Here is a 110,408-nt window from a genome sequence, read left to right as displayed (position 1 = left end):
GTGGTTGAAGCCCGGACCTTCCACGCCCTCGGCCTGGCCATCGTCGCCAAGGCCACCGGACGCAAGCCCGACATCCCCGAATGGACCACTGACGCCACGCTGGGCTTCAACAAGCTGGCCGAACTGGTGGACGATCTGAAGGATCGCTCGACCCACTTCCGCACCCAGTGGGACATGTTCCGCCTGGTGTTCGGGCGTGACCTGCCGCCATTCGGCGCGGAAATGGAGGCCGATGGCTACGATCGCGATGGCACGCCCTACATCCGTACCCTGCAGGGGGAACGGGTGAAGAGCCTGGAAGAGTGCGTGATCGCCGACTGGCTCTTCTATAACGGCGTGACGTACGACTACGAGCGGCGCTACGAGTTCGACACTGCGACAGACACCCATCGCCAGTATCGTCCGGACTTCTACTATCCGGACGCCCAGCTGTATCACGAGCACTTTGCGCTGGATGCCGATGGCCAGCCGCCGAAGCACTTTGCCAACTACAGCGAAGGGATGCACTGGAAGCGCCAGCAGCATGTGGCGCGCGGCACGGCCCTTGTCGAGACGACATCCTTTGGCCTGCGCAGCGGGCATGCCCTGCTGGATCTCGCAGAGAAGCTTGGCGAGTGCGACATCGAGCTCGACCCGAACCCGGACCGCGAGCTGCCCGATCAGGGCGCCAAGCCGATGCCCGATGCGGACCTGATCGGCTTGATGCGCACCTTCATTGCCCACGCCAAGAGCAACTGCCTGACGCTGGACGATATGGCCGCACGCCTGCGGCAGATGCCCGAAGACCAGTTCAAGGAGCGGCACCGTCGCTTCCTGGAAATCGCCGGGCCGGTTTTCCAGGCCTGGGACAACGCACTGGCTGACGAGCGCGGCATCGACTTCGAAGACATGCTCAATATGGCCGCTGGACTGCTGGAACAGGGCCGCTACGAATCGCCTTACGATCTGGTGATGGCCGATGAATTCCAGGACGCATCGCGCGCCCGCGCACGCCTCTGCCGTGCATTGGTCAGCCGCCCCGGCCGCTATCTGTTTGCGGTGGGCGATGACTGGCAGTCGATCAACCGCTTCGCCGGGGCCGACGTTTCGGTGATGACCGGATTCCGCGAGTGGATGGGCCATGGCCAGGTGCTGAAACTGCAGCAGACGTTCCGCTGCCCACAGGCGCTCTGCGATGTGTCCAGCCGCTTCATCAGCCGCAACCCCGCGCAGATCGCCAAAGCAGTTCGCTCAGCTGCAACGGCCATGGGCCCGGTGCTGCAGGCGTTCCAGATGAATCGGCGTGAGGAGGTGCAGGATGGCGTTCGCCAGTACCTCGCCAAGCTGCATCAGCAGTTGTTGTCCGGGGCGGTGCCGCAAGGGCGCAACGGACGCGTGACGGTCTTCATCCTGGGGCGCTACCGCGCCGATCGCAGCGCGATGCCTTCGGATTGGAAGACAGCCTTCGGCAGCACGATGGAGGTCGAATTCCTGACCGCACATCGATCGAAGGGGCGCGAAGCGGACTACGTGATCCTGCCGGGCATGATCAACCGCAGCTTCCCGAGCCTGCGCTCGGATGACCCGGTGCTTTCGCTGGCTATGCCAGATGGGGATACCTACCCACTGAGCGAAGAACGGCGGTTGTTCTATGTCGCGCTGACGCGGGCGCGACGGTCGGTGGCGATGTTCACCCTGCAGGGGAAGCGTTCGCCGTTCCTGGATGAGCTGGTGAAGGACGGGGCAGTGGAAATAACAAGCCTGTCTGGCGTGGCCATCAATGAAGAACGCTGCCCAGTGTGCAAGGTGGGCGTGTTCGTGGACCGCAGTGGGCCGCATGGGGCGTTCCGGTCGTGCTCCAGTTACCCGTTGTGCCACAACAAGCCGAAGGGTGGGCGTCGCGGGTAAGTGCATTCTTCTGCGCACTCAGCGCGGCGATGTTCGACCTGGCCAAACTTTCATCAAGAACTATGCCCGGAGCCTGGTCCCGCCAGGGGATCAGCCATCCATGCTGCAGCTGGACCTCGTCAACTTTCGATGGATGACCCCATGGAACAGTGGCATCTCGCGACACTGCTGGCGTTATTCCTGCACCGGATCGAGATGACGGGCGCATCATGCCGCCCCTTCTCGGCCAGCCGACTCGGCTAGGGCGTCAACGCCTCAATCCAGTGCTACCTGCTGCCTCGACATGTCCAGTATGTTCACATTCTGGTCGACGAGCTGGGCTTCAAAGACGTCGCTGCCGAATTCCTGGATAAACAAGCGCTCCTCCTCGTAGATCGAGATGCATTGAAGCCAGTTGACCTGCAGCGGCGGAATATCAAGTTGCGGAAAATGATCTTCATTCCAGAAGAAGGGTACAGCCAGATAAACGTGAGGCATCCTTGGATTTGGAGTATAATCACGAAATATGTTATCCACAACGCACCCCGGAAGGACAGATCTCTTAGTCTTTATGATGTGGAGCGCGACTGACGCAACGGCATTCACCCAGTAGCCCTCAGAGGCGAGCGCTGCGGCACATAGCTCAACTCTCGTGAAGAGCTCATCACCAGAACCTGTAATCAACGCAACCTCGGACAAACCGATCGTTCCGATCGATACAATCTCCGGGTCGACGGGGTCCAGGCAGGTCAGCATGTCGATTGACGCAGCCCCCGTCTCATCCAGGTATTCCCGGACCTCTGGCTTGCCACCAAATATCTTCTGCTCGTATTTAGCTACCAATCTGCAGTGAGCACTTGGGGTAGACATTTATCACTCCGGACTTCAGTCAATTGTAGTTTTTACGTCCTTCTAACCTCGCGACACCGCGCTAGTCCCGCAGAAGCTGGAGTTGGGGTCAGACCTTCCATGTAACGCCGCCTCACACTGAGTAGTGCAGAGGCGGGATCAAGACATAGCTCAACGGCATCGCACAACTCTAGGTTGGCGCCCTTATGGACACGCATGAGGTGCGGCAGTCTAGCGAAGGGAGATGGCGAGTCAATGCAACTATGCAGAATTTGATGAAAGGTAGCGACGCAATTGACACCCCGCTTCCATCTTTAACCCGTGAGGCCGTGCCGCTGGACTGCGTTGGCTGTAACCAACTTTTGAACGTAAGAGTGCGCGAGGTACAGGGCTCCAGCGGACGAGGGGGCGATAGCGTCATGCTTGCGCTGTGATAGCTGAGGGGCATCCTTGTGCGGCGCATCGGCCGCTTGCCAACTACAGCGAAGGGTCGCCAAGCAGGATCAGAAGGTTGCAGCTCTTTTAGAACCGTCCGTGATATCGGGGTAGAACCCGAGAGGTCGGCATCAGGCTTGACGTACTCCCCAAGTTCCATCACCTCTAAGCTCAATGCCAAGCTGATACGCAATCATCGGAAACATAGACTCGGGCAGGCTTCCACCATTCATTTCGCGAAGCCATTTGTCCACTAAGTCTGTCAGCATTGCTGCAAGAGCAGCGTGCATGCGCGGCGAACTGTTGCAGGTTGCCAGAGCAATAGCCCAATCCTCAGATGCGTACCTCGCCTCAAACTCCCTCGCAGAATCGTGAAGTATCGAAACATGGAGAACGCCACGGATCGACGTAGCAACCAGCGCATAAGGTCGATGATGGAAGACGGCACCTGCGTCTTGCTTCAGGCCACCGACAACGTGTGCCAGCCACCCATCTGGCAGCGGCGACTTAAGACTGATGGTTGACCCCGTGCGGTGGTAGCTTCCCTGCTTGAACGCCGCATAGTCGCTCTGGAAATCTCTCAGGACGATGGGAAGCGCAGCCTCATCCAGCTCACTTGGAGCGCGAGGATTATTCGTGTTGCGAGCCAGCCGCCAGTGCGCAAGGGTAAGACCCGCAGAGATCTTTTTGTGCCAAAGGTGAATTTCGTCGGTACTCGCGATGCACTGCTTTACCCGATTCTCCACATTTCCAAAGAACTGGTTCTCGACGAAATCCGCCGCAGCCCGAAACTCCTTCATCCTAGCCAATGCGGTGCGCGATCCCATCTCAATGCGCTTGTCATTCAAACAGTTAGCGGAGAGCATCCACTTTGGAATCACGCGCTCTTCCGTGAGCTTGGCAGGAATCGCTCCGGTGAAGAGACAGCACTGGACAAAGTCGGTCCTTTCCAGCTCTTTCCTGTCAAAGCAGACCTCCATCTGCAGCTCCGTAGTGATCTTTTGGGCAGACGAGGTGAACCAACACCCCTGTGATTTGAGCTTACGCAATTAAGGGAAATGCATCGCTCGGGATCGCGAGCGGGAACCTTTGAGTTACCCGGTTAGCGGATGCATATGCGCGAGCCCCCTCGCGATAGATGTCTCCGTCTTCATTGAGCGAACGGAGGGTAACGGTGATCACCGTGCGCATCAGATCCTGCACCAGCGGTTCGTTTGCGCGACCAGTCATGCCTGAGAGGGCCTTCCTATGGGCCTTCACAAGCGACCAAAGGCATTCGCATACGCGGCCCTGGCAGTTCCAACGATCCAACCACGCTAGCCCTTCACAAACTATGGGAGCTGCACAGCAGCGGGCACAGCTGAAGCTGAGCAGGCAAGTCTGGGCAGTCTGCCTCGGCGCTGATCGTTGGCCCTGGCCTCTTTGCTTCCACAGCCGTGGGCAGCAATCGCACGCCCCACTGTTTCAGGAACGGCCCGGCGGAGGAAGATAAGAAGGCGCCAGCGAGTGTGGGCAACACCGCCCTGGGGGCGATACCCCGATCTCCGAACGAGCACCGCCTCTGTCAGGCAAGAGATGGCGTCCAGACTCGTCCATGTACACCCAAGCGGGGATGGCATACCAGCTGGCATACCCGATTTAGAGTCGAATGATTTTATATATCAAAATCAATGACTTGCATAAAAATTTGGCGGAGAGAGTGGGATCGGATCAACTTCGGTCCAACCCCTTCTCACCATTGCAGGAAGCCTGACTGACAGGTTTCCTTTCGATGTTTCCTCGATGATAGCCGGTCTCATGGGCCTGCATCCACCGCCTTTCCAAGCGGCTCCCTCTGCGTCAGAACCCCCAGCCCACCTCATCTGGAGCGCGAACTTTCATTTTTGTGAATAGGGCCTCAGTCTGGGCTCTTGCTATTGGGGTGGCGCGCGCTTTGATGAGTGAACCATCTAAGCTCAAAGGAGCAATCATGTTGTCCAACCCCCAGTTCCTCGTTGCCGGCCAAATCCTCACGGGGTTGATGTGCGGCCGGCAACCACGCGAATCAGGTGAATGTGCCAAGGAAGTCACGTATGCCCTGGAAGCTTCGGCGGAGCTGATTCGGCAGTGGCAAGGCCTCAACCTTCCTACCTATGATTACAAGCCACCCACGCCCGTGGCGGCCGCGCGAACACGGGAGGCGTTGGTGGACCGCGCCTTCGTCGCCACGGAACAGTGGCGGCGGGACCGCATGAACAAAGCGTCGAGCCCCCCTTCTGTTGGAAGCTCAGGGCCCGCCCTCCACTGACGGGTCCAAACACAGCCACACAAAGCCCCGCAAAGCGGGGCTTGTTTCGTTCAATGGAACCGTGGACGAGGGGTGCTGGGGCGGAGAGTCGGTGGGGCTGTATCACGGGCAGGCCCCCGTCGCGGCACGTGGCTGACGGTTGTAGGCTCTACCCGAGGAGGTTCTCTCAGGAGAAATGCCTGACTGAGCCCTTCTAGATGTTCGGCCCGAGCGGCGAGCTCTTGGGCGCATGCCATTTCTTGTTCTGGTGTCGCAGCTGCTTGGGCCTTGGCCAGCTCCGCAGTGCGTTGTTCGAGCGCAGCCAGGCGACGCCCTCGCCTCTTCTCCCATTCCCCTTTCGACCAGGACGGACCGGGCTCAGCGTGGTTCGCCACGAAATCTTCCCAGGACTGCTCAGCCATGTGTTTGAGTTGAATGGCACGTCGCACCGCCTCAATACGGCGAGGGAAGCGCGCCAAGGCCGCAGCAAAGCGTCGTAGCCCCACGAGGAGCCGGCTGAGAAGCGAGCGGTATTCCTTGCCTTCATCGGAAGCAACGGGGTTCGCGGCCACCATATGCACAGCCTTCAACGTGTTGTGGAGCCCCTGGGCAGCGAGGTCACCCTTCAGTTGCGTGCCCTGATGAATCACCTCTGCCCGGATCGACTCAAGCGTTGCGGTTGCTGGCCCTGACTCAACCTCCGATCCTTGGCGCCCTGCGCTGGCAACCCGAGCCATACCCGGCGACATCTCGATGTGGCCATCTTGAAACGCCAGCGTCGCCGTCGAGCACCTGCGCGATTCCCGACGCGCCTTTTGCCTGGTATGGCCGGTCGGCGTTTCCATTGCCCTGCCCTCTTGCTCAAACTGCCTGAGCATTTCATTGAAGGTCTCTTCGTTGTCCTCCTCAATGAATCGGTTTTCCTCGCCTCGTCGTGACCTGCCCCCACGTCTCTCGATGGCAGAGGCGTCTTTCCCTACATGCTGCGTCGGCTCCCGCGACAGCACGGCGGCCGCGACCAAGTCTCCGCGCGCAAAGGCGTCGTCGGCCTGAGCCTTCAGGCTGCGGTGGTCGATACGAACGTCCAGGCTGGCTGCTTCTAGATGGGCGTTGGTGATTCGGGCGACCAGTTCCCTGACCCACTCCACTTCCGCCCTGCCCGATGGCCCACCGTCCAACTCTTTGGTCTTGTCGGTAAAGCCATCGGGCCCCAAGCGCCGGGTGGTGGCCAACACATGCACATGCCAGTTCAACCCGTCCTTGCTTCCTGGGCTATGGATGCTCGCCTGCGCAGCGAAGCCGTAACGGTCGACCAAGGCACGCGTGACCTCGGCAGCCAGGGCCGAGCGCTGCTCATCACTGAGCTCGTGGGGGAGCGCAAACTCGAACTCTCTGGCAATCGTCGAGTCCTTGCGCCGCTCTGCGGCCTCGGCCTGAGTCCAAAGCGCGGCCGGAATCAAGGCCCAATCGGGAGCACCGTCCGGAATGACGCACCGCGTCTCGACCACGCCGTCGCGTCGGCGATAGTCGTGGCGCTGCCCGGTGCGTTCGTCCTCGAGCAGGAGGCCGGCACGGTAGGCCGCTGCTGCGATGGATGAGTGGCCCTTGGCCCGACTGAAGGTTTTGACGTTGGCGTGGTAGATGGCCATGAGGCTCCGAAGCGGTGGAAGTTGCTTCGTTTATGCCGTGGCTTTCGATTTTCGCAAGCGCTGAAAGCGATTGGGGTTCAAGGGGCGAAGCCCTTTGCGCACGTGTTCCCCCGGGAACACCTAGGTGCGCTCTTGCATTTTGCTTTGAGTCGCCAAGCTCAGGCCCCAGGGGGTCAACAGAAACGTCGTAGAACGATTACGAAAGCTACCTTGACGACGCTAGTTTCTCTGCTTGACTGATGACGTATCCGCAGGAGAGCCCTATGAGCGCCATTGACCACTACCAAGACCGCATTGCCCGCGCGACCGAGCGACTCGCCCAACTACAAGCGAGAGACTTGCTGGCGCGGCAAAGGCGAGAAAGCAAAGCAAAGGAGCTTGAAAAGCGCGACCAAGCCAAGCGCTGCCTACGCATAGCACAACTTGTCGTTCTAGCTGGTGCGGACAAGATCCAGGATGAAGAGCTGGTAGGCGTTCTCTCGATTCACATGGCCTCCCGAACCGAAGCTTCCGTGCGCCAGTCCGCCGTCGAGCGGGGAAATCTGCTCATCGAAGATGTGGCCAGAGGTTCACGAGGACTGCACTGAGGCGACAGAGCCACCGACGGGGCTCACAGACGCGCTGTGTGCCCAGTCTATTTAGCCGGGCGAGCGTCACGTGATCCAACGCCCTCGTTCACTTCAATACCGATTCCTCCGTGGCAAGGTGGGAGCCACTGTCGGACACAATCAACGGAGCACCATGCATCCCGATGTCCTCGGCTGGGCCGCGACCGCCGTCCTGATTGCCACACTGGTCCGGCAGATGATCAAACAGTGGCAGTCGCCGCACCCCGAGACCGTCTCCAAGTGGCTGTTCGTCGGTCAGATGACCGCGTCCACCTTGTTCACCATCTACAGTGCGCTCTTGGGTTCAACGGTGTTTGTCGTGACCAATGCCCTCCTGTTGCTCACGGCAGTGATCGGGCAAGTCCTGGCTTGGCGTCGGCGCAAACGAGTCGGGACGCCGCCCCCCTGCTGACACCGAAGGTGGCGAAAAGCGGCGGTAGTGGATGTGCGGCAGCCGCGTTCCGGTTCAGTTCCGAAACGGGCGTCGCCGAATGTGCTCCACGCGCCCTCCCGCAGTGACCAGGGTAGAGATTGCCCATTCGCTTGAAGCGTCCACTGGGGCGAGCAACAAGATCTCAATGCCAGCCCCCAACGCCTTGCCTTTCCACACCTCCACCGAGCCTTCACCGGGCACGTTATACAGGCCCAACTCCAGCGTCAGTTCGATCAGCTCCGGCCTTGCCTGAATCCCGTCGAGGACACTGCACAACGCATCAAAGCGGACATCCCTCACTCCCCCTTCCATCGGCCCCTGCCTGCGTTCCACCATCGTTTCCAGATTACTTCATGGTCGATCGAGCGCGACGGGGTCGATCTGAATCAGTCAGGGGAACGCCGGTTTTCTGACACCCGATTTGCCTACGCTATCCCGCCGCGTCACCGGAAACCGGTCCAGCAACCATCGATTGGTGATCTACAGCCATCCGCGTCGACGCCCGACGACTATGGAAGCCGCGCCCAACCCAGCCATGATGCCCACTGCGATCCAGAACCCTTCGGTCTTCATGCCGAAGAAGTTTGCATCGAAGTTCATGCCCAAGGCACCCGCAATGACGGCCAGCAAGCCCGTCACCACCGTTACGAAGGTCAGCAGCTTCATGCGCTCGTTGGTCTGGAGCTCGGTCTGGGTGCTGAACAGCTGGAAGCTCCCCACAACCAGCTCTCGGGCGTTCTCAACAACGTCCAACGCACGCTCGAACCGGTCGTCCAGATCGCGCAGGTGCCGCGCCACGTCTTCGGCGCCGTCTGGCACGAAGTCTGGTCGGGACAGGCCGTCGAAGACCGCGCGGTGCGGTGCCAACATCCGTCGCAGTCGAGATGCCGCGGCTCGAAGCGTGGCGAGCTCGGGCAAGGCCGAACGGCCCGGGGGCTGGTCGGACAGGATCCGGCTTTCCAAGCGTTCGATCTCCACCTCAAACAGCGCAACGGCGGAGAAATACGTGGAGAGATGCCAGTCCAACAATGCAGCGACGAAGCTCGCCTCGCCCAAGCAGCCGATGTCGCGGGCGCTCTCAGGCTCGCGCTCCCGCAGGTCGGCCAAGAAAGCAATGTCATCGTCGTGGTGGGTCACGACAAAGTTGGGCCCGGCGAGCACGGTCAGCACCGCGCCCTGGAACTTCAGCCCTTTACCGCGTAACACCGCCACCACGCGCGCCATGAAATGGTCGGCGAACTTTTCCAGGCGGGGATTGGTGGAGATGGGGGCGTTGGGGAGGGATGCTGGGTTCAACTTCAAGACGCGCCACACCTGCTCGACTTGATGAGTCGGCGTTCCACAAAGATCCACCCAAAGCAGCTCGTCGTCGCTGGGAGTAATGCTGGGAAGATCGTCCAGGCTGAGCGTGCAACTGCCTTTCTCTCGGTAAACCTTGATGGTCAAGCCACTTTCAGCAACATCGGAGGTGTTCATGCGAAGATCTTGCCGAGGGCGGGTTGTGGCAGGCGTGAAGACCAAACGCGTTCGCAGGCCATGCAGCGCTGAGTGCATAACCCCGGCTCAGCCCCCGGCTCAGTGCCTCGCCCGTTGGCGGAGCCAAGAAACCCACCCTTGCCCCGCGCCGCAACGACGGATGCCCCCACCGCGATCAAAGGCTGTTCAGCACTCGGCGTCCGCGATTCGCACGTAAGCTTCCGTCATGGCCGCAGAAAAATCGGTCCCGCATCGAAACGCATTCAGCAACGCGCCCAAGAGATAGCGGTGCTCGTCCACGGGGAACAAGTCCACGTGGTTTTCTCCCTCGCGGTTAGCGTGCTTTACTGCATTCCGAAGGCCCACCATGTCCTCTTTAATGTCACGGTAGGCCAGATCCTGGCGGGCGCTCATCTGCTTGGCCACGTTGAGCATGTGCTCACCAATGGTGGGGGTGTCGTTGGCTGGGGGAAGTGCCCGAAGCATGTCCTCCGCCGTGCCGGCCAGAAGCACCACGGTGGCCGGGTGCCGCCCTGCCAGATACAGCATGCACGCCGCTTCCAAATGGCCGATGGCGATGTCCAGCTTGCTCAAACGCATGGGACCACGCCTTTAGTGGGATTGGCCATCATACCTTTTGCAGACCATGCCCTGGGCCGCGTGCCGTCCTGACACAGCAAAGGAACGCGAAGCACAGTTTGGGCGCTTACGGTGGTGTCGTGTTTGTCCGCCTCCCCTCATCCAAGCGGGCGTGAGAACCTTGCGTGCAGGCCCCTTCACACCCCTTCGCCGGCGGGCGGCGCATGGTGATCCCTCTTCCTCACTGGGATGCATCCATGGCTATCAAAACGGCTGAAGAACTGTTCGTGCACGAGCTTTCCGACATTTACAGCGCCGAAAAACAGCTGACCAAAGCCCTGCCTCGCCTAGCCCGCGCGGCCGAAAATCCCGACTTGGCAGCGGCTTTCGAGACCCACCTGGAAGAGACGCAAGGGCAGATCGAACGCATCGACCAGGTCGTCGAGGTGCTGGGCATCCGCCTCAAGCGCATCAAGTGCGCAGCAATGGAAGGCCTGGTGGAGGAAGGGAAGGAAGTGATTGACTCGATTGAGAAGGGCCCCGTCCGGGATGCGGCCCTGATCGGCGGTGCGCAGAAGGTCGAGCACTACGAAATCGCTTCCTACGGCACCATCGCAGCCCTCGCCAAACAGCTGGGCTACAAAGACGCCTTGCCCTACCTCTTGGAAACCCTCGAAGAGGAAAAGGCGACGGATGAAAAGCTCACGTTGCTGGCCGAGCAAGGCGGCAACCAGAGCGCTGCCAGCAAGAAGTAACCCCGGAACGGGCCTTCGAGCCCGCTCTCCCTCAGGAGCACAACATGTGGCGTCGCAATGGGCTGTCGATCGTGCTTTTTGCGTTGATGGCCGTGTTCTTGGTGGCACAAGCATTGACCGGCTGGCAGGTCCACAACGAGGAACTGGCCCAGCACGGCCTGCCCTCCCTGACGTTTCTGAGCTACCTCACCACGGGCCACTTCAGCAGCGCCACGTTCGAGAACTGGGAAAGCGAGTTCCTCCAGATGGGCATGTATGTGCTCCTGACCGTGCGGCTGCGACAAGCGGGATCCGCTGAATCCCGGCCCTTGGATCCGGCGGAAGAGGACTCCCGCGTTGAGCCGGGTGCAACCCCTTGGCCCGTCCGCAAGGGCGGACTGTGGAAGGGCCTTTACGGTCACTCATTGGCCATTGCCTTTTTCTTCCTCTTCTTGATGTCATTTGCCCTACACGCCTTGGGAAGCTGGAGGGCAAAAGCCGCCGAGAATCAGCTAGATGGCTTGGCTGCACCCTCCTTTCTCGATCACCTCTTCAGCAGCGACTTCTGGTTCGAGTCCATGCAGAACTGGCAAAGCGAGTTCTTGGCCGTGCTAGCCCTAGTGGTGCTGACCATCTTCCTCCGGCAAAAGGATTCGCCGCAGTCGAAAGCGGTAGAAGCGCCTCACTCGCAGACGGGGGACTGACGTGCCCAAGCCCGCGCTCCTGATCATCGACCTGTTCAGTCGGTTTGACTTCCCGGACGGTGAGCGCTTGGCCCCTTTGGCCGTGGAGGCCGCGGCATCCGTCGCGACGCTGCGCCGGCTGTTTGATGAACAGCGCTGGCCTGTCATCTACGCCAATGACAACTTCGGCAACTGGAAATGTGGCTTTCGCGAGCTGGTCGACGAATGCACGAACACGCCTGGCGCGCCACAGCGCATTGCCCAGCTGCTGCGCCCCGGCCCGGACCACTACACCATTCTCAAGCCCAAGCACTCCGCATTTCTGTCCACCCCGCTGCAGATCCTCTTGGAGAAGGTCGAAGTCGGCCCTCTGGTTTTGACCGGCATGGCGATGGACTCCTGCGTTCTTGCGACGGCTATCGATGCCAACTCCCGAGAACATGAGTGCCTCGTGGTGTCGGACGCGGCAGCCGTTCTTCCTGAGCGCCGGCAAGCGACGTTGGACGTGCTGGACCAGTCCGGGGTGGCCAAGACCCTTTCATCGCAGGAAGTGCCCGCCGAGCTGCTCTCCTGACAAGTCGGACTACTGGCTTTCAGGCCCGGCTTGGCGGGGACAGGAACGGCCTCAAATACGCCTGCAGCAGGCCTATGGCGGCATCGGCACTTGGTCTTTCGCCGTCGGCCGTCCCGTCGTCTGACCAGTCCGCATTCACCACGCGGCGCAGCTGGGTAGGATCGGCCAGAAGCCACCGCATCGGCCAATCGGGCACCAAGCGATTTCCCGGCCGCCCGCGTCCCAACTCTTGTGGCCCCATGTGGTGTGGGGAGCGCTGAACGCGCGCGAACGCCACGTCGAGGCCTGCGGCAGGCCCCTCCAGGTATTGAAGGAAATGGATGCCGTCGAACAGCAGGACTCCGGTGACTCCTACTTCGCGGTTGAAGGCCGCCGCGTCGTCCACCAGGGCATCCAAGTGCGAGGGGTTCCAGGGCTGGACCGCTGTGCTGAGGAAGGCCATTGCAAGGACGGGCATCGGGAAGCTCTTTCAACCACTGACGCTTCCACACTAGCCGGTGGGCCAGAAACATCCGGTGACGGACGATCGGGCCCATTCAGCCTAATGGCCTCACTCCTTTTGCGCCCATCTCGCCAGGTTCTGACGGAGAGCATCGATGCCCTCCCAGGGATCCTTTCGGCGGCGCTTGAGCTTTGCCGGCACGTCCTTGATCGTGAACGCATCGGCACGCTTCAGCTTGGCCAACTCATTCCATGCCAAGGGCATTGCTACCGGAGCGCCTGGCCGGCCCCGCAGCGAATAGGAGGCCACGGCGGTGGCACCCCGGCCATTGCGCAAGTAGTCCACGAAGATTCGCTTGTTTCGCAGGCTTTTGGTGGCGGTCGCCAGGAAGCGCTGGGGTTCGGACTGCGCCAACGCGTCGGCGAACCCCTTGGCGAACCGCTTGGTCAAATCCCAGTCGCACCCGGGGTCGAGGGGCACCACGACATGGAGTCCCTTGCCTCCTGACACCCGCAGGAACGACTCGAGCTCCAGCTGGGCCAAGAGCTTTCGAATGTCGGTGGCGGCCTTTTTGACCTCTGCGAAGGGCACGTCCGGGCCCGGATCCAAGTCGAACACGACCCGATCAGCTCGGTCCGGCTCCTCCGCGTGGCTGCCCCATGGGTGGAACTCCAAGGCATTGAACTGGACCAGCTCCAAAAGGCTGGCTGCATCACGCACCACGAGGTAGTGGGCGTTGATGCCGCTCTCCTCCTTCAGCTTGACCGAGTCGACCAACTCCAGCCCGGCGGTGTGGTGTTTTTGGAAGAAGCAGGGCTTGCCGGTGCCGGCGGGACAGCGAATGATTGACAGGGGCCGGTTGATGACCTCGGGCAACAGGTGGTCCATCACCGCCGAGTAGTAGTCCCAGACGTCTTGTTTGGTATAGCCATCGCCAGGGAAGAGGACCTTGGTCGGGGAGGACAGCTTGGGGGGCGTTCGGTCGGCTAGAGGCTTTGCGGCGGTCTTGCTGGCAGAAGACGCCGCCGATGCCCGCTTCCCACGGGCGGGTTTTGCCGGAGCGGCGCGGTCCGAGTCCGTTAGATCGGCCACGTCCTTGTCAGCCCTTATTGCCTTCAGGGAAGCCTGACGCAACAGTTGCTGCCCGCCGATGCCACGATAGAACACCTCCACCACAAACCGTGGTTCAAACCACGTGGCAGAGCGAAGATCAGTGTCTTCCGTGGGCACGTAGGCCGTCGGCTTCTTGCCTCCGCCTTGGATCCTCTTGCTCACGTCCTTGATCAACGGGTCAGAGAACCCGGTGCCCACCCGGCCTACGTAAAGCCAACCGTGCTTGGCGTCAGGCTTGGCCAGCAAGAGCGACCCAAATCCGCTGCGGCTGCCTTTGGGGTCTGTGTAACCGACCACCGCGAACTCATCGCTGGCCAGCTGCTTGGTCTTGCGCCAATCGTCGCTGCGACCGGTGTGATAGCCACGATCGGCACGCTTGGAAATGATGCCTTCAAAGTGCTGTTCGCCAGCCAGGCGGTAGGCTTCGGAGCCGTCGCCTTGGACGTGAGAGCTGAAGGCCAAGTGGCCGGTTTGGCCCTTCAGCAGCTCCTGCAGGAGCGCCTTGCGCTCCAACAGAGGCGCGGCGGCCACGTCCACGCCATCGATGTGCAGCAGGTCAAAGAGCGCGTAGGCCAGCGCCCCTTGCCGCTCTCCGGACAACGTTGCTTGAAGCAGGTTGAAGTCTTCTTTGGTGCCCGATCCTGCAATGAGTTCGCCGTCTAGGGCGGCAGAGGTGAGCCCCAGCGCCGCCACGGCATCACGTATCTCGGGAATCTTGTCGGTCCACTCCAATGCATTGCGTGACCAAAGCCGGACGGCTCCTTCGGCGACTGTTGCCAAGATTCGGTAGCCGTCCCATTTGATTTCGTGAACCCACTGGTCGCCTTGTGGCGGGGCCTCCCCCAGCTTGGCCAACTGGGGCTCAAAGGGGCCGGATGGAGCGGCGGCCTCCTTAGCCTTGGACAGCGCCAACGCCTTCTTAGCCCAGTTCTTCCGTCGCGCGCGCTTGGCGGGAAGCGCGCTGAGCTTCTTCTTGTCGGCCTTTCCGCCGCCGGCCCTCTTGATGTCTGCCGCTGGGGCCGCCGACACGTCGGCGAGCAGATCATCCGCCTCCAGATCGCCGGCAAACGCGTCGTCGTCTTTGAACAGCAGCCACTGGGGTTGACGGGCGGGCTTTCCGGACCGAACGAGGTGCCACCCGCCTTTGAGCTTGGTTCCAAACAGCTCAAAGGGCAGGTGGCCCTTGGCGAGTTGGGCCTCCGGGTCGCCCTGGGTGGCCCAAACGCCGTGGTCAAACTGGGCCACGTGCCCGCCGCCGTATTGTCCCTTGGGGATTTCGCCTTCAAAGGTCGCGTAATCCACGGGATGGTCTTCTACTTCCACCGCCATGCGCTTGACCTTGGGGTCGTAACTGGGGCCCTTCGGCACGGCCCAGCTTTTCAGGGCATCGCCGACCTGCAGGCGGAAATCGTAGTGCCGGCGGCTGGCGTGGTGGAGTTGGACCACGAAAATGGCGCGCTGCCCTTGGGGCAGCGCTTTGCCAGGCTCCGGCTCCTTGGTCTGGTCAAAGCGGCGTTTACGGCGGTATTCGACCAAGGACACGACGGCTCCTCGTTACTTGCCCAGGTGCTTGCGAACCGCCGCAGCGGTGGGGCCCACGGCTTTGACGGCGGCCCGGAGCTCGTCGGCGGACACGCCCAGCGCCTTGGTCCAATACTGCAGCTCGTAATCTTCGTTGACATTGATGCGGTCGCGGTCCGGGCTGCCGGTGTTCTTCTTGTCGTCGCTCATGGCACTCTCCTTGGTGATATCAGGCGCTCTTTCGAGCCTTCTTGGTGGGGGCCTGCTTTGCGGCTTTTTTTGCTGGGGCCTTCTTTACGGCGGCCTTCTTGGCAGGCTTGCTGTCTTTAGCGGCGGGCTTAGAAGCGGTCTTCACTGGGGTTGCCTTCGCCGGGGTGCGCTTATTGGTTTCCAAGCTCTTTTGGAGCAAGGCCATGAAGTCCACCACGTTGGTCGCAGAGTCTTCGCGGTGCTCTGGCTCTTCAAAGGTCGTCGTGGCCCCGGCCTGCTTCACCCGCTTTTTGATGATGTCGGACAGACGCTCGCGGAACTCATCTTGGTAGCTATCCGGTTCCCACTCAGAGGTCATGCTCTCAATGAGCTGCTTCGCCATCTCGAGCTCTTTGGGGGCCACGCGGTAGTCGGATGCCCCGCCCTGCGGCAGTTTGTATTCGTCGGGTGCAACCAGCTCCTGCGGGTAGCGGAGCAGCATCATGACCAAGGCATCGTCTTCCGGCATCACGGCACAAATGTATTCGCGCGTGCGGATGACCACGCGAGCGATGCCCACCTTTCCGGTCTCCTTGAGCGTCTCCCGCAGCAGCACATACCCCTTCTCGGCCTTCTTACCGGGCACCAGAATGTAGGGCTTCTCGAAGAACCGCAGCCCAATGCTCTTGGCGTCTACGAACGCTTCTACGTCGATGGACTCGTGCGTCTCAGGCGCGGCCGCAGCGATGTCTTCCTTCTCAATGACGACGTAGCTGCCTTTGTCGTATTCAAAGGCTTTGACGATGTCCTTCCAGGGCACTTCTTCGCCGGTTTCGGCGTTGACCCGCTCGTAACGGATAGGCTTTTTGTTCCGCGCATCCAGCATGCGAAAGCTCAAGTCCATGCGTCGCTCGCCAGACATCAGTGACACAGGGACGTTGAGCAGGCCGAAGGACAACGAACCACTCCAGATGGGCCTGGGCATGCCAGTTGCCTCCAATCCTAGGGCCTTTCGTTGTAGGCCCCGCACCGTCGGCCGGGCGTGAACCCGGCCGGTCAGGCTTACTCATTCACTTCTTCGCTTCAACGCCCGGCGTGGCATCGCGGACCATGAACTCCTCTGTGATTTCGGGCAGGTGGGCCGCCAGCCAGTCCGCCATGGCCTCTTCCTGGACCAAAATTTCTTCACAGACCCGGGCAGTCTCAGCATCGCCGGCGGTCTTCGCTGCGGCGATCAGCGCGGTGTAGGACGCGATTTCGAAATGCTCGAAGACGTAGCCGGCCATCGCGCCTTTGACGATCTCATCGGATGCCGTCATGCCTCCGACGGCCTGACCGAAGGCTGCCATCTTGCCCATCACGTCCTTGAGGGTGGACGGCGAGCCGCCCAGGCGCTTGATGCACCCTTCCAGGAGCTCCCGCTGACCAATGGTTTCTTGGATGTGTTCTTCGATGCGAGCCTTCAGCACCGGGTAGTGCTCGATACGGGACGCCTGCCCCTTGAGCATGGTCTCCGCCTGCTGCTCCATCGCGTGTGCGTCGCGCAGCCAGTCCAACAGGTTTTCTTTAAACTCTGCCATGAATGTCCTCATCTCGTTTCGGGCGAGGCCTCACTGTATCGATGTGGCGATGCGGACCAAGCGAGGCCCAAGTGAAGGATCAGCGAACAGCCTAGGCAGTTGTCATACCGAGCTGTCGCAATGCGGAGACCCATTGTCAGGTGAACGTCTTGCATGCATTGCATTCGCGGGGCATTGACCTGGCTGGCCGCATCCTGAACGCTCCTTTGCGCAAGGCCGTTCCCATGTCCCGAACAGCGCTCCTTCTTTGTTTGTTGGCACCCACCCTTTCCTTCGCCCAGCAGGGGGATGGAACCGACGTCCAAGCCAACGTTCACACGTTCAAACCGGACAAAGTAGACGCCACCGCCGAGCGCATCCAGGCCTTGAAGGTGCCCAGTGGCTTCCAAGTGCGTCCATTGGCCCAAGGCCTTCAAAATCCCCGGATCATCGCCGTCGCACCGGATGGGCGGATTTACGTCTCTCGTCGGGACCAAGGCGACGTGCTGTTGCTGGAAGATGCAAACGAAGACGGGGCGCTCGATGCCGAGCCCAAGGTGGTTTTCTCTCGCCCAGGCGCACACGGCTTGGCCATCGGCAACGGGCAGCTCTATGTCGCCACCGCCAACGACGTGTATCGCGCCCCCTTGCGTCCGGACGGCACCCTCGGTCCAGAGGAGCGGATCATCAACGATCTTCCCGACGGCGGCCAGCATCCGAACCGCACGTTGGCCTTTGGCCCTGATGGAATGCTCTACATCAGCGTGGGCTCTTCCTGTAACGCATGCAACGAGACCAACCCAGAGCACGCAGCGCTGCTGAGATCTTCGCCGGACGGCAAGAGTCGGTCTATCTTCGCCAGCGGGCTTCGCAACACCATCGGGTTTGCGTGGGATCCCAAAACCGGTGAGCTGTGGGGCATGGACCACGGCATCGACTACCTTGGCAACGACGAACAGCCTGAAGAGCTCAACCGCATTCAGAAGGGCAAGAAGTATGGTTGGCCCCACGTCTGGGGCAAAGACGGGGTAAACCCCCAAAGCACCCCGCCCGGCCAGATCAGCAAGCAGCAATGGGCGGCTACGAGCGAACCCATGGTGCTCGGCTACACCGCCCACGCCGCGCCCATGCAGATGCTGTTTTACACCGGCCAGCAGTTCCCGGCCACCTACCGTGGGGATGCCTTCGTCACGATGCGCGGATCATGGAACCGCAAACCTGCGTCGGGCTACGAGGTCGTGCGCGTCCGGTTCAACGCCGGCAAGCCGGTCGGATTCGAGCCCTTCCTGACCGGCTTCTTGGTCGACAACGGTCAAGCCCACATCGCACGGCCGGTGGGCCTGGCCATGACCAAGGGCGGCGCATTGTTGGTGGGCGACGACGCCAACGGCGTCATCTATCGGGTGACGTATGGCCAGGGCCAAGGCTCCGCTTCCGCCTCTATCACGGTGCCCAGCGGCCCCTTGATGGCCCAGGTCAACCAGGGGTCTGGAGTGCCGTTGGCCAAGGATCGGATTGGCAAGGCGGATGGCTTGGAGGTCCGCTCGCCGTCGTTCTCCTCGGGCCAGCCCCTGCCTCCTCGCTTCAGCGCCTATCACGACGATGCATCGCCCGCCCTTTCTTGGAGCCCGGTGCCTGGCGCGAAGTCTTATGCGCTGATCATGGAGGATCCCGACGCGGCCAACGTCAAGCCCTTTGTTCACTGGGTCGCCTACAACATCCCCGCCAGCACCCTTTCCTTACCAGAAGGGCTCCCGGTGGATCCGCGACTTCTGAAGCCGGAGGGGATGTTGCAGGGGTCGAACAGCCGAGGGTCCGTGGGTTACTTTGGGCCGAAACCGCCCGTTGGCGATCCCCCGCACCATTACCACTTCCAGGTGCTGGCGCTGGACACCATGTTGGACCTGAAACCGGGGGCGACGCGGGACGAGGTGCTCAAGGCCGCAAAGGGACGGATTCTGGGCGTCGGCGAGACCGTAGGCACCTACCAGCAGACTGTGCCCCCGTTGAAATAAAAAAGGGACCCGAAGGTCCCGACCGGTGTCCGAGGTCAGGAAACTCAGTGAACCTCCAGTTCCTGGCACAGGGACTGGAGGGAGGCGGCGATCTCTTTCAGGCGAAACGGCTTTTCAAGAAACGGCGTTTCTTTGAAGCGCTCGGGCAACCGATTCGCACCAAGTCCGGTGGTGAACAAGAACGGCACGCCCAACTCAACCAGGCGATCGGCCATCGGGTAGGACTCCACGCCGTTTAAGTTGACGTCCAGCACTGCGACATCGAAGTTTGCTTCCTCGGCGCAGGCTAGGGCTGTTGGCAGATCTTCGGCCGTCACGGAGACCTCGTAACCGACCTGGCCAATGGCTTGTTCCAAGACCATCATGAGCGTGGGCTCGTCCTCCACAAGGAAGACCCGCACTGCCTTTCCATCCGATCCCATGACTTCCTCCCTACTTTCGCTCTGCGTGGTTGTGCCACGATCAATCAGTGTGGGCCCCCACCAGGTTCAGTTTGTGAAGAAAGCGTAAAAGGGCAACAGCCATCACTCTTCTACACTACGATCCCTGTCGCCCTTCGGTGGCTTTGCCGAGAGGATGACCATGGCCCAAACCACGAAACCGAAAACCGATTTGAGGGACGAGTCCAGGCAGTTCGCCCTTCTGGTGAACTCGGTCACCGATTACGCGCTTTACATGCTGGATCCCACGGGGTTGATCCAGACGTGGAATCCTGGCGGGCAACGCATCAAGGGCTACGTGGCTGCGGACGTGGTCGGCACAAGTTTTTCCCGGTTCTATTTGCCTGAAGAAGCCGAAGCTGGCATGCCGGAGCGGAACTTGCGAACCGCGGCGACTGAGGGTCGTTACGTCGCCGAAGGCTGGCGTCTGCGGCAGGACGGAACACGGTTTCGCGCCAGCGTTGTGATCGATCCCATCTGGGAAGACGGCGAGTTGGTGGGGTTTGCCAAGATCACACGCGACATCACCGAGCGTTTTGAAGCCCAAGAACAGCTCCTCCAAGCCCAGCGGGATCTGCTGCAGGCGCAGAAGATGGAAGCCATTGGCAAGTTCACGCTGGGCTTGGCCCACGATTTCAACAATCTGTTGACCATCGTGGCCAACTGCCTTGATCTCATCAGTCTGAAGGTGAAGGACGGGGGTGTAGCCAAACTCATCGATACGGCGCAGCGGGCAGCCGAGCGTGGAGCCCTTCTTACTCGACAGCTCCTGACCTTCGGCAAGGGCCAAGCCCTGGTGCCGGAGCCCGTGGACTTGGCGGCGATCATGGCCGAATGCGAGGCCCTTCTCCGCCGCTCCGCCGGCGACGCGATTGCGTTGACCGTCGAGGTTTCCCGGAGTCTGCCGACTCTGTCGCTGGACAAAGCGCAGCTCGAGGCTGCAGTTCTTAACTTGGTGTGCAACAGCCGCGACGCTATGCCGAAGGGTGGCACGATTTTCATCACCGCCTCTGCGCGTCGCACCAAGGATCCTTCGGTGGCCGACGCTGTCGAAAAGCCCTACGTCTGTTTGAGCGTCCAGGACAATGGCCACGGCATCGAGATGGAGCACCAAGGCCGCGTATTCGAGCCATTTTTCACCACCAAACCCATCGGAAGGGGCAGTGGGTTGGGCCTGAGCCAAGTGTTTGGCTTTACAGCCCAGTCCGGCGGATTCACTGAGCTCCAAAGCGAGCTTGGCAAGGGAACCCGCGTCAACGTTTGTTTCCCCGTTCCAGAGTATTGAAATGCCTATCCATGTTCTTTTTGTAGAAGACGAAGACGATCTCCGGACGGTGATTGCGGAAGCACTGGACTCGCAAGGGTTCCAAGTAACGACGGCCAAGGACGGGGATGAGGCCATCGCCCTGCTCCGCGGCGAAGCGAAGTTCGCGGTCGTGGTGACCGACTTCAACATGCCCGACAGCGCGTCGGGTCTGGACGTGGCATTGGAGGCCGCTTCGGCCCAGCCTCAAGCCCGTGTGATGCTTGCTTCAGGGCTTCAGCGGTCGCAGCTGCCGCCCCTTCCAGGCGCAGTCCGCTTCTTGCCCAAACCTTACCGCTTCCGCCAACTCATCACGGCGATCCACGAAGACCTAGGCTGACTAGGCGAGCTAAGTGCGCGCTCAGTCCGGCGGCAGCTGGAACTCTTTCTCTTGCCTCCCCACCAAAGCCCGCCGGCTCACCAGGAAGATCAGGCGGTCGATGGCCGTCGCATTGAGTGCCTCGCCGTCACCGCGCACCTTGAACCCACCCCAGTCGCTCACCGCGACCTCAGTTAGCTCCTTGACCTCCACGGGAAGCCAGCGCATGGGCCAATAGGGCAGCCGGCGATCCGTGACCGACCCCCGCTGCAACTCAATCACGTCGTGGTGACTAGAAGCCCCTAGAGCGCGGGAAAGTGCGACATCGACGCCGTCGGGCGGGCCCTCTAAATACTGCAGAAATCGCGTCCCGTCGAACAGCAGGACGCCGCTGACGCCGGCATCGCGATTGAAGCGCGTCGCGTCGTCGACCAGCTCTTGGAGCTTGCCGCTTCGGAGACCGAGCAGATCGCCCCGCAGTGTATCGGAGGCTTCGCTGACATAGACCACCGCTCTGATGGGCATTTCACGCTCCTCATCGATCGTCTGAAACCCGCCCCCATCGGAGCGAACGTTGAGCAAAATGCTTTTCGATTCCGCATCGTAGCTTATGTCTTCTGCCACACCAGCCGCAGGCCGGGCTACAGCAGGTCGTTGACATCGAATCCGTCGTCATCGCCTCCAGCAGCCCATTGATTGAACCGCCCATCCTCCGATCTGGGCAGCGGACTCGCCGTCGAGGCCTTGATGAGAGTGGCCATCTGTAGGCTTCCCCCAAAGGCCAAAGCATTCTGGCGGGCCAGACCAGCGATGCGCCGGACTTCCCGCTTGTCCGCCCATTCACTCGCTGACTGGATGGCGGAAAGGTCCTTTTCAGAGGACAGCCTGAAAGAGACCCAGGTATTGCACTGGGAAAGCACCGTGGGGGATATCTCTGAGGGGCGCTGCGTGCTCAGCCAAAGTGCCAATCCAAACTTGCGCCCTTCTTTCGCCAGACGTTCATAGGCCAAGGCGTTGTTCACCGCCTCGTCGCCCGTTCCCATCTGGCGAAGGTAGTGATGAGCCTCCTCCAGCACCAAAAGGGTCTCCTTCTTGTCCTCCTGCCCCCGCCTGAAAAGCTCGAATGCATAGAGTTCCAGGACAGCCCCCAGAACGAATGGCGTCAAGTCGTGCGACACCCGGCGCAAGTCAACGATATGCACCCGCCAGTCCACCTCATCCCCGCCAAACAGCCGTTCCACGACCGCCTTTGACTCGCTTCTCCAGTTGAGTGCACCACCACAGCCCGGCCCGCCGTCGACATTCACCACGTCTTTGAACATCTCGTCATCCACGAATCGGGCGATACGGGTGATCAGATAAGAGATGTTTCCATAATGGAATGCGCTACGTTCCGCCTGGAACTTGCCTGGGACAATGGAGTGGCTATCTGCGATCAACGGACCAAGGGCCTGCATGGGAGGCCAAGAGAAGGCAGGCGGGGGTGTTCCGGCGCGCAGACTGCCGATGATGGCCTGGGCCTCTGATACGCGGTCACTTCTACAGTCATCGAACAACGAAGCTTGTGTGTCCGCCGCTAGGCCCACGCCACCCGACTCTGGGAACCACTTCACTTGGTTGAGGTGATCCAAGGCAAAGGTCAGGGCGGGCCGTTGAGTCTTATCGCTCGGCAACAACAGGCGTTGCAGGCCCAAGCGACCCAACGCGTAGTAGGGAATGCGATAGCTGTTTGGTTCAGTTCCTCCGATACGGGTGACTTGAATCGCCCCCGGAGGATAGTTGGCAGCCGGGAATGCATCTTCGTATTCGCCGTTGATGTCGAAGATGACCACCCTCGCCTTCGGCATCTTGGCAACCTGCTGGAGCACGGCCGCAGTGAAGCAGCTTTTCCCTTGGCCAGAACTTCCGAGCACCGCAACGTGCCGGGACACCAAGCTTTCCAGATCCACCATCAAGCGACCGCCGCCCCGCAGATCGTCACCCAAGTGGATCCCTGCAGGAGAGGCATCCACACTCCCCAAGATCGACGAAAGCTCGTCGGCTGTCAGCGGGAATGCCTCAGCACCCAGCGCCGGGGAGGAAAGCGAATCGGATACGAAGATCAGTCGTCCGGCGTCACGCCTCAGCCGGCCGACCACGATGCCGGTGAGATGGCGTAACGGTTCGGATGAAACCGAGCTGCCCGAGAGCCCAAACCGGTGAACCTCCTTTGGTTCTGCAAAGGACAACGATTGGACCTTCATCACCAGCAGTCTTCCGCCCGACTCGAGCCCCAAAAGGCTCCCCACTTCAGTGACCACCGAGACCCCATGGGCATGAGCTGCCAGTTGCCCCCGATGAACGTCCATCAGGTTCAAGGTGATGTCCACACCATCGATTTGGACAACGTAGCCTATGGCTTGGCGGCTCCTCATTCCTGGTCATCCCCCTGCGCATCGGGCCTCTCAGGGGTCAATCTTCGACGCAGCTCTGCCAGCTCCTGGTCGTAAACCGTTGGATCGGGAAGATCGTTTGCCAATGCGCTGGTGTAGGCCCTGTCGCCGCCGCCAACGATGGTCAGCCGTGGGGTCTGAAGAGCAAGGAGCCTGCGCACGGTCTGCGGCAACGAGGCTGCAGCCGGGTCCCCTTGGAACTCCGGCAGGTAGACGACCACCTGGAGCGTGGGATTGAGCAAGGCAGAGCGGATGAGTCGGTTGATGTGTTCGTCGCCAAAGCCGTAGCCACTGACGATGAGCGCCGTTTGCGGCCGGGCCATGAACTCGGCAAACCGACGTAGCAGCTCCCCCATCACATACCCGACGGTCTGAAGGTATTTGGCCGCACGCGGCAGGACCAAGTAGCTCAGCCGCTCTGCGAAGCCGGTCAGGAATGTATGGATATCGCGCCATGCCTCGGACGCTGGCACCTCATACAAGTTGTGCTCGACTTCTTTCCACGTCAGTGAGCCGTGGAGCTTGGCCAAGTAGATGTTGTAGACGCCAAAACGGGCTTCGCCTTTAGCCTGGGCATTTCGGAACCCGAGGTCGAAGCTCTGGGGTGAAAAACGACGGCTGTGCACGCCTAAGAAGCCATTGATGACCTGAAGGTCGACCGATTCGGCAGCCCATTCGATCGCCAGGTCATAGTTGGTCGTAAACACCCACGGAGCCGGCTGGCCGGGCTGTCGGGCGGCGGTGAGCTTCTGGAGGATTGAGCGGTGGGCCCACAGTTCGTCTGCCAAGTCAGCGCCCAATGGCGACGCCCACCATTCCTTCTTCAGCGTCGCAGCGTTCACCACAGCCCTGAAAAGTGCCGTCCTAACCTTCTGGGCCTCGGCTAGCTCCTGGCTACCTTGACGTTCCCACTCCATTATTGCGATTTCGAGCCTGTCCAACAGGACTTCAAAGTTGGGCAGACTTGAAACAGGTGGAGGGACGAACGGATTGGGTGGGATCAGCACCGCTCCGGGTGGAAGCGGAAGAGGAGGAAGTGCCGGCAATCTCCTCTCGTCGTCCGAAATGAGCCTCTGGGCAAGAAGCCATTCGGCCTCGGTCGGACTGTCTCTAAGAAAGCTGGTCCACAGCATCCTCATCGTCTGCCCACCAGCGGAGCAGGATGCACCTGCCCCCAGGAGAAGGCCGACATTCTCTAGCCGCAAAAGCGACGCTAAGTAGGCCTGCAGCTCCACCTCATCCTTAATCGGCTGACCGCCCCGATACGCCGTGATGCTCATGCGCGCTCCTGATTCGTCTCAGACACGACAGTCGCCTTGAAGTCCGTCACCAACCAGCCAAAGGCGTCGGAGAGAGCATCGGCGATACCCCCCAGGTCATCGCAAGCAACTTGGACTTCGGATGGAAGTCGCGTCGCATTGCCATCCGTTTCCCAAACGATGTCATACACACGAAAGACGGCCATGATTCCCTTCCGCTGTTTGAAGCCAAGCCGCTCCCTTGCACAGCTGAGCGGATATCCGTATCAAAATAGGCTAACAAACAAACGTCCGTTCAGCAACCATTCACTTACTCTAGCTGGCGCAACCGACCATGTTGTTAGTTAATACACTGCAAACAGTACGCAATTGACTGCGAATATTCACCCACATTTCGATAAAAACACCTTGTTTTAAGCCATTTCGTTCGGATAACGGAAATTGGCAAATCGACCAGCGTCTCCAGAGGAATTTAGACACCTAGTGTTGTTTCCTCCATGCGCAGATTTTTGTATCAACCGGGTTGACGAAATTCGGCTTTGTTTTATCCCTACTTCCATCTACCGATGGAAGTGAACCATGACCACCCTACCCTCCGCAGCACTCAGCAACTACATCGATTCCCCCTTTGGCGTCCTGCATTTAGAGGGCATCCACATCGGGCGTTTCCGCATCGATCGCGCCGTCATTCAGGGCCGGGAAGCCGCCCTAAACCTTCAAGAACACATCTTGGCGGCCTTGGATGAAACGGGTCGTAAGAACACCCTGAAGCGCGGCACTCGGTATCCCGAGCCGTTGCCGATGGGAACCCCGGCTCGCCCCTTGGCTAAAGAGATCGACGACCACCTGGATGACATGCGCCGCCGGCAGTTGGATCCAAAAACGGTGCTGGCCACCGAACGAACGCTGAAACTGCTCTTGCTGACGTGTGGGAACATCTCCGCCTGCCGAGTCGACTACGCCCACATCAAGGAACTCTGGAAGCTGCTTCGGTGGGCTCCCAGAAATCTGGTCTCTGACCCGCTTCTCAAGGACCTGACGTTCAACGAGGCAATCGCCCTGGGCAAGAAGCAAGACGTTGCTCCACTGGCTGCCGCCACAGAGGAGCGGCACCGTCGGTTCCTTGTCGCCTTCTTCAACCACCTGGTGAACGGGCAAGCCATTACCACCTCCCCCATGAAGGCTTTCCGGAAGCCCAAGAAAGATCACACCATCGACCCCGACAAGGCGATTCGCCTTTTTGAGGATTCAGACCTGCAGGCCATCTTCGACCCGGCCACCTTCATCCCGTGGGCGAAGAAGCCGCAACATTGGTGGGCACCCATGCTCGGCTTGTATACCGGTGCAAGGGTCAATGAAGTGTGCCAGTTGAAGCTCACCGACATCATTGAAGAGCGCGGCATCTGGTGCATTGCGTTCCAGAAAACCATAGACAAGGACTTGGCTGCCGATCCGAAGAAGAAACGGCGCAGCCGACAAAGCATGAAAGGCAGTGGTTGCATGCGCATCATCCCCATTGCCAAGCCGCTATTGGACGCAGGCTTCTTGGAGTTCGTGGAGGACATGAAAGCGACCGGGCACCCCCGCTTGTTCCCCTTGCTCTCTGCTGGCGTGAACCGCGCTACGGGGGAGACCAATGCGCGTTACAGCCAACAGTTCGTTGTCGACTTCGGGCGATACCTAAAGGGCCTTGGGTTTGAGAAGGGAATCGGGTTCCACGCCTTCCGTCATACGATCGCAACCGAGCTCGATGTCAACGATGTTCCTGAGAAGGAGATTGCGTTGATCACTGGCCATAGCACCGATCCCCGCGACCGGGTCCAGGTGCTGCGCTCGCACTACCTGCACAAGCGGCCGCAGGTGACGCGGAGCAAGCAGATCAGCGCCCTTGAGCTCTACCAGCCCAGCGTAGAGCTGCCGCGCTATCAGCGGGGGCAGTTCGCCAAATGGCTGGCCGATTCCAGCAGGTTCTATCCTTGATCCGCCTTGGTGCCCTTCCCGGCGGTGACACGCGGAGCTGCCGCTTACCTCTTCAGGAGCTGTATGAAACGCATCCGAGCCACCTCCACCAGATGAGCAACCCTTGACAAGAAAGTTTGTCGCGCTAGAAAGCTATTTTTAGGCAACGACCATGAGGCACGAGTCACTGCGTCAATACCTTGAGGCACTTGGAGTTGTCTTGGAGCGAACGGGAACCGGATCATGGACTTCATATCCGGTTGGTTCGGCTGAGGACGCGCTGGTGTTTTCCACGCTTAAAGCGCATCGCAGGCATTGGGAGATAAAAGCCGCAGAGGCTGTCGGCAACCTTCACATTGCGCGCGCTTTGGCAACAGCTGCCACGCAGTTCTCGAAAAAGGATCGCGCCCACTACGATGCCTGGGTAGAGGGAAGAAAGAAGGCTCCCCCCCAAGCAATACTGGATACGCGTATTGCCTCCCGATCGTGTCCCGACACGTGGATGGAAGAAGCGCGGGACCTGTCTCGCAAGTATGGCTCCATTCAGGGAGTAAAGATTCGAGCGCTTCTCATGCAAGCGCGCGATGAACAGCGGCTGCAAGACCTAAACGCATGCTCTTTGGCCGGCGTTGCCTAGCCCAGCTAACTTGCAGTGAGTAGCTGATGGGCGGCAAAGGGGCGACGCATCAAGCACGATCCTCATTGCCAGCGCGGGAAGATGTCCACCTTACGGCACTGGTAGCATCCCGACCGCACAAGCACAGACACCTCTTTCCGATCCAGCGCAGTTGCTGCATCTGCAGTGACTCTAATGCATTGGCCTTCACAAATTCCGTCATTTCGCGGTAGATTTCGTAGTAGATACTGCGTGCTCTACCGGGCGGGCGCGCCACTCTTTATACGCGCCGCCTTTCCTCTCACATGAACTCTGCGAACCCGTGCTATGAACGAAGAATGGCTGGAAAAGGATATCGCGAACCAAGTCAGGCTACTGATTACTCGTCGGCTCGGGACTGTGGAACATAGCGTGGATCCGACTCCTTTGGCCGGAGCGCTTCAGATCGCGGCTGGAGACGTTTTTGCCCTGAATAGCGATGCAGCGCTTGACGAGGAGGAGATCACGTTCGCGCTCCTAGGTGCCTTTTCATCCACCATCCCTTCAATGGCCAGCTGGTTTCCAAAATATTTCACCCCTTCCTTTCAATGGCAACGATATGGGAAGAGCACTAGAGGCGCTGGAAGCGAAGGTGCGACAGGGGCGGACTACGCCCTGCTCATTCGACTATCAAACAACTTCGCACGCGCGGCAATCTTCCAAGCGAAGAAACTTGGAAAGGATCTTGGAATCGACCTGAGCTCAATATCACCGTTCCGGGCCATCGAAAATCAAGAATCAATATATCCCGAACCGCAGATCTTGCGACTCGCGAGGAACGCGAGGAGCATCTCCTCAGGAATGACTAATGATAACCTTGACTGGGTCCATTTTGCTGCTTATGGCGTTGATGGGTGTTTTTGCACGCCCCTCAGTGATCACACGGCCTTAGTCACACACTATGGAGATATTCAGGAGGTCCTCCGTGAGAAGCTCGTCGCTCTCCGGGATAGTTTAGAGAAGATGGCCAACGAAAGCCGAATAAAAATAGTAGAGAAAAGGACTGAGTGGATGGCGTTGCGGAAGAAAATGCCTGCCGGGGCTCAATCGAGTCCGCCGCCGCGCCTCCCCAACAGTGCACGTGTGCAAGACGAGATCAACAGAAAGCTTAAAGATACTGCATCAGACGAGTGGAAGGACCATATCAAGACAAAACTTCCGACATCCGCGAACAGCCAAGAGTTGATCCATATGCTTGCGCTCGGAGCGTCGGTGCCTCCAGGAAAGCCAGCAAAGGGGTGGTTGAACTTAGAGAGCAAAGAGGCAATAAAAAAGTTTGAAGATAATGCGCTGACGACAATCAACATCGTCCAGATGAGCGTCGCAGCTGAACTCACGTTGGATTTCTCCCCTAAAGCTCAGGCGATCATGTCGCAGCGCGAGAAGGTCGTCCAACGACTTCAGGCTGCTACCGATGAGATGAAGAGTCGGGAGGCAAAGGCAGGCACACAAGCACCCCAAGGCATGTAGGACAATAGCCAGGCACCTCTTCATATCCGCTTCTTGGGGCTAGACCCAACTTGTAAGCACAGCTAGAAGCTTCGAGGGCGAGCTCTCGTGCGCCCTCCAGCATGCCCAGATCCGGAAACCGTCCGCCCATCCCCCTGCAGGCTCACCCGAAAATGCTATTTGAAGCCCCTTTCCTTGTCCAATATGTCCTATCCTCCAATGAACTAGGAGGGGTGGGTCATGCCGGAGCATCCGATATACCGTAACGCGCTCAACGCAATACAGGTTGGTGTGGAGGATTTCAACGAAGGGTCCCCTCCCCGCCTATCTTCAGCCGTTCGAAATCTGACTGCCGGCATCCTACTCCTGTGTAAAGAGAAGCTACGCCGCCTGTCGCCCGAAGACGAGATATTGATTTGGAAGCAAATCAGCCCTGCGCTGGATGACGATGGGAAGGTGGTCTTTGAGGGGTCCGGAAGGACGACAGTTGATGTCTCTGAGATCATTTCCCGATTTAAGTCGCTCGGCATTGAGGTGGACGCCAGCCTCTTGCAGCGGATCACGGGAGTCAGGAATCGCGTTGAGCACCATCACGTCGACGATGTGGGTCAGATCCGTGGTGCATTTGCCGACGGCCTTCTTTTTCTGTCTCAGTTCATGCCTAAGCACTTGGGCGTCGACCCTCAGGATGAGATAGAAGAGGACGCATGGTCCCTGCTTGTTGAAGAGAAGGAGATCGAAGATCGCCTCCGAGCAGAGTGCAGGGCGTCTTATGCTCAAATCGACGGTCCTACCTCGCTAACGGATGCTGTTGAACGCGAGGGATGTCCTGAATGTAGCTCCCAGTTGGTCAGGCAAACCCGACCAGAGAACACCAACCCATTCGAGGCCCAATGGGCGTGCAGAGCTTGCGGTCACACCAGCTCAAATCAGGAGTGGCTTGGCCGCATACTTCCTAACTTCTTTGCTGGCGCAAGCTTCCTGGCTGCAAGAGACGGCGGGCCAGACCCCTTGGACACCTGTCCCGAGTGCAACGAAGAGGCGTATGTTCATGAGGAAGAGATGTGCCTCGCTTGCGGCTTTGAGTTGGGGCATAGCGAGTGCGCCGTCTGTTCAGAGCCACTTGGCCTAGATGAGTATGGGCAAACAATCTGCTCATATCACCGCTATGTGGCTGACAAGGAGCGAGACCGTTAAATAGCAGTAAGAAAGCAGTGATTCGTGAGGAAGTCCGTGTCCGACAATGCCCGGGGAAATCATGAGAGTTGCAGATCTTTCCATCCACAACTTCCGTGGCGTGAGTGAAGGCTACTTACGCTTCAGCAAACACGTGGTGCTGGTTGGGAGCAACAACACTGGTAAAACCACTGTTATCGAGGCGCTCACTCTACTCCTTGGAAGAGACCGTCTGATACGAGACTTAACGGAGCACGACTTCTTTGGGTCAGATCCGCAGCCCGATGACCGCATCAAGCTGATCGCGACGATCACAGGCTTTGACGGCAACGACCCCAATCGACACTCCGAATGGTTCAGAGATGGACGTGCCGTCCCCAAGTGGCTAGACGACGCGACGGGAACGATTCATCCATTGCCAACAGAGACCGCCAAACACCTCTGCTGCCAGATTGCAGTCCAGGCGTATTTTGACCGGCTGTCACTCACCGTGGAAGTCGTGCGCTACTTTCACGATCACGATGGCGCAATCGATCCGTTCGATGAAGACTCGCCCGTTGCGGTGCCCAGCCGACTCATACAGCAGTTTGGTTTCTTCCTTGTTAGGGCAAGTCGGACTTGGGACCGAGTGCTGTCGTGGGGCAGCGAGCTCTTTCGCAGGACGCTACATGCGGCAGCCGCCCAGCCAGCTGGCGCTATTCTTACCCAGCGTGATCAACTTCGATTGCCTGAAGCCGCCATTGAGGAGGACAAGCAGATTGCGCCCCTAATCAACAGCGTGAACGACGAAGTTGCACGGTGTATCGCAGGCTCCCCTAAGCTGAAGCTTCGTGTCACCTCCACGGACAGCCGCTCCGTGTTGGATGCCGTGGCACCCCATTACGCTGTGCCGAACGGGCCTAGCGTGCCCGCTGCCCGCCAAGGGAACGGATTGATTTCGTTGCAGGGACTGTTCCTTCTCCTGGAGCTTGGAAGACTGCGTGCTGAAGGCGGCGAAGGCTTCACCATGGCTTTGGAAGAGCCAGAGCTTCATCTGCCCCCGGCAACCCAGCAGCAGATTGTGCTGAGGGTCCAGGCACTGTCCTCACAAACATTTGTTACGACCCACTCTCCAACCATTGCCGCGATGGCTGACCCTACCTCCGTTCTACTGCTCAGAAACACTGGCGGGATTTTGACTGCCAAGCCATTCTTAGAGAAGAACCTCGATGGCCAAGCGGCTAACTGGCAGCGCAAGTTCTACCAGCACAACCGGACAGAGGTCATCAATGCTCTCATGCACTCGTTTGTGCTTGTCCCTGAGGGCCGTTCAGATCACCTGTTGCTGCAGACGCTCCTTAAGCCGCTGATGCTTAGGCAAGGCTGGGCCGGCGAGCATGCCCACTCGTTCGGGCTGGAAGTCGGACTCGTTCCTACTGAAGATGCCAAGGTTGTTGAGACTTGGACCGACCTTCAGCGGGTGCATCCCCGCGTCTGCTGCCTTGTGGACGGCGACGGAGAAGGATTCCGATACTCCGCTGAACTGGCTCGGGCCGGGGTTCCTCCTGGCGCTGTCATCAGGTGGCCCGATGGTCAGATGCTTGAGGATGTCTTGGGCTGGATTTTGTCTGCTGATCCAGCTTCGATTGTGTTGATCGGGCAAGAGATCCCCGAGCTGGCGGATGCTGATGTGAACAAGGTTGTTGCCCATGCGAAAGCGAAGAAGTGCGACCTAGTGCTCTACGAAGCTATTGCCGAGGCCATCGTCAACAACGAGGCATGCAGAGGGCGAGCGTCGGATCTGTTCGAGGGCATCGCATTGGCTTGCGCCGATCTAGAGAGCCCCCGCTTTAGTCGGGCCGAGAACGTTTGGGTGTTCCAGCCATGACCGTTACCGTCTTTTCGGGCGGGGCCGGCAGTGGAAAGACATACCAGCTGATGCAGAAGCTTGCAGAGGTCATTGCGGAAAAGCCCTTGGAGGATGGGCGTAAGGTTTTAGCACTCACCTTCATGCACGGTGCTCGACGGCGCTTAGATGACCGACTCGCCCGGGTTCCGGGCGTGGAACGTCGTTACGAATGCGCCACGCTGGACAGCTTCGCCGCCCGGATTGTTCGACGTTGGCAGTCGCTGGCTACCCAGGAGCAATACGGCGAGCCGCATGAGTCCGAATACGAAGAGACGTGCCGGGTGGCCGCAGCCCTTCTCAACCACCGCCAGGTTGTGCTTTGGGTAAAGGCGTCATATCCGGTCTTGATCATCGACGAGGCCCAGGATCTCTCTGTAAACCGCCTTGATGTCGTCCGCCACCTTGCAACGGAACTGACAACGCTCATTGCTGCCGATGAGTTCCAGTGCCTGGATGCTGCCCTTCGACCGAACCCTGCATGGGGCTGGCTCCAACTCCAAGAGGACCACGTAAAGCTAGAGCGGACGATGCGCACAAACGTGGGTTCATTGCTCACCGCCGCCGCGGCACTGAGGTCTGGCCTGGAACTCCCGAGCGGCCCCGGGTTTTCGTTCAGAGCGACGGCGAACGCAGCACTGGCGTCCACCTTCTTGAGCAACCAGATCGCATGGAAGGTGAAGGGGAAGTCCTTGGCGGTTATATCCCCCGTAGTGAAGGCCTTCGCAGAAGAAACTGTGATGGCGTCCGCCGCCAAAGCCACCAAACAAGGCAATGGGCCCTATCGAGTCGATTGGGAACAGGCTGAGGAAAAGGTCGTGGAAGCACTCTTGGCTCGGATAGCTGCTCCCGATGTTGCTACGCCTGCCGAGGCCCTGGAGGCAGTGAGAGCAATAGGCGATCACATTCTCTACAACGATTTCTCCAGCTGGGTCGACCGGCTGATTCGAACCAAGCGTGACGTAGCGATCTCTCGAGAGATGCTTTCAGCCACCGTCAAACAGATTTGCGCAAACCGTGCCAGATTCCAGCGCTCTTCCGACCTCGGCTACAAGGCCATGTCTGTGCACAGGGCAAAGAATAGAGAGTTTGACTACGTTGTCGTTCTTTGGCCTGCGGCAACGTCAGGAGACAGCGAACAAAAGCGCCGGTTGCTCTACAACGCTGTGACGCGGGCAAAAGTGGAGTGCTTGGTCCTTGTTCAGGCGAAGAAGCACCTCGACGCTCCGCCCTTCAAACAGTAGTCAAACGCTCTCTCGTCCCGTTTATCGCTCCGTAGATTCTGACAGCTCGCGCAGCCTCTTCAAAGCTTCCTTCTGCTTGGACACTGGAAGTTTGGCGACCAAGAGGATGACTTCAGCCAGCGTGTCCGAGGTTGCGTGGAAATACGCCACCGGTAGGCCGAGGGCTTTTGCCAAAGCCTGAGAGGTGGCCGGGTCAGGGTCGTGCTGCCCCGTCTCGTATCGGCTCACTCGGGTCGCTCCAGACACCGAGTCCACCATCCCAATGCGCTCGGCCAGCTGGGCCTGAGTCCAGCCTTTCGCGACCCGCGCACTGCGCAGGCGCTTGCCGTAGACCGTGGCGGGCGTCTTGGGTTGCGGCATCCGGATTCTTGCACCACAGCTGAATTCCCTCCAAGTCTGACGGTTGGAACCGGATTGCACATCTGCGATTATCGTAAATGCCGCCGGCTTGGCGGTCTATAGGGGCTGCGAATGAAGAACCAAACGAGGATGGCTGCCGGCCTGGCTGCCGCGCTGCTTCTGGCCACCCAGGTGGCGGCCGCACAGAGCCACCCCGAGCAAGAAGAAGCGCCAAACCGTCCCGGTTTCTTCAGGCAGCTGGGCACCAGCTTGAAAAACGCTGGCGGGCAGATGGTTGGGGTCCAGCCGGGCCAAGGGGGCTCCAAGCCGAGTGCCAGCGCTGGGGCCATCTACGCCCCGCTCAGCGGGCCGGGCAAGCTGCCTGGGCTCTTCAAGACGGACAACCACCAGTTTGCCCAGCAGGGACGGCTCGACTGGCCTCGGGTTGCCTTGTCGTTTCAGGAATGGGGTGCGTCGTTGCCTTGCTGGACCGTCGAGGCTCGGATCTGGACCAGCCCCTCGTCGTCCACCACTGAGACCTTCCGGACCTGTTCCACGGCAGCAGTGACGGACACGGATGATCTTGGCGACACCGCCGAGCTGAACACGTCGGCCCTCTGGAAGGGTCGGGACACCCTTACGGGGATTCGGGTGCCTGCGGGGAGGGCCAATACGGGGGCCAGCCGCTCACCAGGCCCCAACCCGCCCGCTCAGCCGTTCGTCGTCAACGTGTCCCGTCCGGGCGTATCCGACCGAGCCGTCGATGTGGCGCTCCGGGTCGCCTGGGTCTCCGGTTTCATTCAAACCAGCGACCTCCACCCGGGGGCGTCGGGGCTCCTGACTCCGTTCAAGGACTCTCGCATGTGGATCGCTGGATTCAAGGCCGAGGGCAACCGCGACAAATAGTCCGACGCGCATGCCTCCCTAGCCTCACGGGACGGCAGGCTCCTGCCGCCCCTCCCTATCCAAATCAATCAAGGATTGAGCAATGAACGCAAGGTTTCCTCTGGCCGGCTTGGCCGTTGCACTCACGCTGACCGGCTGCGGTCGCCCGCCTTCCAATGACGATGCGCAAAAGGCTTTGGTGACCCTCCTTGAGCAAAGCGGTGCGGGTCACATTGCCGCCGTCCAGGAGTTCGAGCTCAACGGATGCGTCGAAGCGAAAGACGCGGCCGGCTACCGGTGCGATACGAGCGGCAAGGTGGCCGTCAACATCGGAGGTCGGCAGGTCCCTATTCCTATCGGTAAGAACCTGAGGTATGCGAAGGAAGACGGCACATGGAGGGCATACGCCAAGTGAGCACCCTGCCTCCTTCCCTGTCGACCCAGCCGCGCCCGACGCTTCGTAAGCTGATGACTCCACGACAGAGGTTCTTTTGGTGGTATTCGCTGACCTTGCTCCTTATGGGACCTTTTGGGTTCATTGTTGGGCCGCTTATGGCCCGGCGAGGAACACGGAAGGTAGAGCGCCTCAACCCGACGGGAGCGTGGGAAGCTCGGCAGCGCGATCACGGGTTCACGTGGTGGCAGTGGTGGATCATGACCCCGCTCACACTGCTGGGTGCTGGATGGGTCTTCGGCCTGCTGAGCGGGTTGCCGATGGTTCTTCTAGTGTTGTGGATACAACTGACCCAAGCCTAAGCTGGTGCCGGATCCAAGAAGGCCCCCAGTTGGGGCCTTCTCGCTTATGAGGCTTAAACCGCGGGGGCCAAGTAACGCCCCTCGACCGCGATAGTGGCTTCCGGCCGTCCAACGATGCTGTCCTTGGCACTAAAGCCGGACGCGGTGGTATCACCCCGGAACTCAAGCTCGAACTGGTCAAGCCCGCCAAACACGGATTCAGAGCTCGGATCCCAACGTTTAATGGTCAGTCTGGCCGCAAAGCCTGCGTCATCGCTTTGCTTAGATCCTGAATACGTATATCCGGAATCCCCGCCATTGACTCCATCTCCCTTGAATACGGCGATGCCCTCGCCCACTCCCTGCATGTTCGACGAGAAACGAACATGGTAAATGCCATCTTTCATTGTCGCACCTCCGCTGGGTAGGAATAGCGATTAGATCACGCTCGAGTCTCATTCGGTGCGACACCTGAAGCACCAGCTGAGAAGGGCCAGAAGAGTTGTTCAACGAGCTCGACTCTCTTGTTTTGGATAGAATCGATTCTACGAGTCTTTCGTCCCGCGCCTTGAGGAGCATGATCTTGCCCAGCGTCTTCTTTTCATACTGCCATGCCGACGAGGAACTACGCGATCAGCTCGAGAAGCAGCTCGCGATGCTTAAGCACCAGGGAATCATCGAAACATGGCACGACCGCAGGATCGTCGCAGGCCAAGAAATCGATAAAACGATTGATGGGCACATCAACAGCGATGACATTATTCTTCTTCTCGTTAGTCCTGACTTTCTTGCCTCGCCTTACTGCTATGAGCGGGAAATGACGCGTGCGCTGGAGCGACATGATTCGGGTGATGCGACCGTGATCCCCGTCATCTTGCGGGCTTGTGAATGGCACCACGCTCCGTTTGGAAAGCTGATGGCTACCCCAACCGATGGCAAGCCAGTAAAGCAGTGGGCTGACCTGGACGAGGCTTTCCTACAGGTGGCCAAGGCCGTTCGTGCGGCGGCAACTAAGCGCGCACGACAGTCAGACATGACCGAGAAGCCCCGAGCATCCGCTTCGACTGCCCCACTGCTCGACCGTGCGACAGTGCCAACCGAGGTGGAGGACGGCAACCCGGAAGCACTGTCCGGCCCACGCTCCAGCAACCTCCGGTTAGCTAAAGCGTTTACGCAGCGGGACAAGGACCGCTTCAAAGCGGAGACCTTTGAATACATTGCCAAGCATTTTGAGAATTCGCTCAGCGAACTCCAGGCGCGCAACCCCGGCTACGAAGGCACGTTCCGACGGGTGGACGCCAACCGCTTCTTCGCCACCATTTATGAAGATGGACATGATGTGGCCAGAGCGACCATCTACATGGGTGGGATGCTCGGGGGCATCCACTACATGCAAGGCGAGACGCTTGACAGCAACTCCTACAACGAAGCTCTCACCGTCAGTCACGACGATCAATCCTTGTTCCTCACGAGTATGGGAATGTCTGCGTTCGGGTCCAACCGCGATCAAAAGCTGACCCAAGAAGGCGCGGCAGAGCTCCTCTGGGAGCAACTAATCGGACCGCTTCAAAGCTCTAACAACCATCCCAGGAGGCGCTGAGGTGATTTCGACAGCTGAGTTCCACGTGGCAAGTGCAAGTTCCTGCACCCCGCTTTCGCTGCTCCTTCCCAGAAGCCACTTAGACGAGCCATTGCTCATCGGGACCTCAATGAACGGGAAGAGTGCCTGTCTCATGTTGAGCGGACCCCATCAATTTTCCTGGTTTGAATCAGAGGGAGCGGATCGCTGGTTCGGATTAGCATGTCCCTCGGTTCGTATCGAGATGGATGAGACTAGTGTCTTCAGTCCTGACTACACCCAATCCGCCTTGGGCAACCTCATACGGAAGGGAACTTCCTTGGCAGTCTGCGCCAAATCCCGTGAGTTCAGGGGCCAGGACTTCGTAATGGTCGAGAACAACCTACCCTCCACGGGGGAGGTTTCTGCCGGTTTCACCCGATGGCAGGTCGTGCTTGGTCATGGACACGACAAGAAAGTATTGTTCGAGATTGGACCGTCCGCCAGTGTGGAGCTCCCCGCCACACGTTAGGAAAACGGAATGAACGCGCTAGCCGCGCATCGTCCGGTGCTAGGTAATGACCCATTTGGGACACAACCATCCTGATGGGCCACGCCACCTTTCTATTCTTCGGACCTTTCGGCTTCGTCGTCGGACCGCTCATGGCCCGACGCGCGAGGCGGAAGGCTGCCCCAACCGATTGAAGCACTCGCTGCTCAGGGACGAGACACCCGCTCCTCTTGGTGGCAGTGTCAGTCATGACGCCCCTGACGCTGTTGGGCGCTGGATAGTTCTTTGGCCTGCTGAACGGGCTGCGTTTCCCGCAGCAGGTCTTGGATATCAGTGACATCGGCGCGGTGCTGGGCACCAGCTCTGCGGGAGGACACGGCAAATCCCCTCTGCCCAACCACAGGTAAGGCACTCTCAGCTCAAACGCCGTCTCAACGAGTCTGAAACGTAGTGCAGCCGAGTTGCTGCGACGGCGTCAGCTCCGGGTCCGCATCACGCATGCGGACGATACCTTTTCCCAGAATGTTTGCGCCTGCCGTCATAGCGCCGTAGGGCAATCATCGTTCGCCGACCGCACACGCATTGAACGTGCCGTGCAGGCTCAGTCGACCCGATCAAGTTCAAAACGAAGCGCCGATAGACCGGGAGAGTGACTGCCCAGGCCATGCAGCTTTTCAGACGTTTTGAAGTCCCGGCTGTAAGTCGAGTGGTGCTCATCGTCCAGCTCGTGCCCAACAATCTGTGCTCGAAGTTCTGACACCACACCAGCGCCCTGAAGCTCCTGGATAAACGTCTTTCTGAGCGAGTGGAAACCTCTCTTCGCAGGCTCCCATCCCTTGCCAACCTCGGCCAAGTGCCTGCTAAACGCCTTCGTAATCCAGTTGCCCTGCCCGTTCACCGCCGTGGCCTTGGCAGCAGGGAACACCCTCGTCTGACCAGCCTTGCGCTTGTCATCGATCCATTCCAAGAACCCCGTTCTGAGGAGCTCGGGATGTAGCGGGACCGTGCGAATGCTCACCTCAGTCTTCACCTTTTGGTGCTCGCCCTCGTCTGATATACGGATGCAGGAGATGCCGTCCTCCTCAAACACGTCCTTGATAAGAAGCTGTCCAACCTCAGACGCCCGGGCACCCGTGTAGAGTCCCAGGAGCGAGGCCCAACGGGCCGATTCCGACAACTTGGCCAGCGCCTCGGGGGCGAACAGGGCTTGGATCTGGGCGCGATCATACGCCTTGAAGCCCAGCTTCTTCCGAGACCGCTTTTCTCTCTGGGAGTAGCTCACGTGACCGGAAGCAGGGTTGTCTCCACGGGGGTAATGGCCTGACGCCATGGCCCATTCAAAAAAGCCTCCTCGTCCACCGATATACGACTGCTTGTTTGTGAGGGTCGGGGTCGAAGCGCCCTTGTCACGCATGTCCTGATACCAGCGGGCCAGGTCCGAACGAGTGATGGCATGGACCTTGGCCTTGGGTCCCAAAAACGCCACCAACGCCTCGATGGCCGTCTTTTTGATCGTGAATGTTTTGGGCAGCGAGGAAGGCTTGAGGGTGGCCAGAAACGCGTCCCGCGCCTTACCAAGGGTCATCGTTTCGATGGCCGCTGCCGGTGCTGCCGGGGAAGACATCGTTCTCTGCGGAAAAACTGCTGACGGCGGAACAAGCAAAGAAGTCACCGGTGACTGTTTCGCCACCGCTGCTCCAGCCATCGCCTCCAACTCCATCAACTGTCGATAGAGCTTGAGGTCCTTGGGGCTGTCGATCTGCCACTGCTCCACCACCGTTCCGTCCGGCTGGCGGGTGCGGTTGAGCGTCAGCTCCTGAAGGTTTTCCGCGCTCGTCAGGCGAGCAATGAGGAGGTCGGCGTCCGTTTTGCTGAGCTTGGCCACGCGTTGATCCGTCAACTGTGCGAAGAGCCGAGCATAGCCCGCCCCAAGCACGACCGCACGCACGTGGGCCTGGGCAAGGTCTTTGGTCTTGAGAGTCCGCTTGATGAGCCGGCAATCGAGCACGGCTTGAAGGTCAACGGGGACGCGCTGAACGAAGGACCAGCGGCCGGTCGATGACCGGCTCAAGTGATGTGGGATGCGCATGCGAGTGTTTCCTCTGCATGCTTCCTGCTTTCCGATCAGCTCAAATCGTTGATTTCAATTTCAAATCAACGATTTAGGAGTGATTGGCGGAGAGAGTGGGATTCGAACCCACGGAAGGTTTAACCCTTCGCCGGTTTTCAAGACCGGTGCCTTAAACCGCTCGGCCATCTCTCCAATCGGGTCCCGGTCGCCCGGGCAGCGGCGTATTCTCGCACGTGAAGGGCATTTGCCCAAGACCACCCTTGCCCCCGCCCTTCGCATCCGGCACGGTGGGGCCTTCACTGCAATCGGAGCCCCCATGGCCCACCTCGATCTGGCCAACCTGCGCACCCCCCTGCTGGACGACACCCAGCTGGCCGCAGTGGCCCTGCACCGCACGTTCGCCGGGCACCTGCCGGTCAGCAGTGGGCATCTGGTGGTCTGCGATCCGCTGGTCCAGGCCGAGGCGCCCGCGCTGGCCGACTACACCGCCCCGCTGGGCCGGCATCCGGTCGAGATCATCGTGCACAGCGGCCGCCCGGCGCTGGCCGTGGTCTGGTTCAAGCCCCGCGAAGCCCTCACTGCGTCTGCCCTGCACTGGCAGATGGCACGCTGGACCACGCAGGACCTGACCGGCCTGGATGAGGACAGTTTCATTGGCTATCCGGTCGACGCCGGCATCGGCTGCTTCATGGATACCAACACTCAGCAGGCACTGCTGGCCCTGATCGAACAGACCGATGGCGACGAAGACAGCGAATGGTCGGATGCGCTGATCGACCATGACGGCCTGGATGAAGGCGCCGAGTACCGCCCCTGGGGCGAGGACTCTCCACACGGCCTGGTCGTATTCACCAGCGGCTGGGGCGACGGCGTCTATCCGAGCTACTGGGCGCTGGATACCTCCGGCATTCCGGTCGCCCTGGTCACCGACTTCCTGTGCATCCAGGGCGGTGACGGGCGCGACGAGCGCGAGATCGCCGACCAGGCCTATCGCGACAGTCTTCCACCCGAAGAAGCTGAAGCGCTGGCACGGCTGGTTGCCGCCGTGGACCGCGACGACCCGGATGCGCTGCGAGAGCTGTTGAAGGATGCGCCACAACGCGCCAACCAGATCGAACCCGGTTGCGGCGGCACCGCCCTGTTCGAGGCGATCCGCCTGGACCGTCCACAGGCACTGCGGGTGCTGCTGCAGGGTGGCGCGTTGCCGGCAATGCCGGAGCGCCTGCACATGAGCAAGGTGACCAGCTACATGGACTACGCCCGCTTCCTGAAGAAGCCACGCAGCGCGGAACTGATGGCGGTACTGGAAGCACCGGTCATTGCCGAGCCCAGGCCAGCCACACCGCCGCGGCGCAGCTTCTGGGATCGGCTGTTCGGCCGGAAGTGACCGGGGCCGGAAAGCAGCAACGCCGGGCATGGCCCGGCGCTACCGTTTCACAGATCGGCGGTGCAGTTGCGGCCAGGTGCCTCAGCCCGCATCCACTGCCAACGCGCCCAGCGCACTGGCCTTGATCCGCTCCTTGGCCTTTTCACAGGCGCCACCGCAATCCAGGCGCGAGGCCTCCAGCTGCGGCGGCAAGTGCTCGGCCAGGAAGTCGATGAACACGCGCACCGCCGGCAGCAGGCCGCGGCGCGAGGCGAACACGGCGTGACACACGCCCTGCGGCAGCGACCAGTCCGGCAGCACCACTTCCAGTTCGCCGTTGCGCACCGCATCGGCGCACACGGTTTCCGGCAGCATGGTGATGCCGAAGCCGTCCTTCACCATGCTCTGCAGCAGCGGGAAGTCGAAACCGGCCACGCGCGGCTGCAGGTCGACCCGACGAACCTCGCCTTCCGGGCCGTGCAGCTCCCAGCGCTGGCGGGCTTCGTCTTCGCTGATGCTGAGGGTGACGTGCTGGGTCAGCTCTTCAGGATCCTTCGGCCGGCCGGCGCGATCCAGGTACTTCGGGCTGGCCACCAGCAGTTCCTGCACCTGTCCGAAGCTGCGCATCACCAGGCTGCCATCGTCGTCCAGGCGCGAGCGCACGCGCAGGGCCACGTCGTAGCCTTCATTGATGATGTCCACGCGGCGGTTGCTGATGTTCAACTGCAGGCGCACCTTCGGGTACTGCTCAAGGAACTTGGGCAGCAGCTTGGGCAGCTGCATCTGCGCCAGCGATACCGGCACGCTGGCGCGCACCACGCCGCGCGGTTCCGCGCTGAGGCGATCCACCACTTCGCGTGCGGCCTGCGCCTCGGCCAGCATCGTCTGCGCGTGGCGGTGAACGCTGGTGCCGACATCGGTGACGGCGAAACGACGCGTGGAGCGCTGCAGCAGACGAACGCCCAGGTCGGTTTCCAGCTGGCTGATGCGGCGGCTCAGGCGCGACTTGGGGATACCCAGTGCGCGCTCGGCGGCGGCGAATCCGCCATGGTCGACCACCATCGCGAAGTAGTACAGATCATTCAGGTCATGCATGCCCGAGTTCCATATCTAGAACAATACGTGGCATTCAACCACCTTTATTCCGCCTTTGCAACAACCTATCGTTCTCTCCGCCGGCGGCAAGTCCGCCACCTCTCCCGAACATAGGTACTGCCATGAAGCTTCTGCACATCGACGCCAGCGTGCTTGGCGACAACTCCGTCTCCCGCCACCTGACCGCCGCCGTGGTGGCCCAGTTCACGCAGCAGATCGACGGCCTGCAGGTTGATTATCGCGATCTTGACGCCAATCCGGTACCGCATCTGCGCAGCGGATCGCTTGCCAGGACCGACGCTGCCGAAGCCGCCGATGCTGAACAGGTACTCGAGCAGTTCCTTTCGGCCGATATCGTGGTGATCGGCGCGCCGATGTACAACTTCAGCATTCCGTCCACCCTGAAGGCCTGGATCGACCGCGTGGCCGTGGCCGGGCGCACCTTCAAGTACACCGAGAACGGCCCGGTCGGCCTGGCCGGTGGCAAGCGGGTGATCATCGCCAGCAGCCGTGGCGGCATCTACACCGATTCGCCCGCGGACTTCCAGGAGCCGTTCCTGCGCCAGACGTTTGCCTTCTGGGGCATCAACGATGTCGAGTTCGTACGCGCCGAAGGCATCGCCTACTCGCCGCAGCACCGCGAAGACGCCATTGCCGGCGCACTGGCTGCGCTGCCGTCGCACGAAGCGGCCGAGGCCGCTGCTGCATAAGCGTTCCAGCGTTCGGCGCCGCTCTCTCCTCGTCTGGGCGCTGAACGCGGGCCGGGATCCCCTCCCCCATCCCGGCCCACCCTGGCGGCCCCGCTTTGCGGGGCCGTTTTTTTGTTTCACGATGACTCCAGTATCGCATTTCGCTGGACTACGCCAAGGCTCGATACAGCAGGTTTATCAATCACTTAGGCGAGTTCAACATATGCCGGTGCTTTCCGAAACTTGACCCGGCTTCCCCTCGCGTGGCTCCCATGCGGCTCTTGGAAACCGGGCTTTCCGAGGAGTCATCATGGCGAAGATCAAGCTCACCAAGTCCGCAGTCGATGCGGCACAACCCCAAGACAAGGCCATCGAACTACGGGATACCGTGGTGCCTGGCTTCCTGTGCAAGATCACCCCGGCGGGCCGCAAAGTGTTCATGCTCCAGTACCGCACGAATGCCGGCGAGCGCCGCAAGCCCGCCCTGGGCCAGTACGGCGAACTGACGGTCGATCAGGCGCGCACGATGGCGCAGGAATGGCTGGCCGAGGTGCGCAAGGGTGGCGACCCCAGCGCGGCCAAGAACGCCGCTCGCAAGGCTCCGACCATGAAGGAGTTCTGCGACACTTTCATGGAGGACTACTCCAAGCAACGCAACAAGCCCAGCACGCAGCGCGGCTATCAGGGCGTGATTGACCGCTGCATCATCCCGATCATGGGCCGGATGAAGGTGCAGGACGTGAAGCGTCCCGACGTGGCTGCGCTGATGAAGAAGCTGGCCTACAAGCAGGCCGAGGCGAATCGCACCTTTGGCGTGCTGCGCAAGATGTTCAACCTGGCCGAAGTGTGGGGGCTACGCCCTGACGGCACGAATCCGTGCCGCCACGTCCCGATGTATCCGCCCGGCAAGGAAACCCGGCTCATCGTGGACGATGAACTGGTGCGGATCTTCCGCCACCTGGAGCATCTGGAGGCGGAAGGACTGGAGAACTACGTCATCCCACTGGCGATCCGCCTGCAATTCGAGTTTGCCGCCCGTCGCTCTGAAATCTGCCCGCTGGAGTGGGATTGGATTGATCTGGAAAAGCGCCGCGTCGTCTGGCCTGACAGCAAGACAGGTGGCATTTCCAAGCCCATGAGCGAGGAAGCCTATCGGCTGCTGTCCACCGCGCCGCGCCGGGATGGTTGTCCCTATGTCCTACCGTCGCCGAATGACCCGAGCCGGCGCATGACCCACGGCGAACACTACGGCGGCTGGACGCGCGTGCTCAAGGCCGCTGGCGTGCCCCACGTTGGCACGCATGGCATCCGCCACCGGGCGACTACCGATATTGCCAATTCGGGCGTGCCGACCAAGGTGGGCATGAAGCTCACAGGCCACAAGACCGTGGCGATGTTTATGCACTATGTTCATACCGAGGACAAGCCGGTACGGGACGCGGCCGAACTGGTGGCGAATCGGCGGTTGGCGATTACCGGGGCGTCCCGTTCTATGGAGGTGACAGCATGACAAGGAAGACGCCGGCAGTAGCGGGGAAACGTGCCGCCTTACCAACTGGCTATGCCGGCATCCATGGCGGCATCGTGGAGTTGCTGGATGCTGCGCGCCAGGCGGCGGCGCGCAGTGTCAATGCACTGATGACAGCCAGTTATTGGGAGATTGGCCGCCGGATTGTCGAAGCCGAGCAGAAAGGCAGACGGCGGGCAGGTTACGGCGAGCAGTTGATGGAACGGTTGTCCGCCGATCTGACGGCTAGATTCGGACGTGGGTTCGGTGTCAACAACCTGGAGAGCATGCGGCGTTTCTTCCTCGCGTACTCCCAGCCCGAGATTTCCCAGACACTGTCTGGGAAATTGGGAAATGAGTCGCCTGCCGAGAAATCCCAGACAGTGTCTCGGAAATTCGACCTCTCCGAACTGGCCCAGGTCTTCACGCTGCCGTGGTCGGCCTATGTCCGGCTGCTGTCGGTCAAGGATGACCATGCCCGCCAGTTCTACGAGGTCGAAGCGCTGCGCGGTGGCTGGAGCGTACGTCAGCTCGACCGGCAGATCGGAAGCCAGTTCTACGAACGCACAGCCTTGTCCAAGGACAAGGCGGCGATGCTGCTCAAGGGTTCGGTGGCCAAGCCCGAGGATGCCGTCACGCCCAACGATGCCATCAAAGACCCGTATGTGTTGGAGTTCCTCGACCTCAAGGACGAGTATTCGGAATCCGACCTGGAAGCGGCCTTGATTCAGCGGCTGGAAGACTTCCTGCTGGAGCTGGGTGAAGGCTTCACCTTCGTCGGGCGGCAGCGTCGTCTGCGCATCGACCAGACCTGGTATCGGGTGGATCTGCTGTTCTTCCATCGCAAGCTGCGCTGCCTGGTCATCATCGACCTGAAGCTGGGCAGCCTGACCCATGCCGATGTGGGGCAGATGCATATGTACTGCAACTATGCCAAGGAGCATTGGGCCTACCCGGACGAGAATCCGCCGGTGGGTCTGATCCTGTGCGCCGACAAAGGCCATGCCCTGGCGCGGTATGCACTGGATGGCTTGCCGACCAAGGTGATGGCGGCGAACTACCGAACGGTGTTGCCGGATGCCGAGTTGCTACAGAAAGAGTTGGAGAACACGCGGCGGCGGCTCGAATCTCGCGGAGCGCTGCCTCTCAGGGACGACAAGCAGTAGTCGTACGTCCCGGCGTTTCGCCGTCGGGCTCGCGGGCTGCGCCCCGTGCTTCGTGCCGAATCACAGCCATTCGGCGCTGATCCCTGACGCCTCCGGCCTGGATCGTTGATCCGGGCCTGCGCGTGCTTCGCACTTGCCAACGGCGGGTGTGTGGCTGAGTGGGGTGGAGGCGGTCTTGCTGTTCCCTTCACCGTATCACGGCGTTCTCGCCGTCAATGACTTCGCGTGCTCGCACGCTTGCGGCCTGTCGGCCGTCTTCGATCCCTGACTGCTTGCGCTGCGCCGTGCTGGCCACGGTTCCGGGCAATTCCGCCCGAGCAACCGGAGCACGATCATGTCGCAACTGTCCTTTTCCTCGTTCGATGACGCTTTGCTGGTGCGTGACGCCCAAGGGCACTACCTGCCGGCATCGGTGGATCAAATTCTTGAAGCGGCGCGCCAGGCCATTGAGCTGAAGATGCAGCGTGGTGCTGAGTTCACTTCGCCGGCGCTGGTCAAAGAGTACCTGCGCAACAAGCTGGCAGGCTTTGAGCATGAAGTCTTTGCGGTGCTGTTTCTGGATACGCGCCATCGGCTGATCGAGTATCGGGAGATGTTCCACGGCACCATCGACAGTGCATCGGTATATCCACGCGAAGTGGTTAAGGAGGCGCTGCGGCTCAATTCGGCGGCGGTCATCCTCTCGCACAACCATCCCAGCGGAAATCCTGAGCCGTCGCAGGCGGACAAGGTGCTGACGCAGCGGCTCAAAGAAGCGCTGATGCTGGTGGAGGTTCGCATACTGGATCACGTCATTGTGGGCGGTATGGAAACTGTCTCATTCGCCGAGAAAGGACTGGCCTAGTCTTGGAGTTTCCGCCCATTTTCTTTATCCAGCACCAAGCATCATATTAAGATGCTTGGTATTTACTCTGATTAGTCACTCCGTTCAGCCAAGGCACGAACCAATCTAAAAAGCTCGGCCTGATATTTTGCGTCGTGAAGTGCATCGTGATCTCCCTTTTGGTTAGGATGCACAACTTTATCAATAGCACTTGATCTAGTCTCGTACCATGAGCAACCCGTAGCCCCCATAAAAAGCGCTTTAATATCCAGTGCAGTGAAGCCAAATGGATTTTCGCCCAGATATTTCAAAAAGTAGTAATTTACAAACCCCCAGTCAAATGGGGCGTTAAGTCCCACAAAAACCGGCGAGCTTTCCTTGGGGACATTCTTGGCGATCCAAGCTGAAAATTCCGTCATGGCCTCAGATGGAGTTACGCCTTCAGTCTCAGCTTGCTCCAAAGTAAGGCCTGTGATCTTCAGTGCTTCTGCAACCGATTTTCCACTAACTGGTTTTAACATTATCGAAAATGAGATTTCCGGCTGATACACTAGGCAAGCCCCCACGGTAAGCATGCTATGCTCTCCGACAATAGGGCCAGCGGTTTCAACGTCAACCGATATAAAAACTTCAGGTTTCTTGCTCATTTTCTCGCTCCGGTATTAGGTTTTGACTCAGCCAGCCATAACAGGAGATGGCTCCAATTCCGCAACAGCCTGATGAAAGTGTTCGGCCTTGAGTGGAGAATTCGGAAACGCTAAGGACACAGCCGCCGGATATAAGCGCGTACGAATGTCTGAATAAGTCCAAGCCGGCTTGGTTTTTGTTGCAGATGTCGCTTCTACCAGCTTCTTGATTTCGGTTGCCGAAAAACCCATGTCTCCCAAATCGTTTGTGAATAGTTCATTTCGCTCTTCATCAGTGGGGCGTGTGAACTCCTCAACAATCGACGCACGTCGAATGACTGCTGCATCAAGAGCTGCCAATCGGTTTGTGCAAAGAATGGCGAAGATACGCCCGCCATGCTTCCGCATACTGTCTATAGATTGAATCAATGTGTTCACGCCGACCTTATCTTCATGGTGGCTATGATCTTGGCTGCGGGATGCCCCTAAAGAGTCACCCTCGTCAATAATCAGGAAGGCTCGGCCCTTTCCCGGCCCGATAGATCTGGAAATATCTTCAAATGCCTGGGTGATGAGCGTTCCCATTTCACCCACCTTGCCGGTTCCGCGAACTTTGTTGCTCAGCTTGAAAAGAATTGCGTCTTCAATTTTAGCGTCGCGAGCAAGACGATTTGCAATCGCCTCTGCATTTGCAGTTTTCCCTGTTCCTACATCGCCATGGAAAATGGCTAATGGATACTGGTCATTCAATAGTTCAATGACTGCGAGCTTCTTTTTATGATGCTTTTGACTCCAGCGCTCAAGTTCATTGGATTGCAAAATTAGCTGGAGGCGCTTTTGTACGCGTTGGTAACGCCCTTCAAAGCCCAATAGTTTCTGAGCCTGAATATCAAGCTGTGTCGTCGGAAGGTTTGTTTTTACTTCGAATACAGATGAGTTGCTCATGAAAAGTCCTTCCTATTGGTGCCAAAGCCGTTGCTGCTGTATCCGCGCCCTGCAGAAGAGGTTAGGTCTTTGTGACTGGTGTCCGTAGACGAAGGTACCCATGAAATCTTTAGGGGGAGATCAGCACGTTTCTCTGCGGATGATAAATCGGTATAGCGTAGATGAATTCGAATCCACCCACCTTTGTCTTTTGGCGTCAGAGGCCATGTTACGCCACCAGGCCGCTCCGTTCCCGTCGCCCCCTCGTTTTGGAACTCATATTTGATAGCGCGCACCTCGGAAGTGCCATTCATGAGCGTTACGTCGGCGTATTTGAGATAATCCTTCTTCGCCAACAGTTCTATGTCATGAGCGTAGTTTGACGCCTCATCCTCGGTCATAGCCTTGGTGGTGGTCGCAATAATGATCAAGTCGGCTTTGACGCTGCGCATGACTTTTTCAACATCTGCAACTGTATAACTATTAGTACTCGAATAGGTGCTCATTCTTTTTAGTCCTTGGTCTTGAAGCGACCACCAAAAATCTCTTTCCACACTTCGTTATCATTTTCGACAGATGCATAGGTCGCCGTATCCAAAGAAGATTCAGCAGCTTTGGCTATAAGCGCTTGCTCATCCTTGGTAATGCGGGATGCCACGTTATTCTCTGAGCTTACAGGGTCAATAATAATTACAGGAGTGTCAAAGTTACTGATTGGTTTGCCAGAATTTTCTGGAAAGTCGATACGCTCCCCCAGCTTCGTGCTAGCGATATACGCCAAGAATTCTCTGAAGCGTTTCTCAATGGTCTCGGCGGGGCCATCTCGATCAAGTAGGTAGCCGAAAATCAGTTCGATATGGAAAGACTTGAGGCCTGGCACGTCGTGAAAGTGTCTCCACCGCTTTGCCAGACGGACTAACGTCCGAAAGTGTTTGTCCTTATCCTTTCGCGTTTTAACGAACTGGATGTGGCACGGTGCACAAGTGAGATTTTTTGCGCCGCTCTGAATATCGTATTGCCAGCCGTGATCAGCATTGGAACTGTCTTGAAGAACGGGTACAACGTCTACTTCCAGGCCGCTCTTGACGAAAGTTACCTTTGCTGCACGACGCTGAATCTCGAAGTCCTCAACTTTTTTTGTGGGGTAAATTTCTATCAAAAGATCATAGATCTTGTTGCACAGATTCTCGTACGATTTTCCGTTTTCATCGACTCCCGTGACATAAAAGACAACATCAACATCCGTAGGGTAATCATCAACCTTTCGAAGAATAGTGTATTTCGCAAAAGAGCCGGCCTTAACGACCTTTGTGACTTTTATCTTTGATTTATCGGTAATGCGTTTTTTTAGCTCAACAACAAGATTGTCCACCTGCGCGTGATACTCTTTGCGCTTTTCGCCTGGAAGGCGCAATACATTGTGATCGAAGTATTCGAGCTCTGAATTTGATAACGGCATTGTTTTCCCTACTTTTATTAGAAAAATTGACTTCTTTCAGTCCTGCAATGTCATGCCGTTTGCAATGTAATCGACGGTGACTGCGGCTGCCGCTTGTGCGGCCAGTAGATGAAATCTATTGTCTTTTTTCGAGTCTCCGAAATCACTAATACCACGCACCATCAGTACTGGTTTGCCGAAATTGGCGCATGCAGCAAATAAGCCCGCCCCTTCCATCTCAGCGACTTCGATTTTTCCGTGAATCTCTCGCATCCCTAGAAACTTTTCTGGATCACGAAGGAGCTTTTCACCACTGGCGACCGTGGCCGTCTTCGGCAGAACTCCTTTGGCGACAGGGCCAGCATCAACTTGTTCGGGGAATTCAATACCTAGAGCCTGGTAGCTTTTCAAGAGGCGAGTTTCAAGGCCCGTCCTGTTAGATAAATAGGAGCTAACGTCTTGGCGAACACGCATTGTCAGCCTGGTGATTTCTGGGCGTGTCTCACTCTTCCCGCCTTCAACAAGTGCCGCGCCCTCATAGGCGACGATACGTTCTGCCAGAACTACCTCTCCTAGCGCACATTTTTCTCGCAGGCCAGCCGCAATGCCCAGCATCATCACGTTGCTAGGTCTCAGATCACTCAACAGCATGGTGGTTACTGACGCTGCATCTACGTTGCCCGCACCCGCAAAGCAAGCTAAAGCGCAGCTAGCCGTCTTTCCACCGCGCTTGGCAACAGGGGCTTTCCAAACGTGAAGACCGTTCTCAGTCGTCGTATGTTCAGCATCCTCCGCAATACCAAAAGCTTGCTTGGCGGCGGCCAACTCCACGTCCAGAGCTGTTAGCACTAATACATCAGGAGGAAGAGCATCAATCCTGGCTCGCTCTTCTTCATGGAAAATTTTTACGATACGTGCGCTGATTTCTGACAATGCAAGTACGGGCTCTTGCAAAGAAAGGGCGGGAAGACATTTGACAACCTTATTGCCACTATTCGGCATATAGGTCAGTGGGTTGGTCTGAAAATTCTTAAGAACACTAAGCGCACCCAGACCGTCCTCGCTATTTGCACCTAACTGCAAATCAAGCGGCAGAACAGGCAAAAGCCTCTTGGTCATCTTGCGTGCGCGATCCAGTACACCCTTTCCGCCGCCTAGAGCCACCATCGCAGTAGCATGCTCAATTTGCTCATCGCCGACATTGCCGCCTGTCAGCACGTCCTCTTCTAACGGGACGAGTTCTGCGACCCCTCGTGCGACCATGCTCATGAGCAGCTTACGTTGCTCAGGATTCGCCTTGACTTGAAGACGTTCGTGCGAAGCTACGATTTTTAGACGGATATGAGAGCTGTTGCCAGGCGTTAACCTGTCTACCGCTTTAGCAACCGTCCAGTCGAACAGCAGCGCCTTCCCATCTCCGTTCACCGGCTCGGCTGCGACGTAAATGACGAAGCCGCCACCAGCGTTAAGGACTTCCTCAACAAGGGTATCGACAAAAGCGTGCGCTCTGTCTATGAGCTCATTCTCGGTGGTGTTCGAGATGCTTCCAGCAAGGAGGATGTGGCTTGAAGCCAGCATTAGGGAATTTGTCATGAGTGATCCCAATTGATTCTGTGTCTTCGCGCATAGTGTTCTGCGCACCAATTGCTTCATCCCCGTTGGCGTAGTCGATAAGTATGAACCACCAAGCTAATGGATATTTTTTCGATATATGCGGGGTGTTTTTTACATTTCAAGAGCTCTGTTGCAGAGTTTTATTGATCTGAGGGATGTTTAACGAAGGCTTGTTTTTAGCCACTAGTGTCATCGGTACGCGTCCTTCAAGGATGATGGTGTTACTCGTTAACTTCATCATCGGGTAACTCCAGTTCATTCCAAAGCTCCTCTTCTGTAAGTCGCTTGAAGTCTGGCATCAAATTTTTGACTAGCGCTGGGGGAGCACCTTCCAAGGCTGATGTAGCAATCAGAGCGAATCCGCCGCGATCTAGGCGAACAGCCACGACCCCATATTCTTCCAAGACACTACGCATGTTGATGACGAAGGCATCCCGCAACGTAGTGCGGCCCGAGAGGATTCGTAACGTCTTATCGCTAACGCGCGCCCGGGTCTTTCCTGTTCGCTTCAGTAGTACGGCCAATCGAAGTGCAACAGTCTCTATAGATGGATATTTTGTCGCCATTTGAATTCCAATACAGGATTTTAGTAATCCTATTATAGGATTAAATTTTTGATTGGTCAAGGTTTTTCGTCTCCAGGCAATGCCTGGCCGCGCTGTCGTGCTTCGCATCGAGCCGCCTGAGGCGTCTCGCCCCCTTCGGGCTTCCATCGTTCCCTCGCTCCGCTCGGCTGACGCCTACGGCCCGGCTTCCAGCTTCGGGCCTGCGCGCTTCGCTTGCGTGCGGTTTGCACATCGCGGCGGCCGTTGCCATGTCCAGCCGTCTCTCCTGACTCCTTCACCTTGCTCGCGACTGTAGCCCGTGGCCGCGTGCCATCAAGGCGCGCCAGGCCGTGTCCTCGGCTGCGCCTGCGGGCCGCACCTACCTGCCGCTTTTCTCCTTGACGGCCCACGTCCGTGGGCTCCTGACCGTCGCGGGCGATGAACTCAGGAAAGACGGTGGCAACAGGGCCAACCGGGTTCCTCGTGCCAACCGCACCGAACAGCCGAAAGCCTGGGCTCCGAATCTAGGAATCCGGTGTGCGGTTTGAACAGCAAACCCTTTTTGTCAGGAGAAAGACCATGCTTGCATCCCGTTTTGCTTCCCGTTCCCCGGTACTGCGCAGCGATTCCCCGCTGTCCGATGACCAGATTCACCGCGTGGCCCCGTCCATCTTTGCCGAGGCACCCCACGAAAGCCGCTCCCAGCGGTACGCCTATATCCCCACCGCCACGGTGCTGACCGAACTGCGCAAGGAAGGGTTTCAGCCTTTCATGGTGACGCAGACCCGCACCCGCCACGAAGACCGGCGCGACTACACCAAGCACATGATTCGGTTGCGCCATGCCAGCCAGATCAACGCCCGAGGCGAAGCCAACGAAATCATCCTGCTGAACTCGCACGATGGCACCAGCAGCTACCAGATGCTGGCCGGCATGTTCCGTTTCGTGTGCAGCAATGGTCTTGTTTGCGGCGACACCGTGGCCGATGTGCGCGTGCCGCATAAGGGCGACGTGGCCGGGCAAGTGATCGAAGGTGCCTATCAGGTACTGCACGGTTTTGACCGTGCGCTGGAATCCCGCGAATCCATGCAGGCCATTACGCTGGACGAAGGCGAGGCCGAAGTATTCGCCCGCGCCGCGCTGTCGCTCAAGTACGACGACCCGGACAAGCCCGCACCCATCACCGAATCGCAAATCCTGATGCCGCGTCGGTTCGACGACCGCCGCCCGGACTTGTGGATGACCTTCAACCGCATACAGGAAAACCTGACCAAAGGCGGTTTGTCTGGACGCAGCGCCAACGGACGTCGCCAGCAGACCCGACCGGTGCAGGGCATTGATTCCGATGTGCGCCTCAATCGCGCCCTGTGGCTGCTGGCCGATGGCCTGCGCCAATTGAAAGCCTGATTTCCCTGCGCGGCAGGGGCAGGCAGCAACCCTTGCCGCGTCATTCGCTGCTGCATTCCATCATCGCAAGGAGTTTTCACCATGAACGCTATCAACCACACCGAAGCCCAAGCCATCCACGCCACGGCCAGCGCCGCGCCTGCCGTGCTGTTGGAAGCCGCCGACCCGAGCAAAAACCTGATTCTTGTGCCGCTGTCGCGGCTGGTATCGCGCCCCACGGGCCGCAACGTGCGCAAGACCCCGCGCATGTCGATTCCCGAACTCGCCGCCAGCATCCAGCGTGTCGGTCTGCTGCAAAACCTGATCGTGACCGCGACCGCTGACGGCGAGCGCTACGAAGTCGTGGCCGGAGGCCGTCGCCTTGCCGCCCTCAAGCTGCTGGCGAAGAAGCGCCGTATCAGCAGGGAATGGGAGGTGCCTTGCCTGCTGGTGGCCGATGGCACCGCCCGCACCGCCAGCCTGACCGAGAACGTGCAGCGCGAAGCCATGCACCCCGCCGACCAGTTCGAGGCATTCGCCGCGCTGGTGGCCGAAGGCCGCCCCATCGAGGATATTGCCGCAGATTTCAGCGTCACGCCGTTGGTGGTGCAGCGCCGCCTGAAACTCGCCAACGTGTCGCCGCGCCTGCTGGCCGACTACCGGGCCGAAGCCGTGAGCCTTGACCAGTTGATGGCCCTTGCCATCACCGACGACCACACCGCGCAGGAAGCTGCGTTCTACGATGCGCCCACATGGCAGCGCAGCCCGCACAACCTGCGCGACCGCCTGACCGAGCGCGAGATTGATGCCCACCGGCATCCGCTGGTGCGCTTCGTTGGGCTGAATGCTTACGAGGCCGCAGGCGGTGGCACCCGCCGCGATCTGTTCGCGGAAGCCGATAGCGGCGTGTATCTGACCGATGCCACGTTGCTGGAACGGCTGGCGCAGGACAAGCTGGCCAGCCTTGCCGCCGAGGTGAAGGCCGAAGGCTGGGCATGGGTGGATGCCACCCCCGGCATGACCCATGCCGACCTGCAAGCCTTCCAGCGCGCCCCGAGACAGCGCCGCAGCCCGAACAAGCGCGAAGCCCAACGCAACGAGAAGTTGCAAACCAAGATGCAGGCGCTGGCCGAGGCCGTGGATGCCGCCCTGGACGCCGACGATGAAGAAAAGGCCGACGCCTTGCAGGAAGAAGGCGAACACCTGGGCGAACAGTTGCAGGCGCTGGAAGATGGCTTGCTGGACTACGCGGAAGCCGTCAAAGCTGCCGCCGGGGCCATCGTCACCATCGACCGCAACGGCGAGGCCGTGATTCATCGTGGCCTGCTGCGCGAAGCCGAGGCCAAGGCACTACGCACGCTTGAACGGCTGCGGCAAGGTTTCGGCAGCGAGGGCGAAGCCGGGAACGACGACACCGGCGAGGAAGCCGACGACGCCCCCAAGCCCGCCGCCATGTCCGACCGGCTGGCGCAGCGGTTGAGTGCCCACCGCACCGCCGCGCTGCAAATCGAAGTCGCACGGCATCCACAAGTGGCGCTGGCCGCGCTGGTGCATGGCATGGTGCAGACCGTTTTGCAGGGCAGCCACTACGGCCACGATCTGCCGTTGGGTGTGAAGCTGACCCAGCAAGATCGGCTGGAAGGCATGGCGCCGGACTGGCCGGAATCGTCCGCCGCCGTGGCACTGCGCACCTTGCAGGAAATCGCGGGCGAAGCCTTGCCGGAGGACAGCGCCGAACTGTTCGCCGCGTTGCTGGCGAAGTCGCAGGATGAACTGGTGCGGCTGCTGGCCGTGTGCGTGGCGTCCACGGTGGACGTGGTGACGCCCCGCGCTACGGCGCAGCAACCGGGCGCAGAACTGGCGCAGGCTGTCGGCTTGGAAATGGCCGCATGGTGGAAGCCCACCGCAGACGGCTATTTCCAGCATGTACCGAAGGCCGCGATTCTGGAAGCCGTGGGCGAATTCGCACCGGAGCACGTCACCCGGCTGGCGAAGTTGAAGAAGGGCGACATTGCCAGCGAAGCCGAGCGGCTGGCCGATGGCACCGGCTGGATGCCCGCTATCTTCCACGCCGAAGGCCCGCAGCAGGACGCGCAGGACGTGAAGACAGGCGAGGAAGCCGAACCACCGGAGGAAGCCGCCGTTGTGGCGAATGAGCAGCCGCAGGCCGAGGCACTGGCCGCGTGATCTGCCCATCTTTTGAAGCAAGCGCCTTGGTTTCGGCCAAGGCGTTTGCAGCCCGATCAGCACCTGCCCCAAGCCGTTACGCCTTGGGGCAGGTGGTCAAAAATCCGGTCCCGGCAGTGGCCGCGCCCGGTTGGACATCCACAACCCCGAACCGCCAAGCCGCCACCTTCGGTCAGGCGACGTGGAGATGCCCAAGTACCTTTCAGACACGACTGGCCACAAGGCCGTCACTGCGCGAGAATGCAGTTTTCAATCGGCAGTTTCGCCGAAGCGTTATAGAGGATCGGTATGGCGGTTCCACAGAGCAAACAGGAGTTGCTGGATGCCATTCGCACCACTTATCAGAAACTGATGGACGATCTTGCCAGTGTGCCGACTGAGCATGCTCGTGAGGCAACGCTGGAGGGGCATGCGCAAGGCACACAGATGAGCGTGTCCGATCTGGTGGCCTATTTGATCGATTGGAATCTGCTGGTGCTGAAATGGTGCGATGGAAAAGCCAAAGGATTGCCGGTCGATTTCCCTGAAACCGGCTACAAGTGGAACGAGTTGGGCAGGCTGGCGCAGAAGTTTTATGCCGACCATGCTGGTGTTGCCTATGCTGACTTGTTGCGGCAGTTCGCGGATGTGAATGGGCGCATCGTGGCCTTGGTGGAACAGGAAACCGATGCCTCGCTCTATGGCACGCCTTGGTATGAGAAATACACCCAGGGTCGGATGATCCAGTTCAACACATCATCGCCCTATGCCAATGCGCGGGGGCGGCTGCGCAGATGGAAGAAGGCCAACGGTATTGGCTGACCAGTGCGTGTCGGCGCAATGCGCCGCCGGGCTTTCGGGCTGCGCCCCGTGTCGTCTTCGGCGTCACGGCCATTCGGCGTCAATCCCTTGTATCTTTGAAGTGCGTGTCCGGCAGTGCCGTCACGCCCGGACCTGTCAGGGTTCGGGGTTGGCCGCAGCATGTAGCCCGTCATCCCTCGGTGCCCATGGAGCCCGTGCGTGAGTCTTGGGCGCATGCATGCGCCCGATCTCTGAAAGCCCGAACAGTTGCGTGAACGCCGTTCGCATTTGCAAGGAAGGGACGCAGGGATCATGGCCAATCAAATTGCAGTCGGTATCGACATCTCCAAGAAGACCATGGATGTAGCCATGGGGCACGAGCAGCCTACGGCCATATTCAGCAACGATGGTGCCGGGCATCAAGCGTTGATCGAAGAGCTGAAAAACCATCAGGTCTCGCTGATCGTGATGGAGGCGACCGGACAGTACCAACTGGCCTGCGCCTGCGCACTTCAAGCTGCGGGATTCGCTGTCGTCGTCATCAACCCTCGGCAGGCACGGGACTTCGCCAAGGCCATGGGGCGCCTAGTCAAGACCGACAGCGTGGATGCCCGCATGCTGGCTGAGCTGGCCCAGGTGCTGAATCTGCGGCCGGATCGAGACCGCTTCATCAAGCCGATGCCAGACCAGGCGCAGCAATACCTTCATGCACTGGTGCTTCGACGCCGGCAACTGGTGCGCCTTCTGGTCAGTGAGCGCCAGCGCAAGCACATGGCGCATGCCGAGGTGGTGCAGGACATTGTGGAACTGATGGATGTGCTGTCGAGACAGCTTGAAGCGCTGGATCGGAGGATTGCGGAACACTTGGCGTACCATCAGCCCGATCTGGCCGCCTTGCTCAAGAGCGTCAAAGGGGTTGGTCCGGCAACGGCTGCGACGCTGATGTCCGAGCTGCCAGAGCTTGGCCGGCTCAAGGCCAGGCAGATCTCTGCGCTGGTAGGCGTCGCTCCGATGAACCGGGACTCGGGCCAGGCCCGCGGCAAACGCTTCATCTGCGGCGGACGTGCCGCGGTCAGGAGCGCTTTGTACATGGCCGCCATCGTCGCCATGCGTCACAACGCCGTGATACGGCGTTGCTATGAGCGTCTGCTGGCGGCAGGCAAGCCGAAGAAGGTGGCCATCGTGGCCTGCATGCGCAAGCTGCTGATTATCCTGAATGCCATGGTCAAAAGCGGGCGGCCATGGAATGACCAGCTTGCACAGGCCTGAAATTGCTGGAGAGTGTCCCCATGTCCGGCCGGCCGCTGCGCCGGCGAATGGGCTTCAGATACCCATCGCCATGACCCAGCCCGCCAGCCCGGCCAGCAGCACCACGAGCGCTGGCGGCACGCGTCCCACCGTCAGCAGCCCGAACGAGAGCAGCGCCAGCCCAAAATCCGCCTTGCCGTGGATGGCACTCGTCCATACCGGGTCATAGAGGGCGGACACCAGAATGCCGACCACGCCGGCGTTGATGCCGGCCATGGCCGTCTGGATGCCCGCGCGGTGGCGCAATCCTTCCCAAAATGGCAGTGCGCCGACCAGCACGAAGAAGGCCGGGAGGAAGATGGTGCCCAGGAGTGCCAGCCCGCCGATCCAGCCATGCAGCGGGCCGTGAGCAACCGCGCCGAGGTAGGCCGAGAACGTGAACAGCGGCCCCGGCACGGCCTGCGCCGCGCCGTAGCCGGCCAGGAAGTCGGCGTTGCTCACGACGCCGCTCGGCACCACGGCGGCCTGCAGCAGCGGCAGCACGACGTGCCCACCACCGAAGACCAATGCACCGGAGCGATACACCCCTTCCAGCAGCGCTATCGTGAACGAGTCCGTGGCTGCGGCCCACAGGGGCAGCCCAACGAGTGGGGCGGCAAACAGCAGCAGTGCCACGACGCCCAGCTTGCGCGAAACCGGGTAGCTATGGGCATGGCCGCCGCCAGGCTGTGCGATCTTCAAGCCCCACCAGCCCAGCAATCCCGCCACCGTGATGGCGGCGATCTGCCCCATCGCCGAGGGAAGAATGATGGTCAGCAGCGCCGCCAGAATGGCCAGGGCGGCGCGCGACCGGTCCGGGCACAACGACCGGGCCATGCCCCAGACTGCCTGGGCCACGATGGCCACGGCCACCACCTTGAGCCCATGGACCCAGCCGGACTGGGCCAGCCCCTGGTACTCGGCGATGCCAAAGGCGAACAGGATCAGCGCAATCGCCGATGGCAAGGTGAATCCGGCCCAGGCCGCCAGCAGCCCCAGCCAGCCCGCGCGGCCCAGCCCCAGCGCCATGCCCACCTGGCTGCTGGCCGGGCCGGGCAGGAGCTGGCACAGGGCGACCAGGTCGGAGTAGCTGCGGTCATCCAGCCAGCGGCGGCGCTCGACAAACTCCGAGCGGAAATAGCCCAGGTGCGCGATCGGCCCGCCGAAGGAGGTCAGCCCCAGCTTGAGAAAGGCGCCGAAGACTTCGACGGGTGAGCCGCGCGCGGCTGCGGACTCATGCTGCAAGGTGTTGGTTGAATCTGTCATTTGTGCATCGCCTCCCCGGTGAACTCCCGGATGCGTTCCTTGGCCAGTGCCAAGCCTTCCTTGCCCTTGGGCGTGATCGTGTAGAGCTTGCGCACGGTGCGCCCTTCACGCTCCTTGCGGGAGACGAGGTAGCCGTCGCGCTCCATCTTGTGCAACATCGGGTACAGCGTTCCGGGAGAGAGGCGGTAGCCGTGGTGGGCCAGCTCGTCGATCATCCATTGCCCGTAGATCTCCTGCTCGGCCGCGTGGTGCAGCACATGCAGGCGGATCAGTCCCGACAGCAAGTCGTGGTGCTCCATAGCGCGCGGTGTCGATTGTTCTTTCATATCGAATATCGATAACGAAATTCGATAATATCAGCTTCAGATCACCCGACTGCGCACGCAGAGGTATTTAGACCTTGCGACCCTCAGCATCCACCACGGCCTCACCATCCTCTTTGTTGAACGCGCCGCGCTGCGGCTGCGGCAAGATGTCCAGCACGGCCTCCGATGGCCGGCACAGGCGCGTGCCCAGCGGCGTGACCACGATGGGCCGGTTGATGAGGACGGGGTGCTGGAGCATGAAGTCGATCAACTGCACGTCGCTCCACTGCGGGTCATCCAGGCCCAGCTCGGCATAGGGCGTGCCTTTCTCGCGCAGCACGGCGCGCGCCGATACGCCCATCGCGGCGATCAGTGCCGTCAGCGTCGCCCGGTCGGGCGGCGTCTTCAGGTACTCGATGACCGTGGGCTCCTCGCCGCTGTTGCGGATCAGGGCCAGCACGTTGCGCGACGTGCCGCAGGCGGGGTTGTGGTAGATGGTGATGTTGCTCATGGTGGCTTGCCTGGGTTAGCGGGAGGAAGGGTTCGGGCCGCATTCGTACCAGCCGCGCGAGCGGTTGACCACGCGCACGACCAGCAGCATCACGGGTACCTCGATCAGCACGCCGACCACGGTGGCCAGCGCCGCGCCGGACTGGAAGCCGAACAGGCTGATGGCGGCGGCCACCGCCAATTCGAAGAAATTGGAAGCGCCGATCAGTGCCGACGGGCAGGCGATGCGGTGCTGCTCGCCCACCTGGCGGTTGAGCCAGTAGGCCAGCCCCGAGTTGAACAGCACCTGGATCAGGATGGGCACGGCCAGCATGGCGATCACCAGCGGTTGGCGCAGGATGGCCTCGCCCTGGAAGGCGAACAGCAGCACCAGCGTGAGCAGCAGCGCGGCCATGGACAGCGGGCCGATGCGGGCCAGCGCGGCATCGAAGGCGGCCTGGCCCTGACGCAGCAGCGCGCGGCGCCAGAGTTGCGCGAGGATGACCGGGATCACGATGTAGAGCAGCACCGACACCATCAGCGTGCTCCAGGGCACGCTGATGGACGACAGGCCCAGCAGCAGGCCGACGATGGGCGCAAAGGCGAAGACCATGATGGTGTCGTTCAGCGCCACCTGCGACAGCGTGAACGCCGGGTCGCCGCCGGTCAGCCGGCTCCAGACGAATACCATGGCCGTGCAGGGCGCGGCGGCCAGCAGGATCAGGCCGGCAACATAGCTGTCGAGCTGGTCGGCCGGCAGCCACTGGGCGAAGATCTGGCGCACGAAGATCCAGGCCAGCAGCGCCATCGAAAACGGCTTGACGGCCCAGTTGATGAACAGCGTCACGCCAATGCCGCGCCAATGCTGCCTGACCTGGCCCAGCGCACCGAAGTCCACCTTGAGCAGCATGGGAATGACCATGACCCAGATCAACAGGCCCACCGGCAGGTTGACCTGCGCGACCTCGAGGCGGCCGATGGCCTGGAACACGCCGGGTGCGAACTGGCCCAGGGCCACGCCCAGCACGATGCACAGGAACACCCACAGCGTCAGGTAGCGCTCGAAGAGGCTCATGGGCTGCGGCGCTTGTTCAGGCCGCAGCGCTTCAGGGATTGCATTCATTGCCCCGGCCTCACTTCGTACCGATATTGCGCAGCTCATGCTGCAACGACATGGCGTCCAGCCGCTGCAGCGGCAGCGACAGGAACAGCTCGATGCGTCGGCGCAGCGTCAGCGCCGCATCCGTGAATGCCTTGCGCTTCTGCTCATCGGTGCCTTCGACGGCTGCGGGGTCAGGAACGCCCCAATGCGCCGACATTGGCCGTCCCGGCCACACCGGGCAGACCTCGCCGGCGGCGTTGTCGCAGACCGTGAATATGAAATCCAGCTCCGGTGCACCGGGCGCCGCGAACTCATCCCAGTTCTTGCTGCGGTAGCCAGCGGTCGGCATGTGCAGCCGCTCCAGCGTGGCGAGCGCCAGTGGGTGGACTTCGCCCTTGGGGTGGCTGCCCGCCGAGTAGGCGCGAAAGCGCCCCTGGCCCAATTCATTGAGGATGCCTTCGGCCAGGATGGAGCGAGCCGAGTTACCCGTGCAGATGAACAGGGCGCTGTAGATCTTGTCGGTGGTCATGGGTATCTCACATCAGCAGCAGGAGGAGGCCGGCTTCACCGCAACGCCCATCGGCTTGCCGCGCACCGGGGTACAGCACGCTGCGGCGGAAGTCGCTGCAGGCGCCGCTTCGTTAAAGACCGGAATATTGCCCAGCGTGTGAAAGTGCTCCCAGGCCACGCCCTGCGGGTCGGTGATCCAGTGCTTCTCGCTGCGCGCGTAGCAGCAGGTCGTGGTGCCCTCGTCCAGCAGCGTCATGTCGGCCGCCTCGGCGCGGGCCTTCAGCACCGCCAATTCCTCGGCATCGTCGGTCTGGATACCCAGGTGGTCAATGCCCGGCTTGTTGCCACGTGTGGAGATGGCGAAGTTGACCGGCGGGTCTTCGAGCATCCATTTGGCGTAGTCGCTTTCGACGCGCGCGGGCTGCGCGGCGAACAGTTGGGAATAGAAGCCGATGCTGCGGTTCAGGTCATCGACGTGCAGGTGGACGTGGAAGCGCTTCATGGGGAGATCCTTTCAGCAGGAGGTACAGGCAGAGGAGGAATCACTGACCTCGCACGTGCTGCCTTGGCAGCAGTGCTCGGTCAGGTAGCCGAGCAGCCCATTCATCTGGCTGAAGTCGGCGCGGTAGATCAGGTTGCGGCCTTGCTGTTCGATGGTGACGAGGCCAGCATGAGCCAGTTCCTTCAGGTGGAAGGACAGCGCGTTGCGGGCCACGTCGAGCTGATCGGCCAGAACGCTGGGCGTGAGCCCTTCGGGGCCGGCGACGACTAGGGATCGGAACACGCGCAGGCGCTGGGCATGGGCCAGGGCACCGAGGGCGGAAACGGCTTGGGCTTCATTCATTATTCAATAATACATCAATTATTGAATCAATGGCAATGCCGCTTATGCTGGATCAAGCCTGCGTGGCTTGACTTTCAAGACAGTTGCTCACGCCTTCGCGCCTGCGGCGCTGCGCGCTGCGCTTGCGGTGAGTACGGCACCCCGCCGCAAGGGGGGGGCTTGTGGGCCTACGCCCCGGCTTGCTGCCGCAGGTTGCGCGAAAGCGTGCTGTCCTCGACGCTGGCGGTTCGTCGCCTGTACGTCACGAAGGACGGTTCACCGACACGCCGCCCGGCCTTGCAATGGAGCTTCCACGCCACGCCTCAAGCAAGAGGCCGCCTGCTACGTCAGAGACGCTTTCACCTTGTCGTTGGGCGTTGTCCTTGCCCGTGCCAGGGCGCAAGCCGGTGAAGCCGTCACGCGGGGAGCCGAGTCGGCCATGTTTCCTTTCGGAGCGGGTCGGCCCAAGGCCGTCCTGTCTGTTTGTGAATCCTGGCGGTGGCCGGGCTTCTATGGCTGCAACCTTCCAGCGAAAACAATTTCCCCCTGCGCTGCGCGCATTCCTCGCGGGACAAATTCTTTTCGCTTCCAGGCGCTCCACTGCGTTGCGCCCGCAAGCGGTGCAGCCAGCCCGCCCCCCGCCGGTCGGATCACAACAGGACGCGATGGGCGCGAACCCTGTTCAACCGAAAGGAAATTCATCATGGCAAACATCGGCACCTTCACCGCAGAGAAAGACGGCTTCACCGGCACGCTTCGCACCCTGACCCTCAACGTCAAGGTCAAGCTGGTTGCCAATGACAAGGGCGAGAACGAAAGCGCCCCCGACTTCCGCCTTCAGGCGGCCGGCCACGACATCGGCGCGGCGTGGAAGAAGACCAGCGAAGCCGGGCGGGCTTACATCTCCGTGACCCTCGACGATCCTTCGTTCCCGGCAACGGTCTATGCCCGCCTCATCGAAGGCGAGGACGGCACGCATGACCTGATCTGGTCGCGCAGCAAGCCCAAGGCGGCCTGACGGCCGCCCACCGCGCCCCGCCCATTGCGGCGGGGCACAACTCTATGCACGCATGACCTTATTCCACTCGATGCTATGACCGGCAGCTTCAAGCTCACGCGCAAGTGCCTGTTTCCAACCTCCGCCGCTATCCATCGTCTCCCAAACGACACCGGCGAAATCGCTTGGGATTTCCACCGCCCCGCGTTTGAGAGCACATACCTTGTCTCTGCCCAGTCGGCCAATGAAGTATCCCAACTCCAAAAGCACATTCTGACGGGCTCTTGGCTCAGGCGTTCCTCCTTTTACGCAGCCCTCATCGTCTGGCGTAAGCAGAACTACTGCGAAACCAACGTCACTGTGAGCAACGACTTTTTCGATAATCGTTCGCCCTTGATTAGCCTGTTCGTGCAAGATAATAGCTTCAAGCCCTATTCGCTCAAGGAATCGCGCTACTGTTTCGCGAGCGCCATCATCGTGACCATGAACAATAAAGACCTTGCGCGAAAATTGGGCTTTTAACATGGTTTCCGTGCTTCCCTTGGCTTGGATATAACTCTTGTAATCTCGCACAAAGGGAATGATTAGCTGGCCAGTAAGTGCGTGAATTCCAGCAATGACCTTTTTTCCGGAATAGAAAAAATGGTGTCCGAGATTGGTAGCGTAGTCGGGATTTGCCGCCAGCTTCTCGATTAAAAGCAACGTCAACCCCAGCGCCTGTTTGGGGTCATCTGGCCAAGCAAGCTGGGCGCTTCCAACCATGCTGCCCCCAGTCTTTTCACTTTCAGCGATGAACGCCTCAACGTCGAGACCTTCCGTGAGCTCGGCGTTGTATGGCTCAAGGTCGGGATGTCGTAGCAGTTGAGCCAATTTTTTGAGAGGTCTTTCGTAAGTTTGAAGCTGTGAGGACTGCAAATCTAAAACTGCATTGTTTATTTCCGAGAATAAGTCTTTAGCCATCAATTATCCCCGTCCGACTTCAATCTAGCTTCCGCCGCTTTTTCAAGAATACTCTCCCGATACTTTTCCTTCATTTGTTCTGCGAGAGGGCCAGCGATAGGGTTCGAAGAATATTCTCCTAAGCGGTCGTCGATCATTCGATTGACCGATTGAATTGCGCCCTCAATGCTGGCGGGATCATTTGGATCAAAGTTTACGACTCCCAGTTCGCCGTCTAACTCACTCAAGGCGCGCTGCGCATCTTTTAGGTTTTTCTGAAGCTTATCCAGTCCGGTAATTTTGAACACGACTCACCTCCTTTTATTTATTCGGATGCTTGGAAAATGATGAAACTTCCCGAGAAATGTGATCCATCAGTTCATGGGCGTTTTTTGGATCACTACCCGCATACGCAAGGACCAGCAGCGTGAGTGGGTGAACATCCAGCACGGCACAAACATCTTCAATTTTATTCAATGTTGGGCTTTTCAGCCCTCGCTCCAGAGAGCTGAGATAAGTTCGGCTGGACACATCCGAGAACGCCTCCTGGCTCAGGCCACGCGCCTTTCTGATCCGCCGCAGTGCATCGGGCAAGGATGGCTTGAACGCTGTCATTCTGAACTTTCCCCAAAATCCAGAATGACAACCTGTTGCATCCTATAGGGCTACAATCTATAGTGTTCATTTCGCACTTTTGTGCTTTTACTGAAATCCGCACTGGCGACTTTCTTCAAAAGCGGAGAGCCTGATCCGTGTCTTTCCTGACTTCCGTGCATGTGCCTTCGTGCCTTTACGCTTCTACGGGTGCGTCGGCTTGCTCATCTGTGCTTTCGTGGGAAGGCTTGAAAGCGCCTCTGCTGCTCTGCAAGTCCGTGGACGTACAGCCATGACTCCGCTCATCACCGCCGACGAGCGCATGCGCCTGCTGTCCAACGGCCAGGCTCGCGCTGACGGGCAGGACACCGACCCGCTGCCCGTGGTGCGCCTGTTCACGCCAGATGCGCATGCCACTTGGCTACTGGCTTCGCTCGACCCCGCCGATGGCGATACCGCCCACGGCCTGATCGACTTGGGGACTGGCATGCCTGCGCTGGGCACTGTGAAACTGTCCGACCTGGCCGCCATCGTCGGGCCGCGCCAGCAGCCCGTGATGCGGGATCGCTACTTCCAGCCGGTGCGACGTTTGTCGGAATACCTTCGGTTGGCCGAAGACAACGGCTCGATCACCGATTGAGCGCCAGCGCGAAGCGGAGCGCACTGTGTCTATTTCGGTCTGGTCTGTGACCCGTTCGGTCTGAATCGGCAGTGTTGCACCGAAGCGGTGCGTGCCAGATCGAGACGGTCATGATGCCTGGCGCGGGCTGCGGCAAGCTGACCGACGCGGCATGCCATTGGAGTGCGTTGCCGCCGTCGCACTCGGACGATTTCAGCAACGCATCGGAGTTCATCGGTCTTGACGCTGCCAGTTTACGCTTCACCCATGACGTTTTGACGATGGTCTCGTAGCACGCCGTTTCGCCGTGGCGACGCATCCCCAGCACAGGGAGGTTGCCGCATGGCTGATCGCAGTGCCGAGCCGTGGTATGCCACGGCGGCCTATCTCTACGTTCTGCATCTGGATGGCCCGGCGCTGGCCTGGGAGTACCTGCGCCGTCATCCAGACTATCGGCACGACTGGCTCCGCCGTCGTCGCCAACCGGATGCTGGCGGGCATTGGGGGCTTCGCCTGCTGGAAGATCCCGCCCTGGATGCGCGAGACGCGCACCCGGCCTGGTTCCCCGATCACGATGCCGTGGTGCAGCTCTACCCGGATGCCGATCCACCGCCCGATGCCCTGTGCTTTGAGTTCTGGAAGCTGCCGGGCCACAAATACCTGATCCATGACGGCAAGCGCCTGGTGCTGATGGCACGCTGGCCCGGCTGCTGCCTGCGCTTCGTGCTCGCGCCCGGCCTGGCCGACGGCATGGCTTACGCCTATGCCATCCGGGCCTGCGCCGTACCGTGTGCTCGATACCACGCACTTGCCGTCGAGTTGGACAGGCTGGCCGCTGCGGCGGATGCCGCGCCTGTCGCCACTGCGCGGCCCCGGCCTTCGCTAAGCCAGCTTCAGGAAGTGCATACCTTGCAGGCGCTGGACGCGACCCTGGCGGGCGCGTCCTTGCGTGAGGTGGCCGAAGGGCTTTTTGGCGTGGATGCCGTCGTGGCCGACTGGAACAAGGACAGCGCTGTGCGCGCTCGTGTACGCCGACTGGTGCGGCGTGGCGAGGCGCTGATGCGTGGAGGCTATCGCAGCCTGGCGCAGCTCCCGCCAGTTGTATCGCAGTAAGGGGGACGTTTTGCCGCCCCTGCATTTCGTCCCTTAGCAAGAAGCCCATCTTTCTTGAAAGTGCCTCTATCCGGCTGCGTGGTGTGGCCGGGCTTGATGGAGGTACATCCCATGCGACCTGCTCCCTTGCGGCCTGCCGCCGCTGCTGTCGCTGCGCCCGCGCAGCCCCAACGCTACCTGACAAACGACGAAGCCGCCGACTACCTGCGCCTGTCGCCGCGCACGCTGGAGAAGCAGCGCGTGATCGGCGGCGGCCCGAAGTTCCGCAAGTTCGGCCGCCGCGTCATGTATGCCGTGAGCGACCTCGACGCCTGGGCCGATGCGCGCAGCTACGCGGCGACTTCCGACCCGGAATATGCCGAACGGCATGCGGGCGACTACCGTGACGGCCGCTGATTTCTGGCTCGCCGGTGGCCATCACCATGTCCAGCCCATCGCTGCCCCTGCGGCAGCGACCAGCGCAGCAGCGGGAACAGCTCGACCTGTTCCGCGCGCTGCCGGGCGACATGGCGCCGCGCGACAGCCAGGACTTGATGGCCTTTCCGTTCTTCTCGCTGGCGAAGTCGCGGCGCGTTGCGCCGATCGACTTCCGGGCGGGCGGTATCACCATCCGCGTGGAAGGCACGCAGGAGCACGGCATCGCAACGATCTGGGATGCCGACATCCTGATTTGGGCGGCCTCGCAGATCGTGGAAGCCCGCGACGCGGGCATCCCGACCTCGCGCTTGATGCAGGTGCGTCCCTACGAGATCCTGCGTTTCATCGGGCGCGGTACGTCGCTGCGCGACTACCAGCGCCTCAAGGCCGCGCTCGACCGGCTGCAATCGACCACCGTGGCCACGTCCATCCGCGAAACCACGGGAAGGCGATTGCATCGCTTCTCGTGGATCAACGAGTGGAAGGAACTGGCCGATGCCAGCGGCACGCCGCTGGGCATCGAGCTGATCCTGCCGGACTGGTTCTATGCGGGCGTGGTGGACGCGGCCCTGGTGCTGACCATCGACCCGACGTACTTCCGGCTGACCGGCGGCATCGAGCGCTGGCTGTACCGCCTGGTGCGCAAGCACGGCGGGCGACAGGAGCACGGCTGGCAATTCGATTTCCAGCACCTTTACCGCAAGTCGGGCAGCGTGGCGCGCTTCTACGACTTCGCCGCCGATCTGCGCGCCCTGGTGGCGCGTCAATCGTTGCCCGGCTATGTCCTGGGCATCGAGCGGATACCCGGCGAGAAAACCGAACTGCTGACCTTCCGGCCCGTGCCGCCCGCGGCACGGGGATAAGTGCGGGAAAACCTGTTAATTCACTCGTGCTATCAGGCAACAGGAGGCTCGTGCTATCAGGCAACAAATCCTCGTGCTATCAGGCACAAAAATCGGCTGCAAACCCGCGCCGTTGCTGGGTTTGCGCGCCCCTTAACTTCCCTAACAGTAAATACATAACTTTTAGTAGAAGCGCGCCGTTTCGGTGGACAACCGCAAAACGGCACGAAAAGCAGGAGCGAAAGACCGGCTTTCCAGCGCGGAGGGCCGCGCCATGATCCTTGCTCTGCTCAACCAGAAAGGCGGTGTCGGCAAGACCACGCTCGCCACCCACATCGCCGGCGAACTGGCGCTGCGCGGCCAACACGTCGTCCTGCTCGATGCCGACCCGCAGGGTTCATCGCTGGACTGGACGCAGCGCAGAAGCCAGCAAGGCTTGCCACGGTTGTTCAGCGCCGTGGGCCTTGCCCGCGAAACGCTGCATCAGGAAGCGCCAGAACTCGCCAGGCGGGCCGATCACGTCATCATCGACGGCCCGCCACGCATCGCCGCCTTGGCGCGCTCCGCGCTGCTGGCGGCCGAGCGCGTGCTGATTCCCGTACAGCCCAGTCCCTACGACGTGTGGGCCAGCGCCGAGATGGTTTCGCTGATCCGCGAGGCACAGGTGTTCCGGCCGCAGCTAGCAGCGGCCTTCGTCATCAATCGGCGCGTCAGCACCACCATCATCGGCCGCGAGGCACGGCAATCGCTGGCCGAACAGCCGCTGCCCGCGCTGCGCTCGGAGGTGCATCAGCGCATCGTGTTCGCCGACAGCGTGGCCGCTGGCCGGCTCGCCCGCGAGACAACGCCCGACAGCGCCGCCGCCCGCGAAATCACCGCCTTGGTGGACGAACTGCTGTGGTGGCCGACATGACAGCCAAGCCATCACCACGCGGCAAGCGCGTCGGCATCGGCGCACGTCCGCCCGCGAATCCGCACGCAGAAGCGTGGATTCGCCAAGGCGATGCCGATGCGCTGGGCAAAGGCGACCTCTACACCGCGCGCCTGACCCTGGACATCACGCCCGCGATGCGGGCGCGCATCAAGGTGTCGGCCTTCACGCAAGGCGTGACCGTGGCCGACCTGCTGCGCGGCCTACTGGAGCGGGAGTTTCCCGAGCACCACAAGGAGAACACACCATGACCGCATCCGCTTCGCCTGCCGCTGGCGCGGCCACGGCTGCGCTGCCGCTGCATCCCGCAGCATTCTCCGGGCAGTCCGGCAACGTGTCGCTGACGCGCGTTTCGCTGGCCTATATCGAGGCCCGTTTCAAGCTCTACCTGCGCTTCGGAGAACCGGCGCGCACACTCCAGCTCGACCGCTGGCGGCGCTGCGCGGTGTTCCTGCCGGGCGCGATGCTCTGCCGCATCCGCTGGCAGGCCAACGATTACGGCACGATCCGATGGCAGCTCATGGTGATGCAAACCGCCACGCCGCTCGATGCCGTGCAGCGCATCCCAGGCGTGCAGCCAGGCGCGCGCCTGCTGCTGCACGCTGAAAGCGATGCCAACGTGCGCGCCGTGCTGCAACGCATCGATACCATCGAAACGCTGGGCATCGCCGCCATCGACGTGTCGCCCGCGTACTGGCGCACGCTGGGCAACCGTCTGGCGGCCCGCCTTGCGCTGCCCGAATACACCGCCGAGCGGCATGCCGCCTGGCTGGCCGGGAGGGCGCTGCCATGACCGCCCAGACCACCACGGCCAACATGCCCGCCGTTGCGCCGCGTCCTCGCTCGCGCCTGCGCGCTCGCATCGTCGTGGCAACACTGGCCGCCATCGGCTTCACTGCGCTGGTCTGGGCCGCTTTCGTGTCGCCGCTGCCGCGTCTGACCTACAACCCGTCCGACAGCGTGGCGGTCGGCTGGTATCGCATCGAACCGTTCGACCCGCGCACCGCCTCGCTGCCACGTCCGTTGTCCGTGGACAGCATCGTGCTGGTGCCGCTGCCCGACAGGGCCGCCATGCTGGCTGCGCAGCGCGGCTACCTGCCAACGCGCGTGCCGCTGCTCAAACGTGTGGGCGCGGTCGCGCCGCAACACGTCTGCATCGTCGCCGGGCAGGTACGCATCGACGGCGTGCCTGCGGCCACCGCGCTGCCTGCCGACCGGCTGGGCCGGGCACTGCCGTCCTTGCAGCTTTGCCGCCGCCTTGAACCGGGCGAACTGTTCCTGTTGAGCGTGACCAATCCGGCGTCGTTCGACAGCCGGTATTTCGGCCCGGTCGGCGCATCCGCCGTGATCGGCGTTGCGCATCCGGTGTGGCTGGAGACACGCCCATGATGGCCGCCGACTCGCTGCGCTCCTGCGTGCCATCGGGCATGTCGTTCTACTGTTCGTCGCCGTGTCGTCGCGCGTGCAGTGCGGGTGCATTCGCACCGCACGTCGCGCTGCCTTCGGCGAAGCCTTCCAACGTGCAGGCGTCTTGCCTCGAACGCGCCCGGCCTGCGGCCTTCATGGCGTCAGTTCGCGCGTTCGCCGGCGCGCTGGCTGCTTCCGCAGCAGCGCCGCCGGGCCGCCGGTGCCTGGAGCGACAGCGGAAGGCAAAGGCGGAAGGCAAGACAAAAGGACGCGGCACCGGGCCGCGTCGAAAGCCAGTCTGCACATGGGGGTGGCGCGGCACGGGGCGGCTTTGCCGCCGTGCCGCGTGGGGCGCGAGGCCCGCGCCAATGCAGGCTTGTCCGCGTGCTTCGCACGACAGGACACGCCAGAGCTTACAGGGAGCGCGGCCATGACCGACCGCCGTGACGACGATTTCCGGGTGCGCCCCAGCGCCCCCAAGAACCGGGGCAAGGGCCAGGGCCAGAGCTTCGTCTCCAAGGTGCTCAAGCAGGCGGGCAAGGCCAGCGGCGGCAAGTGCTCAATGCGCCATTCCGCAGCCGGCAGCGGCGCACGCGCCGGCCAGCGCCCCGGCTCGCGCCTGGGGCGCGGCCACACGGCGGCGCGTTTCGCGGGCGCGAAGCTGACGCTCATGTCGCGGCGCGTGACCATCAAGACCCTGCTGGTCAACCAGCGCAACGCCAGCCCGCAGTCGCTCGCCAAGCACCTGCGCTACATCGAGCGCGACGGCGCCGGCCGCGATGGCGAGCCGGGTCGCGCCTACGGGCCGCAGACCGACGAAGCCGACCTTGATGCCTTCAAGGAGCGGGCCGCCGACGACCGGCACCATTTCCGCTTCATCGTCTCGCCCGAGGACGGCGCCGAGCTGGACGACCTGCGCACCTACACCCGGCACCTGGTGAACCGGATGGAAGCCGACCTGGGGACGCGGCTGGATTGGGTCGCGGTCGATCACTGGAACACCGACAACCCGCACACCCACCTGATCCTGCGCGGGCGCGACGACACCGGCAAAGACCTCATCATCGCTGGCGACTACATCGCCCACGGTTTCCGCCATCGCGCCGCCGAGCTGGCGACGGAATGGCTGGGGCCGCGCACCGAACTGGAGATCCAGCAGACCTTGCAGCGCGAGGTGGAACAGGAGCGGTGGACAAGCCTCGACCGCACATTGCAGCGCGAGGCCGGCGAGGACGGCCGGGTGCAGATCGAACGCTTCAACGAACCCCGGTTACAACGCCAGCGCCTGCTGCTGATCGGCCGCCTGCAACGCTTGCAGCGCCTGGGCCTGGCCGACGAGACGCAGCCCGGCACCTGGGCCGTCCATGCCGACGCGGAGAAGACCTTGCGCGCCCTGGGCGAGCGTGGCGACATCATCCGCACCATGCAGCGGGCCATGAGCGGCCAGCCGCGCGAGCTGGCGGTGTTCGAGCCGGGCGACGACGGCCGCACCATCGTCGGCCGCGTCGCTGCCAAAGGGCTGGCCGACGAGTTGCACGACCGCGGCTATCTGGTCATCGACGGCGTGGACGGCAAAGCCCACTACGTCGCGTTGAACGCCCGCGACGAGCTGGCGAACTATCCCACCGGAGCCGTGGTGGAGGTACGCGGTTCCGCCGAGGCGCGGGCGGCCGACAAGAACATCGCGGCACTGGCGAGCGATGGCCTGTACCGCGCCGATCATCACCTGGCGATCGAGCAAGGCCGGGCCAAGCCCGGCCGCGACCCGCAGGAGATCGTCGCGGCCCACGTCCGCCGGCTGGAAGCCTTGCGCCGGGCCGACATCGTCGAGCGTGTGGCCGATGGGCTCTGGAAGGTGCCGGACGACCTGGCCGAGCGTGGCAGCCAGTACGACGCACAACGGCTGGGTGGCGTGGCCGTGGAGCTGAAATCGCATCTGCCCATCGAGCGGCAGGCCCGCGTCATCGGTGCCACCTGGCTGGACCAGCAGTTGATCGGCGGCGGCTCGGGCCTGGGCGACCTATGCTTTGGTGCTGAGGTCAAACAGGCGATGCAGCAGCGCGCCGACTTCCTGGCCGAACAGGGGCTGGCCGAGCGGCGTGGGCAGCGCGTGATCCTCGCGCGCAACCTGCTGAACACGCTTCGCAATCGGGAATTGGCGCAGACCGCGAAGGACATTGCCGCCGAAACCGGCCTGGCGCACCAGCCCGTCATGGACGGGCAGCGCGTGGCCGGTATCTATCGGCGTTCGGTCATGCTCGCCAGTGGGCGCTACGCGATGCTGGACAACGGACAGGGATTCAGCCTGGTGCCGTGGCGGCCCGTGATCGAACAGCGGCTGGGGCAGCATCTCGCCGCGACAGTGCGCGGTAATGGGGTGTCTTGGGAAGTCGGACGGCAGCGTGGAATTTCGATTTAACAAGTCGGCTGCATAGCGACTGATACCGTTGCAGGAGGAGCAAATCAGGGGCAGGGATGTCGTCGCTGATTGCTGGAATTTGGGGCATGCTGCTGCATCAGCTCAATGATCCAATCAATAAAAACTCGCAGCTTGGCACTGACATGGCGGTTCGGTGGAAATGCCAAGTACAGCGGCATTGGATTAAACCGCCATTGTTCGAATAGCGGAATCAAAGCGCCACATGCCTGATGTGCTGCCGCCATATAAGTGGGCAGCGCAATCACTCCTAACCCCGCTAACCCCGCTTCGAGATAGGCATTGCCATCATCCACTGCGAGCACATAGCTGCTCCTGATTTCAACACGTTCACTCTCACGGTGCAGTACCAAAGGATCAATCTTGCCGGTACGTGAGGACAGGAATCCCACTATGCGATGGTTGGTGTTTTCCAGCTCTTGCGGATTTGCAGGAGTGCCGAGGCGTTTCACATAACTCGGTGCGGCGTAGGCGGCGATTTGCAAATCGCCGACATGGCGTGCGATCAGGGATTGATCGTTGATTTCACCACCACGCAAGACGCAATCCACGTTGTCGCTGATCAGATCCACCGCTCGGTCGCTCACGCCCATGTCGAACTGGATATCAGGGTAGCGCGCGTGGAAATCCGGTAGCGCCGGCACCAGTACGAGGCGGGCCAGCGGACTGGGCACATCCACACGGAGGCGCCCTCTGGGCGTGATCGCCGCACTGGACAAGCTGGTTTCGGCATCCTCCATGTCTGCCAAAAGGCGGACAACACGCTCGTAGTACGCCACGCCATCGGGAGTAACACCGAGCTTGCGGGTGGTGCGATGGAGCAACTTGACGCGCAGGCGTGCTTCCAACTGCTGGATGAGCTGCGTCACCGTGGTTTTGCTCATATGAAGTGTTTGGGCAGCCTTTGTGAAGCTACCCGCCTCCACCACACGCGCAAAGGCGCGCATCGCGTCGAAGCGATCCATTCTTCATCCTCTCTTTCCGCAGATTGTTTGTATTTTACAAACAATGATGAACAGAGTCGCCTGTTTATTCAACCGATCCAGCACCTGTAAAGTGCCTTTTTTGTTCATTGGCCAGCGTTCGCTATTGCAAAGGCACAAACATGACAACACGCGAAGCAGTTTTCCCCCTCGATCGGCAGGCGCTTTATGAGCGCAACCGGTATTCACCGGCCATCAAATCCAACGGATTCTTGTTTGTTTCGGGCCAGGTTGGCAGCCGTGAGGATGGTTCGCCTGAACCTGACCTCAAAGCGCAGATCAGGCTGGCATTCGATAACCTTAGTGCTGTTCTTATGGCGGCGGGCTGCACATTCAGTGACGTGGTTGACGTCACCCTCTTTGTCGTCGATCCGGAGTCCAACCTCGACGCTATCTGGAGTGTCCTTCCAGAATACTGGGGAGAAGCGCCTTATCCCACTTTGACTGGGATTGGCGTGACGTGGCTTTACGGATTTCAGTTCGAGATTAAGGTGATTGCCAAACTACCCCAACTCCCGCACCCGTAAGGCTTGCTGCCCAAATATGCATCAGCGCTTGTTGGTATCGTAGGTTTGACGCAATTGCTCTACACGCGGAAGGTTTTCTCTGATCCACAAGTTGATGCCTTCCAGCGCATGGAACATGCTTTTCCCCATATCCGTGATCTCATATTCCACACGCGGAGGTACTTCGGGAAAATAGTGGCGTTCTACCAAGCCATCTCGTTCCAGGTTTCTCAGCGTCAGCGTCAGCATGCGCTGTGTGATGCCTTCCATCTCACGCTTGATCTCGGAAAACCGCAGGCGACGATCACCCGCGATGGCAAGGCGCCAGATAACCTGTACCGTCCATTTATCACCGAGTCGCGTGCAGATTCCGTTGGAGGGAATCGGCTGGAATGATGAATCGTCTTCAAGGCGTTCACTGAGGTAGCCCGGTCCTGCTTGATCCAAGAGTTTCATATCTGTGCCTGAGGTTAAAAAAAGTGCCGTCTTCCGCAATTCAGAGATAGAGGGAAGAATACGACATTCTCATTTTTTTCGAGCTGAATCATGAACGAAGTACATCGCCCTATCTTGGTTTTCGGAGCCACCGGCCGGCAAGGCGGATCAGTGGCCAAGGCGCTGCTGAAGGTCCATTGGCCTGTTCGCGCTTTTGTGCAAGACCCGTTCGAACCTGCCTCAGTTGCGCTGCGTGAGGCAGGCGCCGAGCTCGTGCAAGGATCATTGGAAGATGCCGACGTCATCGCGGCAGCCATGAAGGATGCGCACGGCGTTTTCAGTGTGATGCCAGCCAACCTGTCGGCAGAAGATGAAGTCCGTTATGGAACACGCGTCGCTGACCTTGCAGCAAAGAGCCACGTCGATCATTTCATCTACTCTTCGGGCGCAAGCGCTGGCGACGAACCGACAGGCGTCCCGCGCTTCGACGCCAAGCCGCGTATCGAAACATACATCCGCGAACTGCCGCTGACGACCACCATCATCCGTCCCATGATCTTCATGGAGATGCTTGTTCGACCTGGCTTCGGCCTCGATGAAGGGCGGTTGGTTTCCCTGATCCACCGCAATCATTCGATCCAGCTCACTGCCGTGCAAGACATCGGGAAAATCGTTACCGCGATCTTCGTGGATAAGGCGCGGTTTGCCGGCAAGACGTTGAAGATCGCCAGTGATCGTGTGACGGGCCTTGAGCTGGAGGCTGTGTTCTCGGAAGCGGCAGGTAGACCCATCAACTATTTCCGTTTCCCGGATGAGGTTCTGGCCTCCAACGCCGATCTGGCCCATATGGCGTCAAGCCTGCAAGATGGCCCTCTCTCAGAGCGAGTAGACCTCGATTTGATGCGAGAGATCAATCCTGAACTTGTCTCGTTGCGTGCATGGTTGATGGGAGTGGGACGAGAGAAGCTTGAAGAAGCGTTGTGCAGGAAACAAGCATAGATAGGCTGCACCAGAAAGATAGGAGGATGCACATAGATGGAATTTCGCCACCTTCGCTGCTTCCTGGCCGTTGCTGAAGAGCTCCACTTCGCCCGCGCCGCCGAGCGGTTGCATATCGAGCAATCGCCGCTGTCGCGTGCGATCAAGGAATTGGAAGAAGAACTGGGCGTGCTGCTGTTTGCTCGCACCACACGCAGCACTAGACTGACCCGTGCGGGCAAACGGTTCCTGGATCATGTTCCGCGTGTCTTCGCAGCCTTGCAACAGGCGCGTGACAGTGTGAAGGCGGTAGCCAATGGTTTCGATGGACAATTGCGTGTCGCCTTGTCGGACGGGATCACGCCATCGCGCTTGCCGGCCCTGCTAGCGCTGTGTCGGCAGGAGGAGCCTGAAGTCGAAATCCGCCTGACCGAAGTGCCGCTTGCGCAGCAGATCAAGGGCCTGCATGACGATCTGTACGATGTAGGATTTTCCCGTTCCAATGAAGGCGACGATGGCATTGTTGTCTCGCCTGTCTGGAACGATCCGCTGATGGTCGCTGTACCGGAGCGTCACCCCTTGCTGGTCCATAAGCGCATCCCATTGGAAGAATTGCTGCGCTATCCCTTGGTGTTGTCCGATCCGCAGTCATGCGAGGGCCATGCGCGGCAGGTGGATCGCGTTCTGCGCGGTGTGGACATTGAGCCGATGGTGGTAGAGCGCGTATCGAGTTGCGACTTAATGATGGCGCTGGTATCGGCCGGCTTCGCGCTGGGACTTACTGGTGCCGCGCTCATCACCGCAAGCCGAGAGCAGGGTGTCGTCGCGAGACCATTAGCTGGTCGTTCGCCAATGCTAACGACCTACCTGCTGCGCTTGGATGCACAGCCCTCAGAGACGCTGGCTCGCTTCATCGAGCGTGTGCAGGCCATCGAGTCACCCGAAATCATCAGGCCAATGCCAGGAAATATGCCTGATTCTGGTGAGGAATCAATGCTGTGAAGAAGGCGATGCAACTCTTGCCAACCATGGCGCTGACCATCATGTGGCCGCCCGCACAGGCATCCATCATCATGGCGATCTATCTGGCAGAAATCGAGGCCTCCATTAGCAAGCGCAACGACACCATTGCCGCTATTGGCCAGGCTGCTGTCATGGCGGTGACGCCATGAATGGATCAGGGTTGCCAGAGATCGCTATCGCATTGATCAGCTACCTGTTGCTGCTTCTGCTGATCGCATTGTTACTCGTGCTGATGCCGGACGAACAGGCCGCTTGGCGTGGCATCGTGGGGATGGCTACCAATGGTGTTGTTGGCATGCTCGCCTTACTGGCTGCATATGCACTGCGCATTCGAGACTTTCAGGCCTTCGGATTCAAAGCCGCGAGGTCGCGTTGGCTAGCCATGGGTGTTGTGCTGGGTATCGCCGCATTCGGGTTGAGCGTTCTGGCAGAGCACGTGTACTTCCTGTTCGTCACCGAGCAGAACACGCAGGGCGACTTCCAGGCTGCGGCACGGGATGGCCCGATGATGCTCCTCACCTTAATCCTCATGGGGGGCATACTGACGCCGCTGGGCGAGGAAGCCTTATTCCGTGGCGTTATCGCCAATGCACTGAACCGATACGGCGCATGGGCCGGAGTGGTGGGCAGTGCAATGATCTTTGCAGTCGTCCATGGATTTAGCGTTGTCCTGCTAAATGCCTTTATCGTCGGCCTCTTAACCGGTTTCTTGTTTCGCAGGACTCAATCCATCTGGCCTGGGTTCGTTGCACATGCCATCTTCAATGGTATTTGGTTGTTGATCTACAGTTTTTGATAATGCTTGGATAAAAATCATATTAGGCAGCAAGAATGCGGAGAAAAGAATGAATCAAGACGAAATTAAGGCAGTATTCGATCAACAGGCGACCAGCTACGATGTGCAGTGGGCCAAAACGGCAGCGATCAAAGATTGCTTGTACCTCCTTCTTGAGTCGTTGTTTGCCGAGTTGCCTGCTGACGCACGAATTCTCTGTGTCGGAGTGGGAACAGGAGCGGAGTTGGCCCACCTTGCTCGGAAGAATCCTGCATGGCGGTTTACTGCAGTAGAGCCTTCCGGCCCTATGCTTGATGGTTGCCGACAACGGGCAGAGGAGGACGGATTTACGTCTCGTTGTTATTTCCACGAAGGTTATCTTGATTCGCTCCCTGCCATTGGGCTTCATGACGCGGCCACTTGCTTTCTGGTGTCTCAATTCATTCTCGACCAGCAAGCGCGATCAGGGTTCTTTCGGGAAATATCTAGCAAACTCAAGCCGGGAGGAATTCTTGCTAGTTCTGATTTGGCTTCGGATGTGGCATCGCCAGAATATGAAGTGTTGCTTCGCGCCTGGATGAGCATGATGGCATCGTCAGATATTTTACCTGAGGGGATAGACCGCATGCGCAAAGCGTATGCCAATGATGTTGGCGTTCTTCCGCCAATTAAGATTGCATCAATAATTGAGGCTGGAGGTTTCGAACCTTCCGTGCAGTTTTTTCAGGCCGGATTGATTCATGCATGGCTGTCAAAACGTGCCCTGAGCAATGTCGCCTAACAATTCAAGCGTTCGCTCGCTAATGATCAAACGCATCGACGACAGAGATGAACCATGATGAAAGCAGCAGTTTATGACGTGGCGGGAGCTCCCGGCGTCTTGAGGTATGCCGACATTCCCGCCCCAACCGTTGGGCCTAACGACGTACTGATTTCCGTTGAGGCGATTTCAATTGAAGGTGGCGACCTGATCAACCGCCGTTCGACTCCGCCACCTCAGTCTTCCTGGGTTGTCGGATACGCGGCGGCGGGCACAGTGGTGGCGACCGGATCGAATGTCACAAGCCGCAGAGTCGGGGATCGCGTCACGGCGTTTGACATGCAGGGCTCGCATGCTGCGCTCTGGGCTGTGCCAGCGGGGCGTACATGGCGCATACCCGATGGAGTGAATGCAACAGATGCGGCGGTATTGCCGATCTCGTTCGGGACGGCGCATCACTGCCTTTTCGCGCGCGGCGGACTCGCACGCGGAGAAACTGTCCTCATCCAGGCGGCAGCCGGCGGCGTGGGCCTTGCCGCCGTCCAACTTGCCGCGCAAGCCGGTGCCACGGTCATCGCCGTGGCCAGTGGAACGCAGCGAAGCAGCCGGCTGATTGAACTCGGCGCCAGCCATGTCGTGGATCGTACTGCCCATGACGTCGTAGACGCCGTCCGGCAGATCACCCATGGCGCTGGCACCAACCTCGTCGTCGATCCGGTGGGAACAACGCTGCAGGATTCTCTTGCTGCGCTGGCTCCCGAGGGACATCTTGTTTTCGTCGGCAATGCTGGTGGTGGCAACTTGGCTGTCGATCTGTGGCCAGCCATGCAGGCCAACCAGACGCTCTCGGGCGTGTTCATGGGGCCGCTTTTTGAGAGACTTGCTGTCCGTTCAACCGTGGACGAGCTTTTGCAGGCTGTTGCCGACGGACGTATACGCACCGTCATTGACCGAACATTCCCCTTGGCGGAGGCCGCTGCGGCCCATGCCTATGCGGAAACGGCCAAGCCGCTGGGCCGCATTGTCATGAGACCGTGAAACCTGTTCGCAGCATGTTGCCATGCATGCGAAGGACTGCTACTCATCGAAAACTGGAATGCTGTTGACGTGGGCTGCGTTTCGTCAGCCGACGTCCGAATGTTGGTATCCAAATCAATCGCCTGTTGCCCGCTCGTCCGGCTGAAACGCCGGCTCAGTTCATCGAACGGGTGCAGGCCATTGGCTCGCCCGAAGCTGACAAGCCGATGCCGTACGACGATCCCGAATCCCTGGAGAAGCCTGAATCATGAAGACGGCCTTTGCGTTCGCGCTGGTTGTGGTGCTGACAGGATGCGGCCCGAAGGATGGGACAGAGAAGAAAGACGTGCCGAGTGTTGAAGAACTGGCATCCGATCCCGTACGCCTGAAAGAGCTGCGCCAGCAGTGCAGGACTGATCGTGCCACGCTGGGCGACGTGTTGTGCAACCGGGTGGCCGAAGCCACCCGTAAGCGGTTTTATGGTGACGGCGATACGCCATACACACCGCCGAAGGAGCCGCCCAAGTTCTGATTGCAGACGATTCGCCACAAAACTTCTGTTTTTCCGCTCAACACGCCGCAATGCGCCTTCGCTTGCGGCGTTTTTCTTTCTTTCGATGCGGCCCTAATTCTTTCCAATTACTCGACCTTTCTTCCGATAACGGTCTTTGACTGGCACTGAACCGGCACCGATCCTGACGCCTGCGGCACGCCTTTGTGCCGCGTTTTCCACGGGGAATCAGCGCAGGAGAAATCGGAGGCCAAGGTATGCAGGCTCAGGGCGTGCTGTTTGGGCAGATCGCCGCCGTCTTCGGCATCGTGATCGCCGGCGTATGGAGTGCAACGCAATGGACAGCCGCCGCTCTGGGCTATCAAGTACGCCTTGGCTCGCCGTGGTTCGATTTCTTTGGCACACCGGTCTATCACCCCTGGCGGCTGTTCGAGTGGTGGTTCTTCTTCGATGCCTACGCGCCCCAGGTCTTCGACATCGGCGGGGCCATCGCGGGTGGCAGCGGCCTGCTGGCCGTGGTGGTGGCCATCGCCATGTCGGTGTGGCGCTCGCGGCAATCGCGCATGGTCACGACCTACGGTTCGGCGCGCTGGGCCGAAGCGGATGACATCCGCAAAGCCGGGCTGACGCAGCCGGCCGGCGTCTTCCTCGGCAAGTATCGCAACGAGTATCTGCGCCATGAAGGCCCGGAACACGTCCTGACTTTCGCGCCCACTCGCTCGGGCAAGGGTGTCGGCTTGGTCGTCCCGACATTGTTGTCCTGGCCGGCTTCGGCCGTCATCCATGACATCAAGGGCGAGAACTGGCAGATCACCGCAGGCTGGCGCAGCCGGTTCAGCCATTGCCTGCTGTTCAACCCGACCGATGCGAAGTCGGCGGCCTACAACCCGCTGCTGGAAGTCCGGCGCGGCGCGCATGAAGTGCGCGACGTGCAGAACATCGCGGACATTCTGGTTGACCCCGAAGGCGCGCTGGAGAAGCGCAACCATTGGGAGAAGACCAGCCACGCGCTGCTGGTCGGGGCCATCCTGCATGTGCTGTACGCGGGCGAGGACAAGACGCTGCGCGGCGTCGCCAACTTCCTGTCCGACCCGGCCAGCCCGTTCGAGCTGACCTTGCATCGGATGATGACGACGAAGCACCTGGGCGATGCACCGCACCCGGTTGTCGCGTCCGCCGCCCGCGAAGTGCTCAACAAGTCGGACAACGAGCGTTCGGGCGTGCTGTCCACGGCCATGTCGTTCCTCGGCCTGTACCGCGACCCGACCGTGGCGGAAGTGACTTCGCGCTGCGACTGGCGCATCGCCGACCTGATCGCATCCGAGCATCCGGTGTCCCTCTATTTGGTGGTGCCGCCCTCGGACATTTCCCGCACCAAACCGCTCATCCGCCTGATCCTCAACCAGATCGGCCGGCGGCTCACCGAATCGCTCGATGGCAGCGACGGCATTGAGCGCCGCCACAAGCTGCTACTGATGCTCGACGAGTTCCCGGCGCTGGGCCGGCTCGACTTCTTCGAGACGGCGCTGGCCTTCATGGCCGGCTACGGCATCCGCAGCTTCCTCATCGCGCAGTCGCTCAACCAGATCGACAAAGCCTATGGCCAGAACCACTCCATCCTCGATAACTGCCACGTCCGCGTGACGTTTTCGACCAACGACGAACGCACGGCCAAACGGGTTTCGGAAACGCTGGGCACCGCCACCGAACTGCGCGCGCAGCGCAACTATGCCGGGCACAGATTGGCCCCGTGGCTGGGGCACCTCATGGTGTCGCGCCAGGAGACGGCCCGCCCGCTGCTGACGCCCGGTGAGGTGATGCAGCTTCCGACCGACGAAGCCGTGGTGATGGTGTCCAGCGTGGCACCGATCAAGGCCAAGAAGCTGCGCTACTACGCCGACGCCAACTTCAAGAGCCGCGTTTTGCCGCCCCCCGCGCTCGCGGCCGGGCAGTACGCCGACGCGCCACCGGCCCGGCCCGACGACTGGAGCGGCCTGGCAATCCCCGCTGTACCAGCGGCCCCGGCTGCGAGCCTGTCCAGCGATGGCGCAGGTACCGCCGATGACGGCGGCCCGCGCCGCCAGCCCGAGCTATCCGAAGTCGCCGAATACAGCCCCGAGCCGCAGCCCGCAGGCAACGACCTGGCGCTGCTCGATGAGGACGACGACCTGCCGCTGCCTTACGCGGCCTCTCTCCCCGGCCAGCTCGACCCGGCCATGCAGCGCACGGCCCGGCTGGCTTCCCTCGACCCTAACGACGGAATCGACTTATGAGCCAATACCGCCTCAACCTGTTCATCCAGCCTGAGCACGCCAAGCGCCTAGAAGAACTCGCCGCCAAGAAAGGCGTGTCCAAGTCGTCCATCGTCGCGGCAGCGCTGGCGTCCTGGCTGTCGCCCGATGCCGGCGACCAGCGCGAGGCCGCGATTGCCAAGCGGCTGGATCGCCTCTCGCGGCAGACCGAACGCCTGGAGCGCGATCAGAACATCCAGATCGAAACGCTGGCGCTGTTCATCCGCTACTTCCTGACCGTCAGCATGCCGGTTCCAGAGGCCCATCAGGAGGCAGCTCGCGTCCAGGGCAAGGCACGCTTCGAGCAGTTCGTCGAACAACTCGGCCGCCATCTGCTGCGTGGGCGCAGCCTGGTGCGCGACGTGGTGGAAGAACTGCACCCCGACCCAACGCGAATGGATGACGCGGCAGCACTGGCCGAAGCGCAGGAGCGTGCCTCATGAGCGCCGTTCCACAAACCCCGCCCGAACGATCTTCCACCGCGACTTCGCTGGATCGCCGCATCCAGATGCTGCGCACGGCAATGGGGCCGCTGATCGCCGCCGCGCTGGAAGACCCGGACGTGGTGGAAATCATGCTCAACCCCGACCGCACCCTATGGGTGGATCGGCTGTCGTCGGGTCGTGCGCCGTTGGGCGTGGAGCTCCCCGAAGCCGATGGTGAGCGCATCATCCGGCTGGTGGCTGCCCACGTCGGCGCGGAAGTGCATCGCGGCCGACCGCTGCTGACCGCCGAGCTGCCCGAAACCGGCGAGCGGTTCGAGGGCATCCTGCCCCCGGCCGCACCCGGCCCAGCCTTCGCGCTGCGCAAGCGCGCCGTGAGCATCATCGGCCTGGATCGCTACGTCGCCGACGGCATCCTGACCACCGGGCAGGCAGAGTTCCTGCGCCGCGCGGTGCGCGAGCGCCAGAACATCCTGATCGCCGGAGCGACGAGCAGCGGCAAGACCACACTCGCCAATGCCTTGCTTGCGGAAATCGCCGCCACCGGCGACCGCGTGCTGGTGCTCGAAGACACCATCGAGCTGCAATGCGCAGCCCGCGACCATGTGCCGCTGCGCACCCGCGCTGGCGTCGTGTCCATGACCGAGTTGGTGCGGGCCACGATGCGCCTGCGGCCCGACCGCGTGATCGTCGGCGAAGTGCGCGGCGGTGAAGCCCTGGACTTGGTGAAGGTGTGGGGCACCGGCCATCCCGGCGGCATCGCCACCATCCATGCCGGTTCCGCGCTGGGCGCGCTGCTGCGCCTGGAGCAACTGATTCTCGAAGTGGCGGTGAACCCGCCGCGTGCGCTGATCGCCGAGGCGGTCAACGTCGTCATCCACATCGCCGGACGTGGCCGCAAGCGCCGCGTCGAAAGCATCGCCCGCGTCGTCGGTTTCGACGGTGTGGGCTACCGCCTGGCGGATGCACTGGAAACGCCGTTTCCCGAGCTGACGCCGGTTCCTCTTGCAGCCGATGCCGCTGCGCCTTCCCCGTCCCTTGACCAACCTGGAGAACTGCCATGACGCAGATGCACGTTCCTGCTTTCCGTTTTTCCGTAAATCCGCTTCCTCGCCTGCCCAGCCTCGCACGACTGCGCAGTCTGGCCCGCCCTGCGGGGCAAGGGCTGCTGCTGGCCGCGCTGCTGCTGTTCCTGGCCGGAACTGCCCGGGCCGCCGGTTCCTCGATGCCCTGGGAAGGCCCGCTGCAATCCATCCTCGAATCCATCCAGGGGCCGGTGGCGCGCATCGTCGCGGTCATCATCATCATCGCCACGGGCCTGGCGCTGGCCTTCGGCGACACGTCGGGCGGCTTCCGCAAACTCATCCAGATCGTGTTCGGGTTGAGCATCGCGTTCGCCGCGTCCTCGTTCTTCCTGTCGTTCTTCAGCTTCTCCGGCGGGGCCGTCGTATGAGCGGGCCGGACAGCTTCGCGGCCGGCTTTGAAGTGCCTCTGCATCGTTCGCTGACCGAACCGCTCTTGATGGGCGGCGCACCGCGTACCGTGGCGATCGCCAACGGCACGCTGGCCGCCGCCGTCGGGCTGGGCCTGCAACTTTGGATTCCCGGTGTCGTGCTCTGGATCGTCGGTCACTCGCTGGCGGTGTGGGGTGCGCGCGTCGATCCGCAGTTCATGCAGGTCTTCGCCCGGCACATCAAGCACAAGCCGCTGCTCGACGTGTAGGGGGATGCCATGCTGAACCTTGCCGAATACCGCCAGCGGCCCGCCTTGCTGGCCGACTGGCTGCCCTGGGCAGGACTGGTCGCGCCGGGTGTCGTCTTGAACAAGGACGGCAGTTTTCAGCGCACGGCGCGCTTTCGCGGGCCGGATCTGGACAGCGCCACGCAAGGCGAGTTGATTGCCACCACGGCGCGGCTCAACAACGCGCTGCGCCGGCTGGGTTCGGGCTGGGCGCTGTTCATCGAGGCCGAGCGCCAGCCAGCGGCGGATTACCCGCATTCCGACTTCCCCGAACCACTGTCCTGGCTGGTGGACGAGGAACGCCGCGCTGCCTTCGAGGAATCGGGCAACCACTACGAAAGCAGCTACCACCTGACGCTGGCCTACCTGCCGCCGGAGGAATCGCGCGCCCGTGCGGCCAAACTGCTCTACGAGCATGCGCCGGGCGATGGCGTGGACTGGCGAGGCCGGCTCGATGCCTTCGTGGCGGAAACGGATCGGGTGTTCGACCTGCTCGATGGCGTGATGCCGGAAATCGCCTGGCTGGATGACGCGCAGACGCTGACCTACCTGCACGCCACGGTTTCGACGCGACGCTACCGGCTGGCCGTGCCCGAAGTGCCTTTCCACCTCGACGCGCTGCTGGCCGATTCCGCCCTGGTCGGGGGCCTCGCGCCCATGCTAGGCGACCAGCACCTGCGCGTGGTGTCGGTGCGGGGCTTTCCGACTTCCACCTGGCCGGGCTTGCTAGACGACCTCAACCGCCTGGGCTTTGCCTATCGCTGGAGTACCCGGTTCCTCTGCCTCGACAAAGCCGAGGCGGAAAAGGAGCTGGGCCGCCTGCGCCGCCAGTGGTTCGCCAAGCGCAAGAACGTCGTCGCGCTATTGCGTGAAACCATATTCCAGCAGGAAAGCCCGCTGGTCGATACCGACGCCAACAACAAGGCCGCCGATGCAGACGCCGCCTTGCAAGAACTGGGCAGCGATCAGGTGGCCTTCGGCTACCTGACGGCTACCGTGACAGTGCTCGACACCGACCCTGCCGTGGCCGACGAGAAGCTGCGCATGGTAGAGCGCGTCATTCAGGGGCGCGGCTTCGTGACCATCCCCGAAACCTTGAATGCGGTCGATGCGTGGCTGTCGTCCATTCCTGGCAATGCCTATGCCAACGTGCGCCAGCCCATCGTTTCGACGCTGAACCTGGCGCACATGATGCCGGTATCGGCCGTGTGGGCCGGGCCGGAGAAGAACGCGCATCTGGATGGCCCACCGCTGATCGTCACCCGCACCGATGGCGCGACGCCGTTCCGGCTGGTGACGCACATTGGCGACGTGGGCCACACGCTGGTCGCCGGGCCGACCGGCATGGGAAAATCGGTCTTACTCGCCACGCTGGCGATGCAGTTTCGCCGTTATCCGGGCTCACGCATCTTCGCCTTTGATATGGGCCGCTCGATGCGCGCCACCATCCTCGGGCTGGGCGGCGAACATTACGACCTGGGCAACGATGGCGCGATTGCTTTCCAGCCATTGGCCCGCATCGACCAGGAGGGCTACCGCACCTGGGCCGCCGAATGGGTGGAAGGCCGCCTGCTGCATGAAGGTGTCGCCATCGGCCCGGACGAGAAGGCAGCGATCTGGTCGGCACTGGGCAGCCTCGCAGGTGCGCCAGTGGAGCAGCGCACGCTGACGGGCCTGTCGGTGCTGCTGCAATCGAACGCGCTGCGCCAGGCGCTCGCACCCTATGTGCTGGGCGGGGCTCACGGCAAGCTGCTGGACGCCGATGCCGACCGCCTGGGTTCCGGCAGCGTGCAGGGCTTCGAGATGGAAGAACTCATGCACAGCAAGGCGGCGGTGCTGGCCGTGCTGGGCTACCTGTTCGCCCGCTTCGATGAACGCTTCGACGGGACGCCCACGCTGCTGATCCTCGATGAAGCCTGGCTGTTCCTTGATGACCCGGTGTTTGCCGCCCGCATCCGGCAATGGCTGAAGACACTGCGCAAGAAGAACGTCAGCGTCATCTTCGCCACGCAGTCGCTGGCTGACATCAAGGATTCGAGCATTGCCCCGGCGGTGATCGAAAGCTGCGCGAGCCGGATTTTTCTCCCTAATCCGCAGGCCACCGAGCCGCAGATTCGCACGATCTACGAGGGCTTCGGGCTGAACGCGCGCCAGATCGAGATCGTGGCGACCGCGCAGCCCAAGCGTGATTACTACTACCAATCGCGCCTGGGCAATCGCCTGTTCGACCTCGACCTGGGGCCAGCCACGCTGGCCTTCGCCGGAGCATCCACTCCGCAAGACCAACGCGACATGGATCGCTTGCTGCTGGACGCAGGAACACCGGGCTTTGCCGGTGCCTGGTTGCGTCATCGCGGCCTCGATTGGGCTGCCGACCTGCTGCCGTCCACACCGGCGGCAGCGTCCTTCCTCGCTTCTCAACTACCGGAGGTTTCACCATGAAGACCCAACCCCGTTTGTTGTCCGCCTCGCTCGCCGCCGTGCTGTCGGTATCGCTGCTGGCCTCACAGCCTGCGTCCGCGCTGACAGTGTTCGATCCGTCCAACTTCGTGCAGAACACGTTGACCGCTGTTCGCACGCTGGAGCAGATCAACAACCAGATCAACCAACTCCAGAACGAAGCCCAGATGCTGATGAACCAGGCACGCAATCTGGCGAATCTGGACTTCAACATCGTCAATCGCTTGCGTTCGACGCTGGCGACCACCGAACGCCTGATCGCCGAGGCGCGCGGCCTGGCCTATGACGTGCAGAGCATGGATGCCACCTTCGCCCGGCTGTACCCGGAGCAGTACGCCGCGACCGTCAGCGGCGACCAGATGCTGCGCGATGCGCAGGAGCGCTGGAAGAACACCTTGAATGGCCTGCATACCGCGATGCGGATGCAGGCGGAGGTGTCGCAGAACCTGGCGCAAGACGAGAGCGCATTGGCCGACCTCGTGAGCCAGAGCCAGTCGGCCACCGGCGCTTTGCAGGCCATGCAGGCGACGAACCAGCTCCTGGCCTTGCAGGCCAAGCAGTCCATCCAGGCGCAGCAGCTCCAGATCACGCAAGACCGCGCGGCTTCGCTGGAACTGGCGCGGCAGGCGGCGGCGACCGAGCGCGCCCGCGAAGTGCGGCGGCGCTTCCTGGGCACCGGCACGCCGTACACGCCGCAGTCCGTCAACTTCTACAACAACTGACGGGAGGCGGCCATGCGATGCGTTCCCGTTCTGTCGGTTTCGCTGCTGGCCGTGCTGCTGACCGCTTGCGGCCAGTCGTCCGACCAACAAAGGGCCGAAGACCTGGCAGCCACCTTGGCCGCCGATCCCGTGCGGCTCAAGGCGCTGCGTGCCCGATGCGAAGCCGACCTGCAAGCCGCAGGCGAAGACACCTGCCGCGCCGCCGCCGAAGCCTTCCGGCGGCGGTTCTTCGCCGGCCAGACCGGGCCGGACGAATACGGCTCGCTGGCCGAACTGCCACCGATCCCGGCGAGCTTCGACACACCCACTGACGACGTGCCAGAAGGCGATGCGCCGCCTGCGGCTACGGAGGACACGCCATGAACGACGTAACCGTCATCGACCGTTTCCTCGATACCTTCTCGCGCTACATCGACTCGGGCTTCGGGTTGCTACATGGCGAAGTGGCGTTCCTGACGGCCACGCTGATCGTCATCGACATGACCATCGCCGGCCTGTATTGGGCCATGAGCCACGCCACCGGCCAGGGCGAGGACGTGATCGCCAAGCTGCTGCGCAAGGTGCTCTACGTCGGTGCCTTCGCCTACATCATCGGCAACTTCAACTGGCTGGCGGGCATCGTGTTCCGCTCGTTCGCCGGCCTGGGGATTACGGCCACCGGCTCGGCCATCACGATGGAGAACTTTCTTCAGCCTGGGCGGCTGGCCAAGACCGGCATCGACGCGGGCGCGCCGATCCTGGAGAAGATCGGCGACCTGGCGGGCTTCCCCGATGTATTCTTCAACCTCGATCCCATCGTGGTGTTGTTTCTCGCCTGGCTGGTGGTGATCCTGTGCTTCTTCGTGCTGGCGATCCAGCTTTTCATCACGCTGATCGAGTTCAAGCTGACCACGCTCGCCGGGTTCGTGCTGGTGCCGTTCGCCCTGTGGAACAAGACCTCGTTCCTCGCGGAAAAGGTGCTCGGCAACGTGGTGTCGTCGGGCATCAAGGTGCTGGTGCTCGCCGTCATCGTTGGCATCGGTTCGGGACTGTTCGCCGAGTTTCAGGTGCATCCCGACGAACCATCCATCGACCATGCGCTGGTCATCATGCTGGCGTCGCTTGCGCTGCTGGCGCTGGGGATCTTCGGGCCGGGCATCGCCACGGGGATGGTGTCCGGTGCGCCGCAGCTTGGCGCGGGTGCGATGGCCGGTGCCGCTGTCGGCGCTGCTGGCACGGCCGTCGCCATCGGCGCCGCCGCGACTGGCGTAGGTGGTGCGGTGGCGGCTGGGGCGCGCATGGCGCCGGCCGCCGCCAAGTTGGCCGGTAGCGGTGCGCGTGCCGCTACCTCTGCTGCCGGCAGCGCCCGGTCGGCGTTCCAAGCCGGTTCCGCTGCTGCCGGTGGCGGGGTCAAGGGTGCGGCGGCTGGCCTGGGCAACGTCGCCAAGACCGGCGCGCAGGCAGCAGGCCGTCGCGCCGCATCCGGTGCTTCCGCCGTCGGGCAGAAGATGGCCGGCCCTTTCCGCGCCGGATGGAACGGCCCTTCGGGCGATGATGGCGCAGGGGCCGCATCTGGCGGCGCTGCGGCCGGTACAGCCGCGTCCGGCCAAGCCGCCGACGGCGCCGCCAGCCCACAGAAGCAAGAGCAGCCCGCCTGGGCCAAGCGGATGCACCGCCGCCAGCAGATCACCCATGCCGCCACCACCGCCGCCCACACGCTGCGCGGTGGCGACGGCGGCGGCTCCGGGCAAGGCCCGAGCCTGCGCGATTCCGATACCTGACCTTCAAGGAGAACATCCATGCGATTCAAACGACCGCAGGTGCGCTATGCCGATACGCCGCAGCCTGCCACTCCCTATCAAGCCGCCGCGCAGGTGTGGGACGACCGTATCGGCTCGGCGCGTGTGCAGGCGAAGAACTGGCGGTTCATGGCCTTCGGCTGCCTGGTGCTCGCGCTGCTGATGGCCGCCGGCCTGGTCTGGCGCTCGGCGCAGTCCATCGTCACGCCCTACGTCATCGAGGTCGATCAGGCCGGACAGGTGCGCGCCGTGGGCGAGGCCGCCACGCCGTACCGGCCCGCCGACGCGCAGATCGCGCACCATCTGGCGCGCTTCGTGACGCTGGTGCGCTCGCTGTCCATCGACCCCATCGTGGTGCGGCAGAACTGGCTCGATGCCTACGACTACACCACCGACAAGGGCGCGGCGGTGCTCAACGACTATGCCCGCACCAACGACCCGTTCACCCGCGTCGGCAAGGAAACGGTGACGGTGCAGATCACCAGCGTCGTGCGCGCCAGCGACACGTCGTTCAACGTGCGCTGGACGGAACGCCGCTACGTCAACGGCGCGGCCGCCGGGCTGGAACGGTGGACGGCCGTGGTGTCCATCGTGCTGCAAACCCCGCGCACCGAAGAACGCCTGCGCCGCAATCCCCTTGGCATCTACGTCAATGGTCTGTCGTGGAGCCGAGAACTGGATTCTTCCGATGGAGCCAAACCATGAAATCGCTTATCCGTTTTTACGCTTTCCCTTTGATGCTGCTGGCCCTGGCGGGCTGCGCCACGCAGGGCAAGCCGCCGCCCGTGATCCCCCTCGACGAGCCGGTGGAAGCGCAATTCATTCCCGAGCCGCCGGCGCCGGTGGAAGTCGTCGCCTTGCCCGAGCCGCTGGCGCTGCCGGCGCAGTTGAAGCCGCTGCCGGAGGCCGGTGAGGCCGAGTCCGCACCGGAGCCGGCCGACGAGACGGTGCGCGTGTCCAAGGCCAACACCGAGGCGCGCGTCGCGCCCACGCGCGAGGGCTACGTCAATGCGATTCAGGTGTGGCCCTTCACCGATGGCGCGCTGTACCAGGTCTATGCCGCGCCGGGGCGCGTGACCGTGGTGTCCTTGCAGCCTGGCGAGGAACTGGTGACGGTCGCCGCCGGCGATACCGTGCGCTGGATCGTCGGCGACACGTCCAGCGGCGCCGGCGACGAGCTGCGCGTCAATGTGCTGGTCAAGCCCGTGCGTTCGGGCCTCAAGACGAATCTGGTCATCACCACCAATCGTCGCACCTATCTGCTGGAGCTGACCTCGACCGAACGCGCGTGGATGGCATCCGTTTCCTGGCACTATCCGCGCGACCGGATGATGGCATTGCAGCGCCAGGCGCAGGCGGCCAACGCCGCCGTGCCGGTTGATGCCGGCCTGTCGCTGGAGCGCATCCGCTTCCGCTACGCGATCAGCGGCAGCAATCCGCCGTGGAAGCCGCTGCGCGCCTTCGATGACGGCGAGAAGGTCTATATCCAGTTTCCGGCAGGCATCGCCCAAGGCGAGCTGCCGCCGCTGTTCGTCATCGGCGCGCAGGGCGACGGGCAACTGGTGAACTACCGTTTCCGCTCGCCGTACTACATCGTGGATCGCCTGTTCGGCGCGGCCGAACTGCGCCTGGGCGGGGACAAGGGCGACGTGGTGCGGATCGAACGCACCGACGGCGTGGCGCGGAGGAATTGAGCATGAGCCAGGACGACACTCCCGACCTTGCCATCCCGCAGGCGGACAAGGTGGCCCCGGAAACGGTGGCGCTGCGTGCCCCGCCGCGCCCGGTCACGCGCTTGAACCGGCGCGTGCTGGCGATCATCGCCGGTAGCCTGTCTGTCGCCGTGCTGGGCGCGCTGATGTGGTCGCTGCAACCACAGCGGCGCGGCGCAGGCGAGCAGGCCGAGCTTTACAACGTCGATCGTGTCTCGCGCTCCGAAGGGCTGGAGCGGCTGCCGACCGACTATTCCCAACTGCCGCCCGCCTTGCCGCCCGAGGTGCCGGAACTGGGGCCACCGCTGCCGGGCGATCTTGGCCCGGCCATCGTCAATGCACAGCAGCAGCCAGTTGCCGCCACCTATGCCGCGCCCGGCTATGACCCCAACGATGCGCTGCGCAAGGAAGAAGAAGCGGCGGCAGCTTCATCGGTATTCTTCCGCACTGGCTCCCCGCAGGCCGCGCCCGTGGCACAGTCGCAGGTCGCTGCCGCACCAGGCTTCGCTGCCAATGCGGCCTTCGACCCGATGGCCGCCGGGCCTGCCTCGACGGTGGCCCAGCCTGCCGACCCAACCGCCGTGCAGAACAGGCAAGACCAGAAAGAGGCCTTCCTGAAAGGTGCTTCTACGGAAACCCGTAATTCCGGCAATCTGACCCTGCCGGCTTCACCATATCAGGTGATGGCCGGAACGGTGGTTGCCGGTGCCTTGGTGACGGGCATCAAGTCGGACTTGCCGGGCGACGTGATCGCCACGGTCACGGAGCCGGTCTATGACACGGCCACGGGCAAGTTCCTGCTGATCCCGCAGGGATCGCGCATCCTGGGCCGCTACAACAGCCAGGTGAGCTACGGGCAGAGCCGAGTGCAGGTGGTGTGGAACCGGATCATCCTGCCGGACACGTCTTCGCTCACGCTCGACAACCTGGTCGGCACCGATCCAGCCGGCTATGCCGGGCTGGAAGACGATGTGGACTACCACTGGGGCCGCATCTTCGCCGGTGCGGCGCTGACGACGCTGCTGGGCGTGGGCGCCGAGCTGGCCGCGCCGGAGAACCGTCAGGACGGCGATCGCATCATCATCGCCGGCCGCGACAGCGCGCAGGACAGCATCAATCAGGTCGGCCAGGAGATGACCCGCCGCAACATGAACATCCAGCCGACCTTGACCAGCCGGCCGGGCCTGCCGGTGCGGATCATCGTCGCGCGCGATTTGACGCTTCGTCCCTACCAGCCGCTCATGTTCAACCGAGGAACATCACGATGAGCACGACCAAGAAGTTGCGCTTGGGGCCGCTGCCGTCCAGCAGCAGCGTCAGGCTGACCTTTGCCTGCCCCGCCAGCCTGAAAGCTGACCTCGACCGCTATGCACAGCTCCATGCGCAAACCTATGGCGAAGCGGTCGACGCAGCGACGCTGATCCCGCACATGCTGGAAGCCTTCATGGCGGGGGATCGGGGGTTCAGGAAGGGTGGCGCGGGCAAGCCCGCATCACCAAAACCAAGCTGACGATGCACAGCAACCACGCTGGCCATCCCTCGAACGCGCAGCCCAATGCTGCGCGTTCTTCGTTCTGGAGTGCCGCGAACGATTGGGCTATGATGACCGGGCAAGCCCGCCGTCCCTTGGCAATCGTCACCGCTACAGCGCGCCCCGGCTTGCTTTCCCAAGGCTCTTATGTGGCTCCCAGCCCACAACGCCGCATCCCCTGCAAGCGGCACGAAACAGAGCTAACCTATTGCCCCGTATATGGTTTCAAGCCTCGCGTGATTTGCACGAAAGGCTTGACACCGGCCCTTTTTTGTGGCGTACGGACTGAGCGCTACGTCATCCACGCATGACGTGGATCCACCGCGCGTGCGCGTGGATACGCTGCCATGCGCGACGCTCACCAGAACGTTAGGCTGGGGCCATGAATTACATCGTGACCACTGCACACCGCAGCGAATTTCCGCACCCGATCACCCTGCGCCGTGGCCAGGCGCTGGTGGTGGGCGAACGTTATGAAGGGCCCGAAGGCTGGGAAGACTGGTTCCTGTGCGAGGCAGAGGGCCAGCAGCCGGGATTCGTGCCGGCGCCGGTGATCGGCCGCGACGCGCAGGGTGGCGCATTTACCACGGAAGACTACTGCGCGCGGGAACTGGATGTGGATCCCGGGCAGCTGCTGCGTGGCGAGCGCACGCTCAATGGCTGGGCGTGGTGCGTGCCGGAAACCGGCGAACAGGGATGGGTGCCGTTGGAGAAGCTGCGGGTTCTGGAGTGATCACGGTGGTTCATCCACGCATTGCGTGGATGTAGCCCGCATCGTAGATCCACGCCATGCGTGGATACGGTGCCATGCAAGCATGGCACCCACCAGAGCCGCAGCAGTGCCATGCAAGCATGGCACCCACCAGAGCCAGAGCAGTGCCATGCAAGCATGGCACCCACCCCATCAGGCTATCAGCCGATGGTTTCCAGGCCACCCATGTACGGGCGCAGCGCCTCCGGCACGGTGATGCTGCCGTCGGCGTTCTGGTAGTTCTCCATCACCGCGATCATCGCGCGGCCCACCGCCACGCCCGAGCCGTTCAGCGTGTGCGCCAGCTCCGGCTTGCCTGTGGCCGGGTTGCGCCAGCGGGCCTGCATGCGGCGGGCCTGGAAGTCACCACAGTTCGAGCACGAGGAGATCTCGCGGTAGGTCTCCTGCGACGGCAGCCAGACTTCCAGGTCGTAGGTCTTCACCGCCGAGAAGCCCATGTCGCCGGTGCACAGCAGCACCTTGCGGTACGGCAGGCCCAGCTTTTCCAGCACCACTTCGGCGCAACGGGTCATGCGCTGGTGTTCGGCGTCGCTGTCTTCCGGGCGGCTGATCGAGACCAGCTCGACCTTCTCGAACTGGTGCTGGCGGATCATGCCGCGCACGTCGCGGCCACCGCTGCCGGCCTCGGCACGGAAGCACATCGAGTGGGCGGTCATGCGCAGCGGCAGGCGTTCGGCGTCGACGATCTCATCGCGCACGATGTTGGTCAGCGGTACTTCCGAGGTCGGGATCAGGTAGCGCGTGGAATCGCCCACGGCGGTCTTGAACAGGTCGTCCTCGAACTTCGGCAGCTGGCTGGTGCCGCGCAGCGAATCGGCGTTGACCAGCAGCGGCACGTTGGTTTCCTCGTAGCCGTGCTCACCGGTGTGCAGGTCGACCATGAACTGGGCCAGCGCACGGTGCAGGCGCGCGATCGGGCCGCGCAGCACGGTGAAGCGCGAACCGGACAGCTTGGCGGCGGTTTCGCCGTCCAGCCAGCCATTGCGGGCGCCCAGTTCGACGTGATCGAGCACCTTGAAGTCGAACTGACGCGGGGTTCCCCAGCGCGCCTGTTCGACGTTGTCGTTCTCGTCGGCACCGGCCGGCACGTCATCGGCCGGCAGGTTCGGAATGCCCATCGAGATGGCGTCGATCTTCTCGCGCAGCTCGTCCAGCGCCACTTCCGAAGCCTTCAGCTCGTCGGCGAAGGCGGCGACCTCGGCCATGATGGCCGAGACGTCCTCGCCCTTGGCCTTGGCCTGGCCGATGGCCTTGGAACGGCTGTTACGCAGGCTCTGCAGCTCCTGGGTCCGCACCTGGATGCGCTTGCGATCGGCCTCCAGGGACTCCAGGGCAGACACGTCGAGCTCGAAGCCGCGGCTGGTGCGCAGGCGTTCGGCGAGGTCGGCGGGCTGGTGGCGGAGCAGGGCTGGATCAAGCATGGCAGGTGTCGTGGTGGGTATCAGGGATGGGATTATCGCTTGTTATACGGATTTCTGCCGCCCGGTTCATTCCCGCCGTGGCAGAATCGGGCTATTCCGTACTGGTCCGGTCCATGTCTGCACCCCGCTCGTCGTCCGCCAAGTCGTTCACTGTGCATATCCCGCGCAACGCCCTGAAGATCGCCGGCATCGCCTTCGGCGTGGGCGTGCTGCTGTTCGTGCTGGTCTGGCTGACCGGCCGTGACAAGGAGTTCTTCCGCGCCGACCCGGCCGCACAGACCCCGCAGGAAACCGCCCAGGTCGAGCCCCTGCCGGAACCGTTGGCCGCTGCGGCCGGTTCCAGCGACATGCCAGACGCCAAGCCAGCACCGGTGGAGGAAGAAGCGCCGAAGCTGGTCGAAACCGCTCCGCCGCCACCCGCCCCGATCGCCGAGCCGGCCCCGGCCGCCCCGGGCGCAGCGCCGGCCGCGACCGGCAACAGCCAGCCGATGCCGATTGCCGGCCAGTCGCCGCCGCCGTCGTACCCCGCCGCCGCCCTGCGCGCCGGTGAAACCGGCACCGTGGTGGTACGCGTGGACGTGGACGCCACCGGCTATCCCAACAACGCCACGGTGATCCAGCGCAGTGGTTCACGCGACCTCGACCGTGCCGCCACCGACGCGGTGCGACGCTGGCGATTCACCCCGGCGCAGAGCAATGGCCAGGCCGTGCCCGGCAGCATTGAAGTACCGTTCGACTTCAAGACGCAGTAACTGAACGCTTACCGGCAGGCAAACTGAACCCTGCCGGTGGCGTTGACGCAGCGCTGACACTTCCCGTCCATGGCTCGGGCAACACTTCCCACGTCGTCAGTTGACGGAAGGAGTTTGCGATGACTGCCACCACCCACGAAGACCTTCATTCGCCGCAGCTGCAGCAGGATTCGAGCGTGCAGCACAAGCCCACGTCGCCCTGGATGTGGATCGCGCTGATTGTGGCGATGTTTGCGGCCGCCCTGCTGTGGCTGCGCCATTCCAACCAGGAGGATGTGGCGCCGGCACCGGTCGGTGAGCGCATGTTGCCCGCCCCTGAGCAGGCTGCGGTGACCGATGCAGCAGCACCTGCAGCGCGCCAGGCTGCCCCGGCCTCCAGCCAGCACAAGACTGCGCCGGTCGCGCGTAATCGCGAAGCACGCCCGCTGGCCAGCAACCGCATGCCCACCTACCCCGCTGCTGCACTGCGTAGTGGCGTGCAGGGCAGCGTGATCGCCAGCCTGAATGTTGATACCCGTGGCAATGTCGCCAACGCTGCGATCGTTTCGCGCAGCGGCGAGCGCAGCCGCGACCTGGACCGTGCGGTGCTGAACACCGTGCAGAACTGGAAGTTCCAGCCTGCGGTGCATGACGGCCGCGCAGTAGCAAGCGTGGTGCGGGTCCCGGTGGATTTCCGTACCGAGCAGCGTTGATCGCGGACGAGGGGTTCGTGATGTTTCGACGGAGGCTTCGGCCTCCGTCTTTTTATGCGGAAAGGCGTGCCGACCAAGGTCGGCACCTACCGGGCGATATGAGCGTGCCGACCAAGGTCGGCACCTACCGGGCGATATGAGCGTGCCAACCAAGGTTGGCACCTACCGGGCGATATGAGCGTGCCAACCAAGGTTGGCACCTACCGGGTTACGTCATCTGCCGGGCGTGGCCGCTCAGGCCAGGTTGAACCCGGCGCTGCGCGCCAGACCATCGAAGTCAGGGAAGGACGTGGCGACGTTGGCGATATCGTTGATGCGCACTTCGCCGTCACTGATCTGGCCGGCGATGGCGAAGGCCATGGCGATGCGATGGTCACCGTGGCTTTCGATGGTGCCACTGCCCAGGCGCACGCCGCCGTGCAGGGTGGCGCCGTCTTCGGTTTCGTCCACCTGCATGCCCAGCGCGCGCAGGCCGGTGGCCATCGCCGCAAGGCGGTCGGATTCCTTCACCCGCAGTTCGGCGGCACCGCTCACCACGGTCTGGCCTTCCGCGGCGGCGGCGGCCACGAACAGCGCCGGGAACTCGTCGATCATGTCCGGCACCAGTGCTTCCGGAATGCGTGCGCCCTTCAACTGAGCGTAGCGCACCACCAGATCCGCCACCGGCTCACCGCCCTGCTCGGCCGGGTTCTCTTCGGTGATGTCCGCTCCCATCAGGCGCAGCGCGTGCAGCAGGCCGGTGCGGCGCGGGTTCAGTCCGACCTGCTTCAGGCGCAGCTCGGAGCCGGGAATGATACTGGCCGCCACCAGATAGAACGCGGCCGAAGAGAAGTCGGCCGGCACCACGATGTCAGTCGCGCGCAGGCGCTGACCACCACGCAGGCGTGCCTTGCCGGGCGAGAATTCGATGTCCACGCCGAACGCGGACAGCATGCGCTCGGTGTAGTCACGGGTCGGGTGCGGTTCGGTCACCTGGGTTTCGCCCTGCGCGTACAGGCCGGCCAACAGCACCGCCGACTTGATCTGCGCGCTGGCCACCGGCGAGGCGAAGTCGATGCCGTGCAGCGTCTGGCCGCCATGCACGTGCAGCGGCGGCGTCCCGTCTTCCTGGGTGTCGATCTTCGCGCCCATCTGCGACAGCGGGCCGGTCACGCGGCGCATCGGGCGGCCGGACAGCGACTCATCGCCGATCAGCGTGCAGTCGAATGCCTGGCCCGCCAGCAGACCGGCCAACAGGCGCATGCCGGTACCGGCGTTGCCGCAGTCCAGCGGCGCATCCGGCGCCTTCAGGCCGTCGATACCGACGCCGTGCACGATGCGCTGCGACGGGCTGGGGGTTTCGATGCGCACGCCCAGCTGGCCGAAGATGCGCGCAGTGGCGCGGGTGTCCTCGCCTTCCAGGAAACCCTCGATATGCGAGGTGCCATCGGCCAGCGCGGCGAACATCACCGAGCGGTGAGAGACCGACTTGTCGCCGGGAATGGTCAGGCTGCCCTGCAGCGGCTGGCCCTTGCGGGCAATCCAGTGTTGCGCGTTGCTCATCGTTCGATCATTCCGTAAACGCCGGCAGCACCGGCGATGCTTCAGGGGGCAGCGGCCGCAGCCGCCACAGCAGCACTCAGGGCACGGCCACCGGATAGGAACCCAGCACCTTGATCTGTGCCGAGTGCGCTTCCAGTTCGGCCAGCGCGGCCTGCATCGGCGCGTCGTCGATATGGCCGGCCAGGTCGATGAAGAAGCCGTATTCCCACTTGCCGTGGTGCGACGGGCGCGACTCGATGCGGTTCATGCTGATGCCGTGGCGGGCGAACGGGCTGAGCACGTCGAACAGCGCACCGGGCTTGTCATGGATGAACACCAGCACCGAGGTGCGGTCATGGCCGGAGGTCGGGAAGATGTTGCGGCCCACCACCAGGAATCGCGTGGTGTTGTCGGCATCGTTCTGGATCGGCTTGGTGACCACCTTCTTCAGGCCGTACACATGGCCGGCACTCTCGCCACCGATGGCCGCTGCGTCGTCGGCGTTGCGCGCACGGCGCGCACCTTCGGCATTGCTCGACACCGGAATTCTCTCGGCCTTCGGCAGGTTGGCGCGCAGCCAGGCCGAGGTCTGCATGAACGACTGCGGGTGCGCATAGATGCGCTCGATGTCCTCGATGCGGCCGCTGCGCGACATCAGGTACTGCTGCACACGCAGTTCCACTTCGCCACAGATCTTCAGGTTGGAGGTCAGGAACATGTCCAGGGTGATCTGGATGGTGCCCTGCCCGGAATTCTCCACTGGCACCACGCCGAAATCGGCGTTGCCCGCTTCCACTTCCTGAAACACTTCTTCGATGCTGGCCATCGGCAGGCCCAGCGCCGAGCGGCCGAAGTGCTTGAGCACGGCCTGCTGGCTGAAGGTGCCTTCCGGGCCGAGGTAGCCGATCTTCAGTGGCTCCTGCTGGGCCAGGCAGGCCGACATGATCTCGCGGTAGACGTGCACCAGCAGCTCATCGCTGAGCGGGCCTTCGTTACGGTCCACCACCATGCGCAGCACCTGCGCTTCGCGCTCGGGGCGGTAGTAGTCGACGGCGGCGGCAAGCTTGCCCTTGGCCTTGCCGACCTGGTGGGCGAAGCGCGCGCGCTCGGCGATCAGGCTCTGGATGTCGCGGTCGATCTGGTCGATCTTCGAGCGCACATCGGCCAGCGCCAGCGGCGCCAGGGTGGGTGCCGGGTTCGACGCGGCCTTGGCCTTGCCCTTCGCCTTGGTGGGCGCGCTGTCCTTGGCCGGTTCAGCCTTCTTCGGCGCCTTCTTGCTGGATTTGCTGCTTGCCATCGGAATTCCTTGTTGCGGGGCACGCACCCGACGGTGCGCGCCGTTCATTGCTCAACCGTGACGCTGCTGGAAATCGGCCATGAAGGCGACCAGCGCCTCGGCCCCGGCCAGCGGCATGGCGTTGTACAGCGAGGCGCGGATGCCACCCACCACCTTGTGGCCCTTCAGCGCCAGCAGGCCAGCGGCCTTGGCTTCGGCGACGAAGCGAGCATCAAGCTCGGCATCGGGGAGGAAGAACGGGATGTTCATCCGCGAACGGGCCGCGTGTGCGACCTCGTTGCGGTAGAAGCCGCCGGAGCCGTCGATGGCGCCGTACACCAGCGCTGCCTTGGCGGCATTGCGCTTGGCGAACTCGGCCACGCCGCCCTCGGCCAGCATCCACTTGAACACCAGGCCGGCCAGATACCAGTTCCAGGTCGGCGGGGTGTTGAGCATCGAGTCGCGAGCGACGTGCGAGCGGTAATCAAAGATGTCCGCACGCGGCTGGCCGCTGCGCTCGAGCAGATCGCGGCGGATGATCATCACCGCGATGCCGACCGGGCCCAGGTTCTTCTGCGCGCCGGCGTAGATCACGCCATAGCGGCGCACGTCCAGCGGCTCACTGGCGATGGACGAGCTGAAATCAGCGATCAGCGGGACGTTGCCGGTATCGGGCACATCACGGAATTCGATACCGTGGATGGTCTCGTTGGCGGTGATGTGCACGTAGGCGGCATCGGGCGACAGCTGCCAGCCGGCACGCGCCGGCAACTCGCGGTAGCCGTTGGCCTCGCTGCTGGCGGCAATGTTGACGTCGACGTAGACACCGGCCTGCTTGACCGCCGTCTTGCCCCAGTGGCCACTGACCACGTAATCGGCGCGCTGGCCCGGGGCGGCGAAGTTGAGCGGGATCAGCGCCTGCTGGGTGGTGGCACCACCGGACAGGAACAGCACCGCATAGTCTTCGGGGATATCGAGCAGGCGACGCAGGTCGGCCTCGGCCTCGGCGGCCACGGACATGAACTCCGCACCGCGATGGCTCATTTCCACGATCGAGGCACCGGTACCGTGCCAGTCCAGCATTTCCGCCTGCGCCTGGCGCAGGACCGATTCCGGCAAGGTCGCAGGGCCGGCACTGAAGTTGAACGCGCGCGTCATGTCACACCTGTGGGGCAAGACCCCTAGTATGCCGCAGTGCACCAGCCTTGCGGCCTTGTGCGGCAAGGGAAATTTGGTTTCATTGGAATCCATTGGCCAGCAGCATTGCCCCGGTAGTCGCCGACCTTGGTCGGCGTACGCCGTCAGGCGTCATGCCCACCGGAGAAGCGTGCCGACCAAGGTCGACACCTACCAGAGCGGATCCAGCGGACTCAGGCCAGGAGCAATGCCCCGGTAGTCGCCGACCTTGGTCGGCGTACGCCGTCAGGCGTCATCCCCGCCGAAGGAGCGTGCCGACCAAGGTTGGCACCTACCAGAGCGGATACGGCCGGTTCAGATCAGCGCGCGCCGAACCAGAGCAGCAGACTGAGCAGTGCGGCCAGCAGCAGCGCACTCACCAGCAGCCACGGCCAGCGCCGGACCTTGCGCGGCGCGGCCGGCAGCACCGGCGCCTGCTCGGCGTCCTGGCTGGACTCGTCTTCATCCGGCAGCGGGCGCCGGCGCGGGTCATGCGGCACTTCCAGCACGAACCGATGCTGGCCATCGAACACCACCTGGTCGCCGGCCTGCAGCCAGCAGTGGCGCACGGCCACGCCGTTGACCCGTGTGCCATCGGCACTGCCCAGGTCACGCAGCAGCACGCGTTCGCCATGCACTTCCACGCGGGCGTGCTGTTCGGCGAAGGCCGGCTCATTGATCTCGATGTCAGCGTCGCCACCGCGGCCGATCAGGCGGGACCGCGACAGCGTGAAGCTGCGGCCATGGTGCAGGCCACCGACACCGCGCAGCAGGCGCTGCTGCTCATTGGTGCCGTCACCGCTGTTCGGTGCGGGGGCCTGCAGCAGGCTCTCCACCTCGCCCTGCAGGACCATTTCCACGCCGTCCACATACACCGCATCGCCCGCACGCAGCAGCGCCATGCGCCGCACCGGGCGACCGTTCACATGAATGCCGCGGATACCGTTGCCGACCTGCAGCCAGAGGCCGCGATCATCCACGCAGAACTGCGCCAGCAGCAGGGCACCATGGCCGGCGTCGCCGAGCCTCACACTGCCATTGGCCTGGCGCACGATGCGTTGCACCCCGGGCCGCAGCGGCTGGTCGGGCTGTTGTTGTTGGCTGAAGTGAACAAGCAGGTTCTGCACGCGGCGCAGCCTAGCAGGTTGGTCGCCAACGAAGAAGAACCCACGATGAGTGCTTGGCGCGAAGGCCCTCGATGCGCACAATGCTCGCCCTCATTGATCATCCCCGCTTTGCGCCAGGAGCCTGCATGTCCACCATCGATGTCCGCCACGCCCACGCCCTGCCCGATGCACAGGCGCGCGCCGCGATCGAACAGGTCGCCGCCAAGCTGTCCGAGCGCTTCGGCCTGAAGTCGTCCTGGACTGCCGACGTACTGAGTTTCTCCGGCAGCGGCGTGGACGGTGCGATCGAACTGCAGCCGGGCGCCGTGCGCGTCACGGCCAAGCTGGGCTTCCTGCTGTCGGCGATGAAGGGCATGGTCGAAGGCGAGATCCAGCGCGTTCTGAAGGAAAAGCTGGGCTGAACCCCGGCGGCGGCCATCACGGCCGTGCAACGCCAGCGCGCGCTACTCTCGGGGCAGGCCCAACTCCCACGGGAAGTGCGATGAACCACTACGAGAACGACGACCGCCGCAACGACGACGCCTCTTTCGGTGACCAGGCCGAGCGCTTCTCGCGCAAGCTGAGTGACTCGGCGCAGCAGGTCTGGTTGGCCGGCCTGGGCGCTCTTGGCCGTGCACAGGCCGAAGGCAGCCGCTTCTTCGACGGCCTGGTGAAGGAAGGCGAAGCCTGGGAAGCCCGCCGCCGTGAACGCAACGGCGAACAGGGCCCGGGCTGGCGCGACAACGTTGAAACGTCGCTGGACGAGGCCCGCGAGAAGGCTTCCGGCACCTGGAACAAGGTTGAAAAAGCGTTCGACGACCAGGTGCAGGGCGTACTCAAGCGCCTCCACGTGCCCACCGCCGACGAGGTGACTGCGCTGGAGGCGCGCATCGACGCACTGCATGCACGCCTGGCCAAGCTGGAGAATCGCGACGCCTCGGGCGCTGATGCACCTGCACCGGGCAGCCATCAGTCGCCAGGCAGCGTGCCCTGACCGACCATTGTTGCAATGCAATAAATTTTGATTGACAATCGCGAGCAACCCGCCAATCGCTTCGGCTGCCGTTTGTTCCCTCCCCTCACGGCTTCAGGATTGGCGGGTTTTTCGTGCCCGCGGTATTCCGAATTGCGTGCTCCATCACGCTTCCTGTCAGGAACCTCCTGACTCAGCGGCACGGCGCGACCTTTACACTGTCGCCTTCGCATTCGCCCCTTCCGCGCACCTCCTGCATGCTCCCTTGGATCCTGGCCCTGCTGTCGGCCCTGCTTACCTGTTCCCTGGCTGTTGTCTATCTGTGGTGGATCAAGCGGCGGCAGAAGGAGATGCAACTCGGCCTGCAGGCCCTGGCGGGCATGCACTGGCGCGAGTTCTCGGTACTGGTCAAGCGCATGCTGCGCGAGCAGCGCGGCCTGCGCGAACTGGATGACCCGGGCGAGGAATCCCGTGAGCCAAGCAGCGATTTCCTGCTCAGCGACGGCCCCAACAGCTGGCTGGTCTCGTGCAAGCACGGCTTGGCCTATCGCATCGGCACCGCCGCGGTGAACGAACTGGGCGCGGCCGCGCGCCTGGCCGGCGCCAAGGGCGGCGTGCTGCTGACCGAAGGCCGGATGGAACGCGACGGCCGCAGCGCCGCCGAAAAGCAGGCGGTCGAGGTGCTGGACGGCCCGCGCCTGTGGCCGTTGCTGCAGCCCTATCTACCGGCGGAAATCGAAACCCGTGTGCGCGCCAGCGCCCGCCATGAAGCCCTGCGCCGCATTGCTATAGCCACGCTCGCCGCGGTGACGCTGGGCCTGCTGGTGGGATTGAGCCTGCAAGGGCTGCATGTGCAGGACGCCCCGCCCGTTGCCGAGGTGGCGGTCGTCCCCGCGCCGGTCGCGCCTGCGGTTGAAGCGGCGCCCGAACCGGCGCCGGCCCCCGCCACCACGCCGCCGACCACGCTGCCTGCGCCGGCCACACCCTCAACCGATGCGCGCAGCAATCCCAACCCGGATGCCGCCACGCTGGAGCGCTTCCAGGCCGATCTGTCCCGTGCCTTGGCCGGCAAGCCCGGCATCGCCAGCGGTGTCTGGCTGACCCGGCAGACGCTGGCGATCAACCGCACCGGCGAGCTGGACGCGGTGTGGCCGCGGGTCTGCGAGGAAGTCCTGCACTACCCCGCCCTGCGCAACGTGCGCATCCAGCTCAACGCCCGCCCCGGCGTGGATGAGCCGGTGCGCTGGCGGCAGTGCGCCACGTATTGATTGGGGTGTCCGTAGATGCGTGGGTGCCCTTGTAGAGTCGAGCCACGCTCGACTCATCGCGCATCGCGCATCGCGCCAACAGCAGCCGAGCATGGCTCGGCTCTACATGGCGCCTGCTCAGCCCAATGCTGCGAGATGGGCGATGTAACTGGAGCGCGATTCACCTGCCGCTCTGGCCTGCGCATCCAGCCTCGCCAGGATCCGGCGTGGCAGGCTGATATTGACCCGCTCGATGGTGTCGTCCAGCAGGGCCGGATCAATGCAGATGTACGCAAGAATCCAACGGATGTCCTTGGATGCCTCGGCGGCGATTTTCTGTGGCGCGGAAGGTGTCGGAATCGAGCGCCCGTCATCCAGGGCCGCATCAATCCAGGCGAGCGCAGCCTCCTCGGCAGCGCTGAGCGCCTCCTCAAGCGTGTCGGCCGCCGAGAAGCACCCCGGCAGATCCGGAACGACCACACCCCACGCGGTGCGCTCATCGCCTGCCTCGATCAAGACTGGATATCGCATGGGCCCTCCTACGTCAGTCCTGCGAGCTTCCGCAACGCCTGCACCAGCCCTTTCCCCAGATCCTTCCTAGGGTGAGGCACGGTGATGATGTGAGGGTGCTGCGGGTGCACGAATACATGATGGGATTCGCGAATCCGGCGACAGGTCCAACCTGCCGCCTCCAGATCCCGGATGAGGTCCCTGCTCTTCATGCGGGGACGATACACATCGTACACACGCCCCGACAGAGTTCAAGGCGACAGCGTGTCCCGAGCGGGGTCGACCCTACCTTGCCCCAGGCGCAAAGCGCGCCACCAGGTCCCAGGCGTCGCCGAGGAACACCTGACGCACACGGGTGATCGGCTGTTCGCCGCGCCAGGTGAGGCGCTCGATCACCAAGCACGCGGTGCCGGGCTTCACCTCCAGCAGCTTGGCGGTGGCGGTATCCGCGCCCCAGGCACTGATGCGGTGCTGGGCACGGGTCCACGAGACGTTCTGCAGCAGCCAGCTGCCCGGCGCGGTGGTACTGAAATCGACCTCCAGCACCTCGGGCACGCCCACCGGGCTGATCAGGCGATGCTCCAGCGCCAGCGGGCGGCCGTCGGCCAGGTGCAGGCAGCGCATCGCCAGCAGCATTTCGCTGCCGGCCAGCTCGACTTCACCGGCATTGCCGGCATCTGCAAGGCGCAGGTCGCGCTGCAGCAGGCGATACGCGTACTGATGGCCACGCGAACCCACTTCCATCGCGATATCGGGAATCTCCAGCGCCACCTGCTCCAGGTGCGGGGGCTGCCGCGCCACGAACGAACCAGCGCGGCGGCGACGCTCGATCATGCCGCTCTCGGCCAGCGCGGTCAGCACCTTGTTCACGGTCATCCGCGAGCAGCCGTACTGCTCCATCAGCTCGTGTTCGTACGGAATACGGAAGCCCGGCGCCCACTCTCCGCTGAGGATGCGGCTTTCCAGATCGCTGCGGATACGCTGGTTGAGCGTGGCGGACTTGCTGGCCTTCACGTGATGGGGTCTCGGTGGCGGGAGGCGATCAGCCCAGCACGCCACGCAGGGCGGCAGCGAAGGCGGTGGTGATCGCCTCGCGCTGCAGGTGGCGGCCGTCGGCCACGCACTGGCGGCCATGACGCCAGACCGATCGCAGCGCGCCATTACGTGCGGCGAACACCCAGCTGTCAAGCCATGCGTCATCCTGCCGCGCCTGTAGCGCGGGGTGTGCGGCATCCAGCTCGACCAGGTCGGCACTGGCGCCCACCTGCAGCCCGACGGCCACGCCCAACGCCTGTGCACCGCCGTGCAGCGCACCCTCGAACAGGAAGCGGCCGGTGCTGCGGGTGGCATCCGGGGCCAGCACATTGCGCCCGCGCAGGGTCAGGCGCTGACCGTACTCGAGCAGGCGCAGTTCTTCGGCCGCGTCGATCAGCACATTGGAATCGGAGCCGACACCGAAGCGCCCACCCTCGCGCGCGAACGCCTGCATCGGGAACAGGCCGTCGCCAAGGTTGGCTTCGGTGATCGGGCACAGGCCGGCCACCGCCTGGCTGGCCACGATGGCGGCGCGCTCATCGTCGGTGATGTGGGTGGCATGCACCAGGCACCAGCGCGCATCCACCGGCGCATGGTCGTACAGCCACTGCACCGGGCGCTGGCCGCTCCAGGCCAGGCAGGCCTCCACCTCGCGCACCTGTTCGGCGATGTGGATGTGCACCGGGCCGTCGGTAAGCGGCAGCAAAGCACTCAATTCCTCGCCGGTGACTGCACGCAGGCTGTGCGGGGCAATGCCGAGCACCGCATCGGGCAGCGCGGCCAAAGACGGCTTCGCGGCGTCCAGCAGCTGCGCGAAGCCGTCCACGTCGTGGATCAGGCGTCGCTGCGCGGGGTTCGGTGCCGCTCCGCCGAAATCGGCATGCGCATAGAACACCGGCAGCAGGGTCAGCCCGATGCCGGTCTGGTCGGCCGCCGCCGCAATCCGCGCACTCATCTCGGCACGGTTGGCATACGGCCGGCCGTCAGCATCATGGTGCAGGTAGTGGAATTCGCCGACGCGGGTGAAGCCGCTTTCCAGCATTTCCATGTAGGCCTGTGCGGCGATGGCCTGCACCGCGTCCGGGCGCAGGTGGGCCAGGAAGCGGTACATCAGCTCGCGCCAACTCCAGAAGCTGTCACCGTCGCCGCCGCCGATCTCGGTCAGCCCGGCCATGCCGCGCTGGAAGGCGTGGCTGTGCAGGTTGGGCAGGCCCGGCACCAGGATGCCGACACGGGTATCACCCGCCTGCGCGCCCTGCCCCGTACTGATCGCCGCGATGCGGCCATCCTGTACCTGAAGGCGGACATCACGGGCCCAGCCGTCGGCCAGCAGGGCGTGGGCGGCATGGAAACTGTGCGGGGAACGCGAATCGGACATGGCTGGACAACCCGAAATGGACGCCTATATTGTATAGACATATAAGCACAGCCGCGTTGTGGATGCCATGCACGTCGATACCCTCTGGTCCAACGTTCACCTGATCACCCTCGATGGCGAGGGGCTGGGTGTCATCCGCGATGGCGTACTGGCCTGCGCCAACGGCCGCATCGTCCATGTCGGGCCAGCCGGCAGCGACGCCCACCTGCAGCCGACCACCCGCATCGACGGCGAAGGCCGCTGGATCTCGCCGGGCCTGATCGACTGCCACACCCACCTGGTCTACGCCGGCAACCGCGCCAACGAGTTCGAGCAGCGCCTGCAGGGCGTCAGCTATGCCGACATCGCCCGTGCCGGCGGCGGCATCGTCTCCACCGTGCGCGCCACCCGCGCCGCCACACCGGAACAGCTGGCCAGCGAAAGCCGGCCGCGCCTGCTGGCGATGCGCGCCGAGGGCGTGACCACCCTCGAGATCAAGTCCGGCTACGGCCTGACCCTGCCCGACGAACGCAAGCAGCTGCAGGTCGCGCGCGCGCTGGGCGAGGAATGCCGGGTCAACGTGGTGACCACCTTCCTCGGTGCACACGCGATTCCACCGGGCCGCCAAGCACAGGAATACACCGACGAGGTGTGCAACGTGATGATTCCGGCCATCGCCGCCGAAGGCTTGGCCGAAGCGGTGGATGTGTTCTGCGAGAACATCGCGTTCTCGCCGGCGCAGGCGCGGCAGGTCTTCGAAGCGGCACGCGCCAACGGGCTGGCAGTGAAGATCCACGCCGAGCAGCTGAGCAACCAGCATGGCGCCGAACTGGCCGCCAGCTTCGGTGCACTCTCGGCCGACCATATCGAACACCTGGACGATGCCGGCATCGCCGCGATGGCCGCTGCCGGCACCGTGGCGGTGCTGCTGCCCGGTGCCTTCTATTTCACCCGCGATACCACCCTTCCGCCGATTGCGGCGCTGCGCGCGGCCGGCGTGCCACTGGCGCTGGCCACCGACAGCAACCCCGGCACCTCGCCGCTGACCAGCCCACTGCTGGCGATGAACATGGGCGCCACCCTGTTCCGCCTGACCGTGGACGAGTGCATCGCCGGCTTCACCCGTGAAGCAGCGCGCGCTCTGGGCCATGGCGACCGCATCGGCCGCCTGGCCGTGGGCATGGACTGCGATCTGGCGATCTGGGACATCGACGCCCCCGCCGACCTGGTCTATCGCATTGGATTCAACCCGCTGCACGCGCGCGTGGTGCGCGGACAGCCCGACCTGCCTGCCTCCTGGAGCAACACATGAGCAACACCCTGGTTCTTCGCCCCGGCCATGTCACCCTCGCCCAGTGGCGGCAGGCCTATCGCGGTGCGCCGCTTGCACTGGACCCGGCCGCGCTGCCGGTGGTGCGTGCCAGTGCGGCGACCGTGGCTGCCATCGTCGCCAAGGGCGCGCCGGTCTATGGCATCAACACCGGCTTCGGCAAGCTGGCCAGCGTGCGCATCGAGCGCGAGGACCTGGCCACCCTGCAGCGGAACATCGTGCTCTCGCACGCTGCCGGTGTTGGCGAGCCGATGCCCGCCAGCGTGGTGCGCCTGATGATGGCGCTGAAGCTGGTCAGCCTGGCGCAGGGTGCTTCGGGCATCCGCGAGGAAACCCTGCTGCTGCTGGAAGCAATGCTGGTCAAGGGCGTGCTGCCGGTGGTGCCCGCACAGGGCTCGGTGGGTGCCTCGGGTGACCTGGCGCCGCTCTCGCACCTGGCCAGCGTGATGCTGGGCGTCGGCGAAGCCTTCATCGGTGACGAACGCCTACCGGCGGTCGACGCACTGGCACGTGTCGGCCTGCAACCGATCGAGCTGGGCGCGAAGGAAGGCCTGGCCCTGCTCAACGGCACCCAGTTCTCCACCGCCTATGCGCTGGCCGGCCTGTTCGAGATCGAAACCGTGTTCCAGGCCGCGCTGGTCACCGGCGCGCTGTCAGTGGAAGCGGCCAAGGGTTCCGACACGCCGTTCGACCCGCGCATCCACGCCATCCGCGGCCAGCGCGGGCAGATCGCCACCGCCGCCACCCTGCGCACGCTGATGCAGGGCTCGGACATCCGCGAATCGCACCGCGATAACGACGTGCGCGTGCAGGACCCGTACTGCCTGCGCTGCCAGCCGCAGGTGATGGGCGCGGCGCTGGACATCCTGCGCCAGGCCGCGACCACGCTGGAAATCGAAGCCAACGGCGTGTCCGACAATCCGCTGGTGTTCACCGACACCGGCGAAGCACTGTCCGGCGGCAACTTCCACGCCGAGCCGGTCGCCTTCGCCGCCGACATGCTGGCGATGGCGGTGTGCGAGATCGGTTCGATCAGCGAGCGCCGCCTGGCGATGCTGGTCGACCCGGCGCTGTCCGGCCTGCCGGCGTTCCTGACCCCACGCCCGGGCCTGAATTCCGGCTTCATGATTCCGCAGGTCACCGCCGCCGCGCTGGTCTCGGAAAACAAGCAGCGCGCCTACCCGGCCAGCGTCGATTCGATCCCGACCTCGGCCAATCAGGAAGACCATGTGTCGATGGCCGCACACGGTGCGCGCCGCCTGATGCAGATGGCCGAGAACGCCGCCAACGTGATCGGCATCGAGCTGCTGGCCGCTGCGCAGGGCTGCGACTTCCACGCGCCACTGCGCTCCAGCACCGCGCTGGAAGCCGTGCGCGCCACCCTGCGTGCACAGGTGCCGACGCTGGAAGAAGACCGCTACTTCCACCCGGACATGGTGACCGCCACCAACCTGGTGCGCAGTGGCGCGCTGGCGCAGGGCTTGGCCGGGCTTCTGCCAACCGTGGAACCGCAGGCATGAGTGCCCATCCCGAATGGCTGACGGTGCACGAAGGCGATGCCCCGTTGATCGTCAGCTTCCCGCATACGGGCAGCGAACTGCCGCACGACCTGATCGGCGACTACCACTCACCGTGGCTGGCCCGCCGCGATGCCGACTGGTGGGTGCACGAACTGTACGACTTCGTGCGCGGCATGGGCGCGACCACGGTGCGCTCGGCGATCTCACGTTCGGTGATCGATCTCAATCGTGATCCCAGCGGTGTGTCGCTGTACCCGGGCCAGAACACCACCGGCCTGTGCCCGCTGACCACCTTCGACAACCAGCCGCTGTACCACGCGGGCCGCGAACCGGATGACGTGGAAATTGCGCGCCGCCGCGACACGTATTTCCTGCCCTACCACGATGCGCTGGCTGCACAGATCACGCGCCTGCGCGCGAAGTTCGGCACTGTCGTGGTGTATGACGCGCACTCGATCCGCTCGCATATCCCGCACCTGTTCGACGGTGAACTGCCGCAGTTCAATCTCGGTACCGCCGGCCCCTCCGGCGCGCCGGACACCTCCTGCGACAACGCGTTGAGCGATGTGGTGGAGAACCTGCTGAAGATCAGTGGCATGAGCCAGGTGCGCAACGGCCGCTTCAAGGGCGGCTGGATCACCCGCCACTACAGCAACGTCGCCGGCGGCGTGCACAGCCTGCAGATGGAACTGGCCTGCCGCGGCTACATGCACGAACCCCTGCCGGACCAGGTGGACGAGCACAGCTGGCCCACCCCGCTCGACCCCGACCACGCCGCACCGCTGCGCCACACCCTGGCGCAGGTGCTCAACGCCTGCCTTGAATTCGCTACGAACCGGAGCGCCGCATGACCCGCAACGACCCGACCCGCACCATTGCCGCGCCCACCGGCACCACGCTCAACGCCAAGAGCTGGCTGACCGAAGCGCCGCTGCGCATGCTGATGAACAACCTGCACCCGGACGTGGCCGAACGGCCGCAGGAACTGGTGGTGTACGGCGGCATCGGCCGTGCCGCGCGCGACTGGGAGAGCTTCGATGCCATCGTCGAAACGCTCAAGCGCCTGGACGACGACCAGACCCTGCTGGTGCAGTCGGGCAAGCCGGTGGGCGTGTTCCGCACCCATGCCGATGCGCCGCGCGTGCTGATCGCCAATTCCAACCTGGTGCCGCGCTGGGCCAACTGGGACCACTTCAACGAGCTGGATAAGAAGGGCCTGGCCATGTATGGCCAGATGACCGCCGGCAGCTGGATCTACATCGGTGCGCAGGGCATCGTGCAGGGAACCTACGAGACCTTCGTGGAAATGGGTCGCCAGCATTTCGGTGGCGACCTGACCGGCAAGTGGCTGTTCACCGGCGGCCTGGGCGGCATGGGCGGCGCGCAGCCGCTGGCTGCCGTGATGGCCGGCGCCTCCTGCCTGGCCGTCGAATGCCGCAAGAGCAGCATCGACATGCGCCTGCGCACCGGCTACCTGGATACCTGGACCGACAACCTGGACGAAGCGCTGCGGCTGATCGATGAATCGTGCAAGGCCGGTACGCCGAAGTCGGTGGGCCTGCTCGGCAACGTCGCCGACGTACTGGCTGAACTGCTCAAGCGCGGCGTGAAGCCGGACCTGCTGACCGATCAGACCTCCGCGCACGACCCGGTGAACGGCTACCTGCCGCAGGGCTGGACGGTCGAGCAGTGGGATGAGAAGCGCGTTTCCGTCCCCAAGGAAGTGGAGAAGGCCGCGCGCGCGTCGATGGCCAACCACATCCGCGCCATGCTCGGCTTCCACGCGCTGGGCGTGCCGACCGTGGACTACGGCAACAACCTGCGGCAGATGGCGCTGGAAGAAGGCGTGGCCAATGCCTTCGATTTCCCGGGCTTCGTACCCGCCTACATCCGCCCGCTGTTCTGCCGTGGCATCGGCCCGTTCCGTTGGGCCGCACTGAGTGGTGACCCGGAAGACATCGCCAAGACCGATGCCAAGGTGAAGGAACTGATTCCGGACAACCCGCACCTGCACCGCTGGCTGGACATGGCTGCCGAGAAGATCAAGTTCCAGGGCCTGCCGGCGCGCATCTGCTGGGTCGGCCTGGGTGACCGCGATCGCCTCGGCCTGGCGTTCAACGAAATGGTCGCCAACGGTGAACTGAAGGCACCGGTGGTGATTGGTCGTGACCACCTGGACAGCGGCAGCGTGGCCTCGCCAAACCGCGAAACCGAAGCGATGGCCGACGGCTCCGATGCGGTGTCCGACTGGCCGCTGCTGAACGCCCTGCTCAACACCGCCAGCGGCGCGACCTGGGTGTCGCTGCACCACGGCGGTGGCGTCGGCATGGGCTTCTCGCAGCACGCCGGCATGGTGATCGTCTGCGACGGCACCGAGGCCGCAGCCAAGCGGATTGGCCGCGTGCTGTGGAACGACCCGGCCACCGGCGTGATGCGCCATGCCGATGCGGGCTATGAGATCGCGATCGACTGCGCGAAGGAAAAGGGGCTGGATCTGCCGGGCATCCTGGGCTGATCGCAGGGGTGCCGGGCCGGGGGGGGGGCGCCCCGGGGGGGGGGGGGGGGCGGGGGCGGGGGGGGGGGGGGCCGGGGGGGGGGGGGGGGGCGGGGGGGGGGGGGG

The 110,408-nt window shown here is 62.3% G+C and carries 116 protein-coding genes and 1 tRNA gene (1 of these 117 cut by a window edge); 69 read left to right on the top strand and 48 right to left on the bottom strand.

Annotated features, from left to right (window positions below):
- Positions 1-1,887 carry the 3' portion of a UvrD-helicase domain-containing protein gene (locus tag V3B64_RS04275; RefSeq protein ID WP_329913732.1) on the top strand. It extends 867 nt beyond the left edge of the window, so only the last 1,887 of its 2,754 coding nucleotides appear in the window; its start codon lies off the left edge, out of view; the stop codon is at positions 1,885-1,887.
- 255 nt (positions 1,888-2,142) lie between these two features.
- Here the strand turns inward: V3B64_RS04275 and V3B64_RS04270 are convergent, their stop codons facing one another.
- Both V3B64_RS04270 and V3B64_RS04265 read right to left on the bottom strand, forming a co-directional pair.
- A complete protein-coding gene (locus tag V3B64_RS04270; protein ID WP_329913687.1) occupies positions 2,143-2,736 on the bottom strand; it encodes a suppressor of fused domain protein in 594 nt (197 codons plus the stop codon).
- A 545-nt stretch (positions 2,737-3,281) separates the two neighbouring features.
- Positions 3,282-4,130 carry a hypothetical protein gene (locus V3B64_RS04265; RefSeq protein WP_329913686.1) on the bottom strand — a complete coding sequence of 283 codons (849 nt, stop codon included), beginning with the start codon at positions 4,128-4,130 and terminating at the stop codon, positions 3,282-3,284.
- 989 nt (positions 4,131-5,119) lie between these two features.
- Here V3B64_RS04265 and V3B64_RS04260 point away from each other — a divergent pair.
- On the top strand, positions 5,120-5,437 hold the full coding sequence (locus V3B64_RS04260) for a hypothetical protein (protein WP_329913685.1): 318 nt from the start codon (positions 5,120-5,122) through the stop codon (positions 5,435-5,437).
- A 50-nt stretch (positions 5,438-5,487) separates the two neighbouring features.
- On the opposite strand, the gene mobQ is transcribed toward V3B64_RS04260, so the two are convergent.
- Positions 5,488-7,065, bottom strand: coding sequence for a MobQ family relaxase (gene mobQ / locus V3B64_RS04255; RefSeq protein WP_329913684.1), 1,578 nt, complete (start codon positions 7,063-7,065; stop codon positions 5,488-5,490).
- Positions 7,066-7,328: 263 nt separating this feature from the next.
- Between mobQ and V3B64_RS04250 the strand changes: the two genes are divergently transcribed.
- The gene (locus V3B64_RS04250; RefSeq protein WP_329913683.1) at positions 7,329-7,652 is read left to right on the top strand and encodes a hypothetical protein; all 324 of its coding nucleotides are present in this window, start codon (positions 7,329-7,331) and stop codon (positions 7,650-7,652) included.
- A 154-nt stretch (positions 7,653-7,806) separates the two neighbouring features.
- Positions 7,807-8,085 carry a hypothetical protein gene (locus tag V3B64_RS04245; protein ID WP_329913682.1) on the top strand — a complete coding sequence of 93 codons (279 nt, stop codon included), beginning with the start codon at positions 7,807-7,809 and terminating at the stop codon, positions 8,083-8,085.
- A 54-nt stretch (positions 8,086-8,139) separates the two neighbouring features.
- Here V3B64_RS04245 and V3B64_RS04240 read toward each other — a convergent pair whose 3' ends face one another.
- The 3 genes from V3B64_RS04240 to V3B64_RS04230 form a co-directional block, all read right to left on the bottom strand.
- Entirely contained in the window at positions 8,140-8,406 is a 267-nt protein-coding gene (locus V3B64_RS04240) for a hypothetical protein (RefSeq protein ID WP_329913681.1), read from the bottom strand.
- Between the two features lie 180 nt (positions 8,407-8,586).
- Positions 8,587-9,582, bottom strand: coding sequence for a CorA family divalent cation transporter (locus V3B64_RS04235; protein ID WP_329913680.1), 996 nt, complete (start codon positions 9,580-9,582; stop codon positions 8,587-8,589).
- A 186-nt stretch (positions 9,583-9,768) separates the two neighbouring features.
- Positions 9,769-10,182, bottom strand: coding sequence for a hypothetical protein (locus V3B64_RS04230; protein ID WP_329913679.1), 414 nt, complete (start codon positions 10,180-10,182; stop codon positions 9,769-9,771).
- Positions 10,183-10,418: 236 nt separating this feature from the next.
- Here V3B64_RS04230 and V3B64_RS04225 point away from each other — a divergent pair, with 236 nt between their 5' ends.
- Genes V3B64_RS04225 through V3B64_RS04215 form a run of 3 tightly spaced genes read left to right on the top strand, consistent with a single transcriptional unit; the run spans position 10,419 to position 12,152 of the window.
- Positions 10,419-10,916, top strand: coding sequence for a ferritin-like domain-containing protein (locus V3B64_RS04225; RefSeq protein WP_312309201.1), 498 nt, complete (start codon positions 10,419-10,421; stop codon positions 10,914-10,916).
- Between the two features lie 44 nt (positions 10,917-10,960).
- Positions 10,961-11,599 carry a DUF6766 family protein gene (locus V3B64_RS04220; RefSeq protein ID WP_329913678.1) on the top strand — a complete coding sequence of 213 codons (639 nt, stop codon included), beginning with the start codon at positions 10,961-10,963 and terminating at the stop codon, positions 11,597-11,599.
- Between the two features lies 1 nt (position 11,600).
- Entirely contained in the window at positions 11,601-12,152 is a 552-nt protein-coding gene (locus tag V3B64_RS04215; RefSeq protein ID WP_329913677.1) for an isochorismatase family cysteine hydrolase, read from the top strand.
- A 19-nt stretch (positions 12,153-12,171) separates the two neighbouring features.
- Here the strand turns inward: V3B64_RS04215 and V3B64_RS04210 are convergent, their stop codons facing one another.
- The 5 genes from V3B64_RS04210 to V3B64_RS04190 form a co-directional block, all read right to left on the bottom strand.
- Positions 12,172-12,609: a BLUF domain-containing protein gene (locus V3B64_RS04210; protein ID WP_329913676.1), complete on the bottom strand. Its 438-nt coding sequence runs from the start codon at positions 12,607-12,609 to the stop codon at positions 12,172-12,174.
- A 93-nt stretch (positions 12,610-12,702) separates the two neighbouring features.
- Positions 12,703-15,249: a DNA ligase D gene (gene ligD / locus V3B64_RS04205; protein WP_329913675.1), complete on the bottom strand. Its 2,547-nt coding sequence runs from the start codon at positions 15,247-15,249 to the stop codon at positions 12,703-12,705.
- 12 nt (positions 15,250-15,261) lie between these two features.
- Positions 15,262-15,438: a DUF3606 domain-containing protein gene (locus V3B64_RS04200; protein ID WP_008266817.1), complete on the bottom strand. Its 177-nt coding sequence runs from the start codon at positions 15,436-15,438 to the stop codon at positions 15,262-15,264.
- A gap of 19 nt (positions 15,439-15,457) precedes the next feature.
- A complete protein-coding gene (locus V3B64_RS04195; protein WP_329913674.1) occupies positions 15,458-16,402 on the bottom strand; it encodes a Ku protein in 945 nt (314 codons plus the stop codon).
- An 85-nt stretch (positions 16,403-16,487) separates the two neighbouring features.
- Positions 16,488-16,997 carry a DUF892 family protein gene (locus V3B64_RS04190; protein ID WP_329913673.1) on the bottom strand — a complete coding sequence of 170 codons (510 nt, stop codon included), beginning with the start codon at positions 16,995-16,997 and terminating at the stop codon, positions 16,488-16,490.
- Between the two features lie 140 nt (positions 16,998-17,137).
- Between V3B64_RS04190 and V3B64_RS04185 the strand changes: the two genes are divergently transcribed.
- Positions 17,138-18,991, top strand: coding sequence for a YbhB/YbcL family Raf kinase inhibitor-like protein (locus V3B64_RS04185; protein ID WP_329913672.1), 1,854 nt, complete (start codon positions 17,138-17,140; stop codon positions 18,989-18,991).
- Positions 18,992-19,035: 44 nt separating this feature from the next.
- On the opposite strand, the gene V3B64_RS04180 is transcribed toward V3B64_RS04185, so the two are convergent.
- Entirely contained in the window at positions 19,036-19,413 is a 378-nt protein-coding gene (locus tag V3B64_RS04180) for a response regulator (RefSeq protein WP_329913671.1), read from the bottom strand.
- A 160-nt stretch (positions 19,414-19,573) separates the two neighbouring features.
- Between V3B64_RS04180 and V3B64_RS04175 the strand changes: the two genes are divergently transcribed.
- Complete coding sequence (locus V3B64_RS04175) at positions 19,574-20,716, top strand: ATP-binding protein (protein ID WP_329913670.1); 1,143 nt, start codon at positions 19,574-19,576, stop codon at positions 20,714-20,716.
- A 1-nt stretch (position 20,717) separates the two neighbouring features.
- A complete protein-coding gene (locus tag V3B64_RS04170) occupies positions 20,718-21,074 on the top strand; it encodes a response regulator (protein ID WP_329913669.1) in 357 nt (118 codons plus the stop codon).
- A 21-nt stretch (positions 21,075-21,095) separates the two neighbouring features.
- On the opposite strand, the gene V3B64_RS04165 is transcribed toward V3B64_RS04170, so the two are convergent.
- The 4 genes from V3B64_RS04165 to V3B64_RS04150 form a co-directional block, all read right to left on the bottom strand.
- On the bottom strand, positions 21,096-21,578 hold the full coding sequence (locus tag V3B64_RS04165) for a BLUF domain-containing protein (protein ID WP_329913731.1): 483 nt from the start codon (positions 21,576-21,578) through the stop codon (positions 21,096-21,098).
- 116 nt (positions 21,579-21,694) lie between these two features.
- The gene (herA, locus tag V3B64_RS04160; protein WP_329913668.1) at positions 21,695-23,467 is read right to left on the bottom strand and encodes an anti-phage-associated helicase HerA; all 1,773 of its coding nucleotides are present in this window, start codon (positions 23,465-23,467) and stop codon (positions 21,695-21,697) included.
- Positions 23,464-24,765, bottom strand: a complete 1,302-nt coding sequence (locus tag V3B64_RS04155) for an SIR2 family anti-phage-associated protein (protein ID WP_329913667.1) — start codon at positions 24,763-24,765, stop codon at positions 23,464-23,466. The genes herA and V3B64_RS04155 overlap by 4 nt, the downstream gene beginning before the upstream one ends.
- Positions 24,762-24,950, bottom strand: coding sequence for a hypothetical protein (locus V3B64_RS04150; RefSeq protein WP_329913666.1), 189 nt, complete (start codon positions 24,948-24,950; stop codon positions 24,762-24,764). Before V3B64_RS04150 ends, V3B64_RS04155 begins: the two co-directional genes overlap by 4 nt.
- Before the next feature lie 373 nt (positions 24,951-25,323).
- Between V3B64_RS04150 and V3B64_RS04145 the strand changes: the two genes are divergently transcribed.
- From V3B64_RS04145 to V3B64_RS04125, 5 genes are all read left to right on the top strand, one after another.
- Entirely contained in the window at positions 25,324-26,724 is a 1,401-nt protein-coding gene (locus tag V3B64_RS04145) for a site-specific integrase (protein WP_329913665.1), read from the top strand.
- A gap of 1,006 nt (positions 26,725-27,730) precedes the next feature.
- A complete protein-coding gene (locus V3B64_RS04140) occupies positions 27,731-28,828 on the top strand; it encodes a hypothetical protein (protein WP_329913664.1) in 1,098 nt (365 codons plus the stop codon).
- Positions 28,829-29,047: 219 nt separating this feature from the next.
- The gene (locus tag V3B64_RS04135) at positions 29,048-30,004 is read left to right on the top strand and encodes a hypothetical protein (RefSeq protein ID WP_329913663.1); all 957 of its coding nucleotides are present in this window, start codon (positions 29,048-29,050) and stop codon (positions 30,002-30,004) included.
- A gap of 61 nt (positions 30,005-30,065) precedes the next feature.
- Positions 30,066-31,850 (top strand): AAA family ATPase, encoded by a 1,785-nt coding sequence (locus V3B64_RS04130; RefSeq protein WP_329913662.1) that lies wholly within the window; start codon positions 30,066-30,068, stop codon positions 31,848-31,850.
- Positions 31,847-33,112, top strand: coding sequence for an ATP-dependent helicase (locus V3B64_RS04125; protein ID WP_329913661.1), 1,266 nt, complete (start codon positions 31,847-31,849; stop codon positions 33,110-33,112). Before V3B64_RS04130 ends, V3B64_RS04125 begins: the two co-directional genes overlap by 4 nt.
- Before the next feature lie 21 nt (positions 33,113-33,133).
- Here the strand turns inward: V3B64_RS04125 and V3B64_RS04120 are convergent, their stop codons facing one another.
- Positions 33,134-33,472 (bottom strand): helix-turn-helix transcriptional regulator, encoded by a 339-nt coding sequence (locus V3B64_RS04120; RefSeq protein ID WP_329913660.1) that lies wholly within the window; start codon positions 33,470-33,472, stop codon positions 33,134-33,136.
- 111 nt (positions 33,473-33,583) lie between these two features.
- Between V3B64_RS04120 and V3B64_RS04115 the strand changes: the two genes are divergently transcribed.
- The 3 genes from V3B64_RS04115 (at position 33,584) to V3B64_RS04105 (ending at position 35,092) form a co-directional block, all read left to right on the top strand.
- Positions 33,584-34,357: a hypothetical protein gene (locus V3B64_RS04115; RefSeq protein ID WP_329913659.1), complete on the top strand. Its 774-nt coding sequence runs from the start codon at positions 33,584-33,586 to the stop codon at positions 34,355-34,357.
- A gap of 82 nt (positions 34,358-34,439) precedes the next feature.
- Complete coding sequence (locus tag V3B64_RS04110; protein ID WP_329913658.1) at positions 34,440-34,751, top strand: hypothetical protein; 312 nt, start codon at positions 34,440-34,442, stop codon at positions 34,749-34,751.
- Between the two features lie 53 nt (positions 34,752-34,804).
- The gene (locus tag V3B64_RS04105) at positions 34,805-35,092 is read left to right on the top strand and encodes a hypothetical protein (RefSeq protein WP_329913730.1); all 288 of its coding nucleotides are present in this window, start codon (positions 34,805-34,807) and stop codon (positions 35,090-35,092) included.
- Positions 35,093-35,145: 53 nt separating this feature from the next.
- Here the strand turns inward: V3B64_RS04105 and V3B64_RS04100 are convergent, their stop codons facing one another.
- On the bottom strand, positions 35,146-35,478 hold the full coding sequence (locus V3B64_RS04100) for a GrlR family regulatory protein (RefSeq protein WP_329913657.1): 333 nt from the start codon (positions 35,476-35,478) through the stop codon (positions 35,146-35,148).
- A gap of 170 nt (positions 35,479-35,648) precedes the next feature.
- Here V3B64_RS04100 and V3B64_RS04095 point away from each other — a divergent pair, with 170 nt between their 5' ends.
- Positions 35,649-36,671 (top strand): toll/interleukin-1 receptor domain-containing protein, encoded by a 1,023-nt coding sequence (locus tag V3B64_RS04095; protein WP_329913656.1) that lies wholly within the window; start codon positions 35,649-35,651, stop codon positions 36,669-36,671.
- Between the two features lie 1,070 nt (positions 36,672-37,741).
- On the opposite strand, the gene V3B64_RS04090 is transcribed toward V3B64_RS04095, so the two are convergent.
- Together V3B64_RS04090 and V3B64_RS04085 are read right to left on the bottom strand one after the other, a co-directional pair.
- Positions 37,742-39,229 carry a site-specific integrase gene (locus V3B64_RS04090; protein ID WP_329913655.1) on the bottom strand — a complete coding sequence of 496 codons (1,488 nt, stop codon included), beginning with the start codon at positions 39,227-39,229 and terminating at the stop codon, positions 37,742-37,744.
- Between the two features lie 84 nt (positions 39,230-39,313).
- Positions 39,314-39,403, bottom strand: a tRNA-Ser gene (locus V3B64_RS04085).
- Positions 39,404-39,527: 124 nt separating this feature from the next.
- On the opposite strand from V3B64_RS04085, the gene V3B64_RS04080 reads away from it, so the two are divergent.
- Positions 39,528-40,598, top strand: coding sequence for a DUF4241 domain-containing protein (locus V3B64_RS04080; RefSeq protein ID WP_329913654.1), 1,071 nt, complete (start codon positions 39,528-39,530; stop codon positions 40,596-40,598).
- 81 nt (positions 40,599-40,679) lie between these two features.
- On the opposite strand, the gene V3B64_RS04075 is transcribed toward V3B64_RS04080, so the two are convergent.
- Entirely contained in the window at positions 40,680-41,672 is a 993-nt protein-coding gene (locus V3B64_RS04075) for a LysR family transcriptional regulator (RefSeq protein ID WP_005410175.1), read from the bottom strand.
- Between the two features lie 122 nt (positions 41,673-41,794).
- On the opposite strand from V3B64_RS04075, the gene V3B64_RS04070 reads away from it, so the two are divergent.
- From V3B64_RS04070 to radC, 4 genes are all read left to right on the top strand, one after another.
- Complete coding sequence (locus V3B64_RS04070; protein WP_201116706.1) at positions 41,795-42,382, top strand: NAD(P)H-dependent oxidoreductase; 588 nt, start codon at positions 41,795-41,797, stop codon at positions 42,380-42,382.
- 289 nt (positions 42,383-42,671) lie between these two features.
- The gene (locus V3B64_RS04065; protein ID WP_329913653.1) at positions 42,672-43,871 is read left to right on the top strand and encodes a site-specific integrase; all 1,200 of its coding nucleotides are present in this window, start codon (positions 42,672-42,674) and stop codon (positions 43,869-43,871) included.
- Entirely contained in the window at positions 43,868-45,034 is a 1,167-nt protein-coding gene (locus tag V3B64_RS04060) for a PDDEXK nuclease domain-containing protein (protein ID WP_175776170.1), read from the top strand. Before V3B64_RS04065 ends, V3B64_RS04060 begins: the two co-directional genes overlap by 4 nt.
- 334 nt (positions 45,035-45,368) lie before the next feature.
- Positions 45,369-45,878 (top strand): DNA repair protein RadC, encoded by a 510-nt coding sequence (gene radC / locus V3B64_RS04055; protein ID WP_175776171.1) that lies wholly within the window; start codon positions 45,369-45,371, stop codon positions 45,876-45,878.
- A 71-nt stretch (positions 45,879-45,949) separates the two neighbouring features.
- Here the strand turns inward: radC and V3B64_RS04050 are convergent, their stop codons facing one another.
- The 6 genes from V3B64_RS04050 to V3B64_RS04025 all read right to left on the bottom strand — a co-directional run bounded on the left by V3B64_RS04050 (position 45,950) and on the right by V3B64_RS04025 (position 51,085).
- Positions 45,950-46,504, bottom strand: coding sequence for a 3'-5' exonuclease (locus V3B64_RS04050; protein WP_236207691.1), 555 nt, complete (start codon positions 46,502-46,504; stop codon positions 45,950-45,952).
- Positions 46,505-46,531: 27 nt separating this feature from the next.
- On the bottom strand, positions 46,532-47,428 hold the full coding sequence (locus V3B64_RS04045) for an AAA family ATPase (protein WP_175776173.1): 897 nt from the start codon (positions 47,426-47,428) through the stop codon (positions 46,532-46,534).
- A complete protein-coding gene (locus V3B64_RS04040) occupies positions 47,425-47,913 on the bottom strand; it encodes a hypothetical protein (protein ID WP_175776174.1) in 489 nt (162 codons plus the stop codon). Before V3B64_RS04040 ends, V3B64_RS04045 begins: the two co-directional genes overlap by 4 nt.
- A gap of 5 nt (positions 47,914-47,918) precedes the next feature.
- Entirely contained in the window at positions 47,919-48,866 is a 948-nt protein-coding gene (locus V3B64_RS04035) for a CBASS oligonucleotide cyclase (RefSeq protein ID WP_175776175.1), read from the bottom strand.
- Between the two features lie 36 nt (positions 48,867-48,902).
- Positions 48,903-50,438, bottom strand: coding sequence for a phosphorylase (locus V3B64_RS04030; RefSeq protein WP_236207690.1), 1,536 nt, complete (start codon positions 50,436-50,438; stop codon positions 48,903-48,905).
- A 242-nt stretch (positions 50,439-50,680) separates the two neighbouring features.
- Complete coding sequence (locus V3B64_RS04025) at positions 50,681-51,085, bottom strand: hypothetical protein (RefSeq protein WP_175776177.1); 405 nt, start codon at positions 51,083-51,085, stop codon at positions 50,681-50,683.
- 498 nt (positions 51,086-51,583) lie between these two features.
- On the opposite strand from V3B64_RS04025, the gene V3B64_RS04020 reads away from it, so the two are divergent.
- The 4 genes from V3B64_RS04020 to V3B64_RS04005 all read left to right on the top strand — a co-directional run bounded on the left by V3B64_RS04020 (position 51,584) and on the right by V3B64_RS04005 (position 56,626).
- Positions 51,584-52,411, top strand: coding sequence for a DUF932 domain-containing protein (locus V3B64_RS04020; protein ID WP_034074307.1), 828 nt, complete (start codon positions 51,584-51,586; stop codon positions 52,409-52,411).
- Between the two features lie 81 nt (positions 52,412-52,492).
- Positions 52,493-54,577, top strand: a complete 2,085-nt coding sequence (locus V3B64_RS04015; RefSeq protein WP_236207689.1) for a ParB/RepB/Spo0J family partition protein — start codon at positions 52,493-52,495, stop codon at positions 54,575-54,577.
- Between the two features lie 288 nt (positions 54,578-54,865).
- Positions 54,866-55,378, top strand: coding sequence for a ClbS/DfsB family four-helix bundle protein (locus V3B64_RS04010; RefSeq protein ID WP_329913652.1), 513 nt, complete (start codon positions 54,866-54,868; stop codon positions 55,376-55,378).
- A 291-nt stretch (positions 55,379-55,669) separates the two neighbouring features.
- Positions 55,670-56,626, top strand: coding sequence for an IS110 family transposase (locus V3B64_RS04005; protein WP_027457584.1), 957 nt, complete (start codon positions 55,670-55,672; stop codon positions 56,624-56,626).
- Between the two features lie 54 nt (positions 56,627-56,680).
- Here V3B64_RS04005 and chrA read toward each other — a convergent pair whose 3' ends face one another.
- From chrA to V3B64_RS03970, 7 genes are all read right to left on the bottom strand, one after another.
- Positions 56,681-57,910, bottom strand: coding sequence for a chromate efflux transporter (gene chrA / locus V3B64_RS04000; protein ID WP_049405859.1), 1,230 nt, complete (start codon positions 57,908-57,910; stop codon positions 56,681-56,683).
- Positions 57,907-58,209, bottom strand: a complete 303-nt coding sequence (locus V3B64_RS03995; protein WP_175776348.1) for a PadR family transcriptional regulator — start codon at positions 58,207-58,209, stop codon at positions 57,907-57,909. The genes chrA and V3B64_RS03995 overlap by 4 nt, the downstream gene beginning before the upstream one ends.
- A 94-nt stretch (positions 58,210-58,303) precedes the next feature.
- Positions 58,304-58,726 (bottom strand): arsenate reductase (glutaredoxin), encoded by a 423-nt coding sequence (gene arsC, locus V3B64_RS03990; RefSeq protein ID WP_027457581.1) that lies wholly within the window; start codon positions 58,724-58,726, stop codon positions 58,304-58,306.
- A gap of 15 nt (positions 58,727-58,741) precedes the next feature.
- A complete protein-coding gene (gene arsB, locus V3B64_RS03985) occupies positions 58,742-59,827 on the bottom strand; it encodes an ACR3 family arsenite efflux transporter (RefSeq protein ID WP_049405857.1) in 1,086 nt (361 codons plus the stop codon).
- 10 nt (positions 59,828-59,837) lie between these two features.
- The gene (locus V3B64_RS03980; protein ID WP_175776181.1) at positions 59,838-60,335 is read right to left on the bottom strand and encodes an arsenate reductase ArsC; all 498 of its coding nucleotides are present in this window, start codon (positions 60,333-60,335) and stop codon (positions 59,838-59,840) included.
- 12 nt (positions 60,336-60,347) lie between these two features.
- Positions 60,348-60,818, bottom strand: coding sequence for an ArsI/CadI family heavy metal resistance metalloenzyme (locus V3B64_RS03975; RefSeq protein WP_027457578.1), 471 nt, complete (start codon positions 60,816-60,818; stop codon positions 60,348-60,350).
- Positions 60,819-60,830: 12 nt separating this feature from the next.
- Positions 60,831-61,160: a helix-turn-helix domain-containing protein gene (locus V3B64_RS03970; RefSeq protein WP_027457577.1), complete on the bottom strand. Its 330-nt coding sequence runs from the start codon at positions 61,158-61,160 to the stop codon at positions 60,831-60,833.
- A 682-nt stretch (positions 61,161-61,842) separates the two neighbouring features.
- On the opposite strand from V3B64_RS03970, the gene V3B64_RS03965 reads away from it, so the two are divergent.
- Positions 61,843-62,157: a DUF736 domain-containing protein gene (locus V3B64_RS03965; protein ID WP_175223971.1), complete on the top strand. Its 315-nt coding sequence runs from the start codon at positions 61,843-61,845 to the stop codon at positions 62,155-62,157.
- 42 nt (positions 62,158-62,199) lie between these two features.
- On the opposite strand, the gene V3B64_RS03960 is transcribed toward V3B64_RS03965, so the two are convergent.
- From V3B64_RS03960 to V3B64_RS03950, 3 genes are read right to left on the bottom strand one after another with little or no spacing between them, the layout of a single operon-like run.
- Positions 62,200-63,096 carry a nucleotide-binding protein gene (locus tag V3B64_RS03960; RefSeq protein WP_329913729.1) on the bottom strand — a complete coding sequence of 299 codons (897 nt, stop codon included), beginning with the start codon at positions 63,094-63,096 and terminating at the stop codon, positions 62,200-62,202.
- Positions 63,096-63,383 carry a hypothetical protein gene (locus V3B64_RS03955; protein WP_175776182.1) on the bottom strand — a complete coding sequence of 96 codons (288 nt, stop codon included), beginning with the start codon at positions 63,381-63,383 and terminating at the stop codon, positions 63,096-63,098. The genes V3B64_RS03960 and V3B64_RS03955 overlap by 1 nt, the downstream gene beginning before the upstream one ends.
- A gap of 13 nt (positions 63,384-63,396) precedes the next feature.
- Positions 63,397-63,690: a helix-turn-helix transcriptional regulator gene (locus tag V3B64_RS03950; RefSeq protein ID WP_175776183.1), complete on the bottom strand. Its 294-nt coding sequence runs from the start codon at positions 63,688-63,690 to the stop codon at positions 63,397-63,399.
- Between the two features lie 271 nt (positions 63,691-63,961).
- Here V3B64_RS03950 and V3B64_RS03945 point away from each other — a divergent pair, with 271 nt between their 5' ends.
- The 9 genes from V3B64_RS03945 (at position 63,962) to V3B64_RS03905 (ending at position 71,417) form a co-directional block, all read left to right on the top strand.
- Positions 63,962-64,309 (top strand): DUF2958 domain-containing protein, encoded by a 348-nt coding sequence (locus V3B64_RS03945; RefSeq protein ID WP_329913651.1) that lies wholly within the window; start codon positions 63,962-63,964, stop codon positions 64,307-64,309.
- Between the two features lie 321 nt (positions 64,310-64,630).
- The gene (locus V3B64_RS03940; protein WP_175776186.1) at positions 64,631-65,401 is read left to right on the top strand and encodes a DUF2285 domain-containing protein; all 771 of its coding nucleotides are present in this window, start codon (positions 64,631-64,633) and stop codon (positions 65,399-65,401) included.
- Between the two features lie 111 nt (positions 65,402-65,512).
- Positions 65,513-65,797 (top strand): helix-turn-helix domain-containing protein, encoded by a 285-nt coding sequence (locus V3B64_RS03935; protein ID WP_011241663.1) that lies wholly within the window; start codon positions 65,513-65,515, stop codon positions 65,795-65,797.
- Between the two features lie 26 nt (positions 65,798-65,823).
- Positions 65,824-66,681 (top strand): replication initiator protein A, encoded by an 858-nt coding sequence (locus tag V3B64_RS03930; protein WP_175776187.1) that lies wholly within the window; start codon positions 65,824-65,826, stop codon positions 66,679-66,681.
- 253 nt (positions 66,682-66,934) lie between these two features.
- Entirely contained in the window at positions 66,935-67,573 is a 639-nt protein-coding gene (parA, locus tag V3B64_RS03925) for a ParA family partition ATPase (RefSeq protein WP_175776188.1), read from the top strand.
- Positions 67,570-67,842, top strand: coding sequence for a chromosome partitioning protein ParB (locus V3B64_RS03920; protein ID WP_175776189.1), 273 nt, complete (start codon positions 67,570-67,572; stop codon positions 67,840-67,842). Before parA ends, V3B64_RS03920 begins: the two co-directional genes overlap by 4 nt.
- The gene (locus tag V3B64_RS03915; protein WP_175776190.1) at positions 67,839-68,384 is read left to right on the top strand and encodes a DUF2840 domain-containing protein; all 546 of its coding nucleotides are present in this window, start codon (positions 67,839-67,841) and stop codon (positions 68,382-68,384) included. Before V3B64_RS03920 ends, V3B64_RS03915 begins: the two co-directional genes overlap by 4 nt.
- Positions 68,381-68,980, top strand: coding sequence for a S26 family signal peptidase (locus V3B64_RS03910; RefSeq protein ID WP_236207687.1), 600 nt, complete (start codon positions 68,381-68,383; stop codon positions 68,978-68,980). Before V3B64_RS03915 ends, V3B64_RS03910 begins: the two co-directional genes overlap by 4 nt.
- A gap of 448 nt (positions 68,981-69,428) precedes the next feature.
- Complete coding sequence (locus tag V3B64_RS03905) at positions 69,429-71,417, top strand: relaxase/mobilization nuclease and DUF3363 domain-containing protein (protein ID WP_329913650.1); 1,989 nt, start codon at positions 69,429-69,431, stop codon at positions 71,415-71,417.
- Between the two features lie 44 nt (positions 71,418-71,461).
- Here V3B64_RS03905 and V3B64_RS03900 read toward each other — a convergent pair whose 3' ends face one another.
- On the bottom strand, positions 71,462-72,400 hold the full coding sequence (locus tag V3B64_RS03900) for a LysR family transcriptional regulator (RefSeq protein WP_175776193.1): 939 nt from the start codon (positions 72,398-72,400) through the stop codon (positions 71,462-71,464).
- 140 nt (positions 72,401-72,540) lie between these two features.
- Between V3B64_RS03900 and V3B64_RS03895 the strand changes: the two genes are divergently transcribed.
- Entirely contained in the window at positions 72,541-72,945 is a 405-nt protein-coding gene (locus tag V3B64_RS03895) for a RidA family protein (RefSeq protein ID WP_175776194.1), read from the top strand.
- 21 nt (positions 72,946-72,966) lie between these two features.
- Here the strand turns inward: V3B64_RS03895 and V3B64_RS03890 are convergent, their stop codons facing one another.
- Positions 72,967-73,380 carry a helix-turn-helix domain-containing protein gene (locus V3B64_RS03890; RefSeq protein ID WP_279993414.1) on the bottom strand — a complete coding sequence of 138 codons (414 nt, stop codon included), beginning with the start codon at positions 73,378-73,380 and terminating at the stop codon, positions 72,967-72,969.
- 90 nt (positions 73,381-73,470) lie between these two features.
- On the opposite strand from V3B64_RS03890, the gene V3B64_RS03885 reads away from it, so the two are divergent.
- From V3B64_RS03885 to V3B64_RS03785, 21 genes are all read left to right on the top strand, one after another.
- The gene (locus V3B64_RS03885; protein ID WP_175776196.1) at positions 73,471-74,358 is read left to right on the top strand and encodes an NmrA/HSCARG family protein; all 888 of its coding nucleotides are present in this window, start codon (positions 73,471-73,473) and stop codon (positions 74,356-74,358) included.
- A gap of 36 nt (positions 74,359-74,394) precedes the next feature.
- Complete coding sequence (locus V3B64_RS03880) at positions 74,395-75,339, top strand: LysR family transcriptional regulator (RefSeq protein WP_175776197.1); 945 nt, start codon at positions 74,395-74,397, stop codon at positions 75,337-75,339.
- Positions 75,336-75,509, top strand: a complete 174-nt coding sequence (locus V3B64_RS03875) for a hypothetical protein (RefSeq protein WP_175776198.1) — start codon at positions 75,336-75,338, stop codon at positions 75,507-75,509. The genes V3B64_RS03880 and V3B64_RS03875 overlap by 4 nt, the downstream gene beginning before the upstream one ends.
- Positions 75,510-75,520: 11 nt before the next feature.
- A complete protein-coding gene (locus tag V3B64_RS03870; RefSeq protein WP_329913649.1) occupies positions 75,521-76,156 on the top strand; it encodes a CPBP family intramembrane glutamic endopeptidase in 636 nt (211 codons plus the stop codon).
- Positions 76,157-76,205: 49 nt separating this feature from the next.
- Complete coding sequence (locus V3B64_RS03865; RefSeq protein ID WP_329913648.1) at positions 76,206-76,916, top strand: class I SAM-dependent methyltransferase; 711 nt, start codon at positions 76,206-76,208, stop codon at positions 76,914-76,916.
- Between the two features lie 54 nt (positions 76,917-76,970).
- Entirely contained in the window at positions 76,971-77,933 is a 963-nt protein-coding gene (locus V3B64_RS03860) for a zinc-binding alcohol dehydrogenase family protein (RefSeq protein ID WP_208451695.1), read from the top strand.
- A gap of 247 nt (positions 77,934-78,180) precedes the next feature.
- Positions 78,181-78,444, top strand: coding sequence for an EexN family lipoprotein (locus V3B64_RS03855; protein ID WP_175776201.1), 264 nt, complete (start codon positions 78,181-78,183; stop codon positions 78,442-78,444).
- A gap of 236 nt (positions 78,445-78,680) precedes the next feature.
- Complete coding sequence (locus V3B64_RS03850) at positions 78,681-80,696, top strand: conjugal transfer protein TraG (RefSeq protein ID WP_175776202.1); 2,016 nt, start codon at positions 78,681-78,683, stop codon at positions 80,694-80,696.
- A complete protein-coding gene (locus V3B64_RS03845; protein WP_175776203.1) occupies positions 80,693-81,157 on the top strand; it encodes a ribbon-helix-helix protein, CopG family in 465 nt (154 codons plus the stop codon). The genes V3B64_RS03850 and V3B64_RS03845 overlap by 4 nt, the downstream gene beginning before the upstream one ends.
- On the top strand, positions 81,154-82,221 hold the full coding sequence (gene trbB / locus V3B64_RS03840; RefSeq protein ID WP_175776204.1) for a P-type conjugative transfer ATPase TrbB: 1,068 nt from the start codon (positions 81,154-81,156) through the stop codon (positions 82,219-82,221). The genes V3B64_RS03845 and trbB overlap by 4 nt, the downstream gene beginning before the upstream one ends.
- The gene (locus tag V3B64_RS03835; protein WP_329913647.1) at positions 82,218-82,610 is read left to right on the top strand and encodes a TrbC/VirB2 family protein; all 393 of its coding nucleotides are present in this window, start codon (positions 82,218-82,220) and stop codon (positions 82,608-82,610) included. The genes trbB and V3B64_RS03835 overlap by 4 nt, the downstream gene beginning before the upstream one ends.
- Positions 82,607-82,879 carry a VirB3 family type IV secretion system protein gene (locus V3B64_RS03830; RefSeq protein ID WP_004883097.1) on the top strand — a complete coding sequence of 91 codons (273 nt, stop codon included), beginning with the start codon at positions 82,607-82,609 and terminating at the stop codon, positions 82,877-82,879. The genes V3B64_RS03835 and V3B64_RS03830 overlap by 4 nt, the downstream gene beginning before the upstream one ends.
- A 9-nt stretch (positions 82,880-82,888) precedes the next feature.
- Entirely contained in the window at positions 82,889-85,339 is a 2,451-nt protein-coding gene (gene trbE, locus V3B64_RS03825; protein ID WP_175776206.1) for a conjugal transfer protein TrbE, read from the top strand.
- Positions 85,336-86,079: a P-type conjugative transfer protein TrbJ gene (gene trbJ, locus V3B64_RS03820; RefSeq protein WP_175776207.1), complete on the top strand. Its 744-nt coding sequence runs from the start codon at positions 85,336-85,338 to the stop codon at positions 86,077-86,079. Before trbE ends, trbJ begins: the two co-directional genes overlap by 4 nt.
- Positions 86,080-86,091: 12 nt before the next feature.
- Entirely contained in the window at positions 86,092-86,442 is a 351-nt protein-coding gene (locus V3B64_RS03815) for a hypothetical protein (RefSeq protein WP_175776208.1), read from the top strand.
- A complete protein-coding gene (gene trbL, locus V3B64_RS03810; RefSeq protein WP_175776209.1) occupies positions 86,439-87,839 on the top strand; it encodes a P-type conjugative transfer protein TrbL in 1,401 nt (466 codons plus the stop codon). Before V3B64_RS03815 ends, trbL begins: the two co-directional genes overlap by 4 nt.
- 18 nt (positions 87,840-87,857) lie before the next feature.
- Positions 87,858-88,562, top strand: coding sequence for a conjugal transfer protein TrbF (gene trbF, locus V3B64_RS03805; protein WP_089238546.1), 705 nt, complete (start codon positions 87,858-87,860; stop codon positions 88,560-88,562).
- Positions 88,559-89,551, top strand: a complete 993-nt coding sequence (gene trbG / locus V3B64_RS03800; RefSeq protein WP_175776210.1) for a P-type conjugative transfer protein TrbG — start codon at positions 88,559-88,561, stop codon at positions 89,549-89,551. Before trbF ends, trbG begins: the two co-directional genes overlap by 4 nt.
- Positions 89,552-89,553: 2 nt before the next feature.
- The gene (locus tag V3B64_RS03795; protein WP_175776211.1) at positions 89,554-90,837 is read left to right on the top strand and encodes a TrbI/VirB10 family protein; all 1,284 of its coding nucleotides are present in this window, start codon (positions 89,554-89,556) and stop codon (positions 90,835-90,837) included.
- Complete coding sequence (locus tag V3B64_RS03790; RefSeq protein WP_175776212.1) at positions 90,834-91,079, top strand: DUF2274 domain-containing protein; 246 nt, start codon at positions 90,834-90,836, stop codon at positions 91,077-91,079. The genes V3B64_RS03795 and V3B64_RS03790 overlap by 4 nt, the downstream gene beginning before the upstream one ends.
- A gap of 403 nt (positions 91,080-91,482) precedes the next feature.
- Positions 91,483-91,833: a ligand-binding protein SH3 gene (locus tag V3B64_RS03785; protein WP_121503607.1), complete on the top strand. Its 351-nt coding sequence runs from the start codon at positions 91,483-91,485 to the stop codon at positions 91,831-91,833.
- Between the two features lie 179 nt (positions 91,834-92,012).
- Here V3B64_RS03785 and serS read toward each other — a convergent pair whose 3' ends face one another.
- Entirely contained in the window at positions 92,013-93,293 is a 1,281-nt protein-coding gene (serS, locus tag V3B64_RS03780; protein ID WP_032129791.1) for a serine--tRNA ligase, read from the bottom strand.
- A 113-nt stretch (positions 93,294-93,406) separates the two neighbouring features.
- Between serS and V3B64_RS03775 the strand changes: the two genes are divergently transcribed.
- Together V3B64_RS03775 and V3B64_RS03770 are read left to right on the top strand one after the other, a co-directional pair.
- Positions 93,407-94,045 carry an energy transducer TonB gene (locus V3B64_RS03775; RefSeq protein ID WP_121503608.1) on the top strand — a complete coding sequence of 213 codons (639 nt, stop codon included), beginning with the start codon at positions 93,407-93,409 and terminating at the stop codon, positions 94,043-94,045.
- 119 nt (positions 94,046-94,164) lie between these two features.
- Positions 94,165-94,737 carry an energy transducer TonB gene (locus V3B64_RS03770; RefSeq protein ID WP_329913646.1) on the top strand — a complete coding sequence of 191 codons (573 nt, stop codon included), beginning with the start codon at positions 94,165-94,167 and terminating at the stop codon, positions 94,735-94,737.
- Positions 94,738-94,971: 234 nt separating this feature from the next.
- On the opposite strand, the gene aroA is transcribed toward V3B64_RS03770, so the two are convergent.
- The 4 genes from aroA to V3B64_RS03750 form a co-directional block, all read right to left on the bottom strand.
- Entirely contained in the window at positions 94,972-96,279 is a 1,308-nt protein-coding gene (aroA, locus tag V3B64_RS03765; protein ID WP_329893674.1) for a 3-phosphoshikimate 1-carboxyvinyltransferase, read from the bottom strand.
- A gap of 76 nt (positions 96,280-96,355) precedes the next feature.
- Positions 96,356-97,555, bottom strand: coding sequence for a prephenate dehydratase (pheA, locus tag V3B64_RS03760; protein WP_329913645.1), 1,200 nt, complete (start codon positions 97,553-97,555; stop codon positions 96,356-96,358).
- A gap of 51 nt (positions 97,556-97,606) precedes the next feature.
- Positions 97,607-98,692 carry a 3-phosphoserine/phosphohydroxythreonine transaminase gene (gene serC / locus V3B64_RS03755; protein WP_329893675.1) on the bottom strand — a complete coding sequence of 362 codons (1,086 nt, stop codon included), beginning with the start codon at positions 98,690-98,692 and terminating at the stop codon, positions 97,607-97,609.
- A gap of 338 nt (positions 98,693-99,030) precedes the next feature.
- On the bottom strand, positions 99,031-99,837 hold the full coding sequence (locus V3B64_RS03750; RefSeq protein WP_032127717.1) for an FHA domain-containing protein: 807 nt from the start codon (positions 99,835-99,837) through the stop codon (positions 99,031-99,033).
- Between the two features lie 125 nt (positions 99,838-99,962).
- On the opposite strand from V3B64_RS03750, the gene V3B64_RS03745 reads away from it, so the two are divergent.
- The 3 genes from V3B64_RS03745 to V3B64_RS03735 all read left to right on the top strand — a co-directional run bounded on the left by V3B64_RS03745 (position 99,963) and on the right by V3B64_RS03735 (position 102,057).
- On the top strand, positions 99,963-100,238 hold the full coding sequence (locus V3B64_RS03745) for a polyhydroxyalkanoic acid system family protein (protein ID WP_049399652.1): 276 nt from the start codon (positions 99,963-99,965) through the stop codon (positions 100,236-100,238).
- A gap of 80 nt (positions 100,239-100,318) precedes the next feature.
- Positions 100,319-100,810, top strand: coding sequence for a phasin family protein (locus tag V3B64_RS03740; protein WP_329913644.1), 492 nt, complete (start codon positions 100,319-100,321; stop codon positions 100,808-100,810).
- 236 nt (positions 100,811-101,046) lie between these two features.
- Positions 101,047-102,057, top strand: a complete 1,011-nt coding sequence (locus V3B64_RS03735) for a restriction endonuclease (protein WP_329913643.1) — start codon at positions 101,047-101,049, stop codon at positions 102,055-102,057.
- Positions 102,058-102,174: 117 nt separating this feature from the next.
- On the opposite strand, the gene V3B64_RS03730 is transcribed toward V3B64_RS03735, so the two are convergent.
- From V3B64_RS03730 to V3B64_RS03715, 4 genes are all read right to left on the bottom strand, one after another.
- Positions 102,175-102,567, bottom strand: coding sequence for a type II toxin-antitoxin system HicB family antitoxin (locus tag V3B64_RS03730; protein WP_049399649.1), 393 nt, complete (start codon positions 102,565-102,567; stop codon positions 102,175-102,177).
- A gap of 8 nt (positions 102,568-102,575) precedes the next feature.
- A complete protein-coding gene (locus V3B64_RS03725) occupies positions 102,576-102,758 on the bottom strand; it encodes a type II toxin-antitoxin system HicA family toxin (protein ID WP_329913642.1) in 183 nt (60 codons plus the stop codon).
- A gap of 73 nt (positions 102,759-102,831) precedes the next feature.
- The gene (hutC, locus tag V3B64_RS03720; RefSeq protein ID WP_253144304.1) at positions 102,832-103,560 is read right to left on the bottom strand and encodes a histidine utilization repressor; all 729 of its coding nucleotides are present in this window, start codon (positions 103,558-103,560) and stop codon (positions 102,832-102,834) included.
- Between the two features lie 28 nt (positions 103,561-103,588).
- On the bottom strand, positions 103,589-104,959 hold the full coding sequence (locus V3B64_RS03715) for a formimidoylglutamate deiminase (RefSeq protein WP_329913641.1): 1,371 nt from the start codon (positions 104,957-104,959) through the stop codon (positions 103,589-103,591).
- Positions 104,960-105,026: 67 nt separating this feature from the next.
- On the opposite strand from V3B64_RS03715, the gene hutI reads away from it, so the two are divergent.
- Genes hutI through hutU form a run of 4 tightly spaced genes read left to right on the top strand, consistent with a single transcriptional unit; the run spans position 105,027 to position 110,303 of the window.
- Positions 105,027-106,250 (top strand): imidazolonepropionase, encoded by a 1,224-nt coding sequence (hutI, locus tag V3B64_RS03710; protein ID WP_329913640.1) that lies wholly within the window; start codon positions 105,027-105,029, stop codon positions 106,248-106,250.
- On the top strand, positions 106,247-107,788 hold the full coding sequence (gene hutH, locus V3B64_RS03705) for a histidine ammonia-lyase (protein ID WP_253144309.1): 1,542 nt from the start codon (positions 106,247-106,249) through the stop codon (positions 107,786-107,788). The genes hutI and hutH overlap by 4 nt, the downstream gene beginning before the upstream one ends.
- Positions 107,785-108,639 carry an N-formylglutamate deformylase gene (hutG, locus tag V3B64_RS03700; protein ID WP_329913639.1) on the top strand — a complete coding sequence of 285 codons (855 nt, stop codon included), beginning with the start codon at positions 107,785-107,787 and terminating at the stop codon, positions 108,637-108,639. Before hutH ends, hutG begins: the two co-directional genes overlap by 4 nt.
- Positions 108,636-110,303 carry a urocanate hydratase gene (gene hutU, locus V3B64_RS03695; RefSeq protein ID WP_329913638.1) on the top strand — a complete coding sequence of 556 codons (1,668 nt, stop codon included), beginning with the start codon at positions 108,636-108,638 and terminating at the stop codon, positions 110,301-110,303. Before hutG ends, hutU begins: the two co-directional genes overlap by 4 nt.
- Positions 110,304-110,408: the final 105 nt, after the last annotated feature.

The sequence above is a fragment of the Stenotrophomonas sp. SMYL86 genome, from assembly GCF_036320025.1.
GTDB classification, from domain to species: Bacteria; Pseudomonadota; Gammaproteobacteria; order Xanthomonadales; family Xanthomonadaceae; genus Stenotrophomonas; species Stenotrophomonas maltophilia_A.
The sequence above is the reverse complement of the archived record's forward strand: the minus strand, read 5'-3'. Positions and strand labels throughout refer to the sequence as shown.

Excerpts from the sequence above, each read along its gene's own strand:
- V3B64_RS04270 (WP_329913687.1), bottom strand. The coding sequence starts at position 2,736 with ATGTCTACCCCAAGTGCTCACTGCAGATTGGTAGCTAAATACGAGCAG.
- V3B64_RS04265 (WP_329913686.1), bottom strand. The coding sequence starts at position 4,130 with ATGGAGGTCTGCTTTGACAGGAAAGAGCTGGAAAGGACCGACTTTGTC.
- V3B64_RS04260 (WP_329913685.1), top strand. The coding sequence starts at position 5,120 with ATGTTGTCCAACCCCCAGTTCCTCGTTGCCGGCCAAATCCTCACGGGG.
- mobQ (WP_329913684.1), bottom strand. The coding sequence starts at position 7,065 with ATGGCCATCTACCACGCCAACGTCAAAACCTTCAGTCGGGCCAAGGGC.
- V3B64_RS04250 (WP_329913683.1), top strand. The coding sequence starts at position 7,329 with ATGAGCGCCATTGACCACTACCAAGACCGCATTGCCCGCGCGACCGAG.
- V3B64_RS04245 (WP_329913682.1), top strand. The coding sequence starts at position 7,807 with ATGCATCCCGATGTCCTCGGCTGGGCCGCGACCGCCGTCCTGATTGCC.
- V3B64_RS04235 (WP_329913680.1), bottom strand. The coding sequence starts at position 9,582 with ATGAACACCTCCGATGTTGCTGAAAGTGGCTTGACCATCAAGGTTTAC.
- V3B64_RS04230 (WP_329913679.1), bottom strand. The coding sequence starts at position 10,182 with ATGCGTTTGAGCAAGCTGGACATCGCCATCGGCCATTTGGAAGCGGCG.
- V3B64_RS04225 (WP_312309201.1), top strand. The coding sequence starts at position 10,419 with ATGGCTATCAAAACGGCTGAAGAACTGTTCGTGCACGAGCTTTCCGAC.
- V3B64_RS04220 (WP_329913678.1), top strand. The coding sequence starts at position 10,961 with ATGTGGCGTCGCAATGGGCTGTCGATCGTGCTTTTTGCGTTGATGGCC.
- V3B64_RS04210 (WP_329913676.1), bottom strand. The coding sequence starts at position 12,609 with ATGCCCGTCCTTGCAATGGCCTTCCTCAGCACAGCGGTCCAGCCCTGG.
- V3B64_RS04200 (WP_008266817.1), bottom strand. The coding sequence starts at position 15,438 with ATGAGCGACGACAAGAAGAACACCGGCAGCCCGGACCGCGACCGCATC.
- V3B64_RS04195 (WP_329913674.1), bottom strand. The coding sequence starts at position 16,402 with ATGCCCAGGCCCATCTGGAGTGGTTCGTTGTCCTTCGGCCTGCTCAAC.
- V3B64_RS04190 (WP_329913673.1), bottom strand. The coding sequence starts at position 16,997 with ATGGCAGAGTTTAAAGAAAACCTGTTGGACTGGCTGCGCGACGCACAC.
- V3B64_RS04180 (WP_329913671.1), bottom strand. The coding sequence starts at position 19,413 with ATGGGATCGGATGGAAAGGCAGTGCGGGTCTTCCTTGTGGAGGACGAG.
- V3B64_RS04175 (WP_329913670.1), top strand. The coding sequence starts at position 19,574 with ATGGCCCAAACCACGAAACCGAAAACCGATTTGAGGGACGAGTCCAGG.
- V3B64_RS04170 (WP_329913669.1), top strand. The coding sequence starts at position 20,718 with ATGCCTATCCATGTTCTTTTTGTAGAAGACGAAGACGATCTCCGGACG.
- V3B64_RS04165 (WP_329913731.1), bottom strand. The coding sequence starts at position 21,578 with ATGCCCATCAGAGCGGTGGTCTATGTCAGCGAAGCCTCCGATACACTG.
- herA (WP_329913668.1), bottom strand. The coding sequence starts at position 23,467 with ATGAGGAGCCGCCAAGCCATAGGCTACGTTGTCCAAATCGATGGTGTG.
- V3B64_RS04155 (WP_329913667.1), bottom strand. The coding sequence starts at position 24,765 with ATGAGCATCACGGCGTATCGGGGCGGTCAGCCGATTAAGGATGAGGTG.
- V3B64_RS04150 (WP_329913666.1), bottom strand. The coding sequence starts at position 24,950 with ATGGCCGTCTTTCGTGTGTATGACATCGTTTGGGAAACGGATGGCAAT.
- V3B64_RS04145 (WP_329913665.1), top strand. The coding sequence starts at position 25,324 with ATGACCACCCTACCCTCCGCAGCACTCAGCAACTACATCGATTCCCCC.
- V3B64_RS04135 (WP_329913663.1), top strand. The coding sequence starts at position 29,048 with ATGCCGGAGCATCCGATATACCGTAACGCGCTCAACGCAATACAGGTT.
- V3B64_RS04130 (WP_329913662.1), top strand. The coding sequence starts at position 30,066 with ATGAGAGTTGCAGATCTTTCCATCCACAACTTCCGTGGCGTGAGTGAA.
- V3B64_RS04125 (WP_329913661.1), top strand. The coding sequence starts at position 31,847 with ATGACCGTTACCGTCTTTTCGGGCGGGGCCGGCAGTGGAAAGACATAC.
- V3B64_RS04120 (WP_329913660.1), bottom strand. The coding sequence starts at position 33,472 with ATGCCGCAACCCAAGACGCCCGCCACGGTCTACGGCAAGCGCCTGCGC.
- V3B64_RS04115 (WP_329913659.1), top strand. The coding sequence starts at position 33,584 with ATGAAGAACCAAACGAGGATGGCTGCCGGCCTGGCTGCCGCGCTGCTT.
- V3B64_RS04110 (WP_329913658.1), top strand. The coding sequence starts at position 34,440 with ATGAACGCAAGGTTTCCTCTGGCCGGCTTGGCCGTTGCACTCACGCTG.
- V3B64_RS04105 (WP_329913730.1), top strand. The coding sequence starts at position 34,805 with ATGACTCCACGACAGAGGTTCTTTTGGTGGTATTCGCTGACCTTGCTC.
- V3B64_RS04100 (WP_329913657.1), bottom strand. The coding sequence starts at position 35,478 with ATGAAAGATGGCATTTACCATGTTCGTTTCTCGTCGAACATGCAGGGA.
- V3B64_RS04095 (WP_329913656.1), top strand. The coding sequence starts at position 35,649 with ATGATCTTGCCCAGCGTCTTCTTTTCATACTGCCATGCCGACGAGGAA.
- V3B64_RS04090 (WP_329913655.1), bottom strand. The coding sequence starts at position 39,229 with ATGCGCATCCCACATCACTTGAGCCGGTCATCGACCGGCCGCTGGTCC.
- V3B64_RS04080 (WP_329913654.1), top strand. The coding sequence starts at position 39,528 with ATGGCCCACCTCGATCTGGCCAACCTGCGCACCCCCCTGCTGGACGAC.
- V3B64_RS04075 (WP_005410175.1), bottom strand. The coding sequence starts at position 41,672 with ATGCATGACCTGAATGATCTGTACTACTTCGCGATGGTGGTCGACCAT.
- V3B64_RS04070 (WP_201116706.1), top strand. The coding sequence starts at position 41,795 with ATGAAGCTTCTGCACATCGACGCCAGCGTGCTTGGCGACAACTCCGTC.
- V3B64_RS04065 (WP_329913653.1), top strand. The coding sequence starts at position 42,672 with ATGGCGAAGATCAAGCTCACCAAGTCCGCAGTCGATGCGGCACAACCC.
- V3B64_RS04060 (WP_175776170.1), top strand. The coding sequence starts at position 43,868 with ATGACAAGGAAGACGCCGGCAGTAGCGGGGAAACGTGCCGCCTTACCA.
- radC (WP_175776171.1), top strand. The coding sequence starts at position 45,369 with ATGTCGCAACTGTCCTTTTCCTCGTTCGATGACGCTTTGCTGGTGCGT.
- V3B64_RS04050 (WP_236207691.1), bottom strand. The coding sequence starts at position 46,504 with ATGAGCAAGAAACCTGAAGTTTTTATATCGGTTGACGTTGAAACCGCT.
- V3B64_RS04045 (WP_175776173.1), bottom strand. The coding sequence starts at position 47,428 with ATGAGCAACTCATCTGTATTCGAAGTAAAAACAAACCTTCCGACGACA.
- V3B64_RS04040 (WP_175776174.1), bottom strand. The coding sequence starts at position 47,913 with ATGAGCACCTATTCGAGTACTAATAGTTATACAGTTGCAGATGTTGAA.
- V3B64_RS04035 (WP_175776175.1), bottom strand. The coding sequence starts at position 48,866 with ATGCCGTTATCAAATTCAGAGCTCGAATACTTCGATCACAATGTATTG.
- V3B64_RS04030 (WP_236207690.1), bottom strand. The coding sequence starts at position 50,438 with ATGACAAATTCCCTAATGCTGGCTTCAAGCCACATCCTCCTTGCTGGA.
- V3B64_RS04020 (WP_034074307.1), top strand. The coding sequence starts at position 51,584 with ATGCTTGCATCCCGTTTTGCTTCCCGTTCCCCGGTACTGCGCAGCGAT.
- V3B64_RS04015 (WP_236207689.1), top strand. The coding sequence starts at position 52,493 with ATGAACGCTATCAACCACACCGAAGCCCAAGCCATCCACGCCACGGCC.
- V3B64_RS04010 (WP_329913652.1), top strand. The coding sequence starts at position 54,866 with ATGGCGGTTCCACAGAGCAAACAGGAGTTGCTGGATGCCATTCGCACC.
- V3B64_RS04005 (WP_027457584.1), top strand. The coding sequence starts at position 55,670 with ATGGCCAATCAAATTGCAGTCGGTATCGACATCTCCAAGAAGACCATG.
- chrA (WP_049405859.1), bottom strand. The coding sequence starts at position 57,910 with ATGACAGATTCAACCAACACCTTGCAGCATGAGTCCGCAGCCGCGCGC.
- V3B64_RS03995 (WP_175776348.1), bottom strand. The coding sequence starts at position 58,209 with ATGGAGCACCACGACTTGCTGTCGGGACTGATCCGCCTGCATGTGCTG.
- arsC (WP_027457581.1), bottom strand. The coding sequence starts at position 58,726 with ATGAGCAACATCACCATCTACCACAACCCCGCCTGCGGCACGTCGCGC.
- arsB (WP_049405857.1), bottom strand. The coding sequence starts at position 59,827 with ATGAATGCAATCCCTGAAGCGCTGCGGCCTGAACAAGCGCCGCAGCCC.
- V3B64_RS03980 (WP_175776181.1), bottom strand. The coding sequence starts at position 60,335 with ATGACCACCGACAAGATCTACAGCGCCCTGTTCATCTGCACGGGTAAC.
- V3B64_RS03975 (WP_027457578.1), bottom strand. The coding sequence starts at position 60,818 with ATGAAGCGCTTCCACGTCCACCTGCACGTCGATGACCTGAACCGCAGC.
- V3B64_RS03970 (WP_027457577.1), bottom strand. The coding sequence starts at position 61,160 with ATGAATGAAGCCCAAGCCGTTTCCGCCCTCGGTGCCCTGGCCCATGCC.
- V3B64_RS03965 (WP_175223971.1), top strand. The coding sequence starts at position 61,843 with ATGGCAAACATCGGCACCTTCACCGCAGAGAAAGACGGCTTCACCGGC.
- V3B64_RS03960 (WP_329913729.1), bottom strand. The coding sequence starts at position 63,096 with ATGGCTAAAGACTTATTCTCGGAAATAAACAATGCAGTTTTAGATTTG.
- V3B64_RS03950 (WP_175776183.1), bottom strand. The coding sequence starts at position 63,690 with ATGACAGCGTTCAAGCCATCCTTGCCCGATGCACTGCGGCGGATCAGA.
- V3B64_RS03945 (WP_329913651.1), top strand. The coding sequence starts at position 63,962 with ATGACTCCGCTCATCACCGCCGACGAGCGCATGCGCCTGCTGTCCAAC.
- V3B64_RS03940 (WP_175776186.1), top strand. The coding sequence starts at position 64,631 with ATGGCTGATCGCAGTGCCGAGCCGTGGTATGCCACGGCGGCCTATCTC.
- V3B64_RS03935 (WP_011241663.1), top strand. The coding sequence starts at position 65,513 with ATGCGACCTGCTCCCTTGCGGCCTGCCGCCGCTGCTGTCGCTGCGCCC.
- V3B64_RS03930 (WP_175776187.1), top strand. The coding sequence starts at position 65,824 with ATGTCCAGCCCATCGCTGCCCCTGCGGCAGCGACCAGCGCAGCAGCGG.
- parA (WP_175776188.1), top strand. The coding sequence starts at position 66,935 with ATGATCCTTGCTCTGCTCAACCAGAAAGGCGGTGTCGGCAAGACCACG.
- V3B64_RS03920 (WP_175776189.1), top strand. The coding sequence starts at position 67,570 with ATGACAGCCAAGCCATCACCACGCGGCAAGCGCGTCGGCATCGGCGCA.
- V3B64_RS03915 (WP_175776190.1), top strand. The coding sequence starts at position 67,839 with ATGACCGCATCCGCTTCGCCTGCCGCTGGCGCGGCCACGGCTGCGCTG.
- V3B64_RS03910 (WP_236207687.1), top strand. The coding sequence starts at position 68,381 with ATGACCGCCCAGACCACCACGGCCAACATGCCCGCCGTTGCGCCGCGT.
- V3B64_RS03905 (WP_329913650.1), top strand. The coding sequence starts at position 69,429 with ATGACCGACCGCCGTGACGACGATTTCCGGGTGCGCCCCAGCGCCCCC.
- V3B64_RS03900 (WP_175776193.1), bottom strand. The coding sequence starts at position 72,400 with ATGGATCGCTTCGACGCGATGCGCGCCTTTGCGCGTGTGGTGGAGGCG.
- V3B64_RS03895 (WP_175776194.1), top strand. The coding sequence starts at position 72,541 with ATGACAACACGCGAAGCAGTTTTCCCCCTCGATCGGCAGGCGCTTTAT.
- V3B64_RS03890 (WP_279993414.1), bottom strand. The coding sequence starts at position 73,380 with ATGAAACTCTTGGATCAAGCAGGACCGGGCTACCTCAGTGAACGCCTT.
- V3B64_RS03885 (WP_175776196.1), top strand. The coding sequence starts at position 73,471 with ATGAACGAAGTACATCGCCCTATCTTGGTTTTCGGAGCCACCGGCCGG.
- V3B64_RS03880 (WP_175776197.1), top strand. The coding sequence starts at position 74,395 with ATGGAATTTCGCCACCTTCGCTGCTTCCTGGCCGTTGCTGAAGAGCTC.
- V3B64_RS03865 (WP_329913648.1), top strand. The coding sequence starts at position 76,206 with ATGAATCAAGACGAAATTAAGGCAGTATTCGATCAACAGGCGACCAGC.
- V3B64_RS03860 (WP_208451695.1), top strand. The coding sequence starts at position 76,971 with ATGATGAAAGCAGCAGTTTATGACGTGGCGGGAGCTCCCGGCGTCTTG.
- V3B64_RS03855 (WP_175776201.1), top strand. The coding sequence starts at position 78,181 with ATGAAGACGGCCTTTGCGTTCGCGCTGGTTGTGGTGCTGACAGGATGC.
- V3B64_RS03850 (WP_175776202.1), top strand. The coding sequence starts at position 78,681 with ATGCAGGCTCAGGGCGTGCTGTTTGGGCAGATCGCCGCCGTCTTCGGC.
- V3B64_RS03845 (WP_175776203.1), top strand. The coding sequence starts at position 80,693 with ATGAGCCAATACCGCCTCAACCTGTTCATCCAGCCTGAGCACGCCAAG.
- trbB (WP_175776204.1), top strand. The coding sequence starts at position 81,154 with ATGAGCGCCGTTCCACAAACCCCGCCCGAACGATCTTCCACCGCGACT.
- V3B64_RS03835 (WP_329913647.1), top strand. The coding sequence starts at position 82,218 with ATGACGCAGATGCACGTTCCTGCTTTCCGTTTTTCCGTAAATCCGCTT.
- V3B64_RS03830 (WP_004883097.1), top strand. The coding sequence starts at position 82,607 with ATGAGCGGGCCGGACAGCTTCGCGGCCGGCTTTGAAGTGCCTCTGCAT.
- trbE (WP_175776206.1), top strand. The coding sequence starts at position 82,889 with ATGCTGAACCTTGCCGAATACCGCCAGCGGCCCGCCTTGCTGGCCGAC.
- trbJ (WP_175776207.1), top strand. The coding sequence starts at position 85,336 with ATGAAGACCCAACCCCGTTTGTTGTCCGCCTCGCTCGCCGCCGTGCTG.
- V3B64_RS03815 (WP_175776208.1), top strand. The coding sequence starts at position 86,092 with ATGCGATGCGTTCCCGTTCTGTCGGTTTCGCTGCTGGCCGTGCTGCTG.
- trbL (WP_175776209.1), top strand. The coding sequence starts at position 86,439 with ATGAACGACGTAACCGTCATCGACCGTTTCCTCGATACCTTCTCGCGC.
- trbF (WP_089238546.1), top strand. The coding sequence starts at position 87,858 with ATGCGATTCAAACGACCGCAGGTGCGCTATGCCGATACGCCGCAGCCT.
- trbG (WP_175776210.1), top strand. The coding sequence starts at position 88,559 with ATGAAATCGCTTATCCGTTTTTACGCTTTCCCTTTGATGCTGCTGGCC.
- V3B64_RS03795 (WP_175776211.1), top strand. The coding sequence starts at position 89,554 with ATGAGCCAGGACGACACTCCCGACCTTGCCATCCCGCAGGCGGACAAG.
- V3B64_RS03790 (WP_175776212.1), top strand. The coding sequence starts at position 90,834 with ATGAGCACGACCAAGAAGTTGCGCTTGGGGCCGCTGCCGTCCAGCAGC.
- V3B64_RS03785 (WP_121503607.1), top strand. The coding sequence starts at position 91,483 with ATGAATTACATCGTGACCACTGCACACCGCAGCGAATTTCCGCACCCG.
- serS (WP_032129791.1), bottom strand. The coding sequence starts at position 93,293 with ATGCTTGATCCAGCCCTGCTCCGCCACCAGCCCGCCGACCTCGCCGAA.
- V3B64_RS03775 (WP_121503608.1), top strand. The coding sequence starts at position 93,407 with ATGTCTGCACCCCGCTCGTCGTCCGCCAAGTCGTTCACTGTGCATATC.
- V3B64_RS03770 (WP_329913646.1), top strand. The coding sequence starts at position 94,165 with ATGACTGCCACCACCCACGAAGACCTTCATTCGCCGCAGCTGCAGCAG.
- aroA (WP_329893674.1), bottom strand. The coding sequence starts at position 96,279 with ATGAGCAACGCGCAACACTGGATTGCCCGCAAGGGCCAGCCGCTGCAG.
- pheA (WP_329913645.1), bottom strand. The coding sequence starts at position 97,555 with ATGGCAAGCAGCAAATCCAGCAAGAAGGCGCCGAAGAAGGCTGAACCG.
- serC (WP_329893675.1), bottom strand. The coding sequence starts at position 98,692 with ATGACGCGCGCGTTCAACTTCAGTGCCGGCCCTGCGACCTTGCCGGAA.
- V3B64_RS03745 (WP_049399652.1), top strand. The coding sequence starts at position 99,963 with ATGTCCACCATCGATGTCCGCCACGCCCACGCCCTGCCCGATGCACAG.
- V3B64_RS03740 (WP_329913644.1), top strand. The coding sequence starts at position 100,319 with ATGAACCACTACGAGAACGACGACCGCCGCAACGACGACGCCTCTTTC.
- V3B64_RS03735 (WP_329913643.1), top strand. The coding sequence starts at position 101,047 with ATGCTCCCTTGGATCCTGGCCCTGCTGTCGGCCCTGCTTACCTGTTCC.
- V3B64_RS03730 (WP_049399649.1), bottom strand. The coding sequence starts at position 102,567 with ATGCGATATCCAGTCTTGATCGAGGCAGGCGATGAGCGCACCGCGTGG.
- V3B64_RS03725 (WP_329913642.1), bottom strand. The coding sequence starts at position 102,758 with ATGAAGAGCAGGGACCTCATCCGGGATCTGGAGGCGGCAGGTTGGACC.
- V3B64_RS03715 (WP_329913641.1), bottom strand. The coding sequence starts at position 104,959 with ATGTCCGATTCGCGTTCCCCGCACAGTTTCCATGCCGCCCACGCCCTG.
- hutI (WP_329913640.1), top strand. The coding sequence starts at position 105,027 with ATGCACGTCGATACCCTCTGGTCCAACGTTCACCTGATCACCCTCGAT.
- hutH (WP_253144309.1), top strand. The coding sequence starts at position 106,247 with ATGAGCAACACCCTGGTTCTTCGCCCCGGCCATGTCACCCTCGCCCAG.
- hutG (WP_329913639.1), top strand. The coding sequence starts at position 107,785 with ATGAGTGCCCATCCCGAATGGCTGACGGTGCACGAAGGCGATGCCCCG.
- hutU (WP_329913638.1), top strand. The coding sequence starts at position 108,636 with ATGACCCGCAACGACCCGACCCGCACCATTGCCGCGCCCACCGGCACC.